Source organism: Microbacterium sp. UFMG61, from assembly GCF_015354505.1.
Lineage (GTDB): Bacteria > Actinomycetota > Actinomycetes > Actinomycetales > Microbacteriaceae > Microbacterium.
Genome location: NZ_JACAFP010000009.1, coordinates 1 through 115,343 on the forward strand (window position 1 = coordinate 1; position 115,343 = coordinate 115,343).

Below are 115,343 nucleotides of genomic sequence, written 5' to 3' on the forward strand. Positions count from 1 at the left end.
GACCCCCGGACTTCCGTCGAGGCCCGCCCCCTCCTCTGACGCCGATGACGAAGGTGACGTGCCTGCCGAGGAGCAACCGCCGGCAGAAGAAGAGCCCCCCACGGAAGAGCAGCCTCCCGCAGAAGAAGAACCCCCCACGGAAGAGCAGCCTCCCGCAGAAGAAGAACCTCCCACGGAAGAGCAGCCTCCCGCAGAAGAAGAACCCCCCACGGAAGAGCAGCCTCCCGCAGAAGAAGAACCCCCCACGGAAGAGCAGCCTCCCGTCGACGCCGTCGTCGTTCCTGAGGGTGCTCCCGCCGTCGTCTCCGCCAGCATCACGTGCACGTGGGAGGACGACAGGATCCTGCCGATCACCCACTACCGGGTGCAGGTTCAGGGCGCACCGGACTGGGGCGTCCAGGCGCTTCTCGGAGGCAGCACCGCGGGAACGACCGGAACCACTCTCGACGCGAGCGGGATCGGCGCGATCGATCTCCGCCCCACACTCGTGCAACTCGTACTCGATGCCTCCGTGCGGTTCCAATACACGGGCCTTGACGAGAACGGTGCCCCTATCCAGGGCGAACTAGGCCCCGCCATCTCGCTGAGCGCGCTGAACGCGACGTTCGAAGGATGTGACGTGCCGCCCCTCGAGGAGACGGCACCGCCCGTCGAGGAGACTGCGCCCCCGGCTGAAGAGACGGCACCTCCCATCGAGGAGACGGCACCGCCGGTCGAAGACACCGCGCCCCCGGCTGAGGAAGAAGCAGCGCCTCCGGTCGACGACACCGTGCCGCCGGTGGAGGACCCCGTCCCGCCGGTTGACGAGACCGCACCTCCGGCTGAGGAAGCCGCAGCCCCCGTCGACAAGACCGCACCTCCCGTGGACGACACCGCGATCGACCTCGACGCCACCACCGCCCCGCTCTGAGGGCTCCGTCCGACGAATAGACTGGATCCATGCACCAGGATTTCGCCTCCGTTCCCGGCGTCGATCGGCCGACCTTCACCGCCCTCGACGTCGTCCGCTCGATCGTCCTGGTGATCGCCGTCGGCACACTCGCCCTGTGGGGCTTCGCCACCTGGCCCCTGCCCTGGAACGTGATCCTCGGCATCGGCGCACCCGTCGTCGTGATCCTCGTGTGGGCGCTCTTCCTGTCGCCGCGCCCGGTGCTGCGTCTGCACCCGTTCCTGCGAGCAGCTGTAGAACTGCTCATCTACGTCGGCGTGACGATCGCCTGGTGGCTCATGGATCAGCCCCTCATCGGCATCGCCTTCGCCATCGTGGCAGTCGGCGCCGGCGTCGTGAGCGGACGTCGTCGCATCGAATGAATACCCTCGATCTGCTGAGATCAGAGCTCGGGGTCCTCGTCGACACCGATCCCTCGGCACTCGAGAGCGCGCGCGCCGATCGGTCCGGTCATGCGGCGCTCGGAACCCCGCTAGCGATCGTTCACGCCGAATCCGTCGCCGACGTGCAGGCCGTGATGCGCATCGCGACCGACACCCGCACGCCTGTCGTGGTTCGTGGAGCAGGAACGGGCCTCGCAGGTGCAGCGAACAGCGGATCCGGCGAGATCGTCCTCTCCATGCTCCGCATGACCGCGGTACACGAGATCCGCGCCGATGATCTGCTCGCGGTCGTCGAGCCCGGCATCATCAACGCCGACCTCAACGCGATCCTCGCCGAGCACGGCCTGTGGTGGGCACCCGATCCCGCGAGCCGAGCGATCTCGACCGTGGGCGGCAACATCGCCACGGGTGCCGGCGGGCTCCTCTGCGCCAAGTACGGGGTTGTTCGAGATGCGGTGCTCGGCCTCGACCTCGTGCTCTCGGACGGACGCCTGCTCCACCTCGGACACCGCAGCGTCAAAGGCGTCACCGGCCTCGACCTCACGTCGCTGGTGATCGGCTCCGAGGGCACGTTGGGCGTCGTCGTCTCGGCGACCCTCAAGCTGCGCCGAGTGGTCGAGGGAACCACATGCACGGTCACCGCGACATTCCCCGACGTGCGATCAGCGGCGGCAGCGTCGTCCGCCGTCACCGCCTCGGGCACGCAGCCCGCCATCATGGAGCTCATGGATGCCGCGAGCCTGGCCGCCGTCTCCGCGCTCCTCGCTCTCCCGGCGCCCTCTGCAGGCAGCGCACAGTTGACGATCCAGACGGACGGCCCTGCTGCTGTCACGGAGGCGGCGTCCATCGCCGACGTCCTGAGCGCCCACGGAGGCGCGACCCAGGTCTCGCACGACCGCGAGGAGGGTGAGCGGTTGCTCGCGATCCGCCGCTCGATGCATCCGGCCATGGCGGCGCTGGGCACCACTCTCATCGAAGACGTCTCGGTGCCCCGCAGTGCGATGCCGGCGATGTTCGACGAGATCGCCCGGATCGAGAAGAAGTTCTCTCTCACGATCCCGACGGTGGCGCATGCGGGCGACGGGAATCTGCATCCGAACTTCATCTTCGACGGACCGGAGGCACCCGCCGTCGTCTGGCAGGCGGCTGACGAGCTCTTCCGGGCGGCGATCGCTCTCGGCGGCACGCTCACGGGTGAGCACGGGATCGGCACGCTCAAGAGTCGCTGGCTGGCTGACGAGATCGGTGAAGACCAATGGGAGCTGCAGCGGCAGATCGCGCGAGTGTTCGACCCTCTCGGCATCCTCAACCCCGGAAAGGTCTTCGCCTCCGATGCCTGACATCAACGTGAGTGCGGCGGTCATCCTCGACGCGGATCGGCGGGTGCTCGTGGTCCGCAAGCAGGGCACGACGCGATTCATGCAACCCGGCGGCAAGCCGGAGCCCGGCGAGACGCCGGCCGAGACGCTCATCCGTGAGCTGCATGAGGAGCTCGGTCTCGAGCTCGCGCCGGCCGACCTCGAGCCGCTCGGCGTCTTCGTGTCGGCCGCGGCGAACGAACCGGATCACCGGGTCGTCGCCGACGCTTTCGTCGTCACGATCGGTGCAGCCGAGCCCGTGGCCCAGGCCGAACTCGCCGAGCTGCGCTGGATCACACCGACGGATGCCGAGACGCTGCCGCTCGCACCCCTCAGCGTGGAGCATCTCCTGCCACTGGCATGGCCGACGGTCACCGCCTGATCAGAGCCGGCTCAGATCCCCTGCCAGGCGGGCTTGTTGGCGAACGTGTACCGGTAGTAGTCGGCGAGCTTCAGTCGCGACGCCGCGGCCTCGTCGACCACCACGGTCGCGTGCGGGTGGAGCTGGATCGCAGACCCGGGGAGGATGGCCGAGAGCGGCCCCTCGACGGCATCCGCGACGGCCTGGGCCTTGCCCTCTCCGAAAGCGAGCAGAACCAGGTGACGCGCGCGCAGGATCGTGCCGAGGCCCTGAGTGATGCAGTGCCGCGGCACGTCGTCGATCGAGTCGAAGAAGCGTGCGTTGTCTTCACGGGTCTGCTCGGTGAGCGTCTTCACCCGAGTGCGGGAGGCGAACGAGGAGCCGGGCTCGTTGAACCCGATGTGGCCGTCGGTCCCGATGCCGAGGATCTGCAGGTCGACACCGCCTGCCGCGTCGATCGCGGCCTCGTAGTCGTCACCGGCGTGCTGGATCGTGGCCGCCGCGCCGTTCGGCACGTGGATGCGTTGCGGGTCGAGCCCGAGCGGCTCCACGACATCGCGGGTGATGACCGAGCGATAGCTCTCGGCATGCGCCGGGTCGAGCCCCACGTACTCGTCGAGGGCAAAGCCGCGAACCTGCGACACGTCACGGCCCGCGAGTCGCGGACGCAGCGCCTGGTAGACCGGGAGCGGCGTGGAGCCCGTAGCCAGGCCGAGCACCGCGTCGGCACGACGCTCTATGAGGGCGACGATCTCGGCGGCGACCAACTCGCCCGCTGCGGCGGCGTTCTCGACGATGACGACTTCAGCCATGGGACACTGTCTCCTTCGAAGGGGTGGTGGCGCCGACCATCGCGGCGCCGAAGGCGGCCGCAGGAGAGCCGACGGGGAGCATCTCGATGCGCTCGTCGAGATGCAGCGAGCGCATGAAGGGCGAGGCCGCCGCTCCCGCGCTCAAGGACGCGCGGATGCCGTCCGAGAGCCGATCGCCGAGCGCGGTAAGACCGCCACCGATGATCACGCGTTCGACGTCTGCCGAGAGGACGAGCGCCCGCACGGCGGAAGCACCCCCGTGGAAGAGGTCGGCGCGCAGTCCGGATGCTCGCTCATCGCCGGACTCAGCGGCGTCGAGGATCTCGCGTACCGGCAGCGGTCCCGGCCGGTTCCACGCGCGAGCGAGCGCGCCCCCTCCGCAGAAGGTCTCGATGCACCCACGCTGGCCGCATCCGCACAGGCGACCGTTCGGGTCGACGGACAGGTGGCCCACTTCGCCCGCGGTGCCGCGGGCCCCGCGCCAGATCTCACCGTCGATGACGATGCCGGCGGCGACGCCGGTACCGAGGTTCAGGTACGCCATCGACCCGCTCACGCCTCGCAGCACGGCGGCGCCGAGCGCTGCGGCCTTGACGTCGTTCTCGACGCGCACAGGCACCATGAGCAGCGCGGCGACCCGGTCGGCGAGGTCGAGCGACTCGACGCCGAGGTTCACCGCGTGCAGCACGCGCCCGGTGCCGGAGTCGACGACCCCGGGGATGCCGACACCGACCGATCCGACCTCGGAGGACGCGAATCCGCCCTCCGCCGCGAGCTCCCGCACGACTTCGACGATGCCCGAGACGACGGCGTCATCGCCCCAGCCTGTGGGACGACGACGACGCACGATGATCTCGCCATCGGGTGTCGCCGCGACGGCATCGATCTTGGTGCCGCCGACGTCGAGGCCCACGCGAACCGGCCGACCCGTGAGGTCGGCGAGGGTGTCGCGGGTCATCGGACGGCGCCCTGCGAGACGTTGCGGACGTGCACCCGGGTCATGAGACGCCCAGCTGTCCGGAGAGCACCATGACAGCGGTCCCTCGCAGCACGATGTCGCTCTGCGAGGTGCGACGGATGAGCGCGTCTTCGAACACGCCCTCGAGGGTGCGGGCGTGCAGGGTGTCGACGGCCGCGTCGATCAGCACGCCGTCGAGAAGATCGGCAGGCCCCGACAGCACGACCTCCGACAGGTCGAGTGCGGCGACGATCGGGGCGATGGCGATACCCATCCGCGTGCCGGCGTCGCGCAGGATCTCCTCGCGCGATTCGGGCGTCGCCTCGATGGCCGGACGCAGCCGGGTCTCGCTGAGCCATGCCTCGAGACAGCCGTCCTTGCCGCACGCGCACCGGGGGCCCCCGTCGGTGCCGACGACGACGTGGCCGATCTCGCCCGCCGCGAACCGACTGCCGACGAGCGGCTGACTGCCGGTGATGAGCCCCGCACCGACACCGCGCCCGATGCGGATGAGCATGAAGTCGGCCTTGGCCTCGCCGAAGGTGTACTCGGCGAGCACTGCCGCGTTGGCGTCGTTGCGCACCAGGACGGGGAGATCGAGATCGACTCCGAGCTTCGCCTCCAGCGGCAGGTTGCTCCAGCCGAGGTTCGGCGAGCTCAGGACGAAGCCGTCGGGACGCACCACACCGGGTGTGCCGATGCCGACACCGAGGATCGGCTGCGTCGCGGTCGACACGAGTTCCCGCGCCAGGGCGAGCGTCGCCGCGTAGGCCGCATCGCCGTCGGCGCTGTCGGGCCGCGGCACCTCACGTCGTTCGATCACGTCGCCGTCGAGACTGAGAAGTGCGCCCACGAAGGCGTGCGGGCCCGACAGGTCGATGCCGATGATCTGGTGCCCGATGCGGTCGATGTCGATGAGGATCGGCGGTTTGCCGGGCCCCACGGTCTCGCGCACCCCCATCTCGACGACGATGCCGTCGGCGATGAACTCGGCGACGAGATCCGAGATCGTCACCCGGGTCAGTCCCGTCTCCCGAGACAGATCCGCACGGCTCATGGCTCCGGAGTGGTACAGCGTCTGCAGGACGAGCGCCCGATTGTGACCGCGCGCGTGCTCCGGGAGCACCTTGGAGCGCGAGCGCAGGTGACGACCGGGGCCGAAGGCGTGGGCACTCGTACCGGCGTACTCCGGCGTCATCATTGGGCGCTGTTCATCCGATACGGACATGTTTGTTAGTAGACCTTACGAACAAAAATTGTGCAACCCCTGCCCGGCGCCGCGCCGGGAGGGTTACCGAAACGTTACATCAGTGAGAGATGATACCTGGTACCGACGCGGACCGATCGATGAGACGAGCCACGAGACCCTCGACGATCTCTTCCCGCGCGGCGCGGGTGAGAGGCTTCCCCGGCACTCCTGGACGCCGCTGATCGGGCAACGGCCCGCTCAGGGGACGATACCGCACACCCGCCGCGGCGAGCCGCTGCAGGTGCACCCGCATCCGTCGCGCGAAGGCCTCGAACTCGCGAGGCGCTCCCCCGTCCCACAGCCGTTCCGCGATCGCCGCAAGCCGTGGGAACAGGGCGAAGTCGACCCGGTCCCTGGTGGGGAGGTGCTCCGTCCAGACGTTCGCCTGCCCACCCTGAGCCCGCTCATCGATCTCCAGTCGATATGCGGTCTCCAGTGACAGCGGAGGCCCCACCCTGATCGGCTCCTCGGCCGATTCCGACTGCGGGTAGTCGAGGTAGACCTCGAGGTCGGGGCACGCGATGACCGGTATCCCCCTGTCCAACGCCTCCCTCATCGCGACGGGACCACGCCATGCCAGGATGCTCACGCCCTCGGGAACCTCGCCCTCCAGCACCTCGTCCCACGCCAGCGCGGAGCGCCCACGCGAGCGCACGTGCTCGACGAATCGGGCGGTAAACCACGGCTGCACGTCATGAGGCGTGGCGAGTCCGAGCTCGCGCATCCGCTGCTGTGCCGCCTCGCTCCGCGCCCATTCGGTCACAGGCACCTCGTCGCCCCCTATGCCGATCCAGGGCGAGTCGAAGAGCACGCACAGCGCGTCGATCGCCGCCCTGCCGAAGTCGAGGGCTCCGTCGGTCGGCGCGAGCGTGCGGGGGTTCACCCCGAATCGTTCCCACGGCGCCGTGATCGGCTCACCGGCGTCGGTGTTCCCGAGCTCCGGGTAGGCGGCGAGCGCCGCCTGGATGTGTCCCGGCAGCTCGACCTCGGGGACCAGCGTGACGAACCGCTCCGCACCGTAGGCGACGAGATCGCGGATCTCGGCATCGGTGTAATACCCCTCGTGGACACCGGACTCGACGGTCGCCTGGGGGCCGTGGCCGCGCTGCGTCGCTTCGCGACGTGCCGCGACCTCGGTGAGACGTGGATACCCAGGCACGGCGAAGCGCCAGCCCTGGTCATCGGTCAGATGCAGGTGCAGCACGCTGAGGTGATGGTCGGCGAGCAGATCGATCAATCGACGCACGTCGTCGGCAGGACGGAAATGCCTCGCGACATCGAGCATCACGCCACGCCATGCGAACGCCGGGGCCCCCTGCCAGATCCCCGAGGGAATGCGACGGTGGGACTCGTCGGGCGCTCGGAACTGGCGGAGCACCGTCGCCGCGCGGAACACCCCCACGGGCGTCGCTCCGACGACGTCGACGCCGTGCGGCGTCACGGTGATCCGGAAGGCCTCCTCGGTCACGCGGTCGCGGGCGAACGACTCGTGCCCGACCGCGGGATCGATGCGGAGCCGGATCGGAGGGGTCGCCGCATCCGCCTCTGGTTTCCCACGAAGCCTCGACGCCGCTGCCTCGAGCTCGGCGGTCGCCAGGATCGGGGTGCGCTCCGTCCACTCGAACGCCTCGGCCGCGGGGTCGATCGTCGATTCGATGAAGGGCACCGTGGACCGGTGCGGTGCCGGCGGCATCCGCAGCGCTCGGCCGGGAGTGGCACCCGTGACCGCGCCCTCGGCCACGACGGGCACCCCTCCGACGAGCACGTCCACGATGCCGACCGGCGGCTCGTGGGGGCTCTCGAAGGTGGCGCCCGCCTCGACGGTCGAGGGGTCGAACAGCACCAGGTCGGCCGTCGCACCGGCACGGATCACGCCGCGCGGCGCATCCCCCCTGTCCAGCCCGAGTCGATGGGCGGGGGTTCCCGACAGATGCCGCACGGCCTCTTCGAGGGTGAGGATGCCGAGCTCGCGCGCATACGTGCCGAGGTAACGCGGGAAGGTGCCACGCCCACGCGGATGCGGTCGGGTTCCGATCAGGATCCCGTCGCTGCCACCGCAGTGGCGTGGGTGGCGCATGATGGCGCGCACATTCTGCTCGTCTCCGATGTGCATCAGGATGCTCGTGGCACCCGCATCGGCGACGATCGTGTCGAGCACGACGTCCACCGCGCGACGCCGCGAAGAGGTCGCGATCTCGGCGACGGTGCGCCCCACGAGGCCCGTGAGAGCAGCATTCCCGGTGCCCGCGATCTGGATCGTGTCCCAGTCTGCGGGTTCGCCGTGGAAGCCGTCGCACCCGATGACCTCGAGTTCGATGCGCACCTGCTCGCGCTGCGCGTCGTCGAGCGCGACGATCGTGCCGATGAGGTCGCCGCTCTCCGAGAGGCGGCTGGGCAGCAGCGCAGCGAGGGTCGTCGCGCCGGGCAGGTAGGGATAGGTGTCGAGAGTGACATCGACACCGTCCGCGAGCGCCTCGTCGATCAGGGCGAGCAACTCATCCGCCCGTCCGCGGTTGGGCGCGAAGTTCATGGTCGCGTGCGTGAGATGCACCGGGCAGCCGGTGCGCCGGCCGATGTCCAGCGCCTCACGGTACGCGTCGAGCGCGGCTCCGCCATAGCTGCGCGTATGCGGCGCCCAGTATCCCCCTCGCTCGGCCACGACCCGGCAGAGGGCCTCGAGCTCGGCGACGTCGGCGTACATCCCGGGGGTGTACGTGAGACCGCTCGACATCCCGAACGCGCCGGCATCGAGAGACGTCGCGAGGAGCGCCGACATCGCGGCGATCTCGTCGATCGTCGCCGAGCGGTTCTCGTGCCCGATCACGATCATCCGCAGGTTGCCCTGCGGCACCAGGATCGCCGTGTTGGCGGCGGTGGCCTCGTCGATCGCCGACAGAAGGTCGTCCATCGTGCGCCAGGGAGCGTCAGCCGGCATCCCGTTCCATCCCGCGATCTGCGCCGGGATCACGGATGCCGCGGCCTCATCGAGCGGTGCGTAGCCCAGGCCGTCCTGACCGAGCACCTCCGTGGTCACGCCCTGGCGGATCTTCGCGTCGTGCGCGGAGCCCTGCAGCACGGCGAGGTCGCTGTGGGCGTGCATGTCGATGAAGCCGGGCGCGAGGACGAGTCCGGCGGCGTCGACCTCGACGGCGTCCTCCGGAAGGTGCAGCTCGGTCGTATCGTGCCGGCCGATCACCGCCACGATGCGCTCGCCCTCGATCGCGACGTCGGCCCGGAAGCGATCTGCCCCGGTGCCGTCCACGACGGTCGCGCCGCGATAGACCCGCACCGGCTTCTCGGTGCTCAGAAGCATGTGGCCACCGCTCCGATCACTCGGGGGTCGATCGCATCCGGGTCATCGATGACCGGGACGACCCGCCACTTGTCGAACGCGGTGCATGGGTGCGACAGCCCGAGGCGCACGACGTCGCCCGGACGCACCTCCACGCCGTCCGCCAGCTGCAGGAACGCATGCTGGTCGTTGAGCGCAGTGATCTCGCCGTCTACCGACTGCGGGACAGGGAGGTCGAGGTCGAAGGGAACGTCACGACGCCCGGCATCGAGGAGCGCGAGTCCCGGTTCGGGCTGCGAGACGACGCGCGACCAGGCGTGCATGGCGGAGCGGAGGGGCTCCGTTCCGGTGACCGAGCCGAACGGCGACATGCGCGCGTAGAACCCGTCGTCATGGATCTGGAAGGCACCTGACCGCAGCACGACGTCGACTCCGTGGGCGCTGAGAGGGGCGAGCACCGCGGCTGCGCGGTCGGGGAACGAACTGCCTCCGGCGCTCACCACCGGACGGATGCCGTCAGGGTAGGTGAGTCGCGAGTGGAGCTCGACGAGAGTGCCCAAGTAGGCGTCGACGGCGGCGATCGACTCGTCGCTGCGGTCGGGACCGAACGGGCCCTCGTACCCGGTGACTCCCGCGAGACGGAGACCCGGCGCGGCGGAGATCGCCCGAGCGATCCGCTCGCCTTCCTCCACGGAGCGCGCGCCGGTGCGTCCGCCGACGCCGCCGAGCTCGACGAGCACATCGAGCGGACGGGACTGATCGATGTGGGCCGCCGACAGGATGTCGACCGTGGCGACCGAATCGGCCCAGCAGAGCACGCGCAGATCCGACTTCGCCACGAGCAGTGCACCGAGCCTCCGCGCCGCGTCGACGTCGGTGAGACCGTTGGCGATCAGGACGGTGGCGACGCCGGCCTCGATCGCGACCTCCGCCTGCCACGGTGTGGCCACCGAGATACCCCATGCCCCGGCGTCGAGAAGGCGCTGCCACAGAGCGGGAGACATGGTCGTCTTGCCATGCGGTGCGAGCAGGACACCCTGTTCGGTCGCCCAGGAGAAGACCGTCGCCTCGTTGTGGGAGAGAGCGGCCTCGTGCACCGTGAGCACGGGCGTGGACATGTCCGACAGGCGCAGCCCCGCCCCCGCGACCTCGGAGAGACGGAGACCGTCGGCTTTCGCCGAGAACCCCTTCGCCCAGGTGCCGAGGACGGGATCGGGAATTTGTAGAGGCATCTAACAAGGCTACTAGGCTGTCGGTATGACTGCGAAGACCCGCGTTTCGACCGATGCCGCCCCCGCTCCCGCCCACACGTTCTCGCAGGGCGTGCGCAAGGGCCCGTTCGTGCAGGTGTCGGGCCAGGGGCCCGTCGACCCGCAGACGAACGAATACCTCTTCCCCGGTGATGTCGCCGCTCAGACGACCCGCACGCTCGAGAACGTCAAGGCCATCGTCGAGGCATCGGGCGCGTCTTTCGACGACGTCGTGATGCTGCGCGTGTACCTCACCACGCGCGAGGACTTCCCGATCATGAACGAGGCCTACGGCGCCTTCGTGACCGTTCACACGAGCAGCGGCGTCCTCCCGTCGCGCACCACGGTGTTCACGGGTCTTCCGCGCGAGGAGATGCTCGTAGAGATCGACGGGATCGCGATCGTCAACGACTGAGCGCAGAGCACCCTGCGCGCCCTATATCACGACCTTTACCTCTCCGTTACATCCGATCCCGTACCATTGAGCGATATACAGGCCACGTGAGAACCGGGGGGTGAAGTTCGTGACCGATCTGATCTCAGCACAGGATGCGAAGACCGAGAAGCTGAATGAGGCGCCAGCCTCGGGCGACGGTCTCGACTCCGCCATGTCGCAGAGCGACGGCGCCGAGACGCCGACCGATTCCTCCCCTCCGCAGGACGGCGATGCTCCACTCGCGTGGGCCCCGATCGAGCCCACGCCGAAGAAGAAGCGTCTCGGGCTGTGGATCGGCCTCGGAGTCGGTGTCGTCGCGCTCGGCGCGGGCGCCGCTTCGATGATCCTCATCGCACCCGGAACGACCGTCGCCGGCATCCCCGTCGGCTGGCTCACCCCCGGTGCCGCCGCCGACGTCATCAACGACCACGTCGAGACCACCGAGATCACGCTGACCGGAGCCGGAGACGAGGTCGTGCTCACCGGTGCGGAACTCGGCGCGACCATCGACGCCGCAGCCCTCGCCGATCAGGCCTTCGCGGAGCATCCGCTCTGGAACATCGGATCCTGGTCCGGCGATCCGGTACCGGGTGAGATCGCACTCGACGCCGCCACAGCCGACGCTGTTCTGCGAGACGCCGTGCCGTCGAGCTTCGAGGAGCCGGTCGACGCCGGAGTCGTCTTCGACGGCGCCGCGGGCGCCTTCACGATCACACCGTCCGCGCCCGGAACAGCCGTCGACGTCGATGCCCTGACCGCGGCGATCGCCGAAGCGGTCGCCGACGGGGGCACGAGCCTGGAGTTCCCCGGAGGCCCCTCCGAAGCGGCACCCGCCATCTCCGACGACGACGCGACCGCGCTCGCGGCATCGATGAACGAGATGCTCGGCTCCGTCGGGTTCTACATCGGCGAAGAGCGAACCGTCCCGGTCGACCCGGCTACCGTGTCGACGTGGCTGACGGTCGTCGACGACGGCGGAGAGCTCCGCATCGCGGCAGACGCGGCGGCCATCCAGTCGACGGTCGACAGCCTCGCAGGGGTCGTGGATCGCGCTCCCGTCAACGCGACGAACATCGTCAACTCCTCCGGCGAGATCCTGCGCGTCGAGACGGAGGGCGTCACCGGGCGCGCCGTCGGAGACACCTCGAATCTCGCCGCAGAGGCGGCATCGAACCTCGAGAGCGGAAACGGCGTCTTCCCGATCCAGGTCTCCGAGACGCCCTTCGAGTCCGTGAACCTGCAGCGCCGCATCGATGTCGACCTCGGCTCGCAGACGGCCACGCTCATCGAGAACGGCAACGTCGTGCGCTCGTGGTCGATATCGTCGGGCAAGGCTGCCACGCCCACCGACGTCGGCAACTTCACGGTGTACGCGCACCTGCGCTCGCAGAACATGAAGAGCCGCGAGCCGGACGGCTCGATCACCGAGACGCCGAACGTCCCCTGGGTCACGTACTTCAACGGTGACGAGGGCTTCCACGGCACCTACTGGCACAACGACTTCGGCAACCCCCGAAGCCACGGATGCATCAACATGCCGATCGACGTCGCCAAGTTCGTGTACGACTGGTCGCCGATCGGGATGGAAGTCTCGGTCCACAACTGACGCCCGCGGCTCGCCGTCGCGCGGTTTTTCCCGGCATCGGGATACGAGAAGAGGCCGGATGCTCACGCATCCGGCCTCTTCTCGTATGATCACGCCAGAGCGTCGACGATGCCGTTCAGCGTCGCGGACGGGCGCATCACGGCCGTGACGAGCGCGTCGTCGGGACGGTAGTACCCGCCGATCTCGACGGCCTTGCCCTGCACGGCGTTGAGCTCGGAGACGATCCTCTCCTCGTTCTCGGCGAGAGAGGCCGCGATCGGAGCGAACGCCTCTGCGAGCTCGGCGTCCTTCGTCTGGCTCGCCAGCTCCTGGGCCCAATACAGGCCGAGGTAGAAGTGGCTGCCACGGTTGTCGATCGTGCCGAGCGCGCGGCCCGGCGAACGGTCCTCTTCGAGGAACGTCCCCGTCGCCGCATCCAGCGTCTCGGCGAGGACGCGCGCCTTCTCGTTGCCGGTGCGGTCGGCGAAGTGCTCGAGAGACGCGGCGAGCGCGAAGAACTCGCCCAACGAGTCCCAGCGCAGGTAGTTCTGCTCGACGAGCTGCTGCACGTGCTTGGGAGCCGACCCGCCGGCGCCGGTCTCGAACAGACCGCCGCCCGCGAGCAGCGGCACGATCGAGAGCATCTTGGCGCTCGTGCCGACCTCGAGGATCGGGAACAGGTCGGTGAGGTAGTCACGCAGCACGTTGCCCGTCACCGAGATGGTGTCGAGGCCGTGACGCATGCGCGCGAGCGTGTAGCGGGTGGCCTCTTCGGGGGCGAGGATCGTGATCGTGAGGCCCTTGGTGTCGAGAGTCGCGAGCCCCTGGTGCACCTTGGCGATGATCTGCGCATCGTGCGAGCGGTTGGCGTCGAGCCAGAACACCGCGGGAACACCCGTGGCGCGGGCCCGGGAGACGGCGAGCTTGACCCAGTCCATGACCGGGATGTGCTTGGTCTGCGTGGCACGCCAGATGTCGCCGGCGCCGACCTCGTGCTCGATCAGCACGGTGCCTTCGCTGTCGAGCACCTGGACGGTGCCCGCGGTCGCGATCTCGAACGTCTTGTCGTGGCTGCCGTACTCCTCGGCGGCTTGTGCCATCAGACCCACGTTCGGTACGGTGCCGATCGTTGCGGGGTCGAGCGGGCCGTTGGCGATGACATCGTCGATCACGGCCTGGTAGACGCTCGCGTACGACGAGTCGGGAATGACGGCGAGCGTGTCGGCCTCTCCGCCGTCCTTGCCCCAGAGCTTGCCGCCGTTGCGCACGAGCGCGGGCATCGAGGCGTCGACGATCACGTCGCTCGGGACGTGCAGGTTCGTGGTGCCCTTGTCGGAGTTCACGTACGAGAGGCGCGGCCCCTCGGCGATCGCCCTGTCGAACGCGGCCGCGATCTCATCGCCACCGGCGACATCACCCAGACCTGCGAGGATCGAGCCGAGACCGTCGTTCGCGCTCAGACCGGCGGCAGCGAGGGTGTCGCCGTACTGCGCGAACACGTCCGAGAAGAACGCACGCACGACGTGGCCGAAGATGATCGGGTCACTGACCTTCATCATCGTGGCCTTGAGGTGCACCGAGTAGAGGATGTCGTCGTTCTTCGCCGTCTCGAGCGTCTCCGCGAGGAAGGCGTCGAGGTGCGCGGCCGAGAGGAAGGTCGCGTCGATGATCTCGCGCGGCAGGACCTTCAGCCCCTCCTTGAGAACAGTCACGGTGCCGTCTGCGGCCGTGTGGCGGAAGCTGAGCACGTCGTCGTGGGCGGCGACCCAGGAGCGCTCGTTGTGCTTGAAGTCGTCGTGGCCGAGTGTGGCCACGCGGGTCTTCGAGCCCTCGGCGAAGGGCTTGTTGCGGTGCGGGTGCTTCTTGGCGTAGTTCTTCACGGCCAGCGGCGCACGACGGTCGCTGTTGCCCTCGCGGAGCACCGGGTTGACCGCGGATCCCTTGATGCGGTCGTAGCGCGCGCGGACGTCCTTCTCCTCGAGCGAGGACGGCTCATCCGGGAAGTCGGGGATGTCGTAGCCCTGCGACTGCAGCTCGGCGATCGCGCCCTTGAGCTGCGGGATCGAGGCCGAGATGTTCGGCAGCTTGATGATGTTCGCCTCGGGCAGCGTGGCGAGTCCGCCGAGCTCGGCGAGCGAGTCGCCGACCTGCTGCTCCGGGGTGAGCTTCTGCGGGAACGCGGCGAGGATGCGTCCTCCGAGCGAGATGTCGCGGGTCTCGACCTCGATACCCGCCTGACCCGTGTAGGCCTTGATGATCGGCAGGAAGGAAGCCGTGGCGAGAGCCGGAGCCTCGTCCGTGTAGGTGTAGATGATGGCGTCGTCGGTCACCAGGAGGTTCTCCGTTCGCGAGGGCATATTTGTCTCGATACCAAGATACCTGAGGCGCTCCCGGCGCATGTCCGCCGGGAGGTCGTACCGGTATCGACTTCCGGTATTCCTCACGCGGGGACCCCTGACGAAAGTCGACGTTTCTCGTCGGGGAGCCAGTCGAGGGGCTAGCCTGTGACTATGTCCGAACTGCGCATGGTCGAACTCTCCGCTGCGACGATCGTCGCCGTGAACAACCTGTCGCTCAAGCCCGGACAGGAGCAGTTCCTCGCTCCGGTGTCCTACGGCATCGCGGCGACCGTCATCAACCCCCTGACCTCGTGGCAGCGCGTCGTCCTGGACGGCGACCAGGTCGTCGGGTTCGTCAGCGCGAACTTCGATCCCGAGGCACCGGAAGATCACTTCCGCTCCGTCCTGTGGCGGATCAACGTCGATGCCGACGACCAGGGCAAGGGAGTCGGCCGGTTCGCCGTCGAGCAGCTCATCGAAGAGGCACGCGCGCGTGGCGTCGACCACGTCAACGTCATCTACGAAGCGGGCGAGGACGGCCCCGAGGCCTTCTTCCTCCGTGTCGGATTCACCCCTGTCGGCGAGACCGAGTACTCCGAGGTCATCGCAGAGATCCGCGTCACGTCCTAGGCCGGCGGCGGGGTCTCGAATCCCCTCCCCCATCGAGGCCCCGTCGCCCTGTCCGGTCATTTCACGGGAACGCTCCCACAGCCCGGCGCCACCGTTTTGTTGCGATACACCACAAAAAGCTTGCGTCGCACGGGGAACCGTGTCTATCATCGCTTCTGACGCGTTAGCGAAACGCTTCGATGAATTCAGGACACGAGCGACGACGGAGTCAGCATGGCGACGATCCACGAGGTGGCGAAGGCCGCCGGTGTGTCGATCAGCACCGTGTCCTACGCACTGAGCGGCAAGCGTCCCGTCTCCGAGAAGACGCGACTCCGCATCGAAGGTGCGGTCCAGGACCTCGGCTACGAACCGGATGCGGGCGCCCGCATGCTCGCGGGCCGCCGCACCCACATCTTCGCCCTCACCGAACCTCTGCGCGCCGACACGCATGCCCCCACGCACATGGCATTCGTCCTCGCCACCGCGGTCGCCGCACGCCGCCGCGGCTACGACATCCTGCTCCTCACCGACGAGCAGACCTCCGACGGCATGAACCGCGTGGCCGCGAGCCGCCTGGTCGACGCCATCCTCGTCCTCGACGTGGCCCCCGACGACGAACGAGCCGCCATCGCCCGCAGCGTGCGCACCCCCACCGTGTTCATCGGCATCCCCGACGACCCCGCGGGCCTGACCTGCGTGGACCTCGACTTCGAGTCGGCCGGGAGCGTCGCCGTCGACCGGATCGCGGACGCCGGCCACACGAGTGTCACACTGCTCGGCCAGACAGAGATCTCGTACCGCAAGTCGAACTTCCCGCGACGCCTGCTGCACGGCGTGCGCGAGCGCGCCGCCGCGCGAGGACTCGCTCTCGAGTGGGCGACCACCGGGATCTCGACGACAGACCCTGCTGCGGTTCGCACGGCGGTCGAGTCGGCCCTGGAGCGCGGCGACCGCGCGTTCATCGTGCACGCGGTGGGCGACGTCCACGACGTGCTGCTGCGTACTCTCGACTCGCACGGATTGCGAGTGGGGCGCGACGTCTCGGTCGTCTCCGCCGCGGCATCGTTCGACACGTCCGCGCTCGCGGTCCCCGTCGACACGATTCCCCTGATCCCACAACGGTCCTGCGAACTGGCGGTGGAGCTCGCCGAGCAGCACCTCGACCACCCCGGCACCGCACCGCGCATCCATCTCATCCCACCCGAGTACCACTCCGCCGGATCGGTCATCCCCGCGAGGGAATGACCGCGGACGGAGGTCCGCACACGCATCCGCATCGTCGAAACGCTTCGATGATGTCGCGTGACAACTGAAGAACGAATGACCCACCGATGTGTCCGGCCTCACGGCCAATCAGAAAGGAGTGCCGACGATGGCACGCAACATCCGCAGGACGAAGACGCTGGCGGCTGTGGCCGCGCTGACGGCGACGGGAATCGCACTGAGCGGCTGCACAGCCGGATCCTCCGACGACGGCGGTGACGGGCAGACGCTCAAGCTCTGGCACTACGAGGGCGCCGACAGCGCGATGGGCAAGGCATGGGCCGAGGCGATCGCGATCTTCGAAGAGGAGACCGGCGCGAAGGTCGAGTTCGAGGAGAAGTCGTTCGAACAGATCCAGAAGACGGCGAGCCAGGTCCTCGACACCGACGCCGCGCCAGACCTCATGGAGTTCAACAAGGGCAACGCGACCGCGGGATTCCTCGCCTCGACCGGTCTGATCTCGGACATCTCGGATGCCGTCGAGGAGTACGGCTGGGACGACAAGCTCGCGCCCTCGCTGCAGACCACGGCCAAGTACTCGGAAGACGGCGTCATGGGCGGCGACACCTGGTTCGGCATTCCGAACTACGGCGAGTTCGTCGGCGTCTACTACAACAAGGACGCCTTCGCGGCTGCGGGCCTCGAGATCCCGACCACCTACGACGAGTTCGTCGACGTCCTCGACGCGTTCGTCGCCCAGGGAATCACCCCGCTCGCCGAGGCCGGTGCCGAATACCCGCTCGGGCAGCTCTGGTATCAGCTCGCGCTGAACGCGGGCGACCGCGGGTTCGTCGACTCGTACCAGCTGTACGACGGCGAGGTCGACTGGCAGGGCCCGGAGGTCACCGCAGCGTCCGAGACTCTGAAGGAATACGTCGACAAGGGCTACATCGCATCTGACGTCTCCTCGGTGAAGGCAGAGGACGCCGGTGTCTCGTTCATCAACGGCACCTCGCCGATCTTCGTGTCCGGTTCCTGGTGGTTCGGCCGATTCGTGGCCGAGGCCACGGACTTCGACTGGACGCTGGACGCCTTCCCGGGCGCCGACCTGTCGCTCGGCTCGTCGGGCAACCTGTGGGTCGTGCCCGAGAACGCCGCGAACAAGGAACTCGCCTACGAGTTCATCGACATCACGATGCGCCCCGAGATCCAGGCGATCATCGGCAACAACGGCGGCCTGCCGGTCGCTGCCGAGACGGCCGACATCACCGACGAGAAGAGTGCGGCTCTGATCGAGACGTTCAACGGCGTTCTCGAGGCAGACGGCCTCTCGTTCTACCCGGACTGGCCTGCGCCCGGCTTCTACGACGTGATCGTGCAGGAGCTGCAGGGTCTCATCACCGGCACGCAGGACGCCGAGACCACGAACGAGAACCTCGGAGAGCAGTACGACGAGGGCACCGCGGAATTCCGTTGATCCACTCGCGGGGGCGGCGACCGAACGGCGTCGCCCCCGCATCCCCCTGGAGATGAACATGTCACTCGCCACCCGCCGTGAGGGCCGCACGAAGCTGCCGCCCGAAGAGCCGTCGATCCCGCAGCGCAGCGGAGGAACCGGTGCCTACTGGATGTACCTGCTTCCGGGCTTCGTGCTCCTGCTCGTCGTCGTCATCGTCCCGCTCGTCTGGAACGTGTACCTCACGTTCCAGAAGTGGAAGGGCGTGCGCACTCCGGAGTTCATCGGACTCGAGAACTGGCAGAAGATCCTCACCGACGGCGACTTCTGGACGTCGTTCACCAACTCCGTGTGGATGATCATCGCCATGGTCGTGGTCCCCACGATCGTCGGCCTCATGGTCGCCGCTCTGCTCTTCGACGTCGTCGGACGCAAGTTCGGCGGCAAGGTGGGCAGCTTCCTGCGAGCGACCTACTACCTTCCCCAGATCCTCCCGATCGCCGTCGCCGGCATCGTGATCGGCTGGATCGTGCGGCCGGGCGGTGACGGCGCACTGAACCAGATCCTCGGCGCGTTCGGCATCCCGGCCTACGACTGGCTCGGGCAGATGCCCTCGGCACTGATCGTCCTGATGGTCGTGATGGTCTGGGTGCAGCTCGGCTATCCGGTCGTCGTCTTCATGGCGGCTCTGCAGCGGGTCGACCCCGAGTTGTACGAGGCGGCCGAGCTCGACGGAGCCAACTGGTTCCAGCGCTTCTCGGCGATCACCATGAGCATCATCCGCCCGGAGATCTTCGTCGTCACGCTGACCTGCACGATCGCTGCGCTGAAGGTCTTCGGCCCGGTCTACATCATCACGCGCGGCGGCCCCGCCGGCTCCACCCTGGTTCCCGCGTACTACGCCTATCAGGAGTTCTTCACGAAGCGGAACGTCGGCTACGGCGCGACGATCGCGACCGTCCTGACGATCGTCGTGGTCATCGTCTCGATCATCTTCATCCGCGTCCAGAACTCGCTCGAACGCAAGGAAAGGGCGGGTCTGTGATGCACGCCACCACCGCCATCGTCACCGGTAAGCCGTCGAAGTCCCGCCCACGCGGCGGTATGACGAAGAAGCGGCCCGTCGACTGGCTGATGCTCGCGCTCGTCGTCATCGGCGCGCTGCTAGTGATCGCCCCGTTCTACCTGGTGCTCGTGAACTCGTTCAAGTCGCCGGTCGACTACGCGACCTCGGGTCCGCTCGCCTTCCCCGAGCAGCTCGACTTCGGCGGCATCATCAAGTTCTGGGAACGCGTGAACTTCCCCGAGAAGGTCTGGAACTCGATCTTCATCGCCGGGATCGTCTCGGTTCTCGCGGTGGGCATCTCGATGCTCAATGCCTTCGCGATCGGCATCGGACGTGTGCGCGGCCGCAGCTGGATCGTGCTGCTGTTCCTGCTGGCGAACCTGCTCCCGCAGGAGGCGCTGCTCTACCCGCTCTACTACATGTTCAAATCCGTCGGCCTCTATGACAACGTGTGGTCGGTCATCATCGTCTTCACCGTGATCCAGGCCGCCTTCGGGACCTACCTGCTGTCGTCGGTCTACGGCACGTTCCCGAAGGAGGTGCTCGAGGCGGCGTCGCTCGACGGAGCGAGCCGCTGGCAGATCCTCTGGCGAGTGGTGTTCCCGATCAGTCGGCCGACCCTGTCGGTGCTGCTCATCTTCTTCTTCATCTGGACATGGAACGAGTTCCTCATCCCGCTGACGTTCCTCGCCTCGAACGCCAACCAGACGGTCCCCGTCGCGATCAGCGTGCTGCAGGGCGATCGTCTGATGGACGTCACCACCACGAGCGCCTCCGCGCTCCTGGGCATCATCCCCACGCTCATCTTCTTCCTCATCTTCCAGCGCACACTCACGCGCGGCATCACGGCAGGAGCAGTCAAGTAATGAAGTTCACCGACGGATTCTGGCAACTGCGTCCGGGCGTCACCGCCCTGTACGCGCAGGAGGCCCACGACATCGCCGCGACCAGCGACACCCCCGACGGACAGGGCATCGTCATCACGGCGCCGACCAAGACGATCACATCCCGCGGCGACACCCTCAATCGCCCGGTGCTGACGACCACGCTGACGTCGCCGGCCGAGGGCGTCATCCGGGTGCGTATCGCGCACCACGAGGGCGCGCGCTGGCACGGAGGGTTCGGCCTGCCCGGCGGCGCGACCGGCACGGCCTCGGCATCGGTCTCCGACGACGGTGGCGTGCTCGACGCGGGTGCACTCGTCGCCCGGATCGCCCCCGGCTCGCCCTGGGACCTCTCGTTCGAGGTCGACGGGCGCCGCGTGACCGGCAGCGGCCACAAGGCGCAGGGCTACGTGCAGCTGGCCCCGGGCGCGCAGGTGGACTCCGGCATCGTCGACAACGCCCGCCAGGGCGGCTCGCACGCCGGCGGCACGGCGCCGACCGCATCGACGTTCGTGCACGAGCAGCTCGAGCTCGGCGTCGGCGAGCTGGTCTACGGTCTCGGCGAGCGCTTCGGTCCGCTCGTGAAGAACGGCCAGTCGGTCGACATCTGGAATGCCGACGGCGGCACCTCGAGCGAGCAGGCGTACAAGAGCATCCCGTTCCATCTGTCGAACCGCGGGTACGGCGTGCTCGTGAACGACCCCGGCCACGTCTCGTACGAGATCGGCTCAGAGACCGTCGAGCGCGTGCAGTTCTCGGTGTCGGGAGAAGTCCTCGAGTACTTCGTGATCGCGGGGCCGACGCCCAAGGACGTGCTCTCGCGCTACACCGCTCTCACCGGGCGCCCGCCCGTGGTGCCCGCGTGGTCGTACGGGCTGTGGCTGTCGACGAGCTTCACGACCGACTACGACGAGCAGACCGTCAGCGCGTTCATCGACGAGATGGCCGCGCGCGAGTTGCCGGTATCGGTCTTCCACTTCGACTGCTTCTGGATGCGCGAGTTCAACTGGTGCGACTTCGAGTGGGATCCGCGGGTGTTCCCGGACCCCGAGGGGATGCTGACGCGACTGCACGAGAAGGACCTGCGCGTCTGCGTGTGGATCAATCCGTACATCGCGCAGCGCTCCCCGCTGTTCCGTGAGGCGGCCGACCGGGGCTTCCTCGTGCGACGGGCCGACGGCTCGGTCTGGCAGTGGGACCTGTGGCAGGCGGGCATGGGCCTCGTCGACTTCACGAACCCGGATGCCACGGCCTGGTATCAGGGGCATCTGCGCCGGCTGATCGCCCAGGGCGTCGACTGCTTCAAGACCGACTTCGGCGAGCGCATCCCGACCGAGGTGGTGTGGGCCGACCGTTCGGATCCCGAACGGATGCACAACCTGTACACCGACCTCTACAACCGTGCCGTGCACGACGTGCTCACCGAGGCTCGCGGAGCCGACGACGCGGTGCTGTTCGCCCGCTCGGCCACGGCTGGGGGCCAGAGCATGCCCGTGCACTGGGGCGGCGATTCCACCTCGACCTACACCTCGATGGCCGAGACGCTGCGCGGCGGTCTCTCGCTCGCGCTCACCGGATTCGCGTTCTGGAGCCATGACATCGGCGGCTTCGAAGGCACGCCGGATGCCGGGGTCTTCAAGCGGTGGACGGCGTTCGGCCTGCTCGGCTCGCACTCGCGCTTCCACGGTTCGAGCTCGTACCGGGTGCCGTGGATGTTCGACGAGGAAGCAGTCGAGGTGACGCGCCGCTTCACGCACCTCAAGATGCGCCTGATGCCGTATCTGTATCAGCAGGGTGTCGAGGCGTCGCAGACGGGCCTTCCCCTGATGCGGCCGATGCAGCTGGAATTCCCGGACGATCCCGCTGTCGGTTACCTCGACCGCCAGTACATGCTTGGGGCGAATCTGCTGGTCGCGCCGGTGTTCTCGCCTGACGGATCGGTCGAGTTCTATCTGCCCGAGGGCGAATGGACCTCGCTCCTCACGGGTGAGACGGTCGTCGGCGGCGGGTGGCGCCGGGAGGTGCACGGCTTCGACTCCCTGCCCCTCTACGTGCGTCCCGGCACCCTGCTCCCCTGGGGTGCGCGCACCGACAAGCCCGACTACGACTACCACGACGGTCTGACCCTGCGCGTCTTCCCCGGCGGTACGGGCACCGCGACCGTGACCGTGACCGCCCCGGACGGCGAAGCGAAGTCGTACTCAGCCGATCTGTCGGAGGTGACCGGATGACGGGCCTCTCCCCCGCCGACGACTACCGCGGCTCAGGGCTCCTGCTTCCCGAGGGGTTCACCTTCGGGTCGGCGACCGCGTCGTATCAGATCGAGGGCGCCGCCTCGGAGGACGGACGGACCCCGTCGATCTGGGACACGTTCAGCAGGACGCCGGGCAAGGTCTGGAACGGCGACACCGGAGACGTCGCATGCGACCACTACCACCGGGTCGAGGAGGATCTCGACCTGATGAGCGACCTCGGACTGCAGGCCTATCGGTTCTCGATCGCCTGGCCGCGGATCGTGCCGGCGGCTGACGGGACGGTGAACCGGACCGGTGTCGACTTCTACTCCCGGCTGGTCGACGGCCTGCTCGAGCGCGGCATCCGCCCGGTGGCGACGCTGTACCACTGGGATCTGCCGCAGTCCCTCGAGGATGCGGGCGGATGGACATCCCGCACCACCACCGATGCCTTCGAGCGGTACGCCGAGGTGATGGGTGCGGCGCTCGGCGACCGCGTGCACACCTGGACGACTCTGAACGAACCGTGGTGCTCGGCCTATCTGGGTTACGGGCAGGGCGGTCACGCTCCCGGTCGCCACGAGCCGGCATCCGCCCTCGCCGCCGTGCACCACCTGAACCTCGCCCACGGGCGAGCGGTGCAGGCGCTGCGCGCGACCTCCACCGGCGACCCCGACTACTCCGTGACGCTGAACTTCCACGTGTTGCGAGGTCAGGGCGACGGAGCAGCCGAAGCGATGAGGCGCATCGACGCTCTGGCGAACAGGGCCTTCACGCATCCGATGCTGCGCGGCGAGTACCCGGCGGATCTTCTGGAGGACACCTCGTCGGTCACCGACTGGTCGTTCGTGCAGGAGGGCGACCTCGCCACGGTGAACCAGCCGATCGACGTGCTCGGTGTCAACTACTACTCCACCGCGACCGTGCGGCTGTGGGACGGCGTCTCGGAGAAGCAGCAGAACGACGGCCACAAGGGGGCCGCCGGCGGCACAGCGTGGCCGGGCAGCGACCAGCTGGTCGAGTTCGTCGAGCAGCCGGGTCCCTACACGGCGATGGGGTGGAACATCGCCCCGGAGGGCCTCGAGGAGCTCCTCGTCTCGCTGTCGGAGCAGTTCCCCGCGCAGCCGCTGATGGTGACCGAGAACGGCGCCGCGTTCGATGACGTGGTCGCCGAGGACGGCACCGTGCGCGATCCCGAGCGCACCGACTACCTGCGCCGGCACTTCACCGCCGCGCACCGCGCCATCGAGCGCGGCGTCGATCTGCGGGGCTACTTCGTGTGGTCCCTGCTCGACAACTTCGAGTGGGGATACGGCTACGCCAAGAGATTCGGCATCGTGCGGGTCGACTTCGACACGCTCGAGCGCACCGTGAAGGACTCGGGGCACTGGTACCGCGACCTCGTCCGTACCAGGACGATCGGGGCCTGATCCGAGAACTCCGAGTGCCTGGCACGGTGTCGATTCCGACACCGTGTTGACTCTGACACCGTGTCAGGCGCGACCATGGAGTCATGGCCGAGACCACGACCCTCATGACGATCGGCCGATTCAGCTCGCTGAGTCGGCTGTCGGTGCGCATGCTGCGGCACTACGACTCGCACGGAGTCCTGGTGCCCGCGGACATCGACCCGGCGAGCGGATACCGGCGCTACGCCGCACATCAGCTGATCGACGCAGCCGACATCCGCAATCTCCGCGATGTCGGGTTCGGCGTCTCCGCCATCGGCATCCTCCTCGCCGCCCGAGGCACCCCGGCCTGGACACACGCGCTGCGGCTGCAGCACGAGACCCTCGTCGAGGAGCAGCGCGCAGCCCAGGGACGGGTATCGCTCATCACCCGACTACTCGATCACGGAGAGAACACCATGTCGATCACACTGAACCGCACCCAGGTGCCTGCCATGACCGTCGTGACGCTGCGCGGCGTCGTGCCGACCTACTCGCATGAGGGGCGACTGTGGGAGAAGATGATCCCGCTGCTCGCCTCCGCCTCGATCCCGCTGATCGGTCCCTGCGGGGTGATCGAGCACGACGATGAGTACACCGAGAACGACGTCGATCTCTCGATCTTCGTACCGGTCGCCGCCGGCACCCGGGTCGATGCCCCGCTGCAGGTCATCGAACTGCCCGCACGTGACTGCCTCGTGGCCGAGGTGCGGGGGTCGTACGACCAGATCAGCGCGGCGCACGACCTGATCAACGCGCGAATCGCGTCCGAAGGCCTCAGCGTGCGCAGCGACGACTCGATCGCCACCAAGGCCTTCACCCTGTACCTGAACACGCCAGACGAGGTCGGCGAAGAGGACCTCCTGACGCAGGTGCACGAACCGCTGTCTCCGGTGCAGGGCAGCTAGCGCCGGTGCAGGGCTGCTAGCGCCGATCCGGTCGCTTGCGCTCGTTCCACGCGGCGAACGCGGATGCCGCGGCGCCCGCCGCACGGTCGATCGCCTCGGTCGACCGTGCGATGAGGTCATGCGCGGCACCCTGCCAGTTCGCGCCCGACGGCGCCTCACCGGCCTGCACGCGAGCCGCGTACTCCGCTGCTTCGAAAGCGCGCTCGAGATCGCTCACCGCGTCACGGTACTCGGCATACGTTGCGGCACTCGGCGTGTGCGTCGCGGCACGGCGTGTGTCCACGGCATGGCCGGCCGCGCGGGCGTAGGCGGCCGTCGCGGGCTGCTTCACATCGGTCATGGCCGGGTACGCGATCTGCAGCGCGGGATCCGTCTCGTAGCGCATCCACTGCGCCGTGATCGCATCGTGCTGAGCCTGCAGCCGGTCGAGCGGGCGGGGGGCGGATGCTGCGGGGATCGCCGCGCGCGCGGCGTTCAGGCGCACCTGCTTCGCACGGACGTCTGCGGAGGCTGCCTTCGCGTCGTTCTCCTTGGCGCGCAGCATCCGCTTCGCGCCCGCGACCTGCTCGGGCGTCGCCCGACGCGCACTGCGCTCGGCGGAGAGGCGAGCGACATCCGCTCTGGCGAGCTTGACAGCCGTCCGTCGTTCGACCGCTGCGGCCCGGGCGACCTTGAGATCGTGACGAGCCGCATCGTACTCGAGTCGGCGACCGCTCTTCGTGCTGCGTCGGCGCAGACCGACCACCCCAGCGGCCACCCCGCCGGCTGCGATGGGCGCGACCCACCACAACTCCACGGCGAGCAGCAACGGATCCATACGTCGATGCTACCCAGGCAGAGCCGTCGGCGCGTCGCCCGCCGGCGGACGACGGGGGCCACGACCGCTGATCGGTCGTGGCCGCGGCCCTGCGCATTCCCGCTCGATCAGACGAGTGTCTCCTGCCAGGCGGCGTGCAATTGGGCGAACTTGCCGGTGCCGCTGATCAGCGTCTCGGGGATGTCGTCCTCGATGATCCTGCCGTGCTCCATGACCAGGACGCGGTCGGCGATCGCGACCGTCGACAGGCGATGCGCGATGATGATCGCCGTGCGGTCCTTGAGCAGGGTCTGCAGAGCATCCTGGATCAGACGCTCCGACGGGATGTCGAGCGACGCCGTCGCCTCGTCGAGGATCAGCACGGCGGGGTCGGCGAGGAACGCGCGGGCGAACGAGATCAGCTGACGCTGACCCGCCGACACGCGGCCACCGCGCTTGTTCACATCGGTGCCGTAGCCGTCGGGCAGCGACGAGATGAACTCGTCGGCGCCGACCGCACGCGCCGCCGCCCTGATCTCGTCGAGCGACGCATCCGGCTTGCCGAGGGCGATGTTGTCGGCGACGGTGCCGCTGAACAGGTACGCCTCCTGCGTCACCATGACGATCGCGCGCCGGAGATCCTTCGGGTGCAGCTTCCGCAGATCCACGCCGTCGAGAGTCACCGTGCCGACCGAAGGATCGTAGAACCTCGAGATGAGCTTCGCCAGAGTCGACTTTCCCGCACCGGTCGTTCCGACCAGCGCGATCGTCTGGCCTGCGGGGATGTCGAGCGAGAAGTTCGGGAGGATCGTCTTCTCTCCGTTGTACCCGAAGGTGACCCCGTCGAACTCGATGTGCCCGCGCGACTCCCACAGGTCCACCGGCTTCTCGGGGTCGGGCACCGTCGGCACCTCTTCGAGGACGCCCGACACCTTCTCGAGCGCCGCCGTGGCGGATTGGTAGGAGTTCAGGAACATCGCGATCTCCTGCATGGGCGCGAAGAAGTTGCGGACGTACAGCACCGCCGACAGCAGCACGCCGACGGTGAGCGCCCCCTCGGACACCCGGATACCGCCCCAGAGCACGACGATGCCGAGCACGAGGGCGGCGACGCCCATGAGGCCGGGCTCGAACGTGCCGAACAGCAGCATCGAGCGACGGTTCACGTCGCGGTACTCCCCCGCGATCTTCTGGAAGGCGGCATCGTTTCGCGGTTCCTTGCGGAACGCCTTCACCGCGCGGATGCCCGTCATGGTCTCGACGAACTGCACGATCACCTTCGCGCTGATCACGCGGGACTCCCGGTAGACGAGCTGCGAGCGCGAGTAGAACCAGCGCATCAGGAAGAACAGCGGGACGCCGCCGATCGCCAGGATGAGTCCCGACTGCCAGTCCCATACGCACAGGGCGATGAAGGTGAAGAGACCGAAGAGCACACCCGAGACGAGCTCGTTCAGCCCGCCGTCGAGAAGCTCCTTGATCGAGTCGAGGTCGCTCGTCTGTCGTGAGATGATGCGCCCCGACGTGTACGACTCGTGGAACTCGAGACTCAGGCGCTGGGTGTGCAGGAAGATCCGCTTGCGCAGATCCAGCAGCACGGCCTGGGTGAGCTTCGCCGCGATGATGACGTACCAGGCGATCATGACGGCCGCCACGGCGCCCGCGAGCAGATAGATGCCGCCGATCATGAACGTCGGCATCCAATCGGCGCGCTCGAGCACCGCCGGCAGGGCCCGGTCGAGACCGATGCTGATCAGGATCGGGCCGGCGACCTGCAGCGCGGTCGAGATCACCAGCACCACCCCGGCGAGGATGATCTGGCGCTTCAGGGGGCGCACGAGCGACCCCAGCAGGCGCAGCGAGCGACGACGGATCGCCCGGCTCTCCTCCTTGGTGTAGCGGGAGCGGTCTTCGTCCTGGGTTCCGGTGATGGCGGAGCTCATCGCTGCACCTCCCTCTCGATGCTGATCGCTTCGTCGGCGGCGGCCTCGCGGATTCCCTCACGGACCACGGCGTCGATCTCGTCACTCTCCTCGTCCTGATCGCGGATGATCGGGATCGCGCCGGTGCGCGCGGCCTCCTCCGCTTCGAGACTCGAGATGACGTGCCGGTAGTGGCGACTCGTCTTGAGCAGCTCGCTGTGCGTGCCGACAGCGGTGACTCGTCCCGCTTCGAGCAGAGCCACGCGATCGGCGAGGGCGACGGTCGACGGGCGGTGCGCGACGATCATGGCGGTCGTGTCTGCCAGCACGTGGCGCAGCGCCTCTTCGACGAGCGCCTCGGTGTCGACATCGAGAGCCGAGAGCGGGTCGTCGAGGACGAGCACCTTCGGCCGGGCGGCGACGGCACGCGCGAGAGCCAGACGCTGACGCTGACCGCCCGACAGGCTGAGCCCCTCCTCGCCGATGATCGTCTCGACGCCGTCGGGGAGCGAATCGACGAACGCCGCCTGGGCGACGTCGAGAGCCTCGCGCAGGACGCGCTCGGCCTCGTCGCTGTGCACGTCGAGGTCGGCTCGTCCGAGCAGCACGTTCTCGCGCACGGTCGCCGAGAACAGCGTCGCGTCCTCGAACGCCATGGCGATGTGCTGGCGCAGCTCGGCGATCGGCAGGTCACGAACGTCGACACCGTCGAGCGTAACGCGGCCCCCGGTGACGTCATACAGGCGCGTCGGCAGGGTGGTCAGCGTCGTCTTGCCGCTGCCGGTCAGGCCGACGAGCGCCATGGTCTCGCCCGGACGCAGCACCAGGTCGATGCCGTCAAGCAGGTCGCGCTCATGCGCTCCCGCGTCCTGGTAGCGGAAGTGCGCTCCCTCGAACGCGAGCTCACCGCGCGGCTCGGCGATGTGCACCGGGTTCTCGGGGTCGGTGATCGTGTTGGTCTCGGAGAAGATGTCGAACACGCGGTCGGTCGCGGTGCGCGCATCGAGCATGAACGAGAACAGGAACCCGATCGACTCGATCGGCCAGCGGAGCACCGTCGCCATCGCGAAGAACGCGAAGAGCTCGGGCAGCTCGATCGCGCCCTGCGAGATGAGCAAGATGCCCGACATCAGACTGAGGCCGAACGCGATCTGCGGCATCAGATCGAGCCAGAACCAGATCGACGCGATCGCGCCGGCCTTGCTCATCTCGGTCTCGCGCAGCGTCTCGGCCTGACGGCTGAACCGGCTGAGCGCGTGCTTGCCACGACCGAAGGCCTTGAGCACGCGGATGCCGTGCACGCTCTCCTCGACGCTGGTGGCGAGGTCACCCGCCTGGTCCTGGCTGCGCCGCGTGAGCGCGCCGTAACGCTTCTCGAACAGGTATCCACGGATCCACAGCGGGATCGCCGTGACGATGAAGATCGTGCCGAGCAGCCAGTGCCAGCGGAACAGCAGCACTGCGCCGATGACGATCGTCAGGATGTTGACGACGAGCAGCACGAGGCCGAAGGCGAGCCACCGGCGGATGAGGCCGATGTCCTGCATCATGCGGCTCAGGAGCTGACCCGACTGCCACCGGTCGTGGAACGACACCGGCAGCGTCTGCAGGCGCGAGTACAGCTCGGTGCGCATCGTGTACTCGACCTGAGTGGCGGGGTTGAGCACGAACTGTCGACGCAGCCAGACCATCAGCGCCTCGCCGAGGGCCAGGCCGAAGACGGCGAGCGCGCCCCAGACGATGGCGTCGACGGCACCGGCCTGTACCGGGCCGCGGATGATCTGCTCGAGCACGATCGGGATCATCAGCGCGATGATCGCGGCCGCGAGCGCACTGGCCGCGCCGCCCGCGAGCCGCCAGATGACCGGCCTCACGAAGGGCTTGAGACGCCACAGTGCGGCGGGAGTGGAAAGGGAGGACGACGGGGAGGCGTTCTGCGATGAAGGCGAGGAAGACATGTCTCTCAGACGAGTTTCGTATGGAATGCGGTTACTGAAGACGACGGATGCGGGAACGGACTCTCGGAGTCCGGCATCCGGTGCAGTCGTACGTGTGGGAAAGGCTTTAGCGGAGCGGGCGCACCGGGGTCGAGCCGAGAGCGGCGATCTGCGCAGCGGCGATCGATGTCATGGTGTCCTCCTCAGGGGCTCGGCTATGTCGTCCCGGTCGGTGCGACAGCCCACCAGCCTATTCCTGTGAACCAGCTGAGCACAAGAGAGATTCCCGATTCGTCGACGTCCTCTTCTTCTGGCGGCATCGCATGGCGGGATTCCGGTCTCGACGACGCCCGACAGCACCTCTGCGCCGGTCGACGACTGTGCGACTCACCCCCGCGCGGCTTCGCGTTCCAACAGGCTCGCCTTGACATCGAGACCCCAGGCGAATCCACCGAGCGTGCCGTCGGAGCGCAGCACCCGATGGCAGGGCACGAACAGCGCCGGAGCATTGCGGGCACAGATCGAAGCCGCGGCCCGCACCGCCCGCGGGTTGCCGAGGCGCGCCGCGAACGAGGTGTAGGTCAGCGGCTCCCCCGGCTCGATCTCGCGCAGCGCCGACCATCCGGCGAGCTGCAGCGTCGTGCCCGTCTGCTTCACCGCGACGGCATCGATCGCCGAGAGGTCTCCGGCATAGAACGACAGCGCCGCGGCTGCCGCCTCGGTCTCGCGCTCGTGCACCTGGGCCGGTCGCGCTCGGGGTGCGAGGCGAGCGAGGATCGTCGCCTGATCGGACGTCCACCCCGAGGCCATCACTCGCTGCTGCTCGTCAGCGAGGATGGTGAACGGTCCGTCCGGGGTGTCGATGGTCTGGATGATGGCGTTCATGAGGTCTCCTTCACAAGGGGGATGTCTGGGGCGCGCGCACCCGTCGAACGGGCCGCGCCGGGGCTGCGCGCCACAGGTGGGCGCTGAGATAGCTGCGCCACGGCGCTGCGCGCTCCGCCCAGGAGATCAACGGACCGGGTTCGCCCGGGAGTCCCGAGGCCGCAGCACCGGCACGCAGCGCGACGTCACCGGGGAGAAGCACGTCGGGGTCGCCGAGCACGCGCATCCGTACGTAGTCGGCCGTCCAGGGACCGATGCCCGGCATCGCGAGCAACGCGGCTCGCTGCTCGACACCGTCGTCTCCGACCGTGAGCGGGAGCGAGCCGTCGGCGAGAGCGGATGCCGCCCCGACGATGGCACGGATTCGCGCTCCAGGGCCTCGGAGCACCTCGGCGCCATGCTCGGCGATCGCCGACATCGTGGGGAACAGCAGCCCCTTCTCCGTGCGCTCCCCCAGCGCCTCGGTCAGGGCGGTCAGGGCGGTGCGAGCAGCGATGACAGTGATCTGCTGTCCGATCATCGCGCGGATCAGCATCTCATGCGGATCCGCCGAACCGGGCACGCGGATGCCGGGAGTGCGTGCGACGAGCGGAGCGAGCTCCGGGTTCGCGCTCAGCGCCTGATCGACGGCGAGAGGATCGGCGTCGAGATCGAAGATCCGTCGCACGGTCGACACGAGCGGAGCGAGGTCGCCGAGCTGCGCGACGCGGGCGCGCAGGTGCAGTCGCTCCGTCGCATCCTGACTCACCTCGAACCACGCCGCCCCGCCCGCCATGCGCAGATGACGGGAGAAGGACGTGGCCGTGGCCTCTTCGACCCCCGACACGGCACGGGCCGCCATCCAATGGAAGATGCCGGCCGCATCGAAAGGACCCCGATACGGGAGAACGAGGTCGATCGCGCCGGGAGCGGCCGACGCCGGCATCTTCCGACGGGCTCTGAGCTCGCCCGGTGTCAGGCCGAACACCTCGCGGATCGTGTCGTTGCACTGGCGGATGCTCGCGAAGCCCGCCGAGAACGCGACGTCGGAGATCTGCATGTCCGTGCCGACGAGCAGCATCCGCGCCGTGTGAGCCCGATGCGCCCGCGCGAGGGCGAGGGGCCCCGCACCGAGTTCGGTCGAGAGCAGCCGTGTGAGGTGCCGCGTCGAATATCCGAGACGCACGGCGAGTCCGGAGACCCCCTCGCGCTCGATCACGCCCGAGGCGATGAGACGCATCGCCCGGGCAGCGACGTCGCTGCGCAGATCCCACGCGGGAGAGCCTGGGGCCGCCTCGGGGAGACAGCGCTTGCAGGCGCGGAAGCCTGCCTCGTGAGCCGCCGCGCTCGTCGGGTAGAAGGTGACGTTCTGCGGCTTGGGCGTGCGCGCGGGGCAGCTCGGCCTGCAGTAGATGCCGGTGGAGCTCACGGCGGTCACGAACTGACCGTCGAAGCGCGTGTCGCGTGCGCTGATCGCGCGATATCGCTCGTCGAAGTCGGTCACAGGGAAGCTCATGCCTCCACTCTGTCACGCACCACCGACACCGACTGGCGGGAATCGGACATCACTGTGGACCTCGGTCCCATCCCTGCAGACACGCGAGACCCCTCGCGCCGACGACGACGCGAGGGGTCTCGGAGGGTGCGGAGGCCCTGGGGCCGTCATCCTCAGTGGAAGAAGTGACGCTCTCCGGTGAAGAACATCGTGACGCCGGCCTTGCGCGCGGCATCCACGACCTCTTCATCGCGCACCGATCCGCCGGGCTGCACGATCGCGGTGACGCCCGCATCGATGAGCACCTGGGCGCCGTCGGCGAACGGGAAGAACGCGTCAGAGGCGGCGACCGATCCGGCGGCCCGGTCGCCGGCGCGCTCGACCGCGAGGCGGCACGAGTCGACACGGTTGACCTGGCCCATGCCGACGCCGACCGTGGCGTTGTCCTTCGCGAGGACGATCGCGTTCGACTTCACGGCGCGGCAGGCCTTCCACGCGAAGATGAGGTTCTCCATCTCCTCGTCGCTCGGACGCTCACCCGAGACGAGCTCCCAGTTCTTCGCGACCGAGACGATGTCGTCGGGGAACCGGTCGGCGTCCTGCAGCAGCAGGCCGCCGGAGACCAGGCGCACGTCCATGCGCTCCTGCTGCCAGTCCTCGGGCAGCTGCAGCAGACGCAGGTTCTTCTTCGCCTTGAAGACCTCGAGAGCGGCCGGCTCGAACGACGGCGCGACGATGACCTCGGTGAAGATGTCCTTGAGGTTCTCGGCCATCTTGAGCGTCACGGTGCCGTTCGCGGCGATCACTCCGCCGTACGCCGACACCGGGTCGCACTCGTGGGCGCGGATGTGCGCGCTCGCGATCGGGTCGAGGGCATTGGGGGCGGTGGTCGCGATGCCGCACGGGTTCGCGTGCTTGATGATCGCCACTGCGGGCTTCACCATGTCGTAGGCGGCTCGCAGCGCGGCATCCGCATCGACGTAGTTGTTGTACGACATCTCCTTGCCCTGCAGCTGCGTGGCCTGGGCGATGCCGTGGCCGCCGACGCGCGTGTAGATCGCGCCGCGCTGGTGCGAGTTCTCGCCATAGCGCAGCGTCGCGAGGCGCTCGGCCTGGATCGTGAGGTGAGTGGGCAGGTCTTCGCCGTCGCCCAGCGTGCCCTCGGCGAACCACGCGGCGACCGCCGTGTCGTAGGCGGCCGTGTGCGCGAAGGCGCGTGCGGCGAGCTCGCGGCGCTGCGTCAGGGTCGTGCCGCCGTTCTCGATCGCGCTGATGATTCCCGGATACGACTGCGGCGAGACGACGATCGCGACGTTGGCGTGGTTCTTCGCCGAAGCACGGACCATGGCGGGGCCGCCGATGTCGATCTGCTCGACCACGTCGTCGCCCTCGGCACCCGAGGCGACCGTCTCGACGAAGGGGTAGAGGTTCACGACGACGAGCTCGAACGGCTCGATGTCGAGCTCGGCCAGCTGACGCTCGTGGTCCTCGAGGCGGAGGTCGGCGAGCAGGCCGCCGTGGATCTTCGGGTGCAGGGTCTTGACGCGGCCATCGAGCATCTCGGCGACACCGGTGACGGCGGCGACGTCGGTGACCTCGAACCCGGCCTCGCGGATGGTGGATGCGGTCGAGCCTGTCGAGACGATCTGCACGCCCGCTTCGGAGAGGGACTTGGCGAGCACGAGCAGATCGGTCTTGTCGCTGACCGAGACGAGTGCGCGTCGCACCGGAACGGTGTCGCGATCGCGGTACAGCGAGTGGTCGTGGCGGGGGCCGGCCATGGAGGGCTCCTTCGTGCGAGGGTGGCGTGCGTGGATCAGATCAGGGTGTGGAGGACAGCGACAGCTCGCCCGTGGCGATGCGGCGCACCACGTCGATGAGCAGTCGACGTTCGACGGGCTTGATGCGCTCATGCAGGCTGTGCTCGGTGTCGCCGTCGAGGACCGGCACGCGCTCCTGCGCGAGGATCGGCCCGGTGTCGACGCCGTCGTCGACGACGATCACACTGGCGCCGGTCTGCGAGACACCCGCTGTGAGCGCGTCACGCACACCGTGCGCGCCGGGGAACTCCGGCAGGTACGCGGGGTGCGTGTTGATCAGGCGTGGTGCGAGGTCGGCGACGAGTCCGGCAGGGAGCAGGCGCATCAGACCGCTGAGCACGACGAGGTCGGCATTCCAGACGGCGAGCTGACGACCGAGTTCTTCGCCCCATGCCTCGCGGGACTCGTGCTCATGCCACGGAACGGTGAAGCTCGGGATGCCGAACTCCTCGGCGTGGGCGAGACCGTCGGCTTCGCGATCGGCACCGACGACCACCACCCGCGCGGGAAAATCGGGGTGACGAGCGGCCTCGAGGAGGGCGCGAAGGTTCGAGCCGGTGCCCGAGATGAGAACGGCGACCGTGAGCACGCGCCCAGTCTACCGGGGCGCGGGAGGCGCCCCGACCCGCATGTCAGGCGCGGGGATCCTTCGTCTCAGTGCCGGGGAGGCGGTGGCCCGAGAGGTCTTCGAGAGGCGCGGTGTCGGATGCGTCGGCGTCGCGCGGGAACGCCCCCGGTGGGGTCGGCGTCGCGGAGATGAGCTCGGAGGCGGACATCTCAGCGAGCCATCGATCGGTGCGCTCCTCCGCGAGCTCGTCACGGTTGCGCGGCGAGAGCAGCAGGATCGCGGCGCCCAGAAGGACCTCTCCTCCGAGCGCGAGAGCGAACGGCAGCGCGGACGGGCCGGCTTGCGCCAGGCGTCCAGGACCGAGGGAGCCGCCCGCGAGCAGCGCCGCCACGGCGGCCACACCGGCGGTGAGCGCGCCGATCCCGAGCGCGATCACCGCTCTGGGCGCCGTGCCGAGGGGCGTCCCCTCCCAGACGAGGCGGGAGCGCACGGCCCAGCCCGCGAGGGCGCCGGCGCCGATCGGGATGATCACCACGATGAGCATCCAGATCGAGGAGTTCTCCGGAAGGAGACCGAGAACGGGGATTCCCGGAACCACGCCCAGCTGGGTGCCGGCGGGCGACACCGCCGTGCCGACACCCACCGCGAACCCGGGTCCGGCGAGCCAGGATGCGGTCCACACCAGCAGAGTCGGCAGGTACGCCAGCTGACCCAGTGTGATCACGGTCGCCCCGAGCGCGTCCACGCGCGCGGCCTGGAAGAGCGCCACCACCTCGCCGCCGCGCACCACAGTGGCGATCGCGAGCCCGACGGCTGACACGGCCGTCACGGCGACCAGCGCGAACGCGGCGCCCCGCACGACGGCTGCCGGCACCGGCGCCCAGTCGCCCCAGGTGTCCATGAGGTCGTGCACCCGGTCGATCAGACCACCGTCGCCGTCTTCCCACACGGCTCTGACAGATCCGCACAGCGCCCCGACCAGATAGACCACCGTCGGAAGGACGATCGCCGGCGCGAACGGCACCTGCGCGCCGGCGAGCTGCGAGGTGAGCGCGACGACGGCCGCGATCGCGCCGAACGCCGCCGTCCCCGCCAGGGTGCCGAGCAGCCACGCCCCGGCGCGGGCCGCCCGCGCGCCCGAGCGGGCGGCGAAGAGCAGGGTGAAGACGAGGAACGCCAGCGGTGCGACCGAGAGAGTGAAGGCCGCAGCGTCCGGTGCGACTCCGGCAGCACGGAGGAGCTCCGTGGAGATCTCGACGCTCAGCGGCACTCCGTGGCCGAACTGCCACAGTGTTCCGGCGAGCGGCCACAGCGCACCCCAGTCGGCCGTCGCCCCGAACGCGAGCGTCCAGAGCAGGGTCAGCGGAGCGAGGAGTACGACGAGGCCCACCGCCGCGGCGATGGCGGCGTCGAAGGCGGCGAGGAGCGCGACGAGGAGACGTTGCATATCTGTTCGAGACTACGACGAGAACGCCGTGGGAGCCCTGGGGACGCGCGCGACGCGGGCGACACGATATCGTCTCCTGCGGAGGTTTCCCGATGTCAACTGCCCCGTCCCCCACTCGATCCCAGGCCGAGCCCACGAACGCCCTGGACCGTTTCTTCGAGATCAGCAAGCGCGGATCCACGATCGGCACCGAGATCCGAGGTGGTCTGGTGACGTTCGTCACGATGGCCTACATCGTGATCCTCAACCCGATCATCCTGTCGACGCCCGACGTCGATGGCGTCACCCTCGCCAGCGGCGCCGTGGCCGCCGCCACCGCGCTGACCGCCGGCGTCATGACGATCCTCTTCGGCCTGATCACCCGCCTGCCGTTCGCGTTCGCGGCCGGCGTCGGCATCAACGCCTTCATCGCGTTCTCCGTCGTCGGCACGGTGACCTGGCCCGAGGCCATGGCGCTCGTGATGATCAACGGTGTCATCATCGTCCTGCTCGCGGCCACGGGCCTGCGGAAGATGATCTTCGACGCGGTGCCCGTGCAGCTGAAGCTCGCGATCACCGTCGGCATCGGCCTGTTCATCGCCTTCATCGGATTCGTGAACGCCGGATTCGTCACCGCCACCGGCAACGCCTCACCTCCCGTCGACCTCGGCATCGGCGGCTCGGTGGCCTCGATCCCGACCGTGCTCTTCGTGATCACGCTCCTGCTCGGCGGCGTGCTCACGGCGCTGCGGGTGAAGGGCGCGATCCTCATCGCGCTCGTCGGCGGAACCGTGCTCGGCGCAATCGCCAACCTGATCTGGCCGTTCGGTCTCGACTTCGGCTTCACCGGAGCGATCGTCGGCCTTCCCGACCTCAGCCTCATCGGTCAGGTCGACTTCGGCTTCGACCTGCAGAAGGTCAGCGTCGTCGCCCTCGTGATGTTCGTCTTCACCCTGTTGTTCTCGAACTTCTTCGACGCGATGGGCACCATGACCGGTCTCGCGAAGGAGGCCGACCTGGCCGACGAGAAGGGCGACTTCCCCCGCATCAAGTCGGCGCTGATCGTCGAGGGCATCGGCGCGATCGCCGGTGGCGGCACCTCGTCGTCGTCGGCGACGGTGTTCGTCGAGTCCGGTGCCGGCATCGGCGAGGGCGCACGCACGGGCTTCGCGACCGTCATCACGGGCGCGATGTTCCTCGTCGCGATGTTCTTCACGCCGCTCACCTCGCTGGTTCCCGGCGCGGTGGCGGCCGCTGCTCTCGTCCTCGTCGGAGCGCTCATGCTCGCCCAGATCAAGAACATCGACCTGAGCGACTTCCGGGTGCTGCTGCCGGTGTTCCTCACCGCCACCGTGATGCCGATGACCTACTCGATCGCCAACGGCATCGGCGCCGGCTTCATCAGCTGGATCGTCGTGAACGCCTTCTCCGGGCGCGCCAAGACCATCCACCCCCTGCTGTGGGCGGTCGGTGTCGGCTTCGTGATCTTCTTCGCCCGCGGGCCGATCGAAGCTCTGTTCGGCGTCGCCTGAGCGACGCGAGAACACGGGAGGGGCGGATGCGAATCGCATCCGCCCCTCCGTCGTCTGCGGAACCCGTGGCGCCGCCCCTCGCGCAGTGCTACACCGGAAGCACCCGAGGAGAGCAGGCACCGATGTCCGCACCCACCCTTCCTGTGCGATCCGTCACCGACGGCGGCCTGGAGACCGATCTGATCTTCCACCACGGTGTCAAACTTCCCGACTTCGCGGCTTTCGTGCTGCTCGATGACGACGATGGCCGCCGGACTCTGAGGGAGTACTACCTCGGCTACGTCGAGATCGCCCGGGCGCATCACGCCGCGCTGCGCCTCGAGACGCCCACCTGGCGAGCCAGCGCAGACTGGGGTACTCGGCTCGGGTACGACGCCGATGCGCTGCGCCGGGTCAACGCCGACGCTGTGAGGCTGTTGCAGCAGATCGCTGCCGAGTCCGACCTGCCGACAGTACGGATCGTCGGCATGATCGGCCCACGGGGAGACGGCTACCGTTCGGGAGCGTGGGATCCGGAGACAGGTCCCGACGACGCCTATCGCTACCACCGTGACCAGATCCGCGCGCTCGCCGACGCAGGCGCGGATGTGATCGCGGCCTACACGCTCAACGACGCGGCGGAGGCGCGCGGTGTCGTCCGCGCGGCGCGTGAGGCCGGCGTGGAGGTCGAGGTCTCGTTCACCGTGGAGACCGACGGGCTGCTCGCGTCGGGCCTCACGCTTGCCGCGACGGTCGCCGAGGTCGATGCGGCGGAGGCCCCGGACGGCTACCTCCTCAACTGCGCGCACCCCGACCACTTCGACCGGGCCCTGGATGCCGCGACGGCTCAGCGGATCGTCGGTATCCGCCCCAATGCGTCCCGCCTCTCACACGCCGAACTCGACGACTCCGAGACTCTCGACGACGGCGACCCCGTGGAGCTGGCCGAGCGTGTGACCACTCTCCTCCGGCGGATGCCGTCTGTGCGGGTGATCGGAGGATGCTGCGGAACCGACTCACGGCACATCGCGGCGATGTGGGAGCGCCTCGCCGCTGACTCGGGGCGGGCATGAAAGAAGGCCCCGGAGTGGAGTCCAGGGCCTTCTCTTCGAGTATAGCGCTGAGAGCGACTCGACGTTCTTCGACTGGTCGCCGCGCTCCTCGCTCAATAACCGATCGGCTAGAGCGACTCGATCACCGCACGCATGAGAGCGGCGGTCTCGGACGGCGTCTTGCCGACCTTGACACCGGCGGCCTCGAGGGCCTCCTTCTTCGCCTGAGCGGTACCGGCGGAGCCGGAGACGATCGCACCGGCGTGACCCATGGTCTTGCCCTCGGGAGCAGTGAAGCCCGCGACGTAGCCGACGACCGGCTTGGTGACGTGCGCCTTGATGTAGTCGGCCGCGCGCTCTTCGGCGTCGCCGCCGATCTCACCGATCATCACGATCGCCTTGGTCTCGGGGTCGGCCTCGAACGCGGCGAGCGCGTCGATGTGCGTCGTGCCGATCACGGGGTCGCCGCCGATGCCGATGGCGGTCGAGAAGCCCAGGTCGCGCAGCTCGAACATCATCTGGTACGTCAGGGTGCCCGACTTCGACACGAGGCCGATCGGGCCCTTGCCCGTGATGTTCGCCGGCGTGATGCCGACGAGCGCCTCACCGGGGGTGATGATGCCGGGGCAGTTCGGTCCGATGATGCGGGTCGTGTTGCCCTTGCTCTGCGCGTAGGCCCATGCCTCGGCCGAGTCGCCCACGGGGACGCCCTCGGTGATGACGACGAGCAGCGGGATCTCGGCGTCGATGGCCTCGATCATCGCGTCCTTCGTGAACGCGCCCGGCACGAAGGCGATCGACACGTCTGCGCCGGTCTCCTTCATGGCCTCGGCGACCGAGGCGAAGACGGGGAGCTCGACGGCGTTGCCGTCCTTGTCGGTGTGCGAGACCGTGGTGCCGGCCTTGCGGGCGTTCACGCCACCGACGACCTGGGTGCCGGCCTTCAGCATGAGTGCCGTGTGCTTGGTGCCCTCGCCGCCGGTGATGCCCTGGACGATGACCTTGGAGTCCTTGTTGAGGTAGATCGACATTTCTCTAGTCCTTGTGTCTCTCTGCGATCAGGCGTTGGCGAGTTCGGCGGCCTTGTCGGCGCCCTCGTCCATGGTGCTGGCGAGCGTGACGAGCGGGTGCGCGTACTCGGCGAGGATCGCGCGACCCTCGTCGACGCGATTGCCGTCGAGGCGCACGACGAGCGGCTTGGAGGCCGCGCTGCCGAGGGTCTCGAGAGCGCCCTTGATTCCGTTGGCGACGGCGTCGCACGCCGTGATGCCGCCGAAGACGTTGACGAACACGCTCTTGACCTGCGGGTCGCCGAGGATGACGTCGAGGCCTGCGGCCATGACCTCAGCCGAGGCGCCGCCGCCGATGTCGAGGAAGTTGGCGGGCTTGACACCGTTGTGGTTCTCACCGGCGTAGGCGACGACGTCGAGCGTCGACATGACGAGTCCTGCACCGTTGCCGATGATTCCGACCTCGCCGTCGAGCTTGACGTAGTTCAGACCGCTCTTCTTGGCCTTGGCCTCGAGCGGATCGGCTGCGTCCTTGTCTTCGAGCGCCTCGTGCTCCGGGTGACGGATCTCGGAGGCGTTGTCATCGAGCGTGACCTTGCCGTCGAGGGCGATGATGTCGCCCTCTTCGGTGCGGACCAGCGGGTTGACCTCGACCAGCGTCGCGTCTTCGCCCTTGTAGACGTCGAAGAGCGTGACGAAGACGTCGGAGACCTTTTCGATGAGGTCTTCGGGGAAGTTGGCGGCGCGAGCGATCTCGACCGCCTTCTGCTTGTCGATGCCCGTCAGCGGGTTGACCTCGACGCGCGCGAGAGCCTCGGGACGCTCGACCGCGAGCTCTTCGATCTCCATGCCGCCCTCGACCGAGCAGAGGCTCAGGTACGAACGGTTGGCACGATCGAGCAGCACGGAGAAGTAGAACTCCTCGGCGATGCGCGCACCCTGCGCGACCATGACGCGCTTGACGATGTGGCCCTTGATGTCGAGACCGAGGATCGCCTTCGCGGCCTCGTACGCCTCTTCGGGGGTCTTCGCGACCTTGACGCCGCCGGCCTTGCCACGACCACCGGTCTTGACCTGGGCCTTGACGACGACGACGCCGCCGATCTTCTCAGCGGCTGCCTTCACCTCCTCAGGGGTGTCGGCGACAATGCCGGCGAGAACCGGCACTCCGTACTTCTCGAAAACGTCTCGTGCCTGGTACTCGTACAGATCCACTGTGGTTCCTTCACTGGGCTGCTGTCTGGTAATTCTCTCGATGTCGAGACATCGACCAGTCCCCCAGCCTACTACCGCTCCCTGGACGGCCCGACGCGGGATATGCCCGATGGGGATAAGCCGAGGCGGTCGGGTAGCATTCTTGAGCATTCACGCAGGGGGGATAAGAATGACCGACACCTTCGACTGGTCGGATCCGATCGCCACGCGCGCACGCATCGAGCAGCAGGTCGCGGATGCCGAGCGCCGCGCCGACAAGGCGGCCCAGGTGCGCGACGACATCGCCGGGCTTCGCGAGCAGGCCACATCATCCGGACGCGATGTCGCAGTCACCGTGGACTCCTCGGGCCGGCTCGCCGAGGTGAAGCTGACGGACGCCGCCTACAACCGATCGCCCGCCGCCCTGGGCGCTCTGATCGTCGCGCTCGCCTCTGAGGCACAGCGCGCGGCCGGAGCGAGGGCGGTCGAGATCGCCGCCGAAGCGTTCGGCGCGGAGGACGCCGCGGTCGAGCACCTTCGCGAGGAGATCGCGCAGTTCCCCGACCCGAGTCAGGACGCTCAGCCGCGGATCGAGTACCGCTGATGGCCGACCTGATCGCCGTCGACCCGGACACGATCCGCTCTCACGCGCAGCGCGTCGGCCAGGTCGCCTCCGACGTCAGACTCGCCGAGAACGCCGCCGGATCGATGAACCTCGGCGGCGGAGCCTTCGGCGTGATGTGTGCGTTCCTGGTGCCGCCCGCGCAGCTCGTGTCGTCGATCGCCATCGGCACGATCTCCGCGGCCGCGACGATGCTGGAGCAGTCGGAAGAGCAACTCAAGGGCCTCGCGAACGACTTCGATGACGGAGAACAGCGGCACCTCGACATGATCGACGGGTTGCTCGCGTCGCTCGACGGCGGGATCCGATGACGCCTTCGAATCCTCTGGTGGCCGGCCCGATCGATCCGACGACCCCGTTCAGCGGCGCCGGCCTGCTCGAGGACGGCTACGAGCTGGTCAACGCCATCGAGAGCGGCGACTGGGTGGCGGGAGGACTCGCGTCGTTCTCGGCACTCGCGAACACGGTCGCGACCGCGATGGACCCGCTCGGCTCGCTCATCGCGGCCGGGCTCGGCTGGCTCATGGACCACCTCGAGCCTCTCAAGGGCTGGCTCAACGACCTGACCGGTGATGCGGGCGAGGTCGCCGGATTCGCCGCGACCTGGGGGAACATCGCCCAGCATCTGCAGCAGGCCGGCCAGACCCTCGATGCCCGGTTGGCCGACGTGAGCTCGATGTCGGGCGAGGCGATCGACGCGTACCTGCGACTTCAGGGCGACGTGGCAGCCCACATCTCCGCCGCTGCATCCTGGGCCGGAGGCATGCGGTCGGGTATGGAAGCGGCATCCATGCTCGTGCAGGTGGTCCACGAACTGGTTCGAGACACCCTCTCGCAGTTGGTCGGCTCGCTGATCTCCTACGCGAGCACGCTCGTCATCTCGCTCGGCACGGCCACCCCGTATGTCATCGCCCAGGCCACGAGCCGCGTCTCGGCCATGACCGCCCGGATCTCCGGCACTGTGCTGAAGCTGGTGGATGCGGTGACTGCGCTCGGCAGGCATCTCGACGAGCTGAAGTCGCTCTTCCAGCGCCTGGGCGACCTCTTCTCGCGTGGCCCCGGCGGGAACGCGCCCACCGGACCCGGAGCACCGCACAGCCCCGGTGGTCCCGGAGCGCCGCACGCACCGGACGGCTCCACCCCGCCCGGCGGGTCGACGCCCACGACACCGAGCATCCGCGACCAGAGCATGCTCACGGACGCGCAGCTGCAGACCTACCTCGACACCAACTATCCGCAGTACGCCGACGACTTCGCGAACAACGGGACTCTCCCGCCCGATGTGCAGATCCCGAAGGGTCCGGAGGCGCTCCAGCCTGACGGGAGCATCGACTGGAGCCAGGTCCCCGGCGGCGGCTACGTGCTCGACGCGAACGGCGACCCGATCCGGCATCCGCACACACCGCAGCCGGGAGATGTGCTCGATCGGTACGGGCCCCCCGACGGTCGCTACACCTCACCGGTGCCGGACAGCGGCCCGTACACGTACGACCAGCGCTCCCTTCCCTACGTCGAGAACCCCGCGCACTACCATCGCTACGAGGTGGTGGGCGATCTGTCCGACCTGCGAGGTGCATATGACAGGGCCCCGCAGAGCGTCAGGGACGAGCTCCTCGCGGGCGGATTCAAACCCGAGTACCTGGCGTCGCAGGGGTATCGAGGTGACATCGCACCCGGTTTCGGCTCGACCGGAGGCGGCGTGCAGGTGCAGCTTCCGCTCACCGCAGAACAGCTGATCGCCCTGGGCGTGCTGAAGGAGATCCCATGACCGACCTCACCGCTGACGACGTGCAGCGCATCATCCAGGACGAGAAGCTCACCGCGACCGCGAACTGGTTCGGCCGCACGGGTCGACCCCAGTCGTCGGCCTGGATCGACCGTGTCGGTGACGAGTGGGTCGTCTGGGAGACGGACGAGCGCGCCGTGCGGCTCGACGTCGACTTCCGCTTCCGCTCCGAAGCCGAGGCGCTGGATCTGTTCCTGCGCTTCGCGCGCTCGCATCAGGCGGCCGACTCCCACGCTGTGCGTCGTCTCGGAGGATCGTCATGACCGAGCTGTGGATCGGTCCCGATGGACTGGCCCTCACCCGTGAGCCCCTGCCTGCGGGCGCCGAGGTGTGGGACATGTACGGCCCGCTGGAGACCCGCTACGTCTACCTCGTCGAGAACGGTCAGCCGGCCCCGTATCCCGCGCGCTCTCTCCCGTGGATCGAGAACCCCGCGGCGTACCATCAGTTCGTCGTGATCGGCGACTGCACTCGTGTCCGCGCCGCATACGACCAGTCGTCGGACGCCGCCGTCCGTCGCGACCTGGAGGACCTCGTGGAGATCGGGTACTACCGCTGGGATGAGCCGATCTACAGCGGGCCGGTGGCGCCCGCCTTCGGCGACCCGGGCGGGGCGACGCAGCTGGTGCTGCCGCTGCCGCTGCCGTTCTTCATGCGACTCGGACTCATCCGGGAACTGACCGTCACCGGAGCGCCCGTATGAACCGCGACACCGTCATCGCCGACCTGCGCGCTCGCGCGTACACCGGATACTGCGTCTTCGACGATCCGAGGGGCAAGACGAACGTCATCGTCGTGTCGTACGGACGGAGCGGCTATCAGACGTGGATCCAGGACGAGCGTGCCCAGCCCATCGACGGGTCTCTCCGCACGTTCTCCGAGGAGCACGCCGCGCTCGCCGATTTCCTGCACCGAGTGGAGCTCTGGAATCGCATCAGCGGCGTGCGTGCGACGACGTCGCGGGCGTAGACGGGTCGACATCCGATCTCGCCGAGAGGCCGCGCAGTCGCGTGACTTCTCGGCTGCAGTGCTCGAGGCCGAGGTCTAGGCTCGTCCCATGCACGAATCCGCAGAACTGCGCACCGGCGTCGTGGCCGCTGCACTCGAGCTCTTCGCATCACAGGGCTTCGACCAGACCTCCGTCGAGCAGATCGCGAAGGCCGCAGGGGTCTCGCGTTCGACGTTCTTCCGCCAGTTCGGCGGCAAGGAGGATGTCGTCTTCGCCGACCATGAGGTGCTTCTGGAGCAGCTGCGCGCGTTCCTCTCCGAGGGTCACGACGACCCCTGGGGCGCGGTGTGCGCGGCATCCGAGTCGGTCTTCGCCCACTTCGCGCACGACCCGGAGCTCGCTCGCCGTCGCTACCAGATCGTCCGCCAGGTGCCGGTGCTCCGTGAGCGCGAGATCATCACCGTGTTCCGCTACGAGCGGCTGTTCGACGACTACCTGCGCGGCTCGCTTCCGGGCATCGACCCCCTGGATGCCGTCGGATTCTCGGCACTCGTCACCGCCGTGCACAACCATGTGCTCCGGCAGCTGCTCCGCGGCAAGAAGAAGGTGCCGCTCTCCACGCTGCAGACGGCCCTCGCCGACGTGCGCCGGCGCTACGGTGTGCCGTCGGGGACCGCGACCGAAGCGCCGGACGATGTCGTGGTGGCCGTGTTCCCCCGTTCGATGCCGATCGCCGAGGTCACCCGGCGCCTGCGCACGCAACTCGACTGAGTTGCGCACGGACCGACCGCAGGTCTTCCGAGCGTGCGCGGTGGCTCCGACGCATCCGGAGTCGTGGAACCGAGTACCGAGGAGTACGATACTTGGTGTCACGAAGGAGTCACCATGAGCACCGCAGCCTCCCCCCTGCCCGGCGAGCGCGTCTCGTCGTACGACATCACCGGACGCCAGGAGAGCGACTACTACGCCGTCTTCGCCGACATCCCCGACGCCGACCGCGCGGCCTGGGATCGCGCGAAGGCGTATATCGACGAGGTCGGGCCGCAGATGGCCGGCGCCTGGGACCGCGCCGAATACCCGCTCGACGCCGCGCGTCGCATGGGCGAGATGGATCTCGTCGTCGACGGCATCGAGCATCCGTCGCTCACCCGGCTCTCGCCGCTGGCCGCCGGGCTCGTGAACATGGAGATCTCGCGCGGCGACGGGTCGCTCGGAACCGTGCTCGCCGTGCAGGGCGGTCTGGCACTGCGCACCCTCGCGCTCTTCGGCTCGGACGAGCAGCAGAAGAAGTGGCTCATCGCTCTCGCCGACGGCTCGGTCTTCGGCTCCTTCGCCCTCACCGAGCCCGACCACGGGTCGGATTCGGTCTCGCTCGAGACGGTGGCCAGGCGCGAGGGCGACGAATGGGTGATCCGCGGTACGAAGAAGTGGATCGGCAACGGAGCATCCGGCGGCATCACCTTCGTGTGGGCGCGCGTCGACGACGAGACGGCCCCCGAGCACGGTGCCGTACGGTGCTTCCTCGTCGAGCAGGAGACCCCGGGCTACACCGGAACCGCGATCCGCGGCAAGGCCTCACTGCGTGCCATCCACCAGGCGCACATCGTGCTCGACGACGTGCGCGTGCCGCTCGATTCCGTGCTGCCGGGGACGACGAGCTTCAAGGACGCCTCGGTCGTGCTCTACGCGACCCGCTCGGGCGTGGCCTGGTCTGCGCTCGGTCATGCGACCGCCTGCTACGAGGCCGCGCTCGCCTACTCGAAGGAGCGGGTCCAGTTCGGCAAGCCGCTGGCGAAGTTCCAGATGGTGCAGGAGCGCCTCACCCACATGCTCGAGGACCTCACCGCGATGCAGCTCTACTGCCGTCGTCTCGCCGACCTGGAGACCGCCGGCGAGCTGCGCCCGACGCAGGCGTCACTCGCGAAGTTCCACAACACGCGCGCCGCGCGCCGCGTGGCGTCGATCGCCCGCGACCTGCTCGGCGGCAACGGCATCCTGCTCGAGAACGGCGTGATGCAGCATATGGCCGACATCGAGGCGATCCACACCTACGAGGGCACCGAGAGCGTGCAGGCCCTGCTGCTCGGCCGCGACATCACGGGAATGAGCGCCTTCGCCTGACGTCGTCGTCCGGCAGGCAGCGCGTGATCAGTCGCAGCCGCAGCCGCCGGCGGGCGTCTTCACCATGAAGCAGACGTCGCACACGCCATAGTCGCGCTCGACCGGCTTCGAAGCGCGCTGCACCTTCGGAGCCGCGGCGACGCGAGGCGTCGTCGAACGCTTCGGCTTCACCGGCGCGATCGGTCGGAACTCACTCGGGTGCGTGACATAGAAGTACGGCGCACGCCCCTCGCTCGGTCGCAGCCGCAGCGGCGTCGAGCCGATGACGACGACCTCGTCCTCGGCGAAGCCGTTCGTGTAGGTCTTGCCGATGTGCAGCGATGCTCCCTGGCCGCGGCGGATCGCCTCGATGTAGCGGCCACGGTCGATGTAGGAGGAGATGCCGACGGCATCCATGATCCCCGCGATGAACTCGTGGTTCTCGACGGCGATGCGGTGCGCGCGGAGCGCCTCCGCGAGGGTACGGTACGGACGGGAATTGCCTGTGGGGGTCGGGCCCTGGACTTCGTTCATCACTTCAAGGATCTCACGCCCAGACGTGGAAGACTGGCCGCATGGCACGCGCGACGATCATCGGTTCCGGTCCGAACGGACTTGCGGCGGCCGTGGCCCTCGCCCGTGCCGGCTACGAGGTGCGCGTGCTCGAGGCCGCCGACACGATCGGCGGCGGTCTTCGGACGACCGCATCGACGCTCCCGGGGTTCGTGCACGACGTCTGTGCCGCGGTGCTGCCGTCGTCTCTGACGTCTCCGTTCTTCCAGGCGTTCGGCCTCGCCGAGCGGGTCGAGTGGATTCACCCGGACATCTCGTACGCGCACCCGCTCGACGGAGGCAGAGCTGGAGTGGCCTGGCGCGACATAGAGCGCACCGCCGCGAGCCTCGGCGTCGACGAACGCGCGTGGCTCGCACTGCTGCGCCCGCTCAGCACCCACATCGACGGCGTCGTCGACTTCACGGGCAACCAGATGCTGCGGATGCCGCGGGACCCCCTGACCGCGTTGCGCTTCGCCCTACGGATGCTCGACCAGGGCACGTCCCTTGCTGCCCGCACCTTCCGCACCCAAGAGGCAGCCGCTCTCATCGCGGGCGTTCTCGCGCATCCGCCGACTCCGCTGCCCACTCTCGCCGGCGCCGCAGCCGGTCTCCTGCTCGCGGCCGAAGGTCACGCAGACGGCTGGATGTACCCGCGCGGTGGCGCACAGCGCATCGCGGACAGCCTCGTGGCGGACCTCGAGACGCACGGCGGTGCGGTCGAGCCGGGCAGACACATCCAGGATCTCCGGACATTGGACTGGGGGGACCCCGACCGAGGCGACCTCCTGCTGCTCGACACATCGCCGAGACTGCTGCTCACCCACCCCGACATCCCGGCGCGCTATGCGAGAGCGATCCGGCGCTTCCGCTACGGACCAGGCGCCGCGAAGGTCGACTTCGCGCTCGACGGCCCCATCCCCTGGGCCAACTCGGATGTCGCGCACGCCCCCACCGTGCACATCGGGGGCACCAGAGCGGAGGTGTGGGAGAGCGAGAACGCCGTCGCTCGTGGCCGGATCAGCGATCGCCCTTACGCGCTCACCGTGCAGCCTTCGATCTTCGACCCCACCCGCGCACCCGAGGGCAAGGCGGTGCTGTGGGCGTACATCCATGTGCCGCACGGCTCCGATTTCGACGCGACGGAACTGATCACGCGTCAGGTCGAGCGCTTCGCGCCCGGATTCCGCGACCTCATCCTCGCCCACCACTCGGTACCCGCGTCGTCTCGCGAGGCGATCAACCCGTCCGAGATCGGCGGCGACATCTTGGGCGGCGCGTTCACGATCCCCCAGGCTATCCGTCGGCCCGTGCTCGGCACCGCGCCATGGCGGACGCCGATGCGCGGCGTGTACCTCGCCTCGGCCTCGACCCCGCCGGGCCCGGGCGTCAACGGCATGGCCGGGTGGCATGCCGCACGCACCGCTCTGAAGGATGCCGGAGCGCGCGCGACTCTTGACGATCTCTTCGCCTGACGACGAGAACGCCCTTCTGTCGCGGGCCCCGCACAGCCAGGATGGACCCATGCCCTATGAGATCCCCTCCCCCATGCTGGCGAAGGCGGCAGCGTCCGTCCCCGACCCTGCGAAGACGTCGGGCGGACTGCTGTTCGAGCCGAAGTGGGATGGCTTCCGCGGACTGATCTCGTGGGACGGCGAGACCGTCGAGATCGGATCGCGCGGAGCGAAGCCTCTGACCCGCTACTTCCCCGAGCTCGTCGAGGCGATCCCCCGGGTGCTGCCCGGGCCGTGTCTGCTCGACGGCGAGATCGTCGTCGCCACCGGACCGGACGGCGCGCAGCGACTCGACTGGGAGGCGCTGAGCCAGCGCATCCACCCCGCTGCATCGCGTGTGGCGAAGCTCGCCGACGAGACCCCGGCGATGTTCATCGCGTTCGACCTGTTGGCCTTCGGCGACGAGGACCTGCGGGGTGCCCCGTTCGCGGAACGACGCGAACGCCTCGAATCGCTGATGGCCGACGTCGAGCATCCAGTGCACATCACCCGCACGACCCGCGACCGCGATGCCGCGGAGCGCTGGCTCGCCGAGTTCGAAGGAGCCGGGCTCGACGGCGTCGTCGCGAAGCCGCTCGATCAGCCGTACGCCCCGGGCAAGCGCACGCTGATCAAGATCAAGCACGCCCGCTCCGCCGATGTGGTCGCCCTCGGCTACCGCATCCACAAGTCCGGCTCCGGCATCGGGTCGCTGCTCGTGGGCCTGTACGACTCCGATGGCACGCTGCGACAGGTGGGCGGGGTCGCCGCGTGGAGCGACGTCCGACGCAGGGAGCTCGTCGACGAGCTGGCGCCTCTCGTCGAACGCGACGACGCGGGCGACGCCGTCACCGGTGAGGGCGAGCGCTCGCGCTTCAGCGGCTCGAAGGACGTGTCGTTCGTGCGGCTGCGCCCCGAGCTCGTGCTCGAGGTGCGCTACGACCAGCTCGAAGGGGCGCGGTTCCGGCACACGGTGCAGTTCGAACGCTGGCGCCCCGACCGAGACGCACGCTCGTGCACCTACGACCAGCTCGACACCGTCGCCGGATACGACCTCGCCGACGTCATCGGCTGAGGGTCACTCGTCGGTCGGGTCGCCGTTCTCATCCCAGTGCGCGGCGACCTTCTTGCTCGGCTGCACGCGGGGCGGCTCGCCGGGCATCTTCGGGAACTCGGGCGGGAACGGCAGTTCGCCCAGTCCCTCTGCCCTGTCACGCTCCCACCAGTCGAGCAGTGTGTCGATCCGGCCGGGAGAATCCTGTTTCCCGTGCCACGCATCGCCGAGTTCCGCGAGCCGCTTCGGGACACTCCGCACCGTGAAGGCCGCCGGATCGAGGCCGTCGAGCTCATCCCAGCGGACGGGCATCGAGACCGTCGCCCCGGGCAGCGCCCTCGGGCTGTAGGCGCCCGCCATCGTACGATCCCGGTTCGCCTGGTTGAAGTCGATGAAGATGCGCTCGCCCCGCTCCTCCTTCCACCAGTTCATCGTGACCTTGTCGGGCATGCGCCGCTCCAGCTCCCGCCCGGCGGCGATCACCGCATGACGCACGTCGAGGAACTCGTGCGTCGGCTCGATCGGCGCGAAGACGTGCAGGCCTCTGTTGCCGCTCGTCTTGACGAACGCGGTCAGCCCGACCTCGCGCAGCACCTCTCTCAGCGCCAGTGCCGCGGGCACCGTGTCGGCGAAGCTCGTTCCCGGTTGGGGATCCAGGTCGATGCGCAGCTCGACGGGATTGTCGGGCTCGGAGGCGAGAGACGCCCAGGGATGGAAGACGATGGTGTTCATCTGCGCAGCCCACACGATCGCGCTCGGGCGCGTCAGCACGATCTGCGGATGGCGTCGCCCGCTGTTGTAGGTGACCGTCACCGCATCGACGTAGTCGGGTGTGCCCTTCGGCGGATTCTTCGAGAAGAAGCCCTCGGCCTTCGGTCCCGACGCCGCACCCACGCCATCGCGAAAGCGCTCGAGCGAGACCGGACGATCGCCGTTCGCCTCGAGGAACGGCCCGCTCACGACCTGGAAGTACTCGGCGAGTTCTGCCTTGGTGATGCCGACGTCAGGCCAGATCACCTTGTCGGGGCTCGAGAGCACCACCTCGCGCTCAGCATCGGGATCGACGACGGTCAACGTCACGCGCTCGGAGGCCATGCTCCGACCTTAGGGTGCGCGTCAGAACGGCGGAACCCCGATGCGCGGTCAGTCGTCGATGTCGATGTCGAGGATCAGCACGGCGCTGAGCGAATCGCGCTCGATGACCATCGTCGGTCCGGCGGGATCCACGATCACGCCGGCCATCTCGGAGTGCGTCGACAGCAACTTCGAGAGCTGCAGCGGCTCGAACGGCAGCGGACGATCGCCTCGACCGAGCGCGATGACCTCGAGCGGGTGCGAGAAGAGCTGCAGGAAGCGCTTGCCGTCGGGGGTCTGCGCTTCGGCGATGCCCACCTGTCCCGTACCCGCACCGTCGTTGACCGCGACCCACATGCGCTTCGCTGCGAGGGCCTCGCCGAGCTTGACGGCGGAATCCTGCTGTCGCGGTGAGGCCACGATCGACTTCACCGTCATGTCGACGTCGGCCTGCTCGAGCGTCTTCTGCAGGAGCTCCGTCGGGAAGACGACCCGGTGCGGAGCCGAGGCGTTGTCGACGATGAGGCCGGCGAACTCGCCGGACACGACCTGCTGCAGCACGGAGGTCACCGGCTGCGCGACCGCGGACGTCGCGGTCGGATCCTTCTCGAGCTGCACGGAATCGCGCACGGCGGCCGCCGAGCTGAAACCCAGCATGAACTGGCGCTCGCCGTCACGCACGACGGCCACGGAGAGCGGCTTGCCCTCGCTGATCTGAGCGCGCGCGTCGCCGTTCACGCGGATGTACAGATGGCCCTGCAGCGCCTGGCGGAGCACTCCGAGGAGCTGCTCGTTGGTCGCGCCCTTCTCGATCTCGGTCAGGGCTTCACGGAGCAGGACATTGTCCTTCATGCCGGCGACCGTCTCGGTCTGCTCCGGAGGCATCGCGGCGGCCAGCGGAAGGCGACGCTCGGCTGCAGCCTGAGCAGGCTGAGCCTGCGGCACTGCGGATCCGGTCGGGGCGACGGGCGCGGTCGGCGCCGGCGCCCCGCCAGCGGTCGGGCCGGCCGTCGGCGCGTCGGTCTCGGTGAGCGAGACCTCGGGACCTGCCTGTGCGCCGACGCCACGGAACGCCTGCACGGAGATTCCGATCGTGGGCGCCACTGCTTCGGGTGCGGTTTCTGTCGCAGCGTCCTGCGTGGATTCGTCGGACGCCTCGACGTTCTCGGTCTCAGTCGGGTCGGTGACGGAGTCGTCAGCGGACTTCTTGCGGCGGGAGAACAGGGCCATATCGTTCAGCCTAACCCTCGGATGCTCTAGATCTTCTCGATCGGTGCGACCTTGATCAGCAGCTTCTTCTGCCCGGCCGAATCGAACCGCACGTGAGCGATGCGCTTCGCCCCCTCGCCTGTCACCGCATCGACACGCCCTTCACCGAAGTCGGAGTGACGGATGCGGTCGCCGGCGGTCAGCTCGAGATCGCCGTTGTCTCGCATCTTCGCCGTCACGCGGTTGGGGAACTTGTCCATCGCGGTCGACAGAGGCTTGAGCGAGTCGCGTCCCGGCAGCTGCTTCACCGCGAACCGATCACCGGATCCGGACCCGGTGCCACCGAAGCCGCCGCCAGGACGACGAGCATTCAGCGCGCGCGACTGCATGCCGCCGCGCGAGTTCACGTCGCCCGGCGATTGCCGCCAGTCGATGAGCCCGGCGGGGATCTCCTGCAGGAAGCGGCTCGGCATGGCGACCGAGACCTCGCCGAACTGCGCCCGTGTCATGGCGAGCGAGAGATGCAGCCGCTTGCGGGCACGCGTGATGCCCACGTAGAAGAGACGGCGCTCTTCCTGCGGTCCCCCCGGCTCGCCCGCCGAGATGCGGTGCGGGATCAGGTCTTCTTCGACGCCCGTGACGAAGACGGCGTCGTACTCGAGCCCCTTCGCGGTGTGCATCGTCATCATCGATACCGATCCCGACTCGTCGTCGAGGTCGTCGGCGTCCGAGACGAGAGCGACCTCGGTGAGGAAGTCGACGATCGTGCCCTCGGGATTGTTGCGGGCGAAGTCACGAGCCACCGCGACGAACTCGTCGAGGTTCTCGACGCGAGCCTCGTCCTGCGGGTCGCGGCTCGCGCGGAGTGCGTCGAGGTAGCCGCTCTTCGAGAGCAGCACGCTGAGCCCGTCGGCGACCGTGGTGGGCGCCGGCACCTCTCCCGAGGCCGGGAGCATGATCTCGGTCGCCTCGGCGAGCACCGCATCGAGCTGCGCGATCGCTCCCTGGATCTTGGGGCCGAATCCGAGCTGGTCGGGCACCGAGAGCGCCTGACGGAAGGTGATGTCGTGTTCGTCGGCGAACCGCGCGATCGCCGTCTCGCTGACGTCGCCGATGCCTCGCCTCGGCTTGTTCAGGATACGCCGCACCGCCATCTCATCGGCCGGGTTGGCGACCGCGACGAGGTATGCCAGGGCGTCTTTGATCTCGGCGCGCTCGTAGAACTTCGTGCCGCCCATGATCTTGTAGGGCACCGCCGAGCGGATGAAGATCTCCTCGAGCGCTCGCGACTGCGAGTTCGTCCGGTAGAACACGGCCATCTCGGAGTACGGGAAGCCGGCACGGCGCAGTGACTCGACCTCGTCGGCGACGAACTGCGCCTCATCGTGCTGCGAGTAGCCCGTGAAGCCGATGATCTTGTCGCCGTCGCCCTTGTCGCTCCAGAGCTTCTTGTCCTTGCGGTCGAAGTTGTTGCCGATCACCGCGTTCGCGGCGGACAGGATGTTCTGCGTCGAGCGGTAGTTCTGCTCCAGGAGCACGACCCGCGCCCCGGGAAAATCGCGCTCGAACTCGCTGATGTTGCGGATGTCCGCTCCGCGGAAGGCGTAGATCGACTGGTCGGAATCACCGACCACCGTGAGTGACGCGCCCGCGAGCTCGGGGGTGGTCTCGGGCTCGAAGATCATCATGCCGTTCGAGGCATAGGGATCGGGGGCGTCTCCCGACACCGGCCGGGTGAGCTCGTGGATGAGCGCGTACTGGGCGTGGTTGGTGTCCTGGTACTCGTCGACGAGGATGTGACGGAAGCGCCGACGGTAGGTGTCGGCGACCTGCGGGAACGCGCGGAACAGATAGACCGTCTGACCGATGAGGTCATCGAAGTCGAACGCGTTGGCCTTCTGCAGCTGCCGCTGGTAGTCGGCGAAGAGCTCGACGAAGATGCGCTCGGCGGGATCGGACATGTTGGCCTGGCGCGCGTAGGACTCGGCATCCGACAGCTCGTTCTTGAGCTTCGAGATTCGCGACTGCACAGCCCCCGGCGTCAGACCGTAGGCGTCCGCTTCGTGCTCCTTCACCAGACGCTTGATCAGCGCCCGCGAATCGCCGGAGTCGTAGATCGTGAACGACTTGGTGAAACCGAACTGATCGGCCTCGCGCCGCAGGATGCGGACGCACGCCGAGTGGAAGGTCGAGATCCACATGCCACGGGCCGCATCGCCGATGATCGCCTCGACGCGCTCGCGCATCTCGCCCGCCGCCTTGTTCGTGAAGGTGATGGCGAGGATCTGACTGGGCCACGCCTCGCGCCCTCGGAGCAGCGAGGCGATGCGACGCGTGAGCACGCTCGTCTTGCCCGAGCCGGCACCCGCGACGATGAGCAGCGCGGGGCCACGGTAGGTGACGGCTTCGAGCTGCTGCGGGTTGAGACCGGCGAGGAGATCGTCCTGACCCTGCCCTCCGGTGGAGTGGGGGCCGACGGTTCCAGGCACGATGAGGGGGGCTTCTGTCATGGCCTTATGAGTCTAGGCCGAGGCGCCGACATCGCGGTGTGGAGCGCTCGAGCGAGAGCCGCGAGTCCGAACGAGATGAAGGAAGGGGAGCACGCGGTCCGCCGCGCGCTCCCCTCCGCATGAGAGATCGATCAGACGGTGCGCCGCCTCTGGCGGACGATGAGACCGCCTGCGATCAGCATCATCATCGCGGCGACCACGGCGATGGCCGGCGCCTCGCCTCCGGTGACCGCAAGCCCCTGCTGTTCCGCGATGGTGATGTCCGCCCATCCGACGAGCGAGCCGTCCGCTGCATACGCCGCGATGCGGTGCGCACCGAGCGCAGCATCCGTGGGGATCGTGACGGTCACCGCGCCCGCGTCCGATGCCGTGCTCGCGCCGAGAGCGACAGGCTCGGAGTACATCCAGACCGCGAGTCGCTCGCCTGCGTGTGCGATGCCCGTGCTGACGGTCACAGTGTCACCGCGACCTGCGACGGACGGGTTCACGGTGACGCCGTTGCGGTTCTCGTCGGTCAGCGCGGAGCCGGGAAGCAGCGTCACCACCTCACCCGGGTTGCCCTCACCGGGGTTCTCACCACCAGGCTGCTCACCCGGGTTCTCCCCGCCGGGCTGCTCACCACCAGGCTGCTCCCCACCCGGGTTCTCCCCGCCGGGCTGCTCACCACCAGGCTGCTCACCCGGGTTCTCCCCGCCGGGCTGCTCGCCACCAGGCTGCTCACCCGGGTTCTCCCCGCCGGGCTGCTCACCACCAGGCTGTTCACCCGGGTTCTCCCCACCAGGCTGCTCACCCGGGTTCTCCCCACCAGGCTGCTCACCCGGGTTCTCCCCGCCGGGCTGCTCCCCACCCGGGTTCTCCCCGCCAGGCTGCTCCCCACCAGGGTTCTCACCAGGGTTCTCCCCGCCGGGGTTCTCCCCACCCGGGTTCTCAGCGACCTCGAACGGAAGGGTGCCCGTGCGCAGCGCCTCAGACGCGAAGCCGTCGGCGAACCACCACACCGGACGCTGCCCGTCCACCGCCAGCGAGGCGGGCCCGGTGGCGAACCCCTCGTTGTTGATGTCGGGCATCGACGTGGGGCGTGCGAAGTGAGCGATGCCGGGCTTGTCGGAGCCGTTGAGGGTGATCTGCGCCGACTGCCCGTGGCATCCGTCGTCGCACACCGCCCACAGCACATCGAGGACGCTGTCGTAGTCGAGCGCCATCACGCCGGGAAGCCCCGGTGCGATCTCCGAGACCAGCGTGGCACCGCCGTCCGCGGCGAGTGCGAAGGCGTAGACGTGTCCGTTGTCCTCGACCGCGACGAAGAAGAGACCGTCGCCGTGACCGGCGTAATCGGTCGAGTCGTATGCCGCGCCGGTGTTGACGTCGAAGAGCTCGCCGTCGAGCGCGGTGTCGGGCACCCACTGCACGGCCTCCATGCCCAGGTTCGCTCCGACGGCAGGCAGCAGCGCCGTGAGGTCCCACTCCTGCTGAGCGACCAGGTCCCCTGCCCCTGCTTCGGGGTCGACCGAGAGGATCGTGTTCTGGTTCACGCCCTTCGCGCTGTTGTCACGCTCCGAGGCGACGTAGACGAGACCGTCCCCGTCGACCGTGATGCCCTCGGTGTCGGGGCCTGCGGCGGCCGGAGCCTCGGCGTCCTTCTGGAACCGCACTCGCTTGCCCGACTCCCAGCCGTCGATCTGCGTGAACGAGCCGTCGGCGTGCACCTCGAGCTTCCAGATGCGTCCCTCGCCGTTGTCGACGGCCCACAGGAATGCGCCGTCCGGGGTCTCCTGCACGTCGAGGCCGGAGCTGTCCTCGAGGAAGGTCGGCGTGCCGTCGAGCACCCGGACCTCCTGCGAACCCGGCCACGGCGACACGGCGATCTCGCCCACGCAGACGTTCGCCGCGTTCTTGGTGCTCTCCGCGGTCACGGCGAAGGCTCCCGTCACGTCGGGGCAGCGACCCCATGTGGTCGCCGCATGCCCTGCACCCCACGTGGTGGAGTCGATGAGCAGGTCACCGTCGAACAGACGCACGGAGTCGCCGTCGCCCAGGCCGAAGCCCAGGTCGGCGCCCTCGATCACGAGGTACCCACCGGCGGGGACCGTGGTCGCGGCCGGGATGGAGTACGAGTGGGTGTCGTCATCGTCCTTCACGACGACGCCCGAGACATCGAGAGCCGACGAGGTCGGGTTGACGAGTTCGATCCAATCGCCGGGCGAACCTCCGTCGGACTCGACCTCGTTGATCCGTACAGGGTTCCCGCACGCGTTGCGCAGCCCCTTGGTCGAGATCGCGATGTCGACGAAGTCGCCGGTACCGTCCGCGCAGCGGGCGAGGACACCCTCGGCATGCGCGGCGTACACGTGCTCGTCGACGACGTTGAGGTTCGCGTCCCGCAGCGTCACCGTGTCTCCGTTGCCGAGCCCGAACACGAAGTCCGTCGGCTGGTCGAAGACGCGATACGCACCGGGCTCGAGCATCGTGCCGGCGGGCAGAGGCGTCGTCTCCGACGCGTGTCCGACGGGATCACCGTCCATCACGGTCCAGCCGGAGAGGTCGACCGGAGTGCTGCCGGTGTTGACGACCTCGACCCAGTCGGTGGTGTCGCCGTCGGACTCGATCTCGTTGATCACGACGTCGGGCATGACGCAGGAGTTCGCCGCCCCCGGCGTCGAGTAGGCGAGCACGAAGGCTCCCTCGCCGTCGGGGCAGCGCGCGAGCGTCGCTGTGGCGAAGTCACCATCGATCGCGGCGTGGCCGCTCCACGGCAGAGTGTCGTCGATCTGCGAGCCCGAGGGGTCGAAGAGACGGATGCGGTCGGCGCTGCCGATGCCGATCGGGTCGCGGAATGCGGTCTCCACGCCGTCGACCAGTCCGATCGAGCCTTCCTCGACGACGAGGAATTCGCCCGCGGCGATCTCGGTGCCCGGCAGGAACTGCCAGCGGTGGTCGTCGGAGTTGTCGCGGATCTCGTATCCCGAGATGTCGAGAGCGGCATCGCCCGCGTTGTGGAACTCGACCCAGTCCGCCGGCTGCGAGTCCACTTCGTTGATCACGATGCTGCCGCCGAGCGGGTTGTCGGCCGCGAACACGTTCGCCGCGCCCTTCGTCGACTCGGACGTCTCCGCCCACCCCACGGTGCCCTCGACCTCGCGCGCACCCCACGTGACCGCAGCGTGAGCCGCCCACGATGTCTCGTCGACGAGCGCGGTGCTCGGGTCGAACAGGCGCACCTGGTCTTCCTCGCCGAGTCCGAAGGTGAATCCGTCGCCTCCCGCCGCCACCTGGTCGAGCACGAGGTAGGCGCCGGGCTCGACGATCGTCCCCTCGGGGAACGTGTAGGACTCGTCCTCGCCGTTGTCCTTGACGACGAAGCCGCTGAGGTCGACGGCGGCGTCCGACGTGTTGAGGAACTCGATCCAGTCGCCGGGGTCTCCCCCGCTCGACTCGACTTCGTTGATGCGGACGCCAGGTTCGGCGCCGGTGGCGGCGAGGGGCGCGGCGAGCAGTGCGGCGGCGCTGAGCACGCACACCGTCGTGATCGCAGCCGCGGAGTGCAGGCGGGACATGGGACTCCTGAGGAAGGCAGACGGGTTTCACCCCACATCACCGATTCCGCATGACCCCCCGACGTCCGCCCGGTGCACGGATGGTGAACGGCCGGTGGCCGTTCACCATCCGCACAGCTCACGCGATGCGCGTCCCCGGGGGCAACCGCTTGGCGGGAGTCCGGGTGCGCGACCAGGCTCCGGCGAACAGCGCGCCGGCGATCACGATCTGCACCCCCAGGCCCACGAACCAGCTCGGCACCGTGCTGTCGATGATCTCCTGCGGGGTCGGATACTCGTACGGATCGGACGCGCACTCGTCCCAGCGCTGATCGATCGGGGACTGCTGCGCGCTGCGCACGCCGAGCTTGATCTGACCGAACATGTCGACGGGGTAGCCCTCCGGGCTGAGCTCCGTCGGCGTCGCATCGGCGAGCACCACGAAGGGGTTCGCCGCGAGCACCCACCAGACGAGGTCGAAGCGGGGCACCTCGGTCGTGTAGGTGTCCCACGACTCGCAGTCGACGTTGCCCACGTCGTCGTAGGGTCTGCTGTACTGCGTCGTCTCGGTGCGGATCGCCATGCCTCCGAGGGCGAAGACGATGAGTGTGCCGATCGTGAGACCAGCGATGACCAGGTACGTGGTCGCGACAGAGAACAGAGGCCGGGCGATGAGGCCGCTGAGCCCCACGCCGATCGCTGCGACGATGATGATCTCGGCCACGAGCACGAGCAGCGACACGAGCAGCACGAGCGGGTTCGATCCTCCCCCGAGCAGCGAGATCGCCAGGAACGGGATCGCGACGATCAGGAAGGCGAAGCCGGTCGCCACGGCGGCGACGAGCTTGCCGAGCATGATGTCGCCGGTAGAGACCGCGGTCACCTGGACGGCCGCCAAAGTCGCCGCCTCGCGGTCGCCGTTGATGGCGTTTCCGCTCAGCGTCGGAGAGACGAGCGCGACCAGGAGCAGCACCATGTTCACCACGATCGAGAACACACCGGCTCCGACGAACTCGCCCCAGGCATAGACCGCGAAGGACAACGCGGTCACACCGATCAGGACGACGGCGAAGACACCGAGCAGGATGTACCAGCCGACGCTGCGCAGTCGCTGGGTCAGCTCGAGACGCGCGATGATGCGGATGTTCGTGAGGCTCATGCTCCCGCCTCCTCGGCGTTCGGGGCGGCGGGCGGGGGTGGCGGCGCCGTGGGCGGCGCCGGTGCCGGTGGGGCCGAAGCCGTCGCGGCAGCCGCCGCGGCGGCCTGGTGGTTGAGCGTGAGGAAGGTGTGTTCGAGCGCACTCTGCGCGGGTGCGAACTCCGAGACGCTGAGCCCGGCGTTCACCAGGGCATGCAGCCCGAGGGCGGCCGCGTCCTCACTCTCGAACCCGACGAGCACTCCCCCACGGTCGGCACCGAGCGACTCCAGGGGGATGCCGAGAGTCTGCGCCACCTGCCACGAGTCCGCGTTCTGCCGCGCGGCATCCGCCCCCACGAGCCGGATCCGCCAGGCGCGGCCCGTCGCCTGCGCGGGAGCGGCATCGACGACCGAACCCGCGACGAGGAAGACGGCATCGTCGACGACCTCCTCCAGCTCCGAGAGGATGTGGCTCGAGATCAGCACCGTGCGCCCCTCTGCGGCGAATCGTCGCAGCAGCACCCGCAGCTGGATGCGCGCCTCGGGGTCGAGCCCCGACGCCGGCTCATCGAGCAGCAGGACCTGCGGGTCATGCACGAGCGCGCGGGCGAGGCCGAGCTTCTGCTTCTGACCGCGGGAGAGCACCTTCGCCGGCGAGTCGGCGAGAGCACCGAGATCCACCAGTTCGAGCAGCTGCGACGCCCTGGCTGACGCCTCCTGTGGCGGGATGCCGTACAACCGCGCCGTCGTCGTGATCGTCTCGCGAGCGGTCAGCGAGGGCCAGGCGCCGAGCGAGTCCGGCATCCAGCCGAGCAGCCGCCGAGCAGCGAGCGGGTCCTCAGAGGGATCCACCCCGCCGATGCGGATGGTGCCGGCGTCGGGAGCCAGGAGCGACGCGAGCATGAGCAGCAGCGTCGTCTTGCCTGCGCCGTTGGGTCCCACGAGTCCGGTCACCCGCCCCGGTTCTGCCCGTAATGTCGCGGCTCGCACCGCGTGGACGCTCCCGAAGGATCTGCTGACGCTGTCGACGATGATTCCGGTCATGCGGTCAGTCTGGCATCGACACCGGCCCGATTCCGCGAGACCGAAACGGATCCTCAGCGAACCGGCAGATGCTCAGGCGTCAGTGCGAGGATCGTGTCGTGCGCACGATCCTGAACATCATCTGGCTCATCTTCGCCGGACTCGGCCTCTTCCTCGGCTACATGCTCGCGGGAATCCTGCTGTGCATACCGATCGTGACGATCCCCTGGGCGATCGCGTCTTTCCGCATCGCGCGCTACGCGATCTGGCCCTTCGGTCGCGAGATCGTCAGCAAGCCCACCTCGGGCGTCGGGTCCTTCCTCGGCAACGTCCTCTGGCTGATCCTCGCCGGCTGGTGGCTGGCGATCGGCCACATCGTCTCGGGCCTTCTGCTCTGTGTCACGATCATCGGGATCCCGATGGGCATCGCCGACTTCAAGATGGTTCCGGTCTCGCTGATGCCCCTCGGCAAAGAAATCGTGTCGCGCAAGGGTGCCTTCGATCGCACACTCTGACGTCTCGCGCGGGCCAGCCCTAAACTGGCCGCGATGGATGCCGACCGCCTGATCGCCTGGGACGAGGAGCTCCGTCGCGCTCACATCCGGCTCCGCGCGGCTCTCGACGCGACACGCTCAGCCCTCGACCACGACTCGGACACCCACGGGGTGGCATCCGACCTCGCCCTGTTCTGCATCGGTTTCTGCTCCGCCCTCGACGGGCATCACCTCAGCGAGGATCGTGCACTCTTTCCCGTGCTGCGCGAAGAGCATCCAGAGCTGGGCGACGTGATCGACAAGCTCATGCAGGATCATTCGATGCTCGCCCACCTGCTCGGCGGGCTGCGAGCGGCTGTCGAGAGCGGCGAGAACGCCGAGACGATCGAGCGTCACCTCGACGGCATCGGGGCGATCATGGAGTCGCACTTCCGTTACGAGGAGCGCGAGATCCTGACGCCGCTGCGCGCGCTGCACCTCGATCGGCCTGTGCCGTCGGTGCTTGGCCCGCTCTGAGAAACCGCATCAGTCGCGGAAGAAGCCGACTCCGAGATCCGGGTGATCGACGAAGACCCCGTCGACCCCTGTGCGGGCGATCACTCCCCACTCGGCCTCGTAGTCGCCATAAGCTCCCTTGCCGCCTGCGCCGCGGAACTCCGCCGCCAGGAACCGGTTCTCCGGGCGGCACGTCCAGGTGAAGACGGTGAGACCCCGGGCGTGGGCGTCGGCGACGATCGTGCTGCCCGTGGCGAGCAGCATCCGCTTGTCGACGCTGATGCCGTCGACGACTCCTGCCCAGTGGTCGAGGCCGTCGGGCGTGACGGCCTGCGGGTATGTCTGCGCCTTCGCGCCGTGCTCGACGAAGAGGTCGAACGGGCGTCCGGCCGCCTCGATGAGGTAGACGTAGGACGCCGCGATCCCGCGATCCTTCAGCTGGGCGAGCACCGTCGACTCGAACGACTCGACGATCAGCGGCAGTTCGCCGGTCGCCCAGCCCGCCGCCCGCAGATCGCGCTCGATCAGCGGTGCCAGCTCGAGGCCGATGCTCGCGAAATACGTGGCGTGCTTGATCTCGAGGACGACCCCGATCTCCCGCCCGTACTCGGCGGACCCCTCTCGCACGATGTCGAGCACGTCGATGAGACGGAGGATCGCCTGCGAGCCGCTGAAGCTCGCGCTCGACGCGCGCACCTCGGGGAGCCGCTCGCGGCTGCGCAGGGTCGCGAGCTCTTCCCACGTGAAGTCTTCGGTGAACCAGCCGGTGAGGGCCTCGCCGTCGACCCGCTTGGTCGTCTTGCGATCGGCGAACTCGGGATGCTCGGCGACATCGGTCGTGCCGGAGATCTCGTTCTCGTGGCGAACGATGAGCACGCCGTCCTTGGTCGCCACGACATCGGGCTCGACCGCGTCGACCCCCATCGCGAGCGCCAGCTCGTAAGAGGAGCGACTGTGTTCGGGACGGTAACCGGGCGCACCGCGGTGCCCGATCACGAGAGGCGATTTCCTGGGCACGCTCTCAGCGTAGGACACCCTGATGAACCCGCATTCCGGCTATCGTTGAGGAAAGAGACCTACAACCCACTTTGGAGTGAGGCCCACATGAGCAACTTCGCCTTCAACAACCCGGCGTTCCAGCAGCAGGATCCGCGGAATGTCGCGACCTACCCGGGCGCGCCGCAGGGCGCTCAGGGGGCACAGGCAGCATCGTTCCAGCACGGCACCATGGACGCCGCTGCGAACGCGCAGCTGGAGGGCATGTACGCCGCTCCGCCCGCCGGCGCCATCGAGACCGACCGCATGTCCGTCGAGGACACCGTCTGGAAGACCGCCGGACTCTTCGGGATCCTGCTCGTCACCGCAGCCGTCGGCTGGTTCCTGACGCTCGGAGGCGTCGCCGCCCCTGAACAGAACCCGTACAACCAGTTCCAGCCGAACCTGCTGCCGTGGATCGTCGGCGCGCTCGGTGGTTTCGTGCTCGCGATGGTCATCTCGTTCACGTCGCGCAAGAAGGTCCGCCCCGCGCTGATCTTCGCGTACGCGGCGTTCGAGGGTCTCTTCATCGGTGGCATCTCCGCGTTCTTCGAGGTGCTCTACCCCGGCATCGTCTTCCAGGCCACCCTCGCCACCGTCTCGGTGGTCGGCGTGACCCTGGCACTCTTCGCGAGCGGCAAGATCCGTGCGTCGAAGAAGGCCACCAAGATCTTCATGATCGCCATGATCGGCTACCTCGTCTTCTCGCTGCTCAACGTCGTGCTCACCTGGACCGGCGTCCTCGGCGAAGGAGCGGCCTTCGGTCTGCTCAGCAAGGTCGAGATCCTCGGCATCCCGCTCGGTCTGATCATCGGCGTGCTCGTCGTCATCATGGCCGCGTACTCGCTGGTGCTCGACTTCGACCAGATCCAGCAGGGCGTGCGCAACGGCGCTCCCCGCAAGTACGGCTGGCTCGGCGCCTTCGGCATCATGGTCACGGTCGTCTGGCTGTACGTCGAGATCCTGCGAATCATCGCGATCGCCCGCGGCAACAACTGACCTCCGGTCACTCGAAGAGGCCCGTCTCCTTCCGGAGGCGGGCCTCTTCGCATACTCGAAGGCCTCGGCGCAAGGGGTTGGCTGATAATCAGCTGGGAGGGCACAGTGGATCACACGAGCCCTGGCACCCCGGGGCTCACGAAAACAAAGGAGCTGAACATGAGCTTTCTCGGATTCCTTCTTCTCGGCCTGATCGCCGGAGCCATCGCGAAGCTGATCCTTCCCGGCAAGCAGGGCGGCGGATGGTTCATCACCCTCCTGCTCGGCGTCGTGGGCGCACTGCTCGGAGGATGGCTCGGAAGCCTGATCCTGAACCGTCCCCTCACGGAGTTCTGGGACCTGGGCACGTGGCTCCTCGCCATCGGCGGCTCGATCATCGTGCTGCTGATCTACGGCCTCATCGTCGGTCGCGGCAGCAAGGCCCGCAGCTGACCACATCGCGCATGGCGCGGTGACAGAACCGCCCTCGTCGGAAGCGCTGCTTCCGACGAGGGCGGTTCTTCGTGCACCTGCCGTCACCGCCCCCTGGCCTTGGCCTCGAGCACGGCCCGTTCGCGATCGTTGCCCGCGAGGGCGGCGGCGACGGCGAACTCACTCCGAGCCTCCTCGTCGCGTCCGAGCCGGAGCAGCATCTCGCCCCGCGTCGCGGGCAGCAGGTGGTAGCCGGCCAGAGCTCCCGAGGCGGCGAGCTGATCGATGATCTGCAAAGCGGATGCCGGACCGGTCGCCATCGCCACGGCTGCGGCGCGGTTGAGCTCGACGACCGGCGACGGCGCGATGCGGCCGAGTGCCTCGTACAGCAGGACGATGCGCTCCCAGTCGGTCTCGTCGACGGATGCCGCGAGCGCGTGGCACTCCGCGATGGCCGCCTGCAGGCCGTAGTGGCCGCGACCGGAGCCGAGCGCGTCCGCGGTCGCCAGCGCGGCGCGGCCTCGCGCTATGCGGCTGCGATCCCAGCGGCGTCGGTCCTGGTCGGCGAGCAGCACCGGTTCTCCGTGCTGGTCGAGACGAGCGGGGAACCGGGCGGCGGTCAGCTCCATGAGCGCGAGAAGGCTGTGCACGTCGCGTTCTCGGGGCATCAGCGCCACGAGAACACGCGTGAGTCGGATCGCCTCGAGACTCAGCTCCGGGCGCATCCACTCAGGACCGCTGCTGGCCGCATGGCCCTCGTTGAAGATCAGGTACAGCACGCCCAGGATCCCGCCGAGCCTCGCGGTGTGCTCGTCGCGGGAAGGCATCTCGAAGGGCACGTGCGCGGCGGCGAGGGTCTTCTTCGCACGGACGATGCGCTGCTGCACCGTGGCCGTCGGCACGAGGAACGCCCGAGCGATCTCCTCACTCGACAGACCACCCACCACCCTCAGGGTCAGCGCCACCTGCGCCTCCCGCGAGAGCACAGGGTGGCACGAGATGAAGATCAGCCGGAGCACGTCGTCATCGACGGCATCCGGGTCCCAGGGAGGCGCGTCCGCGGCCTCAGCCTGCTCGCGCTCCAGGTCGTGCGCGATCACCGCCATCCGCTCGTCCAGCCGCTCTCGGCGCCGCCAGCCGTCGATCGCCTTGCGCTTCGCGACGGCCGTCAGCCACGCCGCGCCGTTGCGCGGCACGCCCTCGGTCGGCCCACTGCCTCAGGGCATCGAGCAGAGCTTCCTGTGCGAGATCCTCCGCGAGGCTGAAGTCGCCGACCACCCGGGTGAGGGTCGCGACGATCTTCGCCGACTCGATGCGCCACACCGCGGCGACGGCCCTCCGCTCACTCTCGTCGTGTGCGGAGCGGGCCGCCTCGCTGAGTGCCCGGGTCGGTCATCTCACCGCTGAGCGCGACGCGCCTCTTCCTCTTCGCGCCAGCCCTTCTCCTTCTCGATCCACTCGTTGTCGGCCGGGAAGTCGGACTCGTCGGTCACCAGCCGCACCTCGAGGAACGAGCCCTTGCCGAGCGGTGCCCGACTGGCCCATTCCGCCGCCTCTTCGCGACTGGACACCTCGAGGATCCAGAAGCCGTTGAACAGCTCCTTCGTCTCTCCGTAGGGGCCGTCGGTGATGAGGGGCTTCTCGCCGCTGAAGTCGACGACGAAGCCCTCGGCGGCGTCGCTGAGGCCCTCGCCCGCCGCCAGCACACCGGCCTTGATCATCGATTCGTTGTAGGCGCCCATGGCCGCGATGACCTCTTCGAACGGCATCTCCTTGTACGCCTCGACCGCTTCGTCGTTCGAGCGCATGATCAGCATGTACTTCATGATGTTCTCCTTGGTGGGTGGGGCCGCTTCTCGACCCTCTCATTGAAGACGTCGAACGGGAACGACCCGGATCGACATCCTCGACCGAAACTCTGAAACTTTCTGCGAACGGGGTCAGCCGAGTTCGTCGATCGCGGCCCGGATCGCATCGGCGGACGCCCGCAACAGGCTCAGCTCATGTTCGTTCATGGGCGTCTCGGCGAGCGGCACGGCACCCGCTGCCCCGACCACCGACGGCACCGACAGGGCGACTCCCTGCAGACCGTATTCGCCGTCGAGCACCGTCGCGACGGGAAGCACCGCCCGCTCGTCGTGCAGCACCGCCTCGGCGATGCGGGCGCAGCTGACACCGATCGCGAGGTTGGTGGCGCCCTTGCCGCGGATGACCGCGTACGCGGCATCCCGCACCTCGATCGCGATGCGGTCGAGCTCCTCGGTGGTGAAGGGCTCTTCGGCGGGCCAGTCGAGGATGGGGACGGAGCCGATCGTGGCGTTCGACCACAGGGGGAACTCGGTGTCGCCGTGCTCGCCCACGATGTCGGCGTGCACGCTCGCAGTGCTCACATTCGCCCGATGCGCGAGACGCCAGCGCAGCCGCGACGTGTCGAGCACGGTGCCCGACCCGAACACCCGATGCGGCGGAAGACCCGAGACGCGCTGCGCGACGACCGTCATCACATCGGCGGGGTTGGTGACGATGATGAAGACCGCGTCCGTAGCACGCTCGACGAGCTGCGGCATGAGGGTCTGGAGCAGACGAGCGTTGATCCCGGACAGCTCCATGCGGGTCTGCCCCGGCTGCTGCTTGGCACCCGCGGTCACCACGATCACGTCGCTGCCGTCGACGACGGAGAGATCAGAACCGCCACTCACGGCCGCGGAGGTGAACTGCGTGCCGTGGGCGAGATCGAGGACCTCGGCATCCACCTTGTCTGTGGCGATATCGTAGAGCGCGACTTCGGCCGCACTCCCCCGGATCAGTGCCGCATACGCGACACTCACCCCGACGCTGCCCGCACCGATAACCGTGATCTTCGTCCGTGCCTTGGTCATACGCTCATCCTGCCCGAAATACCGCGAACGGGCACGGACCGTGATGGTCCGTGCCCGTTCGATGTGACCGGAGCATGCGCAGAGCACTCACTCCCACTCGCCCGCTGGCGCGGTCGAGTGCCACCAGCGCCTCTGCGAGCGGGAGCTCCTGCGTCACTCCCACTCGATGGTCCCCGGCGGCTTCGACGTCACGTCTAGCACGACGCGGTTGACGTCGCGGACTCCGTTGGTGATGCGGTTCGAGATCTTCGACAGCACGTCGTAGGGCAGGCGCGTCCAGTCGGCGGTCATGGCGTCTTCGCTCGACACCGGACGCAGCACAATCGGGTGCCCGTAGGTGCGGCCGTCGCCCTGCACCCCCACCGAGCGGACGTCGGCGAGCAGCACGACCGGGCACTGCCAGATCTCCTGGTCCAGGCCGGCCTTGGTGAGTTCCTCACGCGCGATGGCATCGGCCTCACGCAGGATCTCGAGACGGTCCTGCGTGACCTCGCCGATGATGCGGATGCCGAGTCCCGGTCCCGGGAAGGGCTGGCGGCCGACGATCGCCTCGGGGATGCCGAGCTCGCGGCCGATCGCACGGACCTCGTCCTTGAACAGGGCGCGCAGCGGCTCGATCAGCTCGAAGTCGAGGTCGTCGGGAAGCCCGCCCACGTTGTGGTGCGACTTGATGTTGGCGGTGCCCGCGCCACCACCCGACTCGACGACGTCGGGGTAGAGCGTGCCCTGCACGAGGAACTTGACCGGGGCACCACCCGAGGCCTTGGCCTCGGCGACGAGGTCGAGCTGCACCTTCTCGAACGCGCGGATGAACTCACGCCCGATGATCTTGCGCTTCTCCTCGGGGTCGGTCACGCCCTTGAGGTGACCGAGGAAGGTGTCGGCCGCGTCGACCGTGATCAGACGGACACCGGTGGACTCGACGTAGTCCTTCTCGACCTGCTCGCGCTCGCCCTTGCGCAGCAGACCGTGGTCGACGAACACAGCCGTGAGCTGGTCGCCGATGGCCTTGTGCACGAGAGCCGTCGAGACGGCCGAGTCGACACCGCCGGAGAGGGCGGAGATGACACGGGCGTCACCGACCTGCTCGCGGATGCGCTCGATCTGCTCGGCGATCACGTTGCCGCTGTTCCAGTCGGACGCGAGGCCCGCGCCCTTGTGCAGGAAGTTCTCGAGCACCTGCTGACCGTGGTCGGAGTGCTTGACCTCGGGGTGCCACTGCACGCCGTAGAAGCCGCGCTCCTCGTTCGCGAATGCCGCGACCTTGGTGGCGTCGGTGGTGGCGAGCACGTCGAAGCCCTCAGGAGCCTTGGCGACCTGGTCGCCGTGGCTCATCCAGACGTTCTGCTCGGCCGGCTGACCGCCGAGCAGCGTGCCACCGTCACCGGAGATCACGGCATCCGTGGCGCCGTACTCGCGCAGGCCGGTGTTCGCGACCTCGCCACCGAGCGTCTGCGCCATGTACTGGAAGCCGTAGCAGATGCCGAGCGTCGGGACACCCAGTTCGAACACGGCCGGGTCGAGACGCGGAGCGCCTTCTTCATAGACCGACGAGGGACCGCCCGAGAGGATGATCGCGACCGGGTTCTTCTCGGCGATCTCGGCGGCCGTGGCGGTGTGCGGCACGATCTCGCTGTAGACACCTGCCTCACGCACGCGACGGGCGATCAGCTGCGCGTACTGCGCGCCGAAGTCGACGACGAGCGCCGGGCGCTGCTGGGTCTCGGACTGTTCGGTCACCGGACACCTTCCGTGGCAGGGGCGGAGGCCTCGGCGGCCTCACGAGTGGAGAGATAGGTCTTGACCTCGCGCGCCACGATCGCCTCCATGAAGAAGGAGAGCAGCGGAACGATACCGCCGAGGGCGAGCAGGATGAATCGCGGGAACGGCCAGCGCATGAGGCTCCACACGCGGAAGCATGCGAAGAGGTACACCACGTAGAACCAGCCGTGCGCGACCAGGATGAACAGCGATAGGTTGACGCCGTCTCCGAGGGAGGTCATCTCGCACGAGTTCGTCCACGGAGCGAAGAGCGACCACCATTGGCAGTCGGGACCGGCGAGCACCCCGGCGAACCAGAGGAATCCGCCCGAGCCTCCCGCGAAGAGTTCGAGGTGGATCGGCGTGTACTTGAGCACCATCTCGGCGAGCAGCAGGAGCAGCATGACTCCGGTGATGATCGACGCGATCTGGTAGAACTTCAGCGCACCGCGGATCGCCGGAAAGCTGGCGACTTTCGGTTCGGGCATGACACCAGTCTAGCCGGGGAGAATCCGCGCCGATTCCGGCTCAGGGCGCTGGCGGCCGGGCCACGAGGAGCTCGGCGCGACCACTCACCGCGAGCGCTCCCGCCGCGTGCGGAACGAGCAGGGCGGCCCCGGCCGAGGACTGCTCGCCGTCGATCGCGATGCGACCCTCGCTCACGACCACGATCGAGAATCCCGGTTCGATCACGACGGAGCCATCGACAGGGATGCGCTCGAGTCGGAAATACTCGTCGGCGGCAGCGGGGAATGCGGATCCGGATGCGGGAGCCGTGCTCACGAGCGTCGAGATCTCGACGTCCGATCGCCCCCGCCGGTTCACCGCGGCGAGCGCGAGATCGAAACCGAGCCCGAGATGGCCGAGCGCGGCACCGTCGATCGCGAAGTCCTCCCACTCGAGCAGGATCGACAGGTCTTCGGGCTGCTGCAGTTCGAGAAGAAGGATGCCGGCGCCGATCGCGTGCAGCTCGCCCGGCGGCACCCAGACGACGTCGCCTGCGGCCACCTCGATCTCGTGCAGCAGACCGAGCAGCGCGGTGACGTCCTGCCGCGTCACGAGATCGGCGAGCACAGGGGCGTCCACGTCTTCCTTCAGGCCGACATGCACCGTGCCGCCCTGCAGGATGTACCAGGCCTCGGCCTTGCCGTGCGCCCGCCCGAGATGCGCCGCGGCGAAGTCGTCGTGCGGATGCGCGTGCACGGGCAGCCGCTGTCCGGCATCCAGCAGCTTCACCAGCAGGCGGGTGTCCGAACCCCACCGTGCGACGTGGTCGTCTCCGAGCCAGGCGGTCGGATCCTGCTCGATCGCGACGCGCAGCACACGCCCGTCCGGAAGCGTGGTGAGCCCGAGCGCGGGCTCACCGTTGACGGTGGTCGTCGAACCGATCCAGTCCTCCGGTTCGCGGGGCGCGGTGCCCTCTTCGCCACGGAAGGCGCTGATGCGCGCGCCACCCCGGTAGAAGCGCTCAGCCGGACGGTTGGACGGCAGCCGGATGGGGTTCACACGCTCTCCTTCGCTCGCACGACACCGGCGAGGAATCCGCCGACGAAAGTGTCTCCGAGGCCGACGGTGGTCGGGGTCGCGACGTCAAGCGAGAACGCCGCGACCCCGACGGCGCCGGGCAGGGCAGCCTCGACGGCGGCGACGAGGGATTCTCCTCCCCCGTGCCGGGGCATCGTGTCGGTGTCGTCCACATCGGCGGCTGTCAGCCCGTCGCCGACGCGATACCGGGTGGCGGCGACGCGGACGGCGCTCTCGAGCGCGGCACGGTGCCGACCGGCATCCGGCCCTGTCGCGATCGCCCAGTAGCGGGTGTGCACGACCAGCGCTCGCGCGGGCATGATCGTGTGGACTTCGCGAAGGGCCCGGATCACGTCGCCTCTGTCGAGAAGGTTCACCGCCCGACCGAGATACTCCTGCAGCTCGTCCTCGTTCATGCCGTAGACGTCGATGCGCGGCAGCAGTCGTGCGCGCACGGTGTCCGCGAAGTCGCGCGTGTAGAAGCCGGCGTCCTCGTAGTAGACGAGTGCGTCGCCGGGCAGGCTCTGCATCGCCCGCTGCACGTCGGCGAGGCGGAGCTCGAGCAGGTCGTGGTCCTGCATGGTGTTGAACCCCGAGACGAGGAACACCGCGGCGTCAGCCAGGGTCGCGGGCAGATCGTTCGAGAGCAGCATCCGTCGGTTCGGCGGGTCGTTCGCGAAGATCAGCCGATTGGGCGCGGGCGACAGCACCTCGCCGTCGGTGAGCCGCACGTGCGCACCGACCGGGTACTGCACGATGAGATGCGGATCGAGGGTGTCCTCGGTCGCCGAGCAGATGTACGAGATCGCCGCGGGGAGCAGCCGACGCACGTTGTCGTCGATGCTCACGAGGTGCTGCACGCTGGGGATGCCGAGGGCGTCGAGGACGAGGCCCGCGCGCACCCCGGTGCCCCCGAGCGTGATCTCGTGCGCGAAGTGCGAGACGAAATCCTCGATGACGTCGGATGAAGCGACGAATCGCTCCGCTCCGGTTCCCGAGGCGACGAAAGCGAGCACTGCCACCAGCAGCGAGCGTTCGTCGGTGATCGGCGCCGTGGTCGTCAGCTCGTGCCGCCGCACGCCGTGGGCGTGCGCGAGCGTGTCGAAGACCGACGGATCCCACATGAGCTCATAGTCGACGGTGCCGCCGAGTCCGAGCACGAGCTTTCTGTCCACGTCGCCGATCATCCTCCGATTGTCCGCAGATCAGTACAGCGTCGCCTTGCCGTCTGCGCCGAACAGGTCGATCTTCTCCGCAGCCGTGGCCTTCATCGCCTCGAGCGCCGCCGGCTGGATCGCGTTCGGCTCGCGCAGACGACGGTCGGTGCCGAGCACCTCGCGCATGCGGTCGTGGTACGAGACCTTGATGTCGCTGGAGATGTTGATCTTGTTGACGCCGAGCTCGACCGCGCGGCGCAGCTCGGCGTCCGGGTTCGACGACCCGCCGTGCAGCACGAGCGGGATGCCGACTGCCGCCTTGATCTCCTCGAGCAGGTCGTGGCGCAGCTCGGGGTTCTTGTCGCTCGGGTAGAGGCCGTGCGAGGTGCCGATCGCGATCGCGAGGCTGTCGACCCCGGTCTCCTCGACGAAGCGCACCGCGTCGGCGGGGTTCGTGTAGATGATCTCCGCTGCGCCGGACTCGCCGTAGCTGTCGTTCGCACCGATCGTGCCGAGCTCGCCCTCCACCTGGATGCCCACGGCATGCGCGGCGTCGACGACCTTGCGGGTCAGCGCCACGTTCTCATCGAACGGCAGCAGGGACGCGTCGATCATGACCGAGGTGAAACCCGCCTTGATCGCGGTGATGATCTGCTCGTAGCTGCCGCCGTGGTCCCAGTGGATCGCGACGGGCACGCTCGAACGGTGTGCACGGGAGTGCATCGCGACGATCAGATCCGTGGTGATGTGCGACACCTCGTCGGGGTGGATCGCGATGATGACCGGGGCCGACTTCTCTTCGCTGACATCCATGATGCCGTTGAACATCGCCCAGTCGCTGATGTTGAACGCCGGGATGGCGAAGTTGTTCTCGTTGGCGACATCGAGGATGGATTTGCCGGTGTAGAGCACGTGATTCTCCTGTTTTCGTGGTGGTCGGGGATCCGTCGGCGCGACGTCAGCTCTTCACGGACCCCGCCGTGAGACCGCTGATGAAGTACCGCTGGAAGAAGAGGAAGAGGATGAGCACGGGAATGGAGCCGAGCACGCTCATCGCCATGATCTGGTTCCACTCGTACGAGTGCTGACCCATGAGGAGCTGGATGCCGATGGGCACCGTGCGCATGTCGATCGTGCGGGTGAGCGTCAGCGCGAACAGGTACTCGTTCCACGCGATCATAAACGTGTAGATGCCGACCGACACGATGCCGGGGATCGAGATCGGCACCAGGATGCGCCACAGCGCCGTCATGGACCCGGCGCCGTCGACACGGACGGCCTCGTCGAGCTCCTTCGGGAGGGTGTTGAAGTAGCCGGTCATCATGATGATCGCGTAGGGCAGCGTGAACACCATGTAGGTGAGGATCAGCCCGAGATACGAGTTGTAGAGACCGAGGGCGACCATCAGCCCGAAGTACGGGATCAGCAGCGTGATCGGCGGCACGGCCTGCACGCTGACGATCACGACGTTCAGGATGCGCTTGCCGCGGAAGTCGAAGCGGCTGAACGCGTAGGCCGCCTGGATCGCGACGAGAAGAGTCAGGATCGTGACGGAGCCGGCGACGACGTAGCTGTTCAGGAAGAACCGCATCGTCTCGGGGTTCGTGAAGATCGCGATGTACGCATCGAACGAGAACGTGTCGGTGACCAGTCGGGGCGGCAGCTCGAAGATCTGGGTGTTCGACTTGAACGAGCTCGAGAGCATCCAGAGCACGGGGCCCGCGGCGAACACGGCACCGAGGATGAGGCCGATCATCACGCCGGTCTTGGCGACTCGACGCTGGTTCTGAACCGTGAGAGCCATGATCAGTCCCTCGCTTTCTGGTGACGGACGTAGAAGACGGCGAGCACCATCGACATGAGCAGGACCAGCACGGCGGAGGTCGCCGCGAGCGAGAAGTCGTATTTGGCGAAGGCGAGCTTGTACGTGAAGGTGCTGAGCACCTCGGTCACGTCGATCGGTCCGCCACCTGTGGTCATCCAGATCAGGGCGAACTGCTGCGAGGTCCAGATCAGGTCGAGGAGCACGAGGCTGACGATGATCGGCCGCAGCTGCGGGATGGTGACGTTCCAGAACCTCTGGATGGCCCCCGCGCCGTCGACCGTGGCGGCCTCGTTCAGCTCGTTCGGGATGCCCTGGAGGCCGGCCAGCAGACTCACCATGAAGAAGGGGTAGCCGGCCCAGATGTTGATGAAGATGATCGTTCCGAGCGCGAGCTGCGGCGACGCGAGCCACTCGATGTCGGTGTTGAGCAGGAAGTTCACGACGCCGTTCGGGGCGAGGAGCATGCGCCACAGCACGGCGATCACCGCCACGGTGAACAGCCACGGCAGCACGTACAGTGCCCGGAAGAAGGAGCGCGAGAACCGGCCGAGCAGCGGGCTGTTGAGCATCATCGCGAAGGCGAGTCCGAGCACCAGGTGCGCGACCACACTCGTCACCGTGAAGAGGATCGTGTTGCCGGTCGCCTTCCAGAAGCGCGGGTCCCCCAGGATCTCGACGTAGTTGCCGATGCCGACGAACTCGGGCGACTTGTTCAGGATCACGTTGTCCTGGAACGAGTACCCGATCACCATGACGATCGGCACGATCATCAGGACGAACAGCAGGATGATCGTCGGCGAGAGGAAGGCGTACGACTCGGTGGTCTTGCGCAGCTGCCGTCTGCGCCGGGACATCGGGACCCCGGTGACGATCACCTCGGTGTCGTCGACTGTTCTCAGACTCATGGGAAGCATGGCTCCTTGGTTGGTCGGGTGCCGCATCGCATCGGGAGCGATGCGGCACCCCGTTCATTCGGGAAGCGGGTGATCAGAACTCCGCTTTCCAGCTCTCCTGCGCCTTCGTGAGCGCGTCGTCGATCGACTGCTGACCGTCGAAGGCCGACTGCAGCTGCTCGCCGAGCTGACGCATCAGCTCTTCGGCGACCGGAAGCCCGGTGAACTCGTTCGCGGGGTATCCGGCCTGGTAGATCTCGAACGCCTGCGCGAACAGCTCGTCGTCCTCCACGAACCCGGGAACGGACTTCGAGTTGCCGGGGAAGGCATTCGCCATGGTCGAGAGCTCGGAGTTGGTCTCCTCGCTCATCAGGAACTCGACCAGCTTGAACGCCGCATCCTTGTGCTCCGAGTTCTCGGCCACGCCGATGCCCCAGGACGCATAAGGGATGCCGCGCTCGCCGTCGTAGCCGTCTTCGGCGGGAAGAGCCGAGATAGAGAACTGCAGATCCGGGTTCGTCTCGCGAATCAGGTTGATGTGGGCGAGCGAGTCGATCATCATGCCGACTCGACCGTTGGTGAACTCCTCGACCTTGTCCTGCTCCTTCATCGTGAAGGAACCCGACGCGATCGAGCCGTCGTCCCACATGCCGCCGATGAAATCGACCGCCGAGGTGACATCGTCGTTCGTCAGGTCGGGCTGACCATCCTTGAGCATCGAGCCGCCCGAGGCCCACACCCACGACATGACGTCGTTCTGCACGCCGTTCGGAGCCTCGAGCGAGAGCGGGAGCACCCAACCCGAGACGTCGCCCCCGAGGGCCGAGACCTTCGATGCGGCATCCGCGAACTCGGTGCGCGTAGCCGGCGGGGCGGCGACGCCCGCGTCTGCCAGCAGGGTGTCGTTCGTGAACATCGGGTACACGAAGTTCACGACCGGGATCATGTAGGTGCTGCCGTCGACCTGGATCTGACTCGCCAGCTCGCTGTCGTCGTAGTCGTTCTCCTCCATGAGTGCGGTCAGGTCGGCGATCACGCCCTGCGACGCGAAATCGTTGACCCACGCGCCGTCGAGTCCTACGACGTCCGGCATCGTTCCGGATGCCGCTCCTGCGAACAGCTGCTCCTTCGTCGATGCGTACGGTCCGCTCACGAGCTTCACCGTGATGCCCGGGTTGGCGTCTTCGAACTCGTCGATGAGCGCCCGGAACTCACCGTCGGGGAGCTCGGGCTCCCACCACTGCGCGAACTCGATGGTGACGTCTCCGCCATCGGATCCATCGGTTCCGCTGCCGCCTGCCGCGCACCCCGCCACGGCCAGGACTGTCACGGCTGCTGTCGCTGCGCCGGCGAGCTTCAGAATGCGTCGCCCTCGCCCCACTGTGATCATCACTTCTCCTCTTCGAGATCGTGCCGCACAGCGCTTCAATGCTCATTCGTGCGGTTTTGAGCCATGTTATGCCGACATTTGCAGGAACGTCAAGCGTTTGTACCGAGAAACCACCCTCGGCGACGGCCGATTTTCGCTCACTTCCCGAGATACCGCGGTCGGGCAGCCTGCTCGACCGCAAAACCTGTGCGGATTTGTGCCGAAGTCTGCCGATTTTTCATTCGACTGTGCTAGAGATGTGTGCATGGAATCACCCGCACCGTCGCAGAAGCGGCGACTCCCCGCTGGTCGCAAGGCCGATCTCGCCGCCTTCGTCGAGCAGGTCGGCGAAGTGACCGTCGGTGGTCTCGCTGAGCACTTCCGCGTCTCCATCGACACCATCCGTCGCGACCTCGACCAGCTCGATCGCGAAGGTGTGGTCGTTCGAACCCACGGCGGCGCGGTCAGCGCCGAAGCTCAGCTCAAGGACCGGGCACTCGACGTGCGTCTGCGGATGCAGACCGAGGAGAAGGAGAAGATCGCGCGTCTCGCCGCCGGGCTGATCGACGACGGTGCTGTCGTCATGATCAACGCGGGCACGACCACTCTCGCCCTCGCGCGTGCGCTGCGCAATCATCGCGACCTCACGATCGCGACGAACAACCTGCGGATCCCTGCCGAGATCTCACCGTCGGTGTTCCGTGACCTCTACGTGTTCGGCGGAGCGGTGCGCGCCATCACGCAGGCGACCACCGGACCCGTCACCTTCACGATGACCCCGGGCGGACCCGAGGTCGACATCCGATGCGACCTGGCGCTGATCGCCGTCGGGGCGATCGACGCGGCCGGATTCTCGACCTCCAACATGGGGGACGCCAACATGATGGCCGAGATGATCCAGCGCGCCGAGCGCACCGCCGTCCTCGCCGACTCGTCGAAGGTCGGGCGACGACTGTTCGCGCAGGTGGCGACCCTCGATCGTGCCGACTACCTGGTCACCGACACCGCCCCCGACCCCGAGTTCGCCGCGGCGCTCTCGCAGGCCGAGGTCGAGGTCGTCAGCCCCTGACGCCTCCCCGTCGCCAGGGGCCGAACCCCTCAGACCGCGTCGAGGTCGGTCTCGAGCAGAGACGCGAGTTCGTCGAGCGCCTGCTCCGCGCCGTCGGCATCGGAGCGCAGGGTCACGGTCGTCCCCTTCGAGGCGCCGAGGCCCATGAGCGCGAGAATGCTCCCGGCGTTGAGCTCCGATCCTCCGGCCACCGAGATCGTGACCGGGATGCCCTTCTCCTGCACCGCCGCGACGAAGAGCTTCGCCGGTCGAGCGTGCAGCCCCGAGCCGCTTGCGATGGTCGCCTGTCGTTCTGCCATGTCGATCTCTCTCTCGTGTGATTCTCTTACCAGGATGACGCGTGGGTGGTCAGGCCGCCGTAGCGGCGAGCGATGCATCGCGCGAGGTCTTCGACCGAGCGAAGCGCTTGAGCCCGATCACCGCGAACGCCGTGACGAGGGTCCCCGCCACCAGGGCGATCAGGAAGCCCCAGATGGGGTCGATCGCGAAGAAGACGAAGATGCCCCCGTGCGGGGCGAGCGACTGCACGGAGAACGCCATGCTCAGTGCGCCCGTCACCGCGCCGCCGAGCATCGAGGCGGGGATCACGCGCAGCGGGTCGGCAGCGGCGAAGGGAATGGCGCCCTCGCTGATGAAGGATGCTCCCAGCAGCCAGGCCGCGACGCCGTTCTCGCGCTCGACGGGAGTGAACAGTCGACGGTCGAGCACGGTCGAGGCGAGTGCCATCGCGAGCGGAGGCACCATTCCCGCGCACATCACGGCGGCCATGATGAGGTACGGCGTGGGGTTCTCGGTCGAGGCGGAGGCGAGTCCGGCTGTAGCGAAGGCGTAGGCCACCTTGTTGACCGGTCCCCCGAGATCGAAGCACATCATGAGCCCCAGGATCACGCCCACCAGGACGATTCCCGAGGTGCCCGCGAGACCCGTCAGCCAGTCGTTCAGCACGAGCATCAGCCAGGCGATGGGACGACCGAGGAACAGCAGCATCAGGCCGGATGCCGCAAGCGACGCGAGGAGCGGGATGATGACGACGGGCATGAGGCCGCGCAGCCAGCGCGGCGCATCGATGCGGCCGATGGCCCACGCGACCGTTCCGGCGAGAAGACCTCCGACGATGCCGCCGATGAAGCCGGCGTTCATGAGCACCGCGACGGCGCCGGCGACGAAGCCGGGCGCGATACCGGGCCGGTCCGCGATCGCGAAGGCGATGTAGCCCGAGAGGGCCGAGACCAGGAACCCCATCGAGGTTGCACCGATCACGAACAGCACCGATCCGATGTACTGTCCGAGCCCACCCGCAGGCAGATCCCACAGCGCGTTCTCGAGGATCACGGTGAACGCCTGGTTGTCGGCGTTCACCTCGTAGCCGCCGAACAGGAAGCCCAGCGCGATGAGCAGACCGCCACCCGCGACGAACGGGATCATGTAGCTGACGCCGGTGAGCAGGATGCGCTGGATCCTGCGGCCCATCGACTGCGGCGCGGCCGCGGACGAGGCACCGGATGCGGAAGACGCGGACGATCCCGCGACCTTCGCCGCCGCAGGGTCGGCTGCGGCGGCGATCGCCTCGGCGATGAGCTGCTTCGGCTCCTCGATGCCGCGCTTGACACCCGAGCGCACGACCGGCTTGCCGGCGAAGCGCTCCTGTTCGCGCACGTCGACGTCGACGGCGAAGATCACGGCATCCGCCTGGTCGATCACGCTCTGAGGCAGCGCCTTGTATCCGCTCGATCCCTGTGGCTCGACGACCAGGTCGACCCCCTGCTCCCGACCGGCCGCGGTGAGCGCATCGGCGGCCATGAAGGTGTGGGCGATGCCGGTGGCACACGCGGTGACCGCGACGATCCTGGCCCGCGATCCTGCTCCTGTCGCGGGCGCCGTGGCTGCGGTGGCCGGCTGGGTGGCGGGTGCGTCGGCCGGAGAATCGGCAGCGGGCTCATCCGCGATCGCGGCATCGACGATGCGCACCACCTCGTCAGCCGAAGCGGCAGCACGCAGGGCCCCGGTGAACTCCTCCTGCATGAGGCTGCGGGCGAGCTTGGAGAGCATCGCGAGATGCGCCTCCGCCGCGGTGTCGGGCGCCGCGATGAGGAAGACGAGATCGGCGGGGCCGTCGGGTGCGCCGAAGTCGACGCCGGGCGCGAGCCGCGCGAAGGCGAGGGTCGGGATCGTCACCGAAGCGCTCTTCGCGTGCGGGATCGCGATTCCGCCCGGAAGGCCGGTCTCATCCTTCTCTTCGCGCGCCCAGGCATCCGCGAAGAGGCCCTCGCCGCTGCTGGCACGGCCCTGCGCGGCGACCCGCTCTGCGAGAGCGCGGATGACCGCGGCCTTGTCGGTGCCGAGCGGCGCGTCGATGCTGACGAGCTCGGCGGTGATGGTGTCGGACATGATGACCTCCAGTGGTCGTCAGTGATCAGATCGATCGAACAGAGATGTCGTGGTGCCCGAGGTCGGCCGGGGCCGGCACCTGGGTTCCGGGGAGCGATGCCGCGGCGGCACCGTAGCGGATGGCAGACGTGAGCCGGGCCTGCGCGTCTCCGCCGGCGAGATCGGCGAGCAGATATCCCGCGAGTGAGCTGTCGCCGGCACCGACGGTGCTCACGACGCGGATACGGGGCGCGGCTGCGAACCATGCCCCCTCGCCCGTCACGAGCGCCGCGCCGTCGCCTCCGAGCGTGATGAGTGCGGCCGCGACGCGTTCGGGAACGATGGCGCGGACGGCGTCGACGATCGCCTCGGGGCTGTTCCCGTCGACGGGCACGCCGAGCAGTTCTGCGAGCTCCTCATCGTTCGGTTTGATCAGGTCGACCGATGCACGGGCGACGACCTCGTGAAGAGCGGGCCCGGATGCGTCGACGGCGATGCGCGGCGAACCGCTCCCCCACCGATCGCGCACCGCGGCTACGACATCGACGTAGAACGACGCGGCCGCCGAGTCAGGAAGCGACCCCGCGAGAACGAGCCAGTCGGCATCCGCGCTCGCGTCGACCACCGCGGTCATCACGGCCGCCGAGTCCACGAGGCTCAGGGGGCTGCCCGGGAGATTGACCTTGGTGGTGATCCCCTCGCGATCCGTGATCGCAAGGTTCGTCCGCACCTGCCGCACGACCGGAACGGTGACGGTCGGGATGCCAGCAGCGGCGAGCGGAGCACGGTAGGGGTCGTCGATCGCGAGCGGCAAGACAGCCACGGTGTCGACTCCCGCAGCGGCGACCACGCGCGCGACGTTCACGCCCTTCCCTCCGGCCTCTTCCCGTGCAGAGAGGGCGGCTTGCACCGCACCCGGACGCAGAGCCTCGTCGAGTGCGATGGTCCGGTCGAGCGCCGGGTTGACGGTGAGAGTGACGATCATGCGACCCAGACCTCCACGTCGGCCTCCGCAAGCGCAGCCGCGAGGTCGGCTGACGGCTCCGCATCCGTCACGAGCACGTCGACGTCGCTCAACGCCGCGAACGACACGAGCAGCTCTCTGTCGTGCTTGCTGGAGTCCGCCACCACGATCACGCGGCGTGCCGCGCGAACGATGGCGGCCTTGACAGATGCCTCGTCAGGGTCGGGCGTGCTGAGCCCGAATCCGGCCGAGATGCCGTTGGCCCCGATGAACGCGACGTCGGGGCGCAGCCTGCCGATGGTCGCGACCGTCTCGGCCCCGACCGCCGCAGCGGTGACCCCACGGATCCTGCCGCCGATGACGGTGAGCGAGATGTCGTCCGCCACCGCGAGCAGCGGGGCGATCGTCAGCGAGTGCGTCACAGCCTCGACGCGCGCACGCGAACCCTCGAGCGCGAGTGTGGCATTCGCCGACAGCCCTTCGGCCACGGCTGCGGCCGTCGTACCCGCATCGATGAACACGGATCCATGGAAATCCGCGCCGAGCGCCGAGAGGGCGCGGGCGGCGATCGCCCGCTTCGCCGGCCCGTGCTGCTGGACGCGCTCGAGGACCGAGACCTCATTGGTACTGTCGTCGTCCTTCGCGACCGCTCCGCCGTGGACCCGTACGAGCGACCCCGCCTCGTCGAGAGCGGCGAGATCACGGCGAATCGTCTCCGTCGTCACGTCGAAGCGCTGCGCCAGGTCGACGACCGAGACTCGTCCGTCGTCTGCCAGGATCCGTTCGATTCCCTGCTGGCGCTCCATCGCGTACATCGCTGCTCCGTTGCTGGTGGAAAACTTTCCCACACGATACAACAGAAAACCACACAAAAACAAGAGATGCATGTGGCTTCTTCTTCGCTGCCCCACAATCTCCGGACACGACGAAGCGGGCCGGAGGATCACTCCTCCGGCCCGCTCGTCACCGCATCAGATCAGAACCAGCCGTTGAGGAGATCCCAGAGCCAGTCGATGATGCCGCCGATGCCGCCCGCACGAGTGAGGGTGACGGTGGCTGTCGCCTCGTCTCCGTCCGCCTGCGACACCGCGACCGTGTACTTGCCCGGCTGCGCGTTCTTGGGAACCGTGACTGCCGTCGAGAACGTGCCGTCGGCCGTGACCTTCACGGTGCCGACCTCGATGGGCGCACCCTTTTTCGGTCGCAGCTCGACGGCCACGGTCTCACCCGGCTCATATCCCTCACCGGTGATCTGCAGCTTCTTGCCCGCAGCCACCTTCGACGAGCCGAGGTCGATCGAGCCCGCGAACTCCGCGGGCTCCTCGCCCGCGATCGTGAACGGCACCTGCACGGTGGTCCCGGTCCCCGCGACGGCGACGGTGAGCAGCTGCTCCCCGACGGCGCCCGAGGGAACCGTGAACGTGAGGGACGCGCGACCGACCTCGTCGGTCGTGTCGACGATCGTGGGGTCGACCGCTCCGGTAGCGAGCTGCGTGTCACCGAGCGACAGCGTGACGTCACCCGGAGCCTGCTCCCCCGCACTGAAGGCGAGCGAGGAGAGAGCCACGGTCACCTGGTCGCCGGCGCTGTAGCCGTCGGCGTCCGCGGCGCTGACCGAGACACCGACCGCGCGCTGGGCGAGATCGGGGGTCGCTGTCTTGTTCGCGTCGAACCAATCGACCATCGACTGCAGATCGATCTTGCCGGTGTCGCGCTTGCCCGTGCCCTCTCTGAACGTGGAGAAGTTGTCTCCACCCGCCGCGAGGAACGAGTTCGCCGCGACCGTGTAGCTCGCAGCAGGATCGATCGCCGTTCCGTCGAGAGTGATCGACGTGACGCGCGAGCCCTGTGCCGCGGCGGGGTCGTACGTGTAGACGAGCCCCTCCGAGACGCCGAGCTTGAGGAACGGACGAGCCGAACCCGCCGGCTGCCACTGCTCCTCGAGGACGCCCTTCAGCTGCGCGCCCGTGAGCGTCAACGTCACCAGGGTGTTGGCGAACGGCTGCACCGTCGCCGCCTCGCGGTAGGTGACGTTGCCGTTCGGGTCGTTCGCGTTCGACGATGCATACGTGAGGTTGGCACGGATGCCACCCGGGTTCATGAGCGCGATGTCCGCACCCGTGGACCATTTCTGCACGTCGGCCACGAAGTTGCCGATGGTGGACTCGCCACCACGGTTCTCCGAGCCGTTCGTCTGACGCGCGCGGTTGAAGTCGGCGGTGATGTCGCCGACCTTGATCGCTCCGAGCACATCGGCGTCGGCCTTCGCCTTCGCGACGATGTCGGCGACCTCGGGCACGGCCGGGTACAGAGCCTGGCCGTTCGCGGTGAGCGGCTTGATCTCGTTCGTGATCGAGATGAGCTCCTTGGACTTCGGATCGACCTGAAGGTTCATCAGCCCGAGGTTCTCGCCGTACTGACCGGCCGAGATCACGGGACGACCGTCGATCACGTGGTTGTAGGCGAGGTGCGTGTGCGCCGAGACGATGGCGTTCACATCCTCGTCGACTCCGTAGACGATCTCGCCGAGCGGCGAGTCGGGAGTGATGCTCGAGAGCTCGGTGCTCGCGGCGCCCTCGTGGACGAGGAGGATGACGACGTCGGCCTCACCGTTCGACGCATCGCCGTCGCGCAGGTCGTCGGCGACGGCGTTCACCGAGTCGGCGATGCTGCGCACCTCGAGATCGGCGATGCCCTCCGGCGACACGAGCGAGTCGAGGTCTTCGGTCACGGCGCCGATGAAGCCGACCCTGACCCCGTCGAGCTCCTTGACCCAGGCCGGAGCGAGCGCGGGCTCGCCGGTCTCGGTGAGGAACACGTTCGACGAGATGTACTCCCAGTCCGCGCGGTCCTGCACACGGTCGCGCAGGTCCTCCCAGCCCTGGTCGAACTCGTGGTTGCCCGCGGCACTGACGTCGAGACCGGCCGCGTTGAGAGCGTCGATCGTCGGGTTGTCGTCATTGATGAACGACGTGAACGTCGAGGCGCCGATCAGATCGCCGACGCCGGCGAAGATCGTGTTCGGGTTCTCCGCACGGAACTGCTGCACCGCACCGGCGACGACCGCGGCACCGGCCGCTGCGCCGTCGGCCTCGATGCGTCCGTGGAAGTCGTTCATCGTGACCACGTCGATGCTCACCGGAGGGATCTCCGACGAGACGCCGACGATGATCGGGTCGTGATCGCTGGAGCGGAAGGGCGTGCCCGCCTCGGTGGCGCCGAACGCGTAACCGCGGTCGCTCCACTCCGGCGAGTTGATGCTCCAGACGCCTGCTCCGGTGATCGACGCTGCGAGCGAGGGCGACGCGAGCACGTGGTCGAGCGAGCCGAGCTCGCCGTCGAACGTGTACGTGTGCTGCTCGGGTGCCTTCTCACGCGCGACGTCGCTCCAGCCGGCCGACGTGAACACGTCGATCGGGTCTTCCTTCGCGTAGGCGTTGAAGTCGCCGATCAGCAGGATGTCACTGCTGCCCGTGGTCTCCTCGATCTCTGCGGTGAACTCCTTGAGCGAGTTCGCCTGCTTCACGCGATCGGCGTTGAAGAAGCCCTGCCCGTCTGCCGGCTCCGCGCCGCCTCCCTCGGGTGCAGACTTCGACTTGAAGTGGTTCGCGACGACCGTGACGACGCGGCCGTCGACGTCGAACGCCTGGGCGATCGGCTCGCGGGCGTTGCCCCACACCGACTCGTCGGTCACGGTCAGGCTGTCGCCCACCGTCTCGACGGCATCCTTCTTGTAGATGATCGCGCTGGTGATGAAGTCCGTGGTCGCCGAGTCGTTCAGCTCATCCGGGGTGCGGACGTAGTCCCACTCCTCGCTGCCGAGTGCATCGTTGAGGCCGTCGACCAGATCGGCCAGAGCCTCGTCGAGTGACCCGCCGAGCTTGATCGAGTTCTCGATCTCCATGAGCGACACGATCTCGGCGTCGAGCCCGTTGATCGCGGCGACGATCTTCGACTTCTGGATCGCGAACTGCTCTGCGTTCGCCGCGCCTCGGGCGTTGGAGTTCTCGCTCTTCAGCGTCGTGAAGTAGTTGAAGACGTTGAAGGACGCCACCTGCACGTCGCCCCCCACCTCGGGCGCTGCCTCGGCGCGCGGGTTGGTGGTCGTGAATCCGGCCTTCTGCTCGGCCGGCGACGTGTTGTCGATCGGAACGATCGGCTGCAGCCGCCAGTCGTCGAAGCCGTACTGCAGCACATAGCCGCTGTCGCTGAAGTCGACGGTGTCGCCGTTGCGGACGACCTGCTCCTCGGTGAAGTAGGGCTGGTCATTCGGGTGCCCGCTGTTCGTCACCTGGATCGACCAGGCGTCGTCGAGGAGGATACGGTTCGCCCGGTTGGCCGCGGCGATGGCCGCCGCCTCGTCGCCCGGTCGGACGATCTCGGTGCTCTTGACGTTCAGCTCGTCGCCCGCGTTGAGCCACAGCGTGCCGAAGTTGTAGAGCTGGTGGCTCGAGGCGAGTCGGTACGTGCCTGCGGGCGCGACGTACATGTTCTCGTACTGCTCGCGGTCGGCACCGACCACCGTGTCTGGCAGCGGCGTGAGAGCGGGAACACCGACGCCGGCCTGCACGACCGAGACGCCTGCGAGCGCACTCGGGTTGATCTGGGTCTGACCGAAGTACTCGCTGACCGATCCCGTGACCGAGACCAGATCGCCGATCGCCAGGGTCGGAGCGAGGGCGTTGAGGTAGACGAAGACGCCGTCGGAGGCTCCGGGCGTGGCGTCGGTCTCTCCACCCGAGCCCTGAGTCTGGATCACGATGCCCTTGTACCCGCCGGTGCGGAAGTCCGCGGTGACGACCCCCTCGACCGTGACGGTCTGGCCGCTCAGAGGCGATACGTCTGTCGTGCCCTGCACCTCGGCGATCGAGACCTTCGCGGGGTCGGTGCCGGGGTCGGTACCGGGATCCGTGCCCGGGTCGGTGCCGCCCGCGTTCTGCGGCGTGATCGATGACGAGAGGGTGAAGTCGGCACTGTTGTCGTCGGTGTCGACACCGCCGGTGCGGTTGAGCGACTTCACATCGGTGTTGCCCGAGGGCGGAGTCGCGGCCTTGGTCTCGAACGTGTTCGAGGTGCCGTATCCCAGCACGTCGACGACGCCGTCGACGCCGGCGACCGATCCCGGGGTGAGGGTGACCGGCGTGGTGCCCTGCACCAGCGCGAGCGTGCCGTTCGTTCCGCTCGGGTTCAGAGTGCCCACGGCATCCGCCGTCGGCAGAGCCGCACCGTTCGCGCCGTTGCTGCCACCCTGCACGAGGAAGTGACCGCCTGCCGGGATCGTTCCGGTCAGTGGGGCGACCCCGCTGAAGGCGGCCGTGCCGGTCGCCGAGCGGTACTGCAGCGAGAAGCCGTCGAGCGAGACGGGCTGCGCGGTCGGGTTGTACAGCTCGACGAACTTGTTCGTGAACGCTGCACCGGCGCTGCCTCCGGAGAGATACGCCTCGTTGATGACCACCCCCGTCCCTGTGACGTCGGCGGAAGCGGGGGCCGCGATCAGGGCGCTGGCGCCCAGGGCGGCGACGCAGGTGGCGGCGAGGACGCCGATGCGCCCCCGACTTCTGCGATCTGAACCGGGAACCTCGTGGTTCGCGGCGTCGGGAGCGGACATCATCAGTGTTTGTCTCCTCGGGTGGGGGCTGGCGACGGCTCTCGTGAAACCGCGGCGGTGCGGGCTCTCAGCCGACGCACATGTGAGCGAGCATACGGAGGCCCTCGGACAACCTCAACGGAGTTTTCCCATTGGTCACTCAGCGCTCACCGATTGGCCGGATCGACCCCTGACGAAGGTAGAACCGGGCACCCGAGATCGCTCGTATGCGCGTGTCAGGATGCGCGGATGCGCGTGCCGTCAGCTGCCCTGAGCGGCTGACGCAGCGTCCTCGAACTCCTCGATCTCGCGCTCCCAGGCGTCTTTCGCGAGGCGATACCAGAGGTAGAACGCGAAGCCCGCGAAGATCGCCCACTCCGCGGCGTAGAAGATGTTCAACCAGTTCACCGGCGACCGCTCATCGGGCGCCGGCGACGAGATGTCGACGAGTCCCGCGTCGGCGGTGGAGGATGCGAGGAACGGCCGGTAGACGTCGAGCTGGTCGGTGTCGTGCCAGAAGCTGAGCAGCGCGGCCGTCGACATCCGATCCATGCGTGTGGGGTCGTCGGCCGGGGGTGTGGACGGCCCCTCGTCGGAGATGATGCGTCCGGTGACCGCGACCACCGCGCCGCCCTCGGCATCGGAGGCGAGCTGCTCCACCGCGGCGTCGGCGACGGCGCGGTCGTCCGTCCAGCCGATCGCCACCGCGATCGAGGTGCGGTCGGCCACCCGCAGCTGGCCGGTCACCCAGTACCCGGGGACATCGTCGTTGTATCGACTCGAGACGACGAGGAAGTCCTGCGGCACCCACGTCCCCGAGGTCTCGACCTTCTGACCGACGAGCGGCTCGGCGAGGTACTCCCCCGGCTGCAGGACGCCGGTCAGTGGACGCACCTCTTCGGTGATGCCGGGAGGCGGCGGGTCGGTGTCGATCGCGCGCTCCAGCTGCCACTGGCCGAGCCAGGCGAAGACTCCGGCGACGACCAGGCACAGCACGAGCATCCCGATCCAGCGCCCGCGGAGCATGACCTCGCGGAGGGTCGGGGGGAACAGTGCAGGTGTCGTCACGGTGTCGAGCAGGGCCTCAGGCCTCGTACGGAGCGAGGACGACTTCGACGCGCTGGAACTCCTTGAGGTCGGAGTATCCGGTCGTGGCCATCGACTTGCGCAGCGCGCCGATGAGGTTGGCCGTGCCGTCGACGACGGGAGCCGGCCCGTAGAGGATCTCCTCGAGCGTCCCGATGCCGCCGACCTCGACACGACGGCCTCGGGGCAGCTTCGGGTGGTGAGCCTCGGGGCCCCAGTGGAATCCACGGCCGGGAGCATCGGTGGCGCGGGCGAGCGCGACGCCGAGCATGACGGCGTCGGCACCCATCGCGAGCGCCTTGACGATGTCGCCCGAGGTGCCGACTCCGCCGTCGGCGATCACGTGCACGTAGCGTCCGCCCGACTCGTCGAGGTAGTCACGACGAGCCGCCGCGACGTCGGAGACCGCGGTGGCCATCGGTGCGTGGATGCCGAGCGTGGCACGCGTGGTGGAGGCTGCGCCCCCACCGAATCCGACGAGCACTCCGGCCGCACCGGTGCGCATGAGGTGCAGTGCCGCGGTGTAGGTGGCAGCACCGCCGACGATCACGGGCACGTCGAGGTCGTAGATGAACTTCTTGAGGTTCAGCGGCTCGTCGACGCTGGAGACGTGCTCTGCCGACACGGTGGTGCCGCGGATCACGAACAGGTCGACCCCGGCGGCTGCGACCGTGTCGTAGAACTCCTGCGTGCGCTGCGGGGTCAGCGAGCCGGCGACGGTCACTCCGGCTTCGCGGATCTCCGCGATGCGCTGGGTGATGAGCGCGGGCTTGATCGGCTCGGCATAGAGCTGCTGCATGCGCGCGGTCGCCTGACCCTCATCGAGACCGGCGATCTCGGCGAGCAGCGGCTCGGGGTTCTCGTAGCGGGTCCAGAGTCCCTCGAGGTCGAGCACGCCCAGTCCGCCGAGCTGCCCCAGCATGATCGCCGTCTGCGGGCTCACGACCGAGTCCATCGGCGCTCCGAGCACCGGGATTCCGAAGCCGAAGGCGTCGATCGTCCATGCGGTCGACACGTCCTCCGGGTTTCGCGTGCGCCTCGACGGCACCACCGCGATGTCGTCGAACGTGTACGCGCGTCGCGCGCGCTTGCCTCGGCCGAGCTCGATCTCCATGGTCACCCCTCCAGACTACCGGGCGCGCGCGAGCGCGCCGACGGGCTGGGAGACTGGGAGGGAGATCGGGAGGCAGTATGTCGGTGGACGCCGTGGAGGTCGCCGTCGTCGGCGGTGGCGTGATGGGACTCGCGACCGCGTGGGAGCTGGCCAGACGGGGGTTGCGCCCCGTGGTCTTCGAGCGCTTCGCCCGCGGGCACCGCGAAGGCGCCTCGCACGGCGCGACGCGCAACTTCAACAACGCCTACGACGAGGAGCACTATCTCGATCTGCTCGTCCGTGCGAAAGAGGGGTGGGATGCCCTGGGACTCGTCGACGGCGAGCCCCTGCTCCGTCTGCACGGCCTCGTCACACACGGCGATGTGGACCTGGGGTCGATCGAGCGCAGGCTCACCGAGCGGGGGATCCACGCCGAGATCCTGTCGTCTCACGACGCCGCGTCACGCTGGGCCGGCATGCGCTTCACCGATGCGGCGCTCTTCTCGCGCGATGCGGGTGTCGCCCGGGCGTCCGCGACCATCGGCGAGTTGGAGCGACGCATCGTCGACGCCGGCGGCGAGGTGCGGTGGGACACTCCCGTGACCCGCATCGACGAGACGGACATCGGGGTCGACCTCGTCCTCACCGACGGCCGTGTACGCGCCGACACCGTGGTCGTGACGGTGGGCGCGTGGACGACGAAGATGCTCCCGGGTCTCGGGCTCCCGCGTCTCGCGGTCACCGAGGAGACACCGGCGCACTTCCGGCCCGTGGACGGATCCGTATGGCCGTCGTTCAACCATTACGTCGATCCGGCGCGGTATCCCGCGACCGTCTATGGGATGCCGACCCCGGGCGAGGGCATCAAGGTCGGCTTCCATCGTGTCGGCGATCCCGTCGATCCCGACGCGCGTCCTCACCGCATCACGCACGCCGCCGCACTCGCCGACTACGTGCGGGAGTGGATGCCGGGGGTGGACCCGGCATCCGCCGTGCCGATCAGCTGCACCTACACATCGACCGATGACAGCGCCTTCGTGCTCGACCGCCGAGGACGCATCGTCGTCGGCGCCGGTTTCTCGGGGCACGGCTTCAAGTTCGCACCGGGAGTGGGCGCGGTGCTCGCCGACCTCGCACTCGACGCGACCGCCCTGGCCGCCACGCCGTTCCGGCTGCCCTGACGCGTCGCACTCACCGAGCTCGTGCGACCCGGCGCTCGTCCCAGACGGGCGCGTCGGCCTCGTAGACCTCCCCCTCCGACCCGAAGACCAGGAACCGATCGAACGAGCGCGCGAACCAGCGGTCGTGTGTGACGGCGAGCACGGTGCCCTCGAACCGCTCGAGGGCATCTTCCAGAGCCTCGGCGGACTCGATGTCGAGGTTGTCCGTCGGCTCGTCGAGCAGCAGCAGCGTCGCACCGGACAGCTCGAGCAGCAGCACCTGGAAGCGCGCCTGCTGACCGCCCGACAGCGATTCGAACGTCTGCTGCGCCTGACGCACGAGTCCGTAGCGGTCGAGCGCCGAGCTCGCGGCATCCCGAGGCATCCCCGCTCGCCGTTCGTCACCCCGGTGCAGGATCTCGAGCAGCGTGCGACCGACGAACTCCGGATGCGCGTGCGTCTGCGCGAACAGACCGGGCACCACCCGCGCACCGAGGGTCGCTCGACCGGTGTGCGCGACGTCGGCGAGCTGCTCCCCCGTCGACGTGACGTGGCCGAGCGAGGGATCGGGGTCGCTGCCGCCGCGCGCGAGCAGCCTCAGGAAGTGCGACTTCCCCGAGCCGTTGGATCCGAGCACCGCCACGCGGTCTCCGTACCAGACCTCGGCGTCGAACGGCCGCATCAGCCCGGTGAGCTCGAGCCGCTGTGCGACCACCGCGCGCTTGCCGGTGCGCGCACCGCGCAGACGCATGTCGAAGTCCTGCGCCGGCGGTCGTTCCTCGGGCGGTCCGGCCTCCTCGAACTTGCGAAGGCGGGTCTGCGCGGCCTGATACCGCGAGGCGAACCCGTCGTTCGCCGAGGCTTTCACCTTGAGCGTCGCGACGAGGATGCGCAGCTTCTCGTGCTGCTCATCCCAGCGACGACGAAGCTCGTCGAGTCGGTCCATCCGATCGCTGCGCGCCTGGTGATAGGTTGCGAAACCGCCTCCGTGCACCCACGCCGATGCTCCGGCGCCCCCGGGCTCGAGCGTGATGAGTCGGTCGACGGCCCGCGCGAGGAGCTCGCGGTCGTGCGACACCAGCAGCACCGTCTTCGGCGTCTGACGCAGCTGCTCCTCGAGCCAGCGCTTGGTCGGCACGTCGAGATAGTTGTCCGGCTCGTCGAGCAGCAGGACCTCGTCCGGACCGCGCAGCAGCGCCTCGAGGGCCAACCTCTTCTGCTCGCCGCCCGAGAGCGTGGTGAGTTCCCGGAACCGCGCCCGCTCGTACGGCACTCCCAGAGCCGCGACAGTGCACTGGTCCCAGATCGTCTCGTGCTCGTAGCCCCCGGCGTCCGCATACTCGGCGATCGCGGTCGCGTAGGCCATCTGCGTGTCATGCTCATCGCGCTCGATCAGCGCGTTCTCGGCTGCGTCGAGCGCGTCAGCGGCCCCGCGGATGCGCCGGGGCGCGACCCGCACCAGCAGCTCGTGCACGGTCTGACCGACTTCGCCGTGGCCGACGAACTGGTCCATGACACCGAGACCGCCGTCGATCGTCACGACGCCGGCATCCGGAGTCTGATCGCCGCGGATGATGCGCAGCAGCGTCGTCTTGCCGGCTCCGTTCGGCCCGATGAGCGCGCTCGTCGACCCCGCTCCGACGCGGAATGTCACCTCGTCGAGCAGCGGTCTTCCATCGGGGAGGGTCAGCGAGACCCCTGCTGCATCTATGTATCCCACCGTGCGTGGCCGTCCTTCCGCCCGCATGGCGAGCCGACCAGGCTATCAGGATCCGAGGCCGCGCGACCGCCCGATCGAGCCGGGAGTCGCGATCAGTTCAGCGCGCCCGAGACCGGCACCGGATTCGCGAACAGATCGAGTACCGGGCAGTGATCGTCGACGACCTGCCGCAGATTCTCGTACTGCTCGTCGGAGTCAGGACCCGAGATCGAGACTCGAAGGCGGACGTCGTGGAACCCGGCCCGCCCTGACTCATCGATGCCGAAGAGCTTGCGGACATCGAGGTCGCCCTCAGCGGTGATCTCGATCTCGTCGATGGTCAGATCGAGAGCCTGCGCGTACAGCCGATACACGACGACCTGGCAGCTGATGAGCGCACCGAGGGCGTACTCGACAGGGCTCGGTGCGACGTCGTCACCCGCGAGGGCGCCGGGCTCGTCGACGAGGAACCGATGCTTGCCTGCGCGGATCTCGGTCGCCACCGACCCGACACCACGACCGGACACTGTGTAGGTCAGCTGTGCGGCGGCCGGGTCCGCCGCGATGCGCTCGTTCCACGCTCCGCCCGCGTCAGAGAGGCGCTGCGAGCGCTGCTCGGCGGTGACATCCGCGATGGCTGAGATCTGTTCCTGAAGAAGGGTCATGCCGCGAAGATACGGGCCCTGTCTGCGTCGAGCGCGGCGCGCGTCACCGGACGACACCGGACGACACCGGCGGCAACACCGCGTCTCGAGCGTGCCGGTCGGAGCGACCGCCCCCAGCGATCCGGGAATCGTGTCCGCTAGTCCGCGTCGCCGACGATCTGGATCGCTTCGGTGCGCGGGGCGACGGGCAGGACCATCCGGAACTCCGTTCCGACTCCCTCTCGACTCGTGACGTCCATGTACCCGCCGTGCGCCAGCACGATGGCACGGGTGATGGTGAGCCCGAGGCCCACACCCGGCACCGCGTTGCGGGTCGCCGTCGAGGCTCGGAAGAACCGGGTGAACAGCATGCCCTGCTCGTCCTCGGGGATGCCGACCCCGGTGTCGCGCACTGCCAGCTCGACTCCTGCGTCGATCTGACGGACGCTCGCGGTGACCTTGCCGCCGGCACCGGTGAACTTGATCGCGTTCGACAGCAAATTGTCGATCGCCTGGCCCATGCGCCCCGCATCGACCGACATCCGCACGGGCGACGACGGCACCTCGGCGACGAGGTCGATCCCCTCTCTCGTGGCGTGCGGGCCCGACGATGCCACGGCGTTGCGCACGAGCTCGACGACATCGGCCTCGCGGCGCTCGAGCGGGAATCGGCCCGACTCGACCTGCGCCGTGAAGAGAAGGTCGCCGACCAGGTTCAGCAGGCGCTGGGCATTGCGCTCGATGATCCCGACGAACTCCTGCTGCTCGGCGGTGAGCGGCTGTGCGGGATCGTTCTGCAGCAGATCGAGGAACCCGATGATCGCGCTCAGGGGTGTGCGCAGTTCGTGCGAGATCATCCCGACGAACTCGTCCTTCATCCGCGCGACCTCCACCGCACGCGTCTCGTCCGTGATCACGAGCAGATATCCCTGGCGGGAGCCGTCTGAGACCTGGTACGGGGAGACGGTCACTCGAGCCGGCACGGACGAGCCCCCTGCCGTCGTGACCTCGATGTCGGAGTCGACCGACAGCCCGCTGTCGGCCTCGTCGAACAGCGCGCGCAGTCCCGGGTGCAGCCGGTCGTCCGTGTGATCGGCATCCGGGGCGAACTGTGCGAGCACCGCGGAGGCGAAGAACCGATCCACACGCACACCGTCGAGCGCGTCGGAGACCGACATCCCGAGCAGGCGCACAGCGCCGGGGTTCCATGCCGTGATCGATCCGCAGTTGTCGGTGGCGACCACGGCCTGTCCGGTGATGGAATTCCACAGACTCGAGAACGAATCCGACAGCGCGCGATACTGCGCCTCGCTGTCGCGGAGCTTCTGCAGCATCGTCTCGTTGGCGGCGAGCGCTGAGGTCCTCTCGGTCACGTGAGCCTCGGCCTGAGCGATCCGCTGTCTCTGGAACCGCGACAACTCGTTCACGATCGCGCCGACGGTCGCGAAGACGAGCGGCCCGACCACGCCCCGCAGCCATGCGATCGCGTCTTCGGGCGGCTCGGCGATGTAGGGCAGCAGCAGCGCGATCGACGTGAGCGCGCCGATGAGGAAGACCTGCCGGAACCCCGGCGCGGCGGCGATCCAGATGACCGGCAGCAGCACGAGCGACGAGAAGAGCGACGTGGCGCCGCCGGTACCGGCGCGGAGAACGCCGATCCCGAGGATGTCGATCACCGGGATGAGCATGACCACCCACCCCTCGTAGACTCCTCGGGCGGAGAGCACAACGGCCAGCACCGTCACGGCACCGACCATGCCGAGTCCGACGATCACTGCCCAGACGTTCGAGACGGGGAACTCGGGGACCGCTCCGATGAGCAGGGCCGCGACGCCCACGGCGATCGCCGTGGGGCCCTGTTTGATCAGCGGCGTGGGATTGTCGAAGTAACGGCGCCACCCTCTTTCCAGAGACACCTGCACCGTGCTGCCCGTCGTCATCTGTCGATGCCCCGCAGTATCCTACGCAGGTCCGCCCCCACGATCGGCTTCGGCAGCGCGGCATCGGCGTCCGGATAGTCCGCCGGGTCGAGGACGGAACTCACGATCAGGAAGCAGTCGGGGAACCGGTCGCGTATCTGCCGCACGCACTCCTCCCCCGTGATCCCGGGCAGGAGGAGATCGACGACCGCCACGGCCGGGCGCATCTCGGCGAACGAGGCGATCGCCGACTCGGCGTCGCGGGCTACGAACACCTCGAATCCTTCGCGGTCGAGATAGCGCCGCAGAAGGTTCATCTGGTCCGCGCTGTCCTCGACCACGAGGGCCAGCGGCCGACCGGTCATCGAAGGAACAGCTCTCGCACGATCACGATGACGACGACGACGCCGAAGGCGAGGAGCGCCTGCGGGATCAGGAGCTTCTCGCGACGGGCATCCGCCGCGATCTCCTCCTCCTCGGGGCTTCTCGAAGGTGCATCGGTCATGAGTCGACCCGTCCGATCTTCTCGGTCTTGATCCATGCGGCGTCGGCGTGACGCCACTCCTTGATGTACGAGTCGACGGTGATGGCGCACAGCATCGATCCGTATCCGCAGACGTAGAGCAGAAGACCGGCGAAGAAACGCCCTGCGGGCAGCGGCTCGACGACACGGGCGAGCCAGATGCCGAGCATCGAGATCGGTCCCCAGAGGTAGAAGATGACCGCCCAGGTGAAACGGGTCTCATCTGTGAGGGCGAGTCCGAGGTCGCTCAGACCCGCCTCGAACAGCCAGGGGAACAGTGCGATCGCCATCAGGATCAGCGCCCCGAGACCGGGGAACATCAGCGCTTCCCGCCAGGACTGGCGGCCGATGCGTCCGTCGAGCTGCACGGTGTAGATCATCGAGAACAGATAGATGCAGGCCGCGGCGATCCACATGAAGCGGAAGACGAACTCGGCGATGTCGCTGTGCAGCACGAGCAGCACGAGCAGAGCCGTCGCCGCGAGCACCATGAAGGCGGGCAGCAGCAGGATCGTGAACCAGGCGAGACCGAACGCGAAGCTGCCCAGGTTGTGCTCGCTGCTCGGGCGGAACCACAGGTGCCGATAGATCGAGGTCAGCTGCACGTTGCCCCTGGCCCACCGCAGTCGCTGCTTCCAGAGGCTGTCGATCGTGCGGGGCTCCTCGGCCAGCACGACGGCGTGCGGTTCGAAGACCATGCGGCGGCCTGCCAGCTGTCCCTCAAAGGTCGTCATCGTGTCTTCGGCCAGGGTGCCGGTCGGGATGCGTCCGCCGATGGCCTCGAGGTTGGCCCTCGAGTGCAGCTGCGCGCCTCCGGCCAGGCAGGCGATCGCTCCCCCGACGTTCTGGGTGCGGCGGGCGGAGAGCTGCCCGATCACGTACTCGATCGCGATGAACCGGGTGAGGTAGTTGCGGTCACGGCTGCCCTCCGCGATGTACGCGGTCACGGCCCCGACCTTCTCGTCGGCGAGGTGACGGCTCATCTTGCGCAGCGAGTCGCGGGCGAAGATCACGTCCGCGTCCATGATGAGAACGGCTTCGGTCCACTCGTCCGCGAGCACGACGTCGAGCCCGTGGTTGAGCGTGTGCGCCTTGCCCTCGCCGCCCTTGTCACGACGCAGATGCACCACGCGCCCGGGGAACGCCGCCGACTTCGCGGCGACGACGTCAGGAGTGTCATCGGTCGATGCGTCGTCGATCACGTAGATGCGCAGGCGGTCGGCGGGGTACTCGAGCTGCATCAGGCGTTCGATCGCCGGCCCCAGCACGAGCCCCTCGTTCCACGCCGGGATCAGCACGGCGACGCGCGGATGATGGGGCGCGGCCCGACCGTAGTGGTTCCGGAACGCGTGCAGCGGAAGCACGACGAACTGCAGTCCCGTGTTGATCACCGGAAGCGTGCCGACGAGCACGCAGACGAGGAGGATCACGACGACGACGGTCTCGAGCCAGGTCAGATCGGCCATCAGAGGGTCCCCCAGGTGTCGAGCATCTCGCTGACGCACGAATAGCGTCCGACGTCGGACGCGATGTGGCTGTCGGTCGACGCGACGATCTCGGTGCCCGTGCGATGCAGCGCGTCGAGCAGAGGGATGCCGGGGCATCCCCACTTCTCATTCACCTCGACCATGGTGTCGGTCGCGGCGGCCGCCTGCGCCCAGGCCGAGACGCGCTCGACACCGAGGTCATCCTCGGACAGACCGATCTTGGGCAGGATCGAGAAGCAGTGCGCGAGCTGGTTGCCCGGGTGCCGGCGCATCGACTCGATCAGGGCTGAGACGAGTTGATCGAGCACGTCGTCCGTCGCCCATCCGGCCTCGATGCGCTCCCGCACGGTGCTCGGACTCAGCGGCCCGTCGACTCCGGGGAACTGGTGGTCGGCGATGAGGATGCGGTCGATTCCGGTCGGCAGCTCGGGGATGTCGAGCGTGCCTGAGGCGTCGAGGATCTTCGCCTCGACCCCGGTCAACACGGTGAGCCCGTCGGGCACCTGCAGCGCGCGCACGGCGGCGAGGTAATCGGGAACCCACGGCGTCGACTGCCGCACGTGGTCGACGAAGCGCACGGTCGCGAGCCCCGCTGCGACGGCGGCGTCGAGGTTCTCGGCGAGAGTCGAGACCGCGTCATCGGAGAAGGTCGAATGGACGTGGTGATCGCCGGTGAGGAGCGCGCGAGTCACAGGTCCTCCTGATGCCCCGCGTGCGCGGAGACGAGGACCTCGTCGACCTCGACGATCACGTCTTCGAGGAAACGCACCGAGGCGACCTCGCGGAACGCGACGGACGACGGGATCTCGCGCCCGAGGAACAGGTCGGCGACGAGCGAGGGGATGTCGACGCCCGCGGCGATCGTGAGCGGGAGCGCACCCGGGAAACGGGGGTTCACCTCGAGGAGCACGGCACGGCCCGCTCGGTCGCGTCGGAGCTGCACATTCGCGACGCCCACGAGGCCTATGGCCCGCGCGATGGATGCCGCGGCGCTTTCGAGCTCCTCGTCGTGCACCGTGCGTCCGGCGATCGCCACACCGGAATCGACTCGCGCGCGGGTGCGCGGCACAGCCGCCACCACGGATCCCGCGGCATCGGCGATGACATCGACCGAATACTCCTCACCGGGGAGGAAGTCCTGCACGATGAGCCCGTCGTCGTGCGGAAGCGCCTCGAGCGCCGCATGGTCGGGCACCATCCGAACGCCGCGACTGCCTGCGCCCTGCCGCGGCTTGGCGAAGACCGGGAACTCCCAGTCGACCGCGAGCGCATCGGAGCCCGCGAGCACCGTGCGCGGAGTGAGGCCTGTCGCTTCACAGCGCTCGGCGAGCAGGAGCTTGTCGAGCGCGACGGAGAGCGTGTCCTGCGACGGCGCCGCGAGCACGGCCGGTGCCAGCTCCGCACGTCGGCCTGCGAGGGCGGTGAGCTCGACGTCGACGGTGGAGATCACGAGGTCGAGCCGGTCCTCTGCGACCATACGGGCGATCGCGGGCACGAAGTCGTCATCGCGCCCGGGCGGCACCAGACGTCGATGTGTCGGGGGCACGAGGTAGATCCCGCTCGCCCAGCCGTCCATGTCGGCGGCGAAGACCTCGAGGTCGGAACGCCGCAGGAGCGAGCGGATCACCGCCACCCCGGCCGGGCCTCCGGCACCGGTCACCAGTACACGCGCGCTCATCAGCTCTCCCGTCGTGTGAGTTCGTGGGCTCCGATGAACTCGGCGGTCTCGCGGACGACCTCGAGCGGCTCGACCGCCGCTCCTCCTCCGAAGCGCGACCAGTAGCGGGCGGTCGCGGTCACGAAGTCGGGGTCGAGGTAATCACGGGTGGCAGTCTGGGACCCGAAGCACTCGAGCAGTCGCAGCTTCTGAGCGAGGTACTGGTCGATGCGAACGAACCGTGTCGGGCGGAAGTCGATCGTCGCCGAGGGACTCTGGTAGCACGCGACCGTGCCCACACGCCGGGTCGCGGCGATCGTCGCCTCGCTCACCGCGCGGTGATCCTGATGACGATCGTTCGACGAGTGGGTGTACACGATGGTCGGCTGCACCTCCTGCACGACCTCTTCGATCAGTCGCACCGTGGCGCCGCCGCCGGAGATCTCGGTGTCGACGAGGTCTTTCACGAACAGTCGCGCGCCGAGCATCTCGGCCGAGGCGAGCGACTCGTGCTGCCGACTCTCGGCGTCGCCTCCACGCGCGCCGCGCGAGAGAGTGAGGATGGTGAGGGAATCGCCGGCCTGGGCGTGTGCGGCGAGCAACCCGCCGACTCCGATCTCGACGTCGTCGGGGTGCGCGCCGATCGCGAGAACCACCTCCTTCGAGCGGCCGGCCTCGCGTCGCGCGCGGCCCTCCGTCACCAGACGCGTGACGGCCTCGACCAGCTTCGCGTTGTCGAGGGGCTTGGTGAGGAACTCGTCGGCCTGGGCACGCAGGGCCGAGACGGCATACTCCACCGAGACGTGCGCAGTCATCACGATGACCGGAAGCAGCGGATCCGCGCGTCGCAGCTCAGCCAGCAGCTCGAGACCGTCGAGGCCGGGCATCTCGATGTCGGTCACGACCGCGTCCGGCGCGAAGCTCTCCACGCGCGCGACAGCGGAACGGCCGTCGTGTTCGACCGCGACCTCGCAGCCTGCGCGTCTCTCGAGCACGGTCTTCACGAGCAGGGCGACGTCCGGGTCGTCATCGACGACGAGGACGCGGGGAGCATCCTGAGTCATAGGTGCGGCTCTCATGGGGGAAGTCCCCTGCCGGCCAGTGTCCGGAACGTCTCTCTGCGCCCTTCGCGCGGGGAGCTCGAGGGGAAGTCGAGCGGGTGTCACTAAATACTGGCATATCAACATACGTGACGAGGGCGCTGCACGACGAAGGACCGGACGCATTCGCATCCGGTCCTTCGTCTCTTCCGACTCAGCGCTTGTAGTTCGGCGCCTCGACGACGATCTGCACGTCGTGCGGGTGCGACTCCTTGAGTCCGGCCGCGGTGATGCGCACGAAGCGGCCCCGCTGCTTGAGCTCCTCGATCGTGCGCGCGCCGACGTAGAACATCGACTGGCGGAGTCCGCCGACGAGCTGGTACGCCACGGCGGAGACGGGTCCACGGTAAGGAACCTGACCCTCGATGCCCTCGGGGATCAGCTTGTCGTCGCTCGGCACGTCGGCCTGGAAGTAGCGGTCCTTCGAGTACGAAGTCTGCTTGCCACGGGTCTGCATGGCTCCCAGCGAGCCCATGCCGCGGTACTGCTTGAACTGCTTGCCCGACTGGAAGACGATCTCGCCCGGCGACTCGTCGGTACCGGCGAGGAGCGAGCCGAGCATGACGGCATCGGCACCGGCGACGAGCGCCTTGGCGATGTCGCCCGAGTACTGCAGGCCGCCGTCGGCGATCACGGGGATGCCGGCGGGTGCCGCCGCGAGCGACGCCTCGTAGACCGCGGTGACCTGCGGCACGCCGACGCCGGCGACGACACGCGTGGTGCAGATGGATCCGGGACCGACACCGACCTTGACGGCGTCGACACCCGCGTCGACGAGCGCCTGTGCACCCTCGCGGGTCGCGACGTTGCCGCCGATCACGTCGACGTGCGCGAAGCTCTCGTCGGCCTTGATCCGCTTGACGAGATCGATGACGCCCTGGGACTGGCCGTTCGCGGTGTCGACGACGAGCACGTCGACGCCCGCGTCGCGCAGCGCCTCGGCGCGCTCCCAGGCATCGCCGAAGAAGCCGATGGCCGCGCCGACGCGCAGGCGACCCTGGTCGTCCTTGGTGGCGAGCGGGTACTTCTCGCTCTTGTCGAAGTCCTTGATGGTGATGAGGCCCGCGAGCGTGCCGTCGTCATCGATGAGCGGCAGCTTCTCGACGCGGTGCTTCGCGAACAGGGCGATGACCTCACCGGCGGCGACGCCGACGGGAGCGGTCACGAGGCCCTCCGAGGTCATGACGTCCTTCACGAACGTCGTCTGGCGCTCGAAGCCCGAGACGAATCGCATGTCGCGGTTCGTGATGATGCCCACGAGGCGGCCGTCGGGATCGACGACCGGCAGACCCGAGATGCGGTACTTCGCGCACAGGGCGTCGACCTCTTCGACCGTGGCGTCGGGCGTCGTGGTGATCGGGTCGGTGATCATGCCCGACTCGCTGCGCTTGACACGGTCGACATGCGCGGCCTGGTCGGCGATCGACAGGTTGCGGTGCAGGATGCCGATGCCGCCCTCTCGAGCCATGGCGATCGCCATGCGCGACTCCGTGACGGTGTCCATGGCGCTGGAGAGCAGCGGCGTGGCGACCGAGATCCGGCGAGTGATCCGCGAAGAGGTGTCGGCCTCGCTCGGGATGACGTCGGTGTGCCCCGGGAGGAGCAGCACATCGTCGTACGTGAGTCCGACGAAGCCGAAGGGGTCGTGCTGGTCCATGGATAGTCCTCCTGCGGGGCGCGATCTGGGGTGAGGGTGTACCAATTCTAAGCGCCGAGGCCCCGAGGAAATTCCCGCGCGCGTCACCGCGCTCGCGCGACTTCCCGCACGCGCGCGACGACGGCTGGGCAACTTCGTGATGGGATCGTTCTCACCGTGAGCAGATCGTGCCTTGGCCGAAACAGAGCCGACACATTACGCTCATACCGTCGTACATCAGGGCCGATGCACAACTCCGTCATGGCCTGTGTACTGGGCTGGAGGTTCTGTGCGTCCGACGATCTCGGCGAAACGAAGCGGAATGCGGTGGGTCACGATCCTGCTGGCGTCGCTGCTCGCCATCGCTTTCCTCTGGTTGCAGCCTCCCGCAGCGGCCTCCGCCGAAGAGACGGATGACGGGCAGGAGATCACCGACTTCTACTTCGCGGGTGTCATCACGTTCGATGACGACCCGGTCGAAGGCGTCGTGATGACGATCGAGGGCAACGGCTTCGAGGGCGAGACCGAGACCGACGCCGAGGGCAAGTGGCGCCTGTACGTGCCCGAGAAGGAGACGTACACGCTCACCGTCGACGAGGACACCCTTCCCGACGGCGTGATCGTCGACGCGGCTCAGCTCCCCGAGGGGACGCAGCCGATCTCCGGCACCACGGCGTCGTTCGAGGTCGAGTTCGGTCTCACCGGCACCAAGATCATGAATCTCTTCCTGGGCGAGGGCGAACGGATCACGGTCTCGTTCGTCGACCAGCTCGTGTCGCGTCTGGTGGGCGGTCTGAACTTCGGCCTCCTGCTCGCACTCGCCTCGATGGGCGCCGCGCTCATCTACGGCACGACTCGACTGTCGAACTTCGCCCATGCCGAGATGGTGACGTGGGGCGGCCTGGTAGCCCTGGTCGTGACCTCGTTCTGGCAGCTGCCCCTCTGGCTCGGCATCGTCGCGGCCGTGATCGGCGGCGGACTCCTCGGCTGGGCCATGGACGCCGGCCTCTGGCGGCCGCTGCGCCGACGCGGACTCGGTATCGTCCAGCTGATGATCGTGAGCATCGGGCTCTCACTCGCCCTCCGCTACGTCTTCCAGTACTTCATCGGCGGCGGCACCCGTCAGCTCCCCGGAGCGAGCCCCACCCCGATCCAGTTCGGTCCCGTGTCGCTGTCGTACATCGACATGATCGGAATGGGCGTCAGCATCGTCGTCATCATCGGCGTCGCCTGGTTCCTGACCCGCACCCGCATCGGCAAGGCGACGCGGGCCATCTCGGACAACCCGCAGCTCGCTGCGGCTTCCGGCATCGACGTCGACAGAGTCATCCGCATCGTGTGGATCCTGGCCGGCTCGCTCGCCGCGATCTCCGGCATCCTGTGGGCGTACTTCCGTCCCGGTGTGAAGTGGGACATGGGCGTGCAGATGCTGCTGCTGATCTTCGCCGCCATCACGCTCGGCGGACTCGGCACCGCGTTCGGCGCACTCGTCGGATCGCTCATCGTCGGGATCGCGGTCGAGATCTCGACGCTGTGGATCCCGTCCGACCTCAAGTACGCGAGCGCGCTCGTCATCCTCATCGTGATCCTCCTGGTGAGGCCGCAGGGTCTGCTCGGACGCAAGGAAAGGTTGGGCTGACGATGGACTTCGGAAGCATCTTCTCCAACACCGCGGTCTACCTGCTCAGCCCCGTCACGATCGCCTACGCGCTCGCGGCGACCGGCCTCGCGGTGCACTTCGGCTACGCGGGCCTGCTCAACTTCGGAATGGCCGCGTTCATGGCGATCGGCGGCTACGGCTACGCGATCTCCGTGCTCACCTTCGGGCTCCCCTGGTGGATCGGCATGCTGATCGGCCTCATCGGCGGTGCGGTGTTCGCGATCATCCTCGGCATCCCGACCCTGCGTCTGCGAGCCGACTACCTCGCCATCGCGACGATCGCCGCAGGTGAGATCGTGCGCCTGCTGTTCACGACGCAGGTGTTCGACGAGTACACGAACTCCGCAGACGGCCTCGCGCAGTTCAACGGAGGGTTCCGCGACGCGAACCCCTTCCCCGAGGGCACGTACGGCTTCGGTCCGTGGACCTTCACGGCGAACGACCTGTGGAACCGCGTGTTCGGTCTGATCGTGCTCGCGATCGCGATCCTGCTCGTCTGGTCGCTGATGCGCAGCCCCTGGGGCCGTGTGCTCAAGGGCATCCGCGAAGACGAGGACGCGGTGCGCTCACTCGGCAAGAACGTGTTCGCGTACAAGCTGCAGGCTCTGGTCGTCGGCGGGATCATCGGCGCCGCGGGTGGCATCATCTTCGTGCTCCCGTCCGCCGTGGTCCCCGGCAGCTACACGACATCACTGACGTTCTTCCTGTGGACCATCCTGCTGCTCGGTGGAGCGGCGACCGTGTTCGGCCCCACGCTCGGGGCCGTGCTGTTCTGGGTCGTGTTCGCCTTCCTGGCGAACCTGCTCCCCGCGCTGGCGAAGTCGGGAATCCTCCCGATGTCCGACAGCCAGGCGTCCACGCTCGTGTTCGTCTTCGTCGGAGTGGCCCTGATGCTGCTCGTGATCTTCCGCCCCCAGGGGATCCTCGGAGACAAGAGGGAGATGACCTTTGTCAAATGAACTGAACCCCGACGCGGCCGCCGACAAGGCGCCCGCCACCGGCAGCATCCGACGGCCGAAGACGACCGGACTCACCACGGGCCCCGCTGTCCCCGGCGTGGGAAAGGTCGATCCGATCCTCGTGGTCGATGGGGTGCAGCGACGCTTCGGTGGCCTGACGGCCGTCGACGTCGATCACCTCGAGATCCCTCGCGGTGCGATCACGGCGCTGATCGGCCCCAACGGAGCCGGCAAGACCACCCTGTTCAATCTGCTCTGCGGATTCGACAAGCCCAACAGCGGCTCCTGGTCGTTCGACGGCACCAACCTCTCGGGTGTCCCCTCCTTCAAGGTGGCCCGCATGGGGCAGGTGCGCACGTTCCAGCTGACGAAGTCGCTGTCACTGCTGACCGTGCTCGAGAACATGAAGCTCGGCGCTCCGCATCAGCGCGGCGAGGGGTTCTGGTCGAGCCTGTTCCCCTTCCTCTGGCGCACGCAGGACCAGGAGATCGAGGTGAAGGCGCGTGAGCTGCTGACACGGTTCAAACTCGACGCCAAGGAGAAGGACTTCGCCGCGGCCCTGTCCGGCGGCCAGCGCAAGCTCCTCGAGATGGCCCGCGCCCTGATGAGCGACCCGACACTCGTCATGCTCGACGAGCCGATGGCGGGCGTGAACCCGGCTCTCACGCAGTCGCTGCTCGACCACATCCTCGATCTGAAGGAACTGGGCATGACCGTGCTCTTCGTCGAGCACGACATGCACATGGTCCGGCACATCGCGGACTGGGTGGTCGTCATGGCCGAAGGGCGCGTCGTCGCCGAGGGACCGCCCGACCAGGTCATGGAGGATCCGGCCGTGATCGACGCCTACCTCGGCGCCCATCAGGACGTCGACCTCGGTGCCGTGACCGGACGCATCCCCGTGCTCGCCGACACCGCTGCCGTGCGACTGCGCGAGCAGATCGAAGCAGAGGCCGAGGCCGAGCTCGCCGCTGAAGACACCGAGGAGGGACGCGCATGACCGAGGTCGACTCCATCAAGAACGATCACGTCGTCGTCGAGATGAAGGGTGTGCACGCCGGCTACCTGCCGGGCGTCAACATCCTCAACGGCGCCAATCTCATCGCTCGAAAGGGTGAGCTGATCGGAATCATCGGCCCCAACGGCGCCGGCAAGTCGACGCTCCTGAAGGCGATGTTCGGTCTCGTGAATGTTCGAGACGGCGAGATCACGCTCGACGGCGAGAGCATCGTCGGGCTCAAGGCCGACAAGCTCGTGAAGCGGGGCGTCGCGTTCGTGCCGCAGACGAACAACGTCTTCCCCTCGCTCTCGATCGAGGAGAACCTGCAGATGGGGCTCTACCAGAACCCCAAGATCTACGCCGAGCGCCTCGAGTTCGTCACCGGGATCTTCGCCGAGCTGGGCAAGCGCCTGAAGCAGCGCGCGGGCTCGCTGTCGGGCGGCGAGCGGCAGATGGTCGCGATGTCACGGGCCCTCATGATGGATCCGTCGGTGCTGCTCCTCGACGAGCCATCGGCCGGTCTCAGCCCTGTCCGTCAGGACGACGCGTTCATCCGCGTCTCCGACATCAACAAGGCGGGCGTGACCACCATCATGGTCGAGCAGAACGCCCGACGCTGCCTGCAGATCTGCGACCGCGGCTACGTGCTCGACCAGGGCAAGGACGCCTACGAGGGCACCGGACGCGATCTGCTGAACGACCCCAAGGTGATCGGGCTCTACCTCGGCACGCTCGGCACCGACGCAGCCTGAGAACGCACGAGAGAGGGGCGAATGCCGCGGCATCCGCCCCTCTCTCGCGCCCCGGGCTGCTCCGCGAGGTCACCGCACAGGACGAAGGCCCCGGATGCGTGCTGCATCCGGGGCCTTCGCTCTGCGATCGGGTGATCAGTTGGTGCGGGTGATCAGGTTGTCCGCGCCGTAGACGTAGGTGCCGATCGAGGCGCCCTGCGGGTCGCCGTTCTCGTCGAACGTGATCTCGCCGGAGTAACCGTCGTAGTCGGCCGTTCCGCCGTCGTTGATGATCTTCGCGCAGTCGGCGAAGCTGGTGCACTTCTCACCGTCTCCGCTGCCACCCGAGACCTCCTGCATCTTCGCCGCGATGTCCGCACCCTCGGTGGAACCTGCTGCGAGCGACGCGAGAGCCACGAGCACGACGGCGTCGTACGCCTCGGCCGCGTAGGTGAAGTCGTTGACCTCGGAGTTGCCCTCACCGGTCCAGAAGGTCTGGAGACGCTCGGTGAAGTCGTCCTCGAGAGCCGGGCCGGGCTTGGTGCCCTGCGCGCCCTCGAGCGAGAACGGGAAGTTCGTGTCGGGCGAGGAGCCGTAGTCCGACAGGTTGCCGTCGACCAGGTACCACTTCTCCGGCGAGGCGCCGGCGTTCGACAGCAGCGGGGCGATTGTCTTGAACTGGTCGAACGACACGATCGCGATGGCGTCGGGGTTCGCGGCCGTGATGGTCGCGACCTGAGCGTCGAACTGACCGTCGCCGACGTTGTACGAGGCGTCTGCGACGACCTCTCCGCCGGCACCCTCGAACGTCGACTTGATGTTCTCGAACAGACCGGTGCCGTAGGCGTCGTTCTGGTAGATCACACCGAGGGTCTTGGCGCCGTCCTCGGCGATCAGGTTGCCGAGCACCTCACCCTGCAGCAGGTCGCTGGGAGCGGTGCGGAAGTACAGTCCGTTGTCGTCCCAGTCGGTGAAGTCCGGACCGGTGTTCGACGCCGAGATCTGCAGGATTCCCGCACTGACGTTGCCGTCGAGGATCAGACGCGAGACGCCCGATGCGGCAGCGCCGACGATGGCGGAGACGCCCGCACCCTCGAGCTTCGTGATGGAGGTCTCGTAGGCCTTGGTGTCGGTGTCGCCCTCGTCCTCGGCGGTGAGGTCGATCGTGATGCCGGCAGCGGCCTCGTTGACCTCGGAGACGGCGAGGCCGACACCCGATTCCATGGGCGGGCCCAGGAACGACAGAGATCCCGTCTGCGGAAGCAGCGAGCCGAGCTTGAGCGTCAGGTCCTCGGAGGACGACGATCCACCCCCGTCCGAAGGCTCCTCGGTCGGCGTGCTGCTGCAGCCCGCGATGACGATGGCGGCCGCGCTGGCCAGCGCGATCCCGGCGAAGACCCTCGCCTTGCGCGAGCCCTTCAGTGAGTTCATGATGCTCCCTTGCGTATCTGAGCGTGGATTTCGCACCACGCTCGGGTGCTCTAACACTAGGACCGGAATTGGTCGATTGGGGGTCGCCGATGTTTCGGTGCGTTAACGATCCGGCACCGGGTGCCAGAGGCACTGAGCCGCGGGTTCAGACCGGTTCGTGCCGGGCCTGTCGACGACCGCGGCGAGCCGCGAGCAGCAGATCGATCACGAACACCGCGATCGCGATCCACACGATGACGAAGCCCAACCAGCGCTCGAGCGGCATGGGCTCCCCCAGCACCGCCGCCCCGATGATGAACTGCATCACCGGGGTCACGAACTGGATCATGCCGATCACGGTCAGGTCGATGCGTCGCGCACCCGCCGCGAACAGCAGCAGCGGCACCGCCGTGGCGACCCCGGCGAACGCGAGCAGCGCCGCGTGCCAGGCGCCGTACTGCCCCATCGTGATGCCGGCGGGAGTCGTGGCCACCACGATCAGCTGCACGACCGCGATCGGGATCAGCCAGAACGACTCGAGCGTGAGGCCGCTGATCGCATCGACCGCCGGGCCGATCTTCTTCTTGATGAGCCCGTAGACGCCGAACGACGCGGTGAGCGACAGCGCGATCCAGGGGAACGAGCGGTAGAAGAGCACGATCACGACGACGGCGACCGCGGCGATGCCGATCGCCGCCCACTGCAGCCGACGGATGCGCTCCTTGAGGACGAAGACGCCCAGCAGCACGGTCGCGATCGGGTTGATGAAGTATCCGAGGCTCGTCTCGACCACGTGGCCGGTGAGGGTGCCGATGAGGAACACCTGCCAGTTGACATAGATCAGCACACCGGCGAGCGCCGTCCACCCCAGCAGTCTCGGCTGTCGCACGATGGCGCCGAGCGCCTTCCATCCCCGTGTGACGGTGAGCAGGATGCCGCAGAACACGAAGGAGAGGAGCACCCGCCAGGCGACGACCTCCCACGGGCCGGTCGGTGCGAGGAGCAGGAAGTACAGCGGCAGAACGCCCCACAGCAGATATGCGCCGCCCGCGTACGCGACCCCCGCGGTCTGGGTGGCACGGTCCGCAGGTGTCGTCAGGGTCACCGGACCACACTATGCCCGGCGTTGGGCGCCGTCGGGCGGCTGAGGTCACTCGGCACGGGAATGGCAGGAATCGCGCGCGACGTGGCGGAATGCGGAGAGGGCCCGGATGCGTGATGCATCCGGGCCCTCTCCGAGGAACAGGTTGTCCCCGGCCTTCGGCAGGCTCAGGAACCGGCTCGTGCGCTGATCAGCGAACGACGACCGCGAGCACGTCGCGGGCCGACAGGACGAGGAACTCGTCTGCGCCGAACTTCACTTCAGTTCCGCCGTACTTGCTGTAGAGCACGCGGTCGCCGACGGCGACGTCGAGCGGAACACGGTTGCCGTTGTCATCGATGCGACCGGGGCCGACGGCCACGACCTCGCCCTCCTGGGGCTTCTCCTTGGCGGTGTCGGGGATGACCAGGCCACTCGCGGTGGTCTGCTCGGCCTCGACCTGCTTGATGACGATGCGGTCCTCGAGCGGCTTGATGGAAACCGACACGGTCTACCTCTTCTTTCTTGACGCTGACACGAAAGACTTGTTCGCACTCTCAACCCGAGAGTGCTAACAAACAGTCTATGCGGTGCGCTGGCACTCATGCAATGCGAGTGCCAGCCCCGACACCGAGCAGAGCACATCGCGCGCCTAAGCTGAGGGTGTGGAGATGTCCGAGCTGCGAGCCCTGCTCACCCCCGAAGGCCTCGAGCTGCTCGATGACCTGGGGCCGATCGCGCAGGTCGCGGACGTCGCTCGTGCCGTGTCACGGCTGCGCGCCGCGGGGCACTCCCCCGATCTCGTCTCCGCAGTGGTCGGACAGGCTCACCTGCGCTCGAAGGCCGAGGCGAAGTTCGGCCCCTTCGCCGCACGGATGCTGTTCACCCGCGCCGGGCTCGAACAGTCGACCCGGCTCGGCGTCGCCGCCCGGCACGCGCAGCGACTGCGTCGCGCCGGCATGAGTCGGGTCTCCGATCTGGGATGCGGCATCGGCGGCGACGCTCTCGCCTTCACCGGGGCAGGTCTCGAGGTCGTCGCGGTCGACGCCGACGAGGTCACATCGGCGATCGCCGCCTACAACCTTGCTCCCTTCGGCGAGAGCGCCACCGTGCGCCACGGCATCGCCCAGGAGAACGTGCCCGACGCGTCAGACGGCGCCACCGCGATCTGGATGGATCCCGCCCGGCGCACTCAGGGGCACGGAGAAACGAACCGCGTCTCGTCGGACGAGTACTCGCCGCCGCTGGATTGGGCGTTCGAGGTCGCATCGCGCATTCCGACGGGCATCAAGCTCGGTCCGGGACACGATCGAGACGCCCTTCCCGCAGACGCGGAGACCCAGTGGGTGAGCGCGGACGGCAGCGTCGTGGAGCTCGTCGTGTGGACGGGCATCCTGGCCCGCGAGGGTGTGCGTCGCTCGGCGCTGGTGATCCGCGGCGACGAATCCCACGAACTCACCGCCGCCGCCGATGCCGAGGATGCACCGGTGCGCGAACTCGGCGCCTTCCTGCACGAACCGGACGGCGCAGTGATCCGTGCCCGGTTGATCGGCGACGTGGCCCGGATCCTCGACGCCGGGATGCTCGACGAGAAGATCGCGTACCTCACCTCGGATGCCGCTCTCACGAGCCCGTTCGTGCAGTCCTTCCGCGTGCGAGAGGCACTGCCGGCCAATCCGAAGGCGATCAACGCCGCGCTCAAGGCGCACGGCATCGGAACGCTCGAGATCAAGAAGCGCGGGATGGACATCGACCCCGCGGCGTTCCGGAAGAAGCTCAGTCTGCGCGGCGAGGCGTCGGCGACTCTGATCCTGACGCGCATGGGCGCTCAACGCCGCGCGATCCTCGCCGACCGCGTTCCGGCGGCCGTCTGATCAGCCCGCGTCGCCGGGAGGAACGTCGACCGGGATCGGGTCACCGTGCTCGCCCCCGACCTCGAGGGACTCACCCGGCCTCACCGCTGTGGTCCCGGTGGGCGCTCCGTCGCCGGGTGCATGCTCCGGAAGCTCCCCGGTGACGATGAGGTATGACCGGCCCATCGGCGTGATGTCGAGGGTCACGCTCCAGGGCATCGTCGTGGCGCCGCCCTCGTCGACGGAGGTGCCCGCGACCATGACGCCCTCGCCCGGGATCATGCCCTCGTTCGCCTCGGCGCAGCTTGTGGCCTCGGCGGCATCGACGATCAGGCACTGCGTGGTGGTGAAACCCTCGGTTCGAACGGCGGACCAGACCGGGGCGCCGCCGGCGTATCCCACGACCGCCAGCGAGTAGGGCTCGTACCCTCGGTCGAGCAGCTCCTGTGCCCGTTCCTGCTCTGCGGCATCGAACTGCTGCATCCAGTCGTCGACGCCGAGCGCCCAGCGCTGGATCAGCGCGACCATCTCTCCGGTGTGCGACCGGGCTGCGGTGGCCGAGATCTGCTCACCACTCCCCTCGTCGCTGCGGCGGGAATCGACGACCGCCGCGCTCAGCCCGTAGCCGCGCTCGAGATCGGCGGCTATCTGGCAGCCCGTGGCCGAATCGCCCGCGACGTCGAGGACGATGCACTCCATCTCGCCGTTCTTCTTCGTGCCGAACCAGACGATCGCGTCGTCGTCGCGGCCGATCGCCTCGACGCTGCCCGGGTCGTAGTCGGCCGTGGACTGCAACTCGGCGCTCCGCTGCTGCTCTTCGGAGGTGAGCGGGATGCCGTCGTCACCGCGCCCGAACAGAGCCCATCCCGTACCGAGGCCGATCACGAGCAGACCCGCAGCGGCGAGTGCCAGGGCGCGCCAGTGCCGGCGGAGCGACGGACAGAGAGTCGTGGGATCGGCCTGCGTGGTCGGTTCGGGATCGGCCTGCGTGGCCGGTTCGGGATCGGCCTGCGTGGTCGGTTCGGGATCGGCCTGCGTGGCCGGTTCGGGATCCTCCTGGGCCGAGGGCGAAGCCAGTTCGACGGGATGTTCGGGTTGGGGCTCCGCGCTCTCCGCGGCGAGGGACGCATCCGCATCCGCATCCGCCCCGTCGTGAGGAGTGCCGCCAGGCGTCCGGCGGCGCTTGTTCTCGAGTTCTCTCAGCCGCGCCGCATCCGCATCGCCGAGTCCCCCGTCGCGTCCGTACGCGCGCGCCTGCAACGCGCGCAGCTCCGTGATCTCGTCGGCGTCGAGCATGGCGTCAGCCGAGCCTCTCGAACTGCATGCCCGCCCACACCAACCAGCCGAGGCTGTAGACCGTGGCGCACAGACCGAGCACGAGGGCCCATCGTGCGATCGCACGACTCTCGACCGGGCGGCGGAGCGACATGATCGAGGCGATCACGGCGACGATGGCGATCGGCACACCCCAGCCGACGAAGAACGAGGCGACGAGCGCGACGATGGCCGCCATGAGCGCCCAGGGCGCGAGCCTGGTCTCGTCCGCGATCACCGGTGTCGCGGCGGTACCGGTGGGCTGCCACTCGGCCTCCCGCGGAGGACGGTCGAGTTCGGGGCCGGTCACCACGACGGGTTCGATCCCCACAGGTCCCGTCGGCAGCTTCGAGTATCCCTCGCGCCGGGCTCCGGGCAGGCGCGCGGCCCCCTCGGGACGCTCGACCTCGGGAGTGGGCTGCTCGACACGCGCCGGGGGCACCGAGGCCGCGGCGTTCATGCCCTCGGCGTCTGCGGGTCCCGTCGTGCGCGACGTGTCGCTCATCAGCCCACCAGCGCCCGTTCGTCGACCTGGATCTCGGTGACGGGAAGGGTCGAGTCGGCGCCGAAGGCGAGGGTCGACGGCCGTCGACCCGAGGCGATCAGCTCGGCGGCGAGGGCGGCGATCATCGCCCCGTTGTCGGTGCAGAGCGAGAGCGGCGGGATGCGCACAGTCACGCCAGCGGCCTCTGCCCTCGACAGCGCGACCTCGCGCAGCCGGCGGTTCGCGATCACTCCGCCGCCCAGAAGAAGACGAGGCACACCCCGATCGGCGCACGCAGCCAGGGCCTTCGTGACGAGCACGTCGACGACCGCCTCGCGGAAGCTCGCCGCCACATCGGCGACGGGCACCTCGACGCCGTCGGCCTCGCAGCGTTCGACCCATCGGGCGACCGCGGTCTTCAGTCCGGAGAACGAGAAGTCGTACCGGTGCTTCGCCAGGTCGGATGCGCGGGAGAGGCCGCGCGGGAAGCGGATCGCGTTCGGGGCGCCCGACGCCGCGGCTCGGTCGATCTCGGGTCCGCCGGGGTACGGCAGCGACAGCAGGCGGGCGACCTTGTCGAAGGCCTCGCCGGCCGCGTCGTCCATCGTCTCGCCGAGCATCTCGACGTCAGTGGTGAGGTCGCGGACATGCAGCAGCGATGTGTGGCCGCCCGAGACCAGCAGAGCGATCGTCGGGTACTCGAGCGGCGCCGAGTCGGGGGTGAGGATGTCTGCGGCGATGTGGCCCACGAGGTGATTCACGGCATAGAGCGGCTTGTCGAGGGCGACCGCGAGCCCCTTCGCCGCACCGACGCCCACCATGAGCGCGCCGGCGAGCCCCGGCCCGCTGGTCACGGCGACGGCGTCGAGATCCTGCAGTCGCACGCCGGCCTGGGCGAGAGCCGCGTCGATCGAGGGCTGCAGCGCCTCGAGGTGGGCGCGCGCCGCGACCTCGGGCACCACACCGCCGTAGCGCGAGTGCTCGTCCATGCTCGACGCGATCGTGTTCGAGAGCAGGGTGCGTCCTCGCACGATGCCGATCCCGGTCTCGTCGCAGCTCGTCTCGATGCCCAGCACGAGTGGCTCGGTCATGCGCTCGCCTCCTTCGCGGCATCCGAATCGATTGTGCGCTGCTCGGCTGCGCGCGAGTGCTGCAGAGCGAGGCGCATCACGATCGCGTCGATGTCATCGGGCTGGTAATAGCGCGGACGACGTCCGATCTCCTCGAATCCTTCGGAGCGATACAGCCCCTCGGCCGTCGGGTTGTCGGCGCGAACCTCGAGGAACACCTCACGCGCGCCGCGCTCTGCCGCAGCGGAGAGCAGCGCCCGGAGCAGCGCCCGCCCCCGACCCGCGCCGCGATACTCCGCATCCAACGCGATCGTCTGGATGTCGGCATCCGATCCGCCCTCCAGCGCACGCACTCCGCCGTATCCGACGACCGTGCCCTCGTGCTCGTCGACCAGGTAGCGACCGTGCGGGTTCGCGAGTTCCAGCGCCATGGCCTGCGGGCTCCACGCGTCGGTCGGGAAGGATCGATGCTCTATCGCCATGATGGCGTCGAGATCGTCAGGGGTGGCGGCGCGAAGGGTCACAGTCCCACCTTCTTCGGCGCGCCGGGCATGGTGACGTCGGGCTGACGCAGGTACAGCGGCTCGGAGTCGGCCAGCGTGCGTCCGGCCGCGAGCGCCCGCGCGCCCACCCGGGCGAGATCGGCGGCCGAGAGCGTGTCGACATCGATACGTCGGATGCCGTCGAGGTGTGCGTCCGCATCGACTCGCGGCACGAGAACGGTCTCTGCGACGACCGCCGGGATTCCGTCGGCGTCCATGCCGGCGAAGACGGTGATCGCGACCTCTCGGCGCCGTGCGTCGGTGACGATCGCGAACGCGCCGTCGATCCGATCGTGCTCGATCGCGGTCAGCGCCGCGGCGTGATGGCTCGGCACGGGTACGACGGGGATGCCGCGTCCCAGCGCGAACGCGCGAGCCGCCGCGATCCCGATGCGCAGTCCGGTGAACGGTCCCGGTCCCATGCCCGAGACGACGTGGTCGACGGGCCCCTCGCCCGCGTCGACGAGCGCGCGTGCGAGCAGGTCGCCGATCACCTCGGCGTGCCCGAGCGGATCGACGGCGGATGCCTGGGAGCGGAGCGTGCCGTCGGCATCGACGAGCGAGACGGCGGTGCCCAAAGAGGTGTCGACGGCGAGGATCACCTCTCCAGGGTAGTCGGGGTTCACCCCGTGTTCGCCGAGCGTCCCTCTGCGGTGATGGTCACGTGACGCGGAGCATCCGCATCGAGTTCCGACGGGTCGAGGTCGTCGCCCCCGCCCACGGGGCGTTCGAGTTCGATGTCCCACCACCGTTCTGCGAGGTCCTCAGCCATGCCGCGCCCCCACTCGATCACCACGACCGACCGTGCGAGGTCGAGATCGAGATCGTCGAGCTCGGCTCCCGAACCGAGGCGATAGGCGTCCACGTGCACCAGCGGCGCACGACCGACGAGCGAGGGATGAGTCCGAGCGATCACGAAGGTCGGGCTCTGCACCGGGCCGCGCACCCCGAGCCCCTCGGCGAGTCCACGGGTGAACGTGGTCTTCCCCGCCCCCAGCGGACCCGTCAGGATCAGCAGGTCCCCTGCCTCGAGCTGCTCGCCGATACGGAAGCCGAGCTGCTCCATGGCATCCGACGTCTCGATCTCGTGCCTGCCGAGGAATGCGGGATCCACGCTCATGCCGATCTCCGGGGCACTCGTGCGCCGATGCGCGTGACGATCTCGTAGTTGATGGTCGATGCGACGTTCGCCCACTCGGCGGCGGAGGGGACGCCGAGAGTCGGATCCCCGAACAGCACGACCTCGTCGCCGATCGACACCGGGGCGTCGCCCACATCGACGACGAACTGGTCCATCGCGATGCGGCCGACATTCGTGTGGCGGCGGCCGGCGATCGAGACGGGCAGTCTGCCCGAGGCCTGACGCGGAACCCCGTCGGCGTAGCCGAAGGGCACCAGCACGAGCGTGGTGTCGTGCGGAGTCCGGTGGTCGTAGCCGTACGAGATGCCGGCGCCGGCGGGCACCCGACGCACTGCGGCGACCGCGCCGCGCAGCGTCATGGCAGGTCGCAGGCCGAGCTCTGCCGACGAGCGGTCGTCGAACGGCGAGAGACCGTAGATCCCCACGCCGATGCGGACCGCATCCAGGCGCATCTCGGGTAGGTCGATGGCGGCGGCGGTGGCGGCGATGTGACGGATCTCGGGGTGGATGCCGAAGGACGCCGCCAGAGCGACGCCCTCTTCGAACCTCGCGAGCGCCTCTCGGTCGTCCTGCGGCGAGGTGTTCGAGAGGTGGCTGAACAGTCCGATGATGCGCAGGCGTCCGATGCGCTCGAGCCGGGCGGCCTCGGCGAGCACGCGCCGCCAGTCGGCCGGAGAGATGCCGTTGCGTGACAGCCCGGTCTCGAACTTGAGGTGCACGCCGACCGGACGATCGACGGTCGCAGCGGCGCCCGCGGCCTCGAGCTGGTCGAATGACGAGATGCCGACCTCGATGTCGTTCTCTGCGGCCCGTTCGAATCTCTCACCGGGCGCGTGCAGCCACGCGAGGATCGGCGCCGTGATGCCCTGGCGGCGCAGTTCGAGCGCCTCGGGGATCTCCGCGACGCCGAGGCGCGTGGCGCCCCCTGCGAGAGCCGCGACGGCGGCCGCAGCGGCGCCGTGCCCGTAGGCGTTCGCCTTCACCACCGCGATGACCTGCACTCCGGTCAGGCGTCGGAAGTGGCGGACGTTGTCACTGATGGCGTCGAGGTCGATGCGCGCCTCGCGGAACGGAACGGTCACAGCGGCTCTCCTTCGGCGACGACGAATGCGGCGGCGAGCCCCGCGTCGTGGGTGAGGGTCAGGTGCAGGCGGGAGATCCCTCGCTCGGCGACGACCTCGGATGTGGTTCCCGAGAGCACGAAATGGGGGCGGCCCGATGCTTCCGAGGCGATCTCGATCTCGATCCAATGCACGCCGTCCGAGCCGCCGAGCGTCTTGATCAGCGCTTCTTTCGCGGCGTAGCGCGCGGCGAGCGACGCAAGCCGCAGCCCCCGCTCCCCCGGCGCGAAGAGACGCTCCAGAAGACGCGGCGTGCGCTCGAGGGTCCGCTCGAACCGCGGGATGTCCACGAGGTCGATGCCGGTCCCGATGATCACCAGTTCAGCCTAGTCGCGGCATCCGTCCCTTCTACCCGTGCCCGGGACCCTCGCCCCGGCCCTTGCCCTTGCCCTTGCCCTTGCCCCTTGCCCTTGCCCCTTGCCCTTGCCCCTTGCCCTTGACCTTGCCCAGGAGCCCTGTTGCCGGGCGGCCCGCATGGCTGATGCTTCCCCGCTTGGCTGCCCATCCGCCCCCACTCGCCCCGCCAGGCGGGGGATCATCAGCCAGCCGAGCGCGGGGGTCTTCTCCTCAGTCGTCATCCCCCGGACGATTGGCTGACCGTTCCCCGCCTGGCTGTCTCTTCGTCCGCGCGGCAGCCGCCCATCGGGGAATCTTCAGCCATCCTGCCCGTACGACTCCTCCTGCACGGCCCGGCTGCGAGGTGATCGATCCACACTCACTGGAATATCCCCTCAGTCGATGCACACGAACAGGAGAGGATCGGCGGATGCCCACGCCACTGGCCCTCGTCGAACTGCACGGCGGAATCACCCGCGGATCGCTGCTCGCGCCGTTCGGATGCACGCGCAAGGACCTGTCGACCGCGGTCCGTCGCGGTGAACTGATCAGGATACGCGCCGGAGTCTTCGCGACGCCGTCGTGCGCGTCGGAGGTCTGCACGGCTGCTCTCCACGGAGGCGCGTTGACCTGCGCCGGAGCGCTGAGACTGCACGGCGTCTGGGTTCTCGAAGACGACGCGCACCCGCATGTCTGGTTGGGCCACGCCGGTCGCACGCATCCACATCCCGACTGCGTCTGCATCGAGCACTATCGCTCAGGAGTGATGCGAGTGGGGCTGGCTCCGGTCGAGGCGGCGCTGGTGCACTCGTTCGGCTGTCACGGTGACGAGTTCTTCTTCGCCGCGTTCGAGTCCGCGTGGGCGCAACGTCTGATCGGAGCAGCCGCACGGCGTCGCATCCGCGCGGCCCTTCCTGCGGGCGCTCGATGGCTGGTCGACATCGCACGCCACGATGCGGACAGCGGCCTCGAGTCGATCCTCCGGCTTCGGTTGCATCTCCTCGGCATCCACGTCCTGACGCAGGTCCTCATCGAAGGGGTCGGCAGGGTCGACTTCGTCCTCGAAGGGCGCCTCATCCTCGAGGCAGACGGCAAGGGCAACCATGACGGCCCGTCAGCACGTCATCGCGACCTGGGGCGGGATGCCGCAGCATCGCGACTCGGGTTCGAGACGCTCCGCTTCGACTACGCCATGATCATCCACGACTGGAACGAGGTGATCGCCGCCATCGTGGGCGCTTTGGGGCGCGCGAAGCTCTGAACCGGATGGCTGATCGTTGCCCGCATGGCTGACGCAGGTCGGCACTCGCGTCAGCCATGCGGGAATCAGTCAGCCAATCGGTGGGACCCGGCCCGTCGGCAGGACCTAGCCAATCGGTGGACCCAGCCAGTCGGCGGGACCCAGCCGGTCGGCGGGACCCAGCCAGTCGGCGGGACCCAGCCAATCGGTGGGACCCAGCCAATCGGTGGGACTCAGCCAATCGGTGGGACCCAGCCCGTCGGCGGCACCCCGCCGGTCGGCAGGACCCAGCCGGTCGGCGGCACGCCGCCGGTCGGCGGCACCCCGCCGGTCGGCGGGAGCCTTACTCGACCGTGACGGACTTCGCGAGGTTGCGAGGCTGGTCGACGTCGAGTCCCTTGGCGGTGGCGAGAGCCATCGCGAAGATCTGCAGCGGCACCACCGTGAGGAGTGGCTCGAACATCGCTCCGGCGAGCGGGATGCGGATGACCTCGTCGGCGAACGGCAGCACGGCGGCGTCGCCCTCTTCGGCGACCACGATCACTCGGGCACCGCGGGCGCGGATCTCCTGGATGTTCGAGACGACCTTCGAGTGCACGAGTGCCGAGTGACGCGGCGAAGGCACGAGCACGAAGACCGGCTGTCCAGGCTCGATCAGGGCGATCGGCCCGTGCTTGAGCTCACCGGCGGCGAAGCCTTCGGCATGGATGTACGAGATCTCCTTGAGCTTGAGCGCGCCCTCGAGCGCGATCGGGAAGCCGACGTGGCGACCGAGGAACAGCACCGAGCGGGTGTCGGCCATCCAACCGGCCAGCTGCGTGACGTGCTCCTGCTCGCTCTCGAGCACCTTGGCGATCTTCTCCGGCAGCGCCGAGAGCTCGGCGACGTCGACGGAGGCGTCGGCGACAGAACCGCGGACGCGGCCCATGTGCAGACCGAGAAGCAGCAGCGCGGTGATCTGCGCCGAGAACGCCTTGGTCGAGGCCACGGCGACCTCTGGTCCGGCGTGCGTGTAGACGACGGCATCCGACTCGCGCGGGATCGTGGCCCCCTGCGTGTTGCAGATCGAGAGAGTGCGCGCCCCGCGCTCGCGGGCGTACTTGACGGCCATCAGGGTGTCCATGGTCTCGCCCGACTGGCTGATCGAG

General features: G+C 68.3%; 102 protein-coding genes and 1 pseudogene (1 of these 103 running past the window's edge). 38 read left to right on the top strand and 65 right to left on the bottom strand.

What is annotated here, in order from left to right:
• On the bottom strand, positions 1-358 hold a 358-nt coding region (locus tag IXW21_RS12095; protein ID WP_194764515.1), incomplete at its 3' end, for a hypothetical protein.
• A gap of 6 nt (positions 359-364) precedes the next feature.
• Between IXW21_RS12095 and IXW21_RS12100 the strand changes: the two genes are divergently transcribed.
• The 4 genes from IXW21_RS12100 to IXW21_RS12115 are packed head-to-tail and all read left to right on the top strand — an operon-like array spanning position 365 to position 3,072.
• On the top strand, positions 365-910 hold the full coding sequence (locus IXW21_RS12100; protein WP_194764653.1) for a hypothetical protein: 546 nt from the start codon (positions 365-367) through the stop codon (positions 908-910).
• A 29-nt stretch (positions 911-939) separates the two neighbouring features.
• Entirely contained in the window at positions 940-1,311 is a 372-nt protein-coding gene (locus tag IXW21_RS12105; protein WP_194764516.1) for a YrdB family protein, read from the top strand.
• Complete coding sequence (locus IXW21_RS12110) at positions 1,308-2,672, top strand: FAD-binding oxidoreductase (protein ID WP_194764517.1); 1,365 nt, start codon at positions 1,308-1,310, stop codon at positions 2,670-2,672. The genes IXW21_RS12105 and IXW21_RS12110 overlap by 4 nt, the downstream gene beginning before the upstream one ends.
• Entirely contained in the window at positions 2,665-3,072 is a 408-nt protein-coding gene (locus IXW21_RS12115; RefSeq protein ID WP_194764518.1) for an NUDIX hydrolase, read from the top strand. Before IXW21_RS12110 ends, IXW21_RS12115 begins: the two co-directional genes overlap by 8 nt.
• Positions 3,073-3,083: 11 nt before the next feature.
• Here the strand turns inward: IXW21_RS12115 and nagB are convergent, their stop codons facing one another.
• From nagB to IXW21_RS12140, 5 genes are all read right to left on the bottom strand, one after another.
• Entirely contained in the window at positions 3,084-3,863 is a 780-nt protein-coding gene (nagB, locus tag IXW21_RS12120; RefSeq protein ID WP_194764519.1) for a glucosamine-6-phosphate deaminase, read from the bottom strand.
• Positions 3,856-4,821 (bottom strand): ROK family protein, encoded by a 966-nt coding sequence (locus tag IXW21_RS12125; RefSeq protein ID WP_194764520.1) that lies wholly within the window; start codon positions 4,819-4,821, stop codon positions 3,856-3,858. Before IXW21_RS12125 ends, nagB begins: the two co-directional genes overlap by 8 nt.
• Positions 4,822-4,861: 40 nt before the next feature.
• Complete coding sequence (locus IXW21_RS12130; protein WP_228528489.1) at positions 4,862-6,022, bottom strand: ROK family transcriptional regulator; 1,161 nt, start codon at positions 6,020-6,022, stop codon at positions 4,862-4,864.
• A gap of 106 nt (positions 6,023-6,128) precedes the next feature.
• Positions 6,129-9,383 carry a family 20 glycosylhydrolase gene (locus IXW21_RS12135; protein WP_194764522.1) on the bottom strand — a complete coding sequence of 1,085 codons (3,255 nt, stop codon included), beginning with the start codon at positions 9,381-9,383 and terminating at the stop codon, positions 6,129-6,131.
• Entirely contained in the window at positions 9,374-10,594 is a 1,221-nt protein-coding gene (locus IXW21_RS12140) for an alanine racemase (RefSeq protein ID WP_194764523.1), read from the bottom strand. Before IXW21_RS12140 ends, IXW21_RS12135 begins: the two co-directional genes overlap by 10 nt.
• Before the next feature lie 25 nt (positions 10,595-10,619).
• Here IXW21_RS12140 and IXW21_RS12145 point away from each other — a divergent pair, with 25 nt between their 5' ends.
• Both IXW21_RS12145 and IXW21_RS12150 read left to right on the top strand, forming a co-directional pair.
• Positions 10,620-11,027: a RidA family protein gene (locus IXW21_RS12145; protein WP_194764524.1), complete on the top strand. Its 408-nt coding sequence runs from the start codon at positions 10,620-10,622 to the stop codon at positions 11,025-11,027.
• A 100-nt stretch (positions 11,028-11,127) separates the two neighbouring features.
• The gene (locus IXW21_RS12150; RefSeq protein WP_194764525.1) at positions 11,128-12,654 is read left to right on the top strand and encodes a L,D-transpeptidase family protein; all 1,527 of its coding nucleotides are present in this window, start codon (positions 11,128-11,130) and stop codon (positions 12,652-12,654) included.
• Between the two features lie 89 nt (positions 12,655-12,743).
• On the opposite strand, the gene IXW21_RS12155 is transcribed toward IXW21_RS12150, so the two are convergent.
• A complete protein-coding gene (locus IXW21_RS12155; protein ID WP_194764526.1) occupies positions 12,744-14,963 on the bottom strand; it encodes an NADP-dependent isocitrate dehydrogenase in 2,220 nt (739 codons plus the stop codon).
• A gap of 180 nt (positions 14,964-15,143) precedes the next feature.
• Here IXW21_RS12155 and IXW21_RS12160 point away from each other — a divergent pair, with 180 nt between their 5' ends.
• The 8 genes from IXW21_RS12160 to IXW21_RS12195 all read left to right on the top strand — a co-directional run bounded on the left by IXW21_RS12160 (position 15,144) and on the right by IXW21_RS12195 (position 24,783).
• Positions 15,144-15,602, top strand: a complete 459-nt coding sequence (locus IXW21_RS12160; protein WP_194764527.1) for a GNAT family N-acetyltransferase — start codon at positions 15,144-15,146, stop codon at positions 15,600-15,602.
• Positions 15,603-15,815: 213 nt separating this feature from the next.
• Positions 15,816-16,829, top strand: a complete 1,014-nt coding sequence (locus IXW21_RS12165) for a LacI family DNA-binding transcriptional regulator (protein ID WP_194764528.1) — start codon at positions 15,816-15,818, stop codon at positions 16,827-16,829.
• 127 nt (positions 16,830-16,956) lie between these two features.
• Complete coding sequence (locus tag IXW21_RS12170) at positions 16,957-18,264, top strand: ABC transporter substrate-binding protein (protein WP_194764529.1); 1,308 nt, start codon at positions 16,957-16,959, stop codon at positions 18,262-18,264.
• Between the two features lie 58 nt (positions 18,265-18,322).
• Positions 18,323-19,288, top strand: a complete 966-nt coding sequence (locus IXW21_RS12175; protein ID WP_194764530.1) for a carbohydrate ABC transporter permease — start codon at positions 18,323-18,325, stop codon at positions 19,286-19,288.
• Positions 19,288-20,175 carry a carbohydrate ABC transporter permease gene (locus IXW21_RS12180; RefSeq protein ID WP_228528490.1) on the top strand — a complete coding sequence of 296 codons (888 nt, stop codon included), beginning with the start codon at positions 19,288-19,290 and terminating at the stop codon, positions 20,173-20,175. Before IXW21_RS12175 ends, IXW21_RS12180 begins: the two co-directional genes overlap by 1 nt.
• On the top strand, positions 20,175-22,424 hold the full coding sequence (yicI, locus tag IXW21_RS12185; RefSeq protein WP_194764531.1) for an alpha-xylosidase: 2,250 nt from the start codon (positions 20,175-20,177) through the stop codon (positions 22,422-22,424). The genes IXW21_RS12180 and yicI overlap by 1 nt, the downstream gene beginning before the upstream one ends.
• Positions 22,421-23,857 (top strand): GH1 family beta-glucosidase, encoded by a 1,437-nt coding sequence (locus IXW21_RS12190; RefSeq protein WP_194764532.1) that lies wholly within the window; start codon positions 22,421-22,423, stop codon positions 23,855-23,857. Before yicI ends, IXW21_RS12190 begins: the two co-directional genes overlap by 4 nt.
• Positions 23,858-23,940: 83 nt before the next feature.
• On the top strand, positions 23,941-24,783 hold the full coding sequence (locus tag IXW21_RS12195; RefSeq protein WP_194764533.1) for a MerR family transcriptional regulator: 843 nt from the start codon (positions 23,941-23,943) through the stop codon (positions 24,781-24,783).
• Between the two features lie 16 nt (positions 24,784-24,799).
• Here the strand turns inward: IXW21_RS12195 and IXW21_RS12200 are convergent, their stop codons facing one another.
• From IXW21_RS12200 to IXW21_RS12235, 8 genes are all read right to left on the bottom strand, one after another.
• Positions 24,800-25,600 carry a hypothetical protein gene (locus IXW21_RS12200; protein WP_194764534.1) on the bottom strand — a complete coding sequence of 267 codons (801 nt, stop codon included), beginning with the start codon at positions 25,598-25,600 and terminating at the stop codon, positions 24,800-24,802.
• Between the two features lie 107 nt (positions 25,601-25,707).
• On the bottom strand, positions 25,708-27,522 hold the full coding sequence (locus IXW21_RS12205) for an ABC transporter ATP-binding protein (RefSeq protein WP_194764535.1): 1,815 nt from the start codon (positions 27,520-27,522) through the stop codon (positions 25,708-25,710).
• Complete coding sequence (locus IXW21_RS12210; protein WP_194764536.1) at positions 27,519-29,459, bottom strand: ABC transporter ATP-binding protein; 1,941 nt, start codon at positions 29,457-29,459, stop codon at positions 27,519-27,521. Before IXW21_RS12210 ends, IXW21_RS12205 begins: the two co-directional genes overlap by 4 nt.
• Positions 29,460-29,825: 366 nt before the next feature.
• A complete protein-coding gene (locus IXW21_RS12215) occupies positions 29,826-30,323 on the bottom strand; it encodes a methylated-DNA--[protein]-cysteine S-methyltransferase (protein ID WP_194764537.1) in 498 nt (165 codons plus the stop codon).
• A gap of 10 nt (positions 30,324-30,333) precedes the next feature.
• The gene (locus tag IXW21_RS12220; protein ID WP_194764538.1) at positions 30,334-31,818 is read right to left on the bottom strand and encodes a DNA-3-methyladenine glycosylase 2 family protein; all 1,485 of its coding nucleotides are present in this window, start codon (positions 31,816-31,818) and stop codon (positions 30,334-30,336) included.
• A gap of 152 nt (positions 31,819-31,970) precedes the next feature.
• Positions 31,971-33,578: a bifunctional phosphoribosylaminoimidazolecarboxamide formyltransferase/IMP cyclohydrolase gene (purH, locus tag IXW21_RS12225; protein WP_194764539.1), complete on the bottom strand. Its 1,608-nt coding sequence runs from the start codon at positions 33,576-33,578 to the stop codon at positions 31,971-31,973.
• A 40-nt stretch (positions 33,579-33,618) separates the two neighbouring features.
• A complete protein-coding gene (gene purN / locus IXW21_RS12230; protein WP_194764540.1) occupies positions 33,619-34,206 on the bottom strand; it encodes a phosphoribosylglycinamide formyltransferase in 588 nt (195 codons plus the stop codon).
• Between the two features lie 43 nt (positions 34,207-34,249).
• Entirely contained in the window at positions 34,250-35,632 is a 1,383-nt protein-coding gene (locus IXW21_RS12235) for a DUF6350 family protein (RefSeq protein ID WP_194764541.1), read from the bottom strand.
• Positions 35,633-35,724: 92 nt separating this feature from the next.
• Here IXW21_RS12235 and IXW21_RS12240 point away from each other — a divergent pair, with 92 nt between their 5' ends.
• The gene (locus IXW21_RS12240) at positions 35,725-37,143 is read left to right on the top strand and encodes an NCS2 family permease (RefSeq protein WP_194764542.1); all 1,419 of its coding nucleotides are present in this window, start codon (positions 35,725-35,727) and stop codon (positions 37,141-37,143) included.
• Positions 37,144-37,265: 122 nt separating this feature from the next.
• Positions 37,266-38,195 (top strand): homocysteine S-methyltransferase family protein, encoded by a 930-nt coding sequence (locus tag IXW21_RS12245; protein WP_194764543.1) that lies wholly within the window; start codon positions 37,266-37,268, stop codon positions 38,193-38,195.
• Between the two features lie 107 nt (positions 38,196-38,302).
• On the opposite strand, the gene sucD is transcribed toward IXW21_RS12245, so the two are convergent.
• Together sucD and sucC are read right to left on the bottom strand one after the other, a co-directional pair.
• Entirely contained in the window at positions 38,303-39,205 is a 903-nt protein-coding gene (gene sucD, locus IXW21_RS12250) for a succinate--CoA ligase subunit alpha (RefSeq protein ID WP_194764544.1), read from the bottom strand.
• Between the two features lie 27 nt (positions 39,206-39,232).
• Entirely contained in the window at positions 39,233-40,399 is a 1,167-nt protein-coding gene (gene sucC / locus IXW21_RS12255; protein ID WP_194764545.1) for an ADP-forming succinate--CoA ligase subunit beta, read from the bottom strand.
• Between the two features lie 169 nt (positions 40,400-40,568).
• On the opposite strand from sucC, the gene IXW21_RS12260 reads away from it, so the two are divergent.
• From IXW21_RS12260 to IXW21_RS12295, 8 genes are all read left to right on the top strand, one after another.
• Positions 40,569-40,982, top strand: coding sequence for a YbaB/EbfC family nucleoid-associated protein (locus tag IXW21_RS12260; protein ID WP_194764546.1), 414 nt, complete (start codon positions 40,569-40,571; stop codon positions 40,980-40,982).
• Positions 40,982-41,311, top strand: a complete 330-nt coding sequence (locus IXW21_RS12265) for a type VII secretion target (RefSeq protein WP_194764547.1) — start codon at positions 40,982-40,984, stop codon at positions 41,309-41,311. The genes IXW21_RS12260 and IXW21_RS12265 overlap by 1 nt, the downstream gene beginning before the upstream one ends.
• A 17-nt stretch (positions 41,312-41,328) precedes the next feature.
• Complete coding sequence (locus tag IXW21_RS18570; protein ID WP_194764548.1) at positions 41,329-42,768, top strand: TNT domain-containing protein; 1,440 nt, start codon at positions 41,329-41,331, stop codon at positions 42,766-42,768.
• Positions 42,765-43,049, top strand: coding sequence for a hypothetical protein (locus IXW21_RS12275; RefSeq protein WP_194764549.1), 285 nt, complete (start codon positions 42,765-42,767; stop codon positions 43,047-43,049). The genes IXW21_RS18570 and IXW21_RS12275 overlap by 4 nt, the downstream gene beginning before the upstream one ends.
• Positions 43,046-43,489 (top strand): hypothetical protein, encoded by a 444-nt coding sequence (locus tag IXW21_RS12280; RefSeq protein WP_194764550.1) that lies wholly within the window; start codon positions 43,046-43,048, stop codon positions 43,487-43,489. Before IXW21_RS12275 ends, IXW21_RS12280 begins: the two co-directional genes overlap by 4 nt.
• Positions 43,486-43,755: a hypothetical protein gene (locus IXW21_RS12285; RefSeq protein WP_194764551.1), complete on the top strand. Its 270-nt coding sequence runs from the start codon at positions 43,486-43,488 to the stop codon at positions 43,753-43,755. Before IXW21_RS12280 ends, IXW21_RS12285 begins: the two co-directional genes overlap by 4 nt.
• 88 nt (positions 43,756-43,843) lie before the next feature.
• The gene (locus tag IXW21_RS12290) at positions 43,844-44,506 is read left to right on the top strand and encodes a TetR/AcrR family transcriptional regulator (protein ID WP_194764552.1); all 663 of its coding nucleotides are present in this window, start codon (positions 43,844-43,846) and stop codon (positions 44,504-44,506) included.
• Between the two features lie 114 nt (positions 44,507-44,620).
• Positions 44,621-45,856 carry an acyl-CoA dehydrogenase family protein gene (locus IXW21_RS12295; RefSeq protein ID WP_194764553.1) on the top strand — a complete coding sequence of 412 codons (1,236 nt, stop codon included), beginning with the start codon at positions 44,621-44,623 and terminating at the stop codon, positions 45,854-45,856.
• Between the two features lie 27 nt (positions 45,857-45,883).
• On the opposite strand, the gene IXW21_RS12300 is transcribed toward IXW21_RS12295, so the two are convergent.
• Positions 45,884-46,369, bottom strand: coding sequence for a hypothetical protein (locus IXW21_RS12300; RefSeq protein WP_194764554.1), 486 nt, complete (start codon positions 46,367-46,369; stop codon positions 45,884-45,886).
• A 41-nt stretch (positions 46,370-46,410) separates the two neighbouring features.
• Between IXW21_RS12300 and IXW21_RS12305 the strand changes: the two genes are divergently transcribed.
• Both IXW21_RS12305 and IXW21_RS12310 read left to right on the top strand, forming a co-directional pair.
• Positions 46,411-47,862: a phytoene desaturase family protein gene (locus tag IXW21_RS12305; RefSeq protein ID WP_194764555.1), complete on the top strand. Its 1,452-nt coding sequence runs from the start codon at positions 46,411-46,413 to the stop codon at positions 47,860-47,862.
• A 49-nt stretch (positions 47,863-47,911) separates the two neighbouring features.
• Positions 47,912-48,955: an ATP-dependent DNA ligase gene (locus IXW21_RS12310; RefSeq protein WP_194764556.1), complete on the top strand. Its 1,044-nt coding sequence runs from the start codon at positions 47,912-47,914 to the stop codon at positions 48,953-48,955.
• 3 nt (positions 48,956-48,958) lie between these two features.
• Here the strand turns inward: IXW21_RS12310 and ligD are convergent, their stop codons facing one another.
• The 6 genes from ligD to IXW21_RS12340 form a co-directional block, all read right to left on the bottom strand.
• Positions 48,959-50,029: a non-homologous end-joining DNA ligase gene (gene ligD / locus IXW21_RS12315; RefSeq protein ID WP_194764557.1), complete on the bottom strand. Its 1,071-nt coding sequence runs from the start codon at positions 50,027-50,029 to the stop codon at positions 48,959-48,961.
• A 48-nt stretch (positions 50,030-50,077) separates the two neighbouring features.
• Positions 50,078-51,238, bottom strand: coding sequence for an SseB family protein (locus IXW21_RS12320; protein ID WP_194764558.1), 1,161 nt, complete (start codon positions 51,236-51,238; stop codon positions 50,078-50,080).
• A gap of 26 nt (positions 51,239-51,264) precedes the next feature.
• Positions 51,265-53,727, bottom strand: coding sequence for an ATP-dependent helicase (locus tag IXW21_RS12325; protein ID WP_194764559.1), 2,463 nt, complete (start codon positions 53,725-53,727; stop codon positions 51,265-51,267).
• Positions 53,728-53,858: 131 nt separating this feature from the next.
• Positions 53,859-57,281: a lamin tail domain-containing protein gene (locus IXW21_RS12330; RefSeq protein WP_228528491.1), complete on the bottom strand. Its 3,423-nt coding sequence runs from the start codon at positions 57,279-57,281 to the stop codon at positions 53,859-53,861.
• A gap of 118 nt (positions 57,282-57,399) precedes the next feature.
• The gene (locus tag IXW21_RS12335) at positions 57,400-58,419 is read right to left on the bottom strand and encodes an ABC transporter permease (protein ID WP_194764560.1); all 1,020 of its coding nucleotides are present in this window, start codon (positions 58,417-58,419) and stop codon (positions 57,400-57,402) included.
• On the bottom strand, positions 58,416-59,441 hold the full coding sequence (locus IXW21_RS12340) for an ABC transporter ATP-binding protein (RefSeq protein ID WP_194764561.1): 1,026 nt from the start codon (positions 59,439-59,441) through the stop codon (positions 58,416-58,418). The genes IXW21_RS12335 and IXW21_RS12340 overlap by 4 nt, the downstream gene beginning before the upstream one ends.
• A 98-nt stretch (positions 59,442-59,539) precedes the next feature.
• Between IXW21_RS12340 and IXW21_RS12345 the strand changes: the two genes are divergently transcribed.
• Together IXW21_RS12345 and IXW21_RS12350 are read left to right on the top strand one after the other, a co-directional pair.
• Positions 59,540-59,935 carry a YccF domain-containing protein gene (locus IXW21_RS12345; RefSeq protein ID WP_194764562.1) on the top strand — a complete coding sequence of 132 codons (396 nt, stop codon included), beginning with the start codon at positions 59,540-59,542 and terminating at the stop codon, positions 59,933-59,935.
• A 33-nt stretch (positions 59,936-59,968) separates the two neighbouring features.
• Complete coding sequence (locus IXW21_RS12350; RefSeq protein WP_194764563.1) at positions 59,969-60,430, top strand: hemerythrin domain-containing protein; 462 nt, start codon at positions 59,969-59,971, stop codon at positions 60,428-60,430.
• A gap of 9 nt (positions 60,431-60,439) precedes the next feature.
• Here IXW21_RS12350 and IXW21_RS12355 read toward each other — a convergent pair whose 3' ends face one another.
• Positions 60,440-61,426 (bottom strand): glycerophosphodiester phosphodiesterase family protein, encoded by a 987-nt coding sequence (locus IXW21_RS12355; RefSeq protein WP_194764564.1) that lies wholly within the window; start codon positions 61,424-61,426, stop codon positions 60,440-60,442.
• Between the two features lie 87 nt (positions 61,427-61,513).
• On the opposite strand from IXW21_RS12355, the gene IXW21_RS12360 reads away from it, so the two are divergent.
• Together IXW21_RS12360 and IXW21_RS12365 are read left to right on the top strand one after the other, a co-directional pair.
• A complete protein-coding gene (locus IXW21_RS12360; protein WP_194764565.1) occupies positions 61,514-62,443 on the top strand; it encodes a Bax inhibitor-1/YccA family membrane protein in 930 nt (309 codons plus the stop codon).
• Between the two features lie 159 nt (positions 62,444-62,602).
• Positions 62,603-62,875, top strand: coding sequence for a GlsB/YeaQ/YmgE family stress response membrane protein (locus tag IXW21_RS12365; RefSeq protein WP_045279323.1), 273 nt, complete (start codon positions 62,603-62,605; stop codon positions 62,873-62,875).
• Positions 62,876-62,958: 83 nt separating this feature from the next.
• On the opposite strand, the pseudogene IXW21_RS12370 reads toward IXW21_RS12365, so the two are convergent.
• The 11 genes and pseudogenes from IXW21_RS12370 to IXW21_RS12420 all read right to left on the bottom strand — a co-directional run bounded on the left by IXW21_RS12370 (position 62,959) and on the right by IXW21_RS12420 (position 74,283).
• Positions 62,959-64,177: pseudogene (locus IXW21_RS12370) on the bottom strand (RNA polymerase sigma factor).
• Between the two features lie 74 nt (positions 64,178-64,251).
• Positions 64,252-64,680 (bottom strand): YciI family protein, encoded by a 429-nt coding sequence (locus tag IXW21_RS12375; RefSeq protein ID WP_194764566.1) that lies wholly within the window; start codon positions 64,678-64,680, stop codon positions 64,252-64,254.
• Positions 64,681-64,794: 114 nt separating this feature from the next.
• Positions 64,795-65,733, bottom strand: coding sequence for an L-lactate dehydrogenase (locus IXW21_RS12380; protein ID WP_194764567.1), 939 nt, complete (start codon positions 65,731-65,733; stop codon positions 64,795-64,797).
• A gap of 153 nt (positions 65,734-65,886) precedes the next feature.
• Positions 65,887-67,473: a glutamine-hydrolyzing GMP synthase gene (gene guaA / locus IXW21_RS12385; protein WP_194764568.1), complete on the bottom strand. Its 1,587-nt coding sequence runs from the start codon at positions 67,471-67,473 to the stop codon at positions 65,887-65,889.
• Positions 67,470-67,982, bottom strand: coding sequence for a DUF3817 domain-containing protein (locus tag IXW21_RS12390; protein ID WP_194764569.1), 513 nt, complete (start codon positions 67,980-67,982; stop codon positions 67,470-67,472). Before IXW21_RS12390 ends, guaA begins: the two co-directional genes overlap by 4 nt.
• Positions 67,983-68,022: 40 nt before the next feature.
• Complete coding sequence (locus IXW21_RS12395) at positions 68,023-69,000, bottom strand: class I mannose-6-phosphate isomerase (RefSeq protein ID WP_194764570.1); 978 nt, start codon at positions 68,998-69,000, stop codon at positions 68,023-68,025.
• Positions 68,997-70,193, bottom strand: a complete 1,197-nt coding sequence (locus IXW21_RS12400) for an ADP-dependent glucokinase/phosphofructokinase (RefSeq protein WP_194764571.1) — start codon at positions 70,191-70,193, stop codon at positions 68,997-68,999. Before IXW21_RS12400 ends, IXW21_RS12395 begins: the two co-directional genes overlap by 4 nt.
• 30 nt (positions 70,194-70,223) lie before the next feature.
• The gene (locus tag IXW21_RS12405) at positions 70,224-71,087 is read right to left on the bottom strand and encodes a ketose-bisphosphate aldolase (protein WP_194764572.1); all 864 of its coding nucleotides are present in this window, start codon (positions 71,085-71,087) and stop codon (positions 70,224-70,226) included.
• Positions 71,088-71,133: 46 nt separating this feature from the next.
• The gene (locus IXW21_RS12410; RefSeq protein WP_194764573.1) at positions 71,134-71,979 is read right to left on the bottom strand and encodes a carbohydrate ABC transporter permease; all 846 of its coding nucleotides are present in this window, start codon (positions 71,977-71,979) and stop codon (positions 71,134-71,136) included.
• 2 nt (positions 71,980-71,981) lie between these two features.
• Positions 71,982-72,905: a carbohydrate ABC transporter permease gene (locus tag IXW21_RS12415; RefSeq protein WP_194764574.1), complete on the bottom strand. Its 924-nt coding sequence runs from the start codon at positions 72,903-72,905 to the stop codon at positions 71,982-71,984.
• An 82-nt stretch (positions 72,906-72,987) separates the two neighbouring features.
• Positions 72,988-74,283, bottom strand: coding sequence for an ABC transporter substrate-binding protein (locus IXW21_RS12420; RefSeq protein WP_194764575.1), 1,296 nt, complete (start codon positions 74,281-74,283; stop codon positions 72,988-72,990).
• Between the two features lie 244 nt (positions 74,284-74,527).
• Here IXW21_RS12420 and IXW21_RS12425 point away from each other — a divergent pair, with 244 nt between their 5' ends.
• Complete coding sequence (locus IXW21_RS12425) at positions 74,528-75,331, top strand: DeoR/GlpR family DNA-binding transcription regulator (RefSeq protein ID WP_194764576.1); 804 nt, start codon at positions 74,528-74,530, stop codon at positions 75,329-75,331.
• A 29-nt stretch (positions 75,332-75,360) separates the two neighbouring features.
• Here the strand turns inward: IXW21_RS12425 and IXW21_RS12430 are convergent, their stop codons facing one another.
• The 7 genes from IXW21_RS12430 to IXW21_RS12460 form a co-directional block, all read right to left on the bottom strand.
• The gene (locus IXW21_RS12430) at positions 75,361-75,630 is read right to left on the bottom strand and encodes an HPr family phosphocarrier protein (protein WP_194764577.1); all 270 of its coding nucleotides are present in this window, start codon (positions 75,628-75,630) and stop codon (positions 75,361-75,363) included.
• A 49-nt stretch (positions 75,631-75,679) separates the two neighbouring features.
• On the bottom strand, positions 75,680-77,719 hold the full coding sequence (locus IXW21_RS12435; RefSeq protein ID WP_194764578.1) for a PTS fructose transporter subunit IIABC: 2,040 nt from the start codon (positions 77,717-77,719) through the stop codon (positions 75,680-75,682).
• Positions 77,720-77,744: 25 nt separating this feature from the next.
• A complete protein-coding gene (locus tag IXW21_RS12440) occupies positions 77,745-78,683 on the bottom strand; it encodes a 1-phosphofructokinase family hexose kinase (RefSeq protein WP_194764579.1) in 939 nt (312 codons plus the stop codon).
• Positions 78,680-79,477: a DeoR/GlpR family DNA-binding transcription regulator gene (locus tag IXW21_RS12445; RefSeq protein WP_194764642.1), complete on the bottom strand. Its 798-nt coding sequence runs from the start codon at positions 79,475-79,477 to the stop codon at positions 78,680-78,682. Before IXW21_RS12445 ends, IXW21_RS12440 begins: the two co-directional genes overlap by 4 nt.
• Before the next feature lie 161 nt (positions 79,478-79,638).
• Positions 79,639-84,273: an ExeM/NucH family extracellular endonuclease gene (locus IXW21_RS12450; protein ID WP_194764580.1), complete on the bottom strand. Its 4,635-nt coding sequence runs from the start codon at positions 84,271-84,273 to the stop codon at positions 79,639-79,641.
• A 237-nt stretch (positions 84,274-84,510) separates the two neighbouring features.
• Positions 84,511-85,275, bottom strand: a complete 765-nt coding sequence (locus IXW21_RS12455; RefSeq protein WP_194764643.1) for an SURF1 family protein — start codon at positions 85,273-85,275, stop codon at positions 84,511-84,513.
• 58 nt (positions 85,276-85,333) lie between these two features.
• On the bottom strand, positions 85,334-86,449 hold the full coding sequence (locus IXW21_RS12460) for a GuaB3 family IMP dehydrogenase-related protein (protein WP_194764644.1): 1,116 nt from the start codon (positions 86,447-86,449) through the stop codon (positions 85,334-85,336).
• A gap of 77 nt (positions 86,450-86,526) precedes the next feature.
• Between IXW21_RS12460 and IXW21_RS12465 the strand changes: the two genes are divergently transcribed.
• Positions 86,527-87,609: an FAD-dependent oxidoreductase gene (locus IXW21_RS12465; protein ID WP_194764581.1), complete on the top strand. Its 1,083-nt coding sequence runs from the start codon at positions 86,527-86,529 to the stop codon at positions 87,607-87,609.
• A 10-nt stretch (positions 87,610-87,619) separates the two neighbouring features.
• Here IXW21_RS12465 and IXW21_RS12470 read toward each other — a convergent pair whose 3' ends face one another.
• The 10 genes from IXW21_RS12470 to guaB form a co-directional block, all read right to left on the bottom strand.
• The gene (locus tag IXW21_RS12470; protein ID WP_194764582.1) at positions 87,620-89,308 is read right to left on the bottom strand and encodes an ABC-F family ATP-binding cassette domain-containing protein; all 1,689 of its coding nucleotides are present in this window, start codon (positions 89,306-89,308) and stop codon (positions 87,620-87,622) included.
• Between the two features lie 92 nt (positions 89,309-89,400).
• The gene (locus IXW21_RS12475) at positions 89,401-89,952 is read right to left on the bottom strand and encodes an OsmC family protein (RefSeq protein ID WP_194764583.1); all 552 of its coding nucleotides are present in this window, start codon (positions 89,950-89,952) and stop codon (positions 89,401-89,403) included.
• A 137-nt stretch (positions 89,953-90,089) separates the two neighbouring features.
• Positions 90,090-91,871, bottom strand: coding sequence for a sensor histidine kinase (locus tag IXW21_RS12480; RefSeq protein WP_194764584.1), 1,782 nt, complete (start codon positions 91,869-91,871; stop codon positions 90,090-90,092).
• A complete protein-coding gene (locus IXW21_RS12485) occupies positions 91,868-92,215 on the bottom strand; it encodes a response regulator (protein ID WP_194764585.1) in 348 nt (115 codons plus the stop codon). The genes IXW21_RS12480 and IXW21_RS12485 overlap by 4 nt, the downstream gene beginning before the upstream one ends.
• Positions 92,212-92,355 carry a hypothetical protein gene (locus tag IXW21_RS12490; protein ID WP_194764586.1) on the bottom strand — a complete coding sequence of 48 codons (144 nt, stop codon included), beginning with the start codon at positions 92,353-92,355 and terminating at the stop codon, positions 92,212-92,214. The genes IXW21_RS12485 and IXW21_RS12490 overlap by 4 nt, the downstream gene beginning before the upstream one ends.
• Positions 92,352-93,839 carry a glycosyltransferase family 2 protein gene (locus IXW21_RS12495; RefSeq protein WP_194764587.1) on the bottom strand — a complete coding sequence of 496 codons (1,488 nt, stop codon included), beginning with the start codon at positions 93,837-93,839 and terminating at the stop codon, positions 92,352-92,354. Before IXW21_RS12495 ends, IXW21_RS12490 begins: the two co-directional genes overlap by 4 nt.
• Positions 93,839-94,552, bottom strand: a complete 714-nt coding sequence (locus IXW21_RS12500; protein WP_194764588.1) for a PHP domain-containing protein — start codon at positions 94,550-94,552, stop codon at positions 93,839-93,841. Before IXW21_RS12500 ends, IXW21_RS12495 begins: the two co-directional genes overlap by 1 nt.
• Positions 94,549-95,538, bottom strand: coding sequence for an ATP-grasp domain-containing protein (locus IXW21_RS12505; protein ID WP_194764589.1), 990 nt, complete (start codon positions 95,536-95,538; stop codon positions 94,549-94,551). The genes IXW21_RS12500 and IXW21_RS12505 overlap by 4 nt, the downstream gene beginning before the upstream one ends.
• Complete coding sequence (locus IXW21_RS12510) at positions 95,538-96,581, bottom strand: response regulator (protein ID WP_194764645.1); 1,044 nt, start codon at positions 96,579-96,581, stop codon at positions 95,538-95,540. The genes IXW21_RS12505 and IXW21_RS12510 overlap by 1 nt, the downstream gene beginning before the upstream one ends.
• Before the next feature lie 190 nt (positions 96,582-96,771).
• Positions 96,772-98,274, bottom strand: a complete 1,503-nt coding sequence (guaB, locus tag IXW21_RS12515) for an IMP dehydrogenase (protein ID WP_194764590.1) — start codon at positions 98,272-98,274, stop codon at positions 96,772-96,774.
• A 301-nt stretch (positions 98,275-98,575) separates the two neighbouring features.
• Between guaB and IXW21_RS12520 the strand changes: the two genes are divergently transcribed.
• The 4 genes from IXW21_RS12520 to IXW21_RS12535 are packed head-to-tail and all read left to right on the top strand — an operon-like array spanning position 98,576 to position 102,624.
• On the top strand, positions 98,576-99,892 hold the full coding sequence (locus IXW21_RS12520) for a branched-chain amino acid ABC transporter permease (RefSeq protein WP_194764591.1): 1,317 nt from the start codon (positions 98,576-98,578) through the stop codon (positions 99,890-99,892).
• A gap of 2 nt (positions 99,893-99,894) precedes the next feature.
• Complete coding sequence (locus IXW21_RS12525; protein WP_194764592.1) at positions 99,895-100,872, top strand: branched-chain amino acid ABC transporter permease; 978 nt, start codon at positions 99,895-99,897, stop codon at positions 100,870-100,872.
• Positions 100,873-100,918: 46 nt separating this feature from the next.
• Complete coding sequence (locus tag IXW21_RS12530; protein WP_194764646.1) at positions 100,919-101,872, top strand: ABC transporter ATP-binding protein; 954 nt, start codon at positions 100,919-100,921, stop codon at positions 101,870-101,872.
• On the top strand, positions 101,869-102,624 hold the full coding sequence (locus IXW21_RS12535) for an ABC transporter ATP-binding protein (RefSeq protein ID WP_194764593.1): 756 nt from the start codon (positions 101,869-101,871) through the stop codon (positions 102,622-102,624). The genes IXW21_RS12530 and IXW21_RS12535 overlap by 4 nt, the downstream gene beginning before the upstream one ends.
• Positions 102,625-102,759: 135 nt before the next feature.
• Here the strand turns inward: IXW21_RS12535 and IXW21_RS12540 are convergent, their stop codons facing one another.
• The 3 genes from IXW21_RS12540 to groES all read right to left on the bottom strand — a co-directional run bounded on the left by IXW21_RS12540 (position 102,760) and on the right by groES (position 105,602).
• Positions 102,760-104,034 carry an ABC transporter substrate-binding protein gene (locus IXW21_RS12540; RefSeq protein ID WP_194764594.1) on the bottom strand — a complete coding sequence of 425 codons (1,275 nt, stop codon included), beginning with the start codon at positions 104,032-104,034 and terminating at the stop codon, positions 102,760-102,762.
• A gap of 145 nt (positions 104,035-104,179) precedes the next feature.
• Complete coding sequence (gene rarD, locus IXW21_RS12545; protein ID WP_416361100.1) at positions 104,180-105,118, bottom strand: EamA family transporter RarD; 939 nt, start codon at positions 105,116-105,118, stop codon at positions 104,180-104,182.
• 187 nt (positions 105,119-105,305) lie between these two features.
• Complete coding sequence (groES, locus tag IXW21_RS12550) at positions 105,306-105,602, bottom strand: co-chaperone GroES (RefSeq protein WP_017203655.1); 297 nt, start codon at positions 105,600-105,602, stop codon at positions 105,306-105,308.
• A 157-nt stretch (positions 105,603-105,759) separates the two neighbouring features.
• Between groES and IXW21_RS12555 the strand changes: the two genes are divergently transcribed.
• The gene (locus tag IXW21_RS12555; protein WP_194764595.1) at positions 105,760-106,968 is read left to right on the top strand and encodes a THUMP-like domain-containing protein; all 1,209 of its coding nucleotides are present in this window, start codon (positions 105,760-105,762) and stop codon (positions 106,966-106,968) included.
• Here the strand turns inward: IXW21_RS12555 and IXW21_RS12560 are convergent, their stop codons facing one another.
• The 8 genes from IXW21_RS12560 to IXW21_RS12595 are packed head-to-tail and all read right to left on the bottom strand — an operon-like array spanning position 106,969 to position 112,936.
• Positions 106,969-108,243, bottom strand: a complete 1,275-nt coding sequence (locus tag IXW21_RS12560) for a hypothetical protein (RefSeq protein ID WP_194764596.1) — start codon at positions 108,241-108,243, stop codon at positions 106,969-106,971. It abuts the gene before it with no gap.
• A gap of 4 nt (positions 108,244-108,247) precedes the next feature.
• On the bottom strand, positions 108,248-108,766 hold the full coding sequence (locus tag IXW21_RS12565; protein ID WP_228528495.1) for a hypothetical protein: 519 nt from the start codon (positions 108,764-108,766) through the stop codon (positions 108,248-108,250).
• On the bottom strand, positions 108,766-109,836 hold the full coding sequence (gene tsaD, locus IXW21_RS12570; RefSeq protein WP_194764597.1) for a tRNA (adenosine(37)-N6)-threonylcarbamoyltransferase complex transferase subunit TsaD: 1,071 nt from the start codon (positions 109,834-109,836) through the stop codon (positions 108,766-108,768). The genes IXW21_RS12565 and tsaD overlap by 1 nt, the downstream gene beginning before the upstream one ends.
• The gene (gene rimI / locus IXW21_RS12575) at positions 109,833-110,339 is read right to left on the bottom strand and encodes a ribosomal protein S18-alanine N-acetyltransferase (RefSeq protein ID WP_194764598.1); all 507 of its coding nucleotides are present in this window, start codon (positions 110,337-110,339) and stop codon (positions 109,833-109,835) included. Before rimI ends, tsaD begins: the two co-directional genes overlap by 4 nt.
• A complete protein-coding gene (tsaB, locus tag IXW21_RS12580; RefSeq protein ID WP_194764599.1) occupies positions 110,336-110,959 on the bottom strand; it encodes a tRNA (adenosine(37)-N6)-threonylcarbamoyltransferase complex dimerization subunit type 1 TsaB in 624 nt (207 codons plus the stop codon). The genes rimI and tsaB overlap by 4 nt, the downstream gene beginning before the upstream one ends.
• 20 nt (positions 110,960-110,979) lie before the next feature.
• Complete coding sequence (tsaE, locus tag IXW21_RS12585) at positions 110,980-111,477, bottom strand: tRNA (adenosine(37)-N6)-threonylcarbamoyltransferase complex ATPase subunit type 1 TsaE (protein ID WP_194764600.1); 498 nt, start codon at positions 111,475-111,477, stop codon at positions 110,980-110,982.
• On the bottom strand, positions 111,474-112,580 hold the full coding sequence (alr, locus tag IXW21_RS12590; protein WP_194764601.1) for an alanine racemase: 1,107 nt from the start codon (positions 112,578-112,580) through the stop codon (positions 111,474-111,476). The genes tsaE and alr overlap by 4 nt, the downstream gene beginning before the upstream one ends.
• A complete protein-coding gene (locus tag IXW21_RS12595) occupies positions 112,577-112,936 on the bottom strand; it encodes a holo-ACP synthase (protein WP_194764602.1) in 360 nt (119 codons plus the stop codon). Before IXW21_RS12595 ends, alr begins: the two co-directional genes overlap by 4 nt.
• 449 nt (positions 112,937-113,385) lie before the next feature.
• On the opposite strand from IXW21_RS12595, the gene IXW21_RS12600 reads away from it, so the two are divergent.
• Complete coding sequence (locus tag IXW21_RS12600; RefSeq protein ID WP_194764603.1) at positions 113,386-114,216, top strand: DUF559 domain-containing protein; 831 nt, start codon at positions 113,386-113,388, stop codon at positions 114,214-114,216.
• 322 nt (positions 114,217-114,538) lie between these two features.
• On the opposite strand, the gene glmS is transcribed toward IXW21_RS12600, so the two are convergent.
• Positions 114,539-115,343 carry the 3' end of a glutamine--fructose-6-phosphate transaminase (isomerizing) gene (gene glmS, locus IXW21_RS12605; protein ID WP_194764604.1) on the bottom strand. The gene runs 1,043 nt beyond the window's last position, so 805 of the gene's 1,848 nt are visible here — the last part of the coding sequence; its start codon lies off the right edge, out of view — the gene reads right to left on this strand; the stop codon is at positions 114,539-114,541.

Bases quoted from the DNA above. Each gene is read 5' to 3' on its own strand.
- IXW21_RS12105 (WP_194764516.1), top strand. From the start codon at position 940: ATGCACCAGGATTTCGCCTCCGTTCCCGGCGTCGATCGGCCGACCTTC.
- IXW21_RS12110 (WP_194764517.1), top strand. From the start codon at position 1,308: ATGAATACCCTCGATCTGCTGAGATCAGAGCTCGGGGTCCTCGTCGAC.
- IXW21_RS12115 (WP_194764518.1), top strand. From the start codon at position 2,665: ATGCCTGACATCAACGTGAGTGCGGCGGTCATCCTCGACGCGGATCGG.
- nagB (WP_194764519.1), bottom strand. From the start codon at position 3,863: ATGGCTGAAGTCGTCATCGTCGAGAACGCCGCCGCAGCGGGCGAGTTG.
- IXW21_RS12125 (WP_194764520.1), bottom strand. From the start codon at position 4,821: ATGACCCGCGACACCCTCGCCGACCTCACGGGTCGGCCGGTTCGCGTG.
- IXW21_RS12130 (WP_228528489.1), bottom strand. From the start codon at position 6,022: ATGATGACGCCGGAGTACGCCGGTACGAGTGCCCACGCCTTCGGCCCC.
- IXW21_RS12135 (WP_194764522.1), bottom strand. From the start codon at position 9,383: ATGCTTCTGAGCACCGAGAAGCCGGTGCGGGTCTATCGCGGCGCGACC.
- IXW21_RS12140 (WP_194764523.1), bottom strand. From the start codon at position 10,594: ATGCCTCTACAAATTCCCGATCCCGTCCTCGGCACCTGGGCGAAGGGG.
- IXW21_RS12145 (WP_194764524.1), top strand. From the start codon at position 10,620: ATGACTGCGAAGACCCGCGTTTCGACCGATGCCGCCCCCGCTCCCGCC.
- IXW21_RS12160 (WP_194764527.1), top strand. From the start codon at position 15,144: ATGTCCGAACTGCGCATGGTCGAACTCTCCGCTGCGACGATCGTCGCC.
- IXW21_RS12165 (WP_194764528.1), top strand. From the start codon at position 15,816: ATGGCGACGATCCACGAGGTGGCGAAGGCCGCCGGTGTGTCGATCAGC.
- IXW21_RS12170 (WP_194764529.1), top strand. From the start codon at position 16,957: ATGGCACGCAACATCCGCAGGACGAAGACGCTGGCGGCTGTGGCCGCG.
- IXW21_RS12175 (WP_194764530.1), top strand. From the start codon at position 18,323: ATGTCACTCGCCACCCGCCGTGAGGGCCGCACGAAGCTGCCGCCCGAA.
- IXW21_RS12180 (WP_228528490.1), top strand. From the start codon at position 19,288: ATGCACGCCACCACCGCCATCGTCACCGGTAAGCCGTCGAAGTCCCGC.
- yicI (WP_194764531.1), top strand. From the start codon at position 20,175: ATGAAGTTCACCGACGGATTCTGGCAACTGCGTCCGGGCGTCACCGCC.
- IXW21_RS12190 (WP_194764532.1), top strand. From the start codon at position 22,421: ATGACGGGCCTCTCCCCCGCCGACGACTACCGCGGCTCAGGGCTCCTG.
- IXW21_RS12195 (WP_194764533.1), top strand. From the start codon at position 23,941: ATGGCCGAGACCACGACCCTCATGACGATCGGCCGATTCAGCTCGCTG.
- IXW21_RS12200 (WP_194764534.1), bottom strand. From the start codon at position 25,600: ATGGATCCGTTGCTGCTCGCCGTGGAGTTGTGGTGGGTCGCGCCCATC.
- IXW21_RS12205 (WP_194764535.1), bottom strand. From the start codon at position 27,522: ATGAGCTCCGCCATCACCGGAACCCAGGACGAAGACCGCTCCCGCTAC.
- IXW21_RS12210 (WP_194764536.1), bottom strand. From the start codon at position 29,459: ATGTCTTCCTCGCCTTCATCGCAGAACGCCTCCCCGTCGTCCTCCCTT.
- IXW21_RS12215 (WP_194764537.1), bottom strand. From the start codon at position 30,323: ATGAACGCCATCATCCAGACCATCGACACCCCGGACGGACCGTTCACC.
- IXW21_RS12220 (WP_194764538.1), bottom strand. From the start codon at position 31,818: ATGAGCTTCCCTGTGACCGACTTCGACGAGCGATATCGCGCGATCAGC.
- purH (WP_194764539.1), bottom strand. From the start codon at position 33,578: ATGGCCGGCCCCCGCCACGACCACTCGCTGTACCGCGATCGCGACACC.
- IXW21_RS12235 (WP_194764541.1), bottom strand. From the start codon at position 35,632: ATGCAACGTCTCCTCGTCGCGCTCCTCGCCGCCTTCGACGCCGCCATC.
- IXW21_RS12240 (WP_194764542.1), top strand. From the start codon at position 35,725: ATGTCAACTGCCCCGTCCCCCACTCGATCCCAGGCCGAGCCCACGAAC.
- IXW21_RS12245 (WP_194764543.1), top strand. From the start codon at position 37,266: ATGTCCGCACCCACCCTTCCTGTGCGATCCGTCACCGACGGCGGCCTG.
- sucD (WP_194764544.1), bottom strand. From the start codon at position 39,205: ATGTCGATCTACCTCAACAAGGACTCCAAGGTCATCGTCCAGGGCATC.
- IXW21_RS12260 (WP_194764546.1), top strand. From the start codon at position 40,569: ATGACCGACACCTTCGACTGGTCGGATCCGATCGCCACGCGCGCACGC.
- IXW21_RS12265 (WP_194764547.1), top strand. From the start codon at position 40,982: ATGGCCGACCTGATCGCCGTCGACCCGGACACGATCCGCTCTCACGCG.
- IXW21_RS12275 (WP_194764549.1), top strand. From the start codon at position 42,765: ATGACCGACCTCACCGCTGACGACGTGCAGCGCATCATCCAGGACGAG.
- IXW21_RS12280 (WP_194764550.1), top strand. From the start codon at position 43,046: ATGACCGAGCTGTGGATCGGTCCCGATGGACTGGCCCTCACCCGTGAG.
- IXW21_RS12285 (WP_194764551.1), top strand. From the start codon at position 43,486: ATGAACCGCGACACCGTCATCGCCGACCTGCGCGCTCGCGCGTACACC.
- IXW21_RS12290 (WP_194764552.1), top strand. From the start codon at position 43,844: ATGCACGAATCCGCAGAACTGCGCACCGGCGTCGTGGCCGCTGCACTC.
- IXW21_RS12295 (WP_194764553.1), top strand. From the start codon at position 44,621: ATGAGCACCGCAGCCTCCCCCCTGCCCGGCGAGCGCGTCTCGTCGTAC.
- IXW21_RS12300 (WP_194764554.1), bottom strand. From the start codon at position 46,369: ATGAACGAAGTCCAGGGCCCGACCCCCACAGGCAATTCCCGTCCGTAC.
- IXW21_RS12305 (WP_194764555.1), top strand. From the start codon at position 46,411: ATGGCACGCGCGACGATCATCGGTTCCGGTCCGAACGGACTTGCGGCG.
- IXW21_RS12310 (WP_194764556.1), top strand. From the start codon at position 47,912: ATGCCCTATGAGATCCCCTCCCCCATGCTGGCGAAGGCGGCAGCGTCC.
- ligD (WP_194764557.1), bottom strand. From the start codon at position 50,029: ATGGCCTCCGAGCGCGTGACGTTGACCGTCGTCGATCCCGATGCTGAG.
- IXW21_RS12320 (WP_194764558.1), bottom strand. From the start codon at position 51,238: ATGGCCCTGTTCTCCCGCCGCAAGAAGTCCGCTGACGACTCCGTCACC.
- IXW21_RS12325 (WP_194764559.1), bottom strand. From the start codon at position 53,727: ATGACAGAAGCCCCCCTCATCGTGCCTGGAACCGTCGGCCCCCACTCC.
- IXW21_RS12330 (WP_228528491.1), bottom strand. From the start codon at position 57,281: ATGTCCCGCCTGCACTCCGCGGCTGCGATCACGACGGTGTGCGTGCTC.
- IXW21_RS12335 (WP_194764560.1), bottom strand. From the start codon at position 58,419: ATGAGCCTCACGAACATCCGCATCATCGCGCGTCTCGAGCTGACCCAG.
- IXW21_RS12340 (WP_194764561.1), bottom strand. From the start codon at position 59,441: ATGACCGGAATCATCGTCGACAGCGTCAGCAGATCCTTCGGGAGCGTC.
- IXW21_RS12350 (WP_194764563.1), top strand. From the start codon at position 59,969: ATGGATGCCGACCGCCTGATCGCCTGGGACGAGGAGCTCCGTCGCGCT.
- IXW21_RS12360 (WP_194764565.1), top strand. From the start codon at position 61,514: ATGAGCAACTTCGCCTTCAACAACCCGGCGTTCCAGCAGCAGGATCCG.
- IXW21_RS12365 (WP_045279323.1), top strand. From the start codon at position 62,603: ATGAGCTTTCTCGGATTCCTTCTTCTCGGCCTGATCGCCGGAGCCATC.
- IXW21_RS12375 (WP_194764566.1), bottom strand. From the start codon at position 64,680: ATGAAGTACATGCTGATCATGCGCTCGAACGACGAAGCGGTCGAGGCG.
- IXW21_RS12380 (WP_194764567.1), bottom strand. From the start codon at position 65,733: ATGACCAAGGCACGGACGAAGATCACGGTTATCGGTGCGGGCAGCGTC.
- IXW21_RS12390 (WP_194764569.1), bottom strand. From the start codon at position 67,982: ATGCCCGAACCGAAAGTCGCCAGCTTTCCGGCGATCCGCGGTGCGCTG.
- IXW21_RS12410 (WP_194764573.1), bottom strand. From the start codon at position 71,979: ATGGCTCTCACGGTTCAGAACCAGCGTCGAGTCGCCAAGACCGGCGTG.
- IXW21_RS12415 (WP_194764574.1), bottom strand. From the start codon at position 72,905: ATGAGTCTGAGAACAGTCGACGACACCGAGGTGATCGTCACCGGGGTC.
- IXW21_RS12420 (WP_194764575.1), bottom strand. From the start codon at position 74,283: ATGATCACAGTGGGGCGAGGGCGACGCATTCTGAAGCTCGCCGGCGCA.
- IXW21_RS12425 (WP_194764576.1), top strand. From the start codon at position 74,528: ATGGAATCACCCGCACCGTCGCAGAAGCGGCGACTCCCCGCTGGTCGC.
- IXW21_RS12430 (WP_194764577.1), bottom strand. From the start codon at position 75,630: ATGGCAGAACGACAGGCGACCATCGCAAGCGGCTCGGGGCTGCACGCT.
- IXW21_RS12435 (WP_194764578.1), bottom strand. From the start codon at position 77,719: ATGTCCGACACCATCACCGCCGAGCTCGTCAGCATCGACGCGCCGCTC.
- IXW21_RS12440 (WP_194764579.1), bottom strand. From the start codon at position 78,683: ATGATCGTCACTCTCACCGTCAACCCGGCGCTCGACCGGACCATCGCA.
- IXW21_RS12445 (WP_194764642.1), bottom strand. From the start codon at position 79,477: ATGTACGCGATGGAGCGCCAGCAGGGAATCGAACGGATCCTGGCAGAC.
- IXW21_RS12450 (WP_194764580.1), bottom strand. From the start codon at position 84,273: ATGATGTCCGCTCCCGACGCCGCGAACCACGAGGTTCCCGGTTCAGAT.
- IXW21_RS12455 (WP_194764643.1), bottom strand. From the start codon at position 85,275: ATGCTCCGCGGGCGCTGGATCGGGATGCTCGTGCTGTGCCTGGTCGTC.
- IXW21_RS12460 (WP_194764644.1), bottom strand. From the start codon at position 86,449: ATGGAGATCGAGCTCGGCCGAGGCAAGCGCGCGCGACGCGCGTACACG.
- IXW21_RS12465 (WP_194764581.1), top strand. From the start codon at position 86,527: ATGTCGGTGGACGCCGTGGAGGTCGCCGTCGTCGGCGGTGGCGTGATG.
- IXW21_RS12475 (WP_194764583.1), bottom strand. From the start codon at position 89,952: ATGACCCTTCTTCAGGAACAGATCTCAGCCATCGCGGATGTCACCGCC.
- IXW21_RS12480 (WP_194764584.1), bottom strand. From the start codon at position 91,871: ATGACGACGGGCAGCACGGTGCAGGTGTCTCTGGAAAGAGGGTGGCGC.
- IXW21_RS12485 (WP_194764585.1), bottom strand. From the start codon at position 92,215: ATGACCGGTCGGCCGCTGGCCCTCGTGGTCGAGGACAGCGCGGACCAG.
- IXW21_RS12490 (WP_194764586.1), bottom strand. From the start codon at position 92,355: ATGACCGATGCACCTTCGAGAAGCCCCGAGGAGGAGGAGATCGCGGCG.
- IXW21_RS12495 (WP_194764587.1), bottom strand. From the start codon at position 93,839: ATGGCCGATCTGACCTGGCTCGAGACCGTCGTCGTCGTGATCCTCCTC.
- IXW21_RS12505 (WP_194764589.1), bottom strand. From the start codon at position 95,538: ATGAGCGCGCGTGTACTGGTGACCGGTGCCGGAGGCCCGGCCGGGGTG.
- IXW21_RS12510 (WP_194764645.1), bottom strand. From the start codon at position 96,581: ATGACTCAGGATGCTCCCCGCGTCCTCGTCGTCGATGACGACCCGGAC.
- guaB (WP_194764590.1), bottom strand. From the start codon at position 98,274: ATGGACCAGCACGACCCCTTCGGCTTCGTCGGACTCACGTACGACGAT.
- IXW21_RS12520 (WP_194764591.1), top strand. From the start codon at position 98,576: ATGCGGTGGGTCACGATCCTGCTGGCGTCGCTGCTCGCCATCGCTTTC.
- IXW21_RS12525 (WP_194764592.1), top strand. From the start codon at position 99,895: ATGGACTTCGGAAGCATCTTCTCCAACACCGCGGTCTACCTGCTCAGC.
- IXW21_RS12535 (WP_194764593.1), top strand. From the start codon at position 101,869: ATGACCGAGGTCGACTCCATCAAGAACGATCACGTCGTCGTCGAGATG.
- IXW21_RS12540 (WP_194764594.1), bottom strand. From the start codon at position 104,034: ATGAACTCACTGAAGGGCTCGCGCAAGGCGAGGGTCTTCGCCGGGATC.
- IXW21_RS12560 (WP_194764596.1), bottom strand. From the start codon at position 108,243: ATGCTCGACGCCGACGAGATCACGGAGCTGCGCGCGTTGCAGGCGCGC.
- IXW21_RS12565 (WP_228528495.1), bottom strand. From the start codon at position 108,766: ATGAGCGACACGTCGCGCACGACGGGACCCGCAGACGCCGAGGGCATG.
- tsaD (WP_194764597.1), bottom strand. From the start codon at position 109,836: ATGACCGAGCCACTCGTGCTGGGCATCGAGACGAGCTGCGACGAGACC.
- tsaE (WP_194764600.1), bottom strand. From the start codon at position 111,477: ATGAGCGTGGATCCCGCATTCCTCGGCAGGCACGAGATCGAGACGTCG.
- IXW21_RS12600 (WP_194764603.1), top strand. From the start codon at position 113,386: ATGCCCACGCCACTGGCCCTCGTCGAACTGCACGGCGGAATCACCCGC.